Source organism: Novosphingobium mangrovi (assembly GCF_022818885.1).
GTDB classification, from domain to species: domain Bacteria; phylum Pseudomonadota; class Alphaproteobacteria; order Sphingomonadales; family Sphingomonadaceae; genus Novosphingobium; species Novosphingobium mangrovi.
Genome location: NZ_JALHAT010000026.1, coordinates 1 through 97,491 on the forward strand (window position 1 = coordinate 1; position 97,491 = coordinate 97,491).

Genomic DNA, 97,491 nt, shown 5'->3' on the forward strand with positions numbered 1-97,491 from the left:
AGGCGCAGGCGCGGCCCCGCGCGAGGGCCCCGGGCGCTGGGTGGGGCCCGAACCGTCGCTCTGCTGGTTGCCGAGCAGGCGCTGCAGTTCGTTGGGCGCGCTGTAGCCATCGGTCGGCAGGACGATCTGCGAGGGATCGACCGGCTTTACCAGATACGGCGTGATCACGATGACCAGTTCGGTCTCGCCCCGGTTGTAGCCGGTCGAGCGGAACAGCGAGCCCAGGATCGGGATATCGCCTGCACCGGGCATCTTGGTGATCGTGTTCGAGGTGTTGTTGCTGAGCAGGCCTGCGATCATGAAGCTCTGGCCCGAGCCCAGTTCGACCGTGGTCTCAGTGCGCCGCGTGGTCAGCGAGGGAACCTCGAAGCCGTTGAGCGTCACTGAACCCTGGCTCGAAAGGTCCGAGACCTCGGGGCGCACGCGCAGCGAGATGCGTCCGTTGGCGAGCACGGTGGGCGTGTAGCTGAGGCTGACGCCGTAGTTCTTGTACTCGATCGAGGTGGCGCCCAGGCCTTGGCTGATCGGGATCGGGAATTCGCCGCCTGCAAGGAACTCGGCGGTCTCGCCCGAAAGCGCGGTCAGGTTGGGCTGCGCAAGGCTGGTGACGAGACCCACGGTCTCACCTGCGTCGAGCGCGCCCAGGATGTCGAGCCCGAACAGGCGTCCGGCCATGCCCAGCGTCGTGCCGGTGCCCAGCTCGTTTACCGAGGTGCCCGGGACTTCGATGATATCACCCGAATTGGGATCGATGGCCGGAACCGTGGGGATGTTGCCGACCCCGAGGGTGCGGCCGGGCGCGAAGACGCCGCTGTTGTCGATCGGAGCGTTCTGGCCGATGCCGAACTTGAAGCCGCCGGTCGAATCCATCGTCGTCAGGCGCGTGCCGATGGTCTTGACCAGCGAGCGGCTGACTTCGGCGATGCGCACCTGCAGGTTGACCTGCAAGGGCGTTGCCGTGCGCAGGCGGCTGATGACGTTGGCGGTGTCGCCGACGTAGGCCTGGACCAGGCGCTCGGCCTCGGCGGCGTCCTCGGGCGACTTGATCGTGCCGGTGAGGAGGAAGGTGTTGGTGCCCATCGAGGAGACCGTGATCTTCGCCTCGGGCATGGCCAGGCGCAGCATCGAATCGACGCTGTCGAAGTTCGAGCCGACGCGCACGTTGGCCGACCAGATCACCTGGCCTGCACGGTTGCTGGCGTAGACCGTGGTCGTGCCGCCGCCCTTGCCAAAGACGTAGAGCTGGTTGGTCGACTTGACCTGGACGTCGGCGATCGCCTCGTTGGCGACGAAGACGTCGGCCATCGTGCCCGGCACGGTGACGAGCTGGCCGTTGCCGATCGAGAGGGCGATGTCCTGGGCCGGCGTCGAGATCGACTGGGCCGCGGCCGGGGCGGCCGGCGCGAACGCGCCGAGGGCGGCCAGCGGGGCCACCAGGCAGGTGGCGCGGAGCAGGGAGGGGAAGAGGCGGCGCTTCATGGCTGGGCCCTTTGCGGTTGCCGGGTGGCCGGCGTCGGCGGGACGCGCGGACTTGCGGAATGTGCGTGCGGTCATGGTGCTTACTTCCCGGCCGGTTCGGCGGTGGTGACCTTGCCGCGGGTGACGCGCACCACAGGGCCGGAATAGCCCTGCGGCGCGGCCGCACGCGAACCGCCCGCCATCTGCGGCGCGGAGGTCATCGGACCCGAGCCAGAGCCCGAAGGTGCCGGACGGCTCGAACGTTGGAAGCGCGAGACGTCGCCGCCGGTGACGTAGGTGGTGTTGCCCTCGATCGGGCGGGTCATGGCCTGGCGCATGAGGGATTCCTCCTGCTCCTTGGTAGCGCCCTCGGGCACGTCGACTTCGCCGCTGGCAAGGATGCGTTCGAATTCGCCCTGGTTGTCCGCGATCGAGCGCAGCGAGAGGCTGAGCGCGCCGATTTCCTCGGCCACCGAGATCTTCTCGGCGATGCGCGGGGTGACCTCGAGCGTGACCGTGCGGAAGGCGCGGACCACGGTCTTGCCGTCCTCGACCTCGTTGTTGGTGGTCTGGTCGGTGGCGAGCACGCGCAGGTTGCGCAGGATCGTCTCGGTGGTGTTGAGCGGCTCGCCTTCCCCCTTGACCTGCTGGGTGAGCATCATGTCGACCCGGTCGCCCGGGAAGATGAAGCCGCCCACGCCCGTCTTGGCCGAGACCGAGATGGTGACCGCGCGCATGCCCGGGCCGAGCGCTGCAGCAAGGAAGCCGCGGTCGCCGGGCGCGACGAGCGCGCCCTGGGTGACCGGCTGCCCGGCGGTGACCGGGTAGCGCACGACGGTGCCCAGGAGCTTGGACATGTCCGCCTCGCCGTCGAGGAAGTAGACGTCCTTCACGAGCTCTTCGGGCCAGTCCTGGAAGGACATCGAATCGGCGGTGAGGATGGTCCCCACCGGAAGTGCCCGCTGGGCAACAAGGACCTTGGGCCCTGCGGGCTTGACCGCCACGGCCTCTGCCTGGGGAGCCGAGGCTCCGGCAAACATCGAGCGCGCTGCAAATGCGGTGCCGGCTGCGACGAAAAGCGCAACGACCAGCAGCAGCAGCTTCTTTCTATCCATGGCTGTTCAAGCCCCCTGAAAATCCGATCTTGGTGAGTTACCTTGTCGGGACAATTGGTTAAAATCGGGTCAATCGAGATTAGTTTACGGTGGATGACGCCGCCGCACTCGTCAGGGCCTGCTGGGCGAGCACCCAGACTCCCGCAAGCGCGATGGCGACCCCGTAGGGCACGCGCATCCGCGATTTCTGGCGCCGCACGAGGTGCACGAAGCCGAGCGCGAATCCGGCCAGAACGAGGAGGGCGATGAGCGCCACGATCCATCCGGCGGGAAGGGTGGCGCGAATCGATTGCAGAGCGGCGGTTGAAAGAAGCGGGCGTCCGGTGGCCAGCGCGGTCAGAACCGCCAGCGCGCCGCCCACCCACAGCGCCGAGGCGCCCAGCGCCAGCGCGCTGCGCACGGATTCGCCGGGCCGCCGGTCGAGGTTCCAGGCCGCCATCGCGACCGAGCCCGCGCCGCCCAGCAAGGCCATCAGCACGACCAGTTGCAGGAAGGGGGCGGGCGCGAACCAGAGCGCGAGCGCGGTTAAAAGTTTGACATCGCCGCCGCCCATCTGGCGCACGACGAACAGGGCGCAGGTCACCACGAAGGTGACGAGCGCGAGCGCCAGCTGAAAGCCCACGTCCCACCAGCCCAGGCCCGTCGCCAGCCACCACAGCGGGGCGGCCAGCGCGATGGCCAGGTTAAGTGTGTTATCTATCTCGCGGCGTTTGATGTCGGTGACCGCGGCGACCAGCAGGGCAGTTGCCAAGGCCGCCATCAAAGCGTACGAAAATAAGCCGCCTGGCATCGAAGTCCCCCTTGTGGAGGGCCTCGTCTAGCGGTCATCACTTACCAAAACGTAATTACCTGCCCGAGGTCCCCCATTAGCCACTCGATTGACGCGACGGACGCAGCCGCACGGGTTCGGCGCGCAGTCCCGGCCGATGCCCGCGAATCGCGCTGGACGGCCGCGGATGGCTGGGAAATCCGCGTTCTCCAGATCCCGGCGCGGGGCACGTCCTGGCGGCGGCGCGGCGCGATCCTGTTCATGCCCGGACGGGGCGACTGCTACGAGAAGTGGCTCGAATCGCTCAACGATTGGGCCGATTCGGGCTGGTCGGTAACCTCGGCGGACTGGCGCGGGCAGGGCCTCAGCGGACGCCTCGGCAGCGATGCGACGACCGGCCATATCGATGACTTTGCGACCTGGCTGGCTGACTACGCGGGGATCTGGACGGAGTTCGTCGCGTCGCAGCCCGGTCCCCATGTCGCCATCGGCCACTCGATGGGGGGCAATCTGGTGCTGCGCGCGGTCGCGGAAAAGCGCATTGCGCCCGCCGCCGTGGTCCTTTCCGCGCCGATGCTGGGGCTCCATCCTACCTGGGCGCCCAATGCCCTGCTGGCTCCCGTCGCGCAGGCGATCTGCAAGCTACGCGGCGAGACCGCGCGGGCCTGGAGCGGGAGCGAGCGCCCCGAACTGGTCAAGCGCGCGCGCCAGCACCTCCTCACCCACGACGCCGCGCGCTACGCCGACGAGCAGTGGTGGTACCAGGAACGCCCCGGCCTCGTCATGGGCCCGGCGAGCTGGGGCTGGATTCGCGCGGCCATCGCCTCGATCCGCGCGTTGGAGCGGCGCGGCGTGCTCGAAAAGGTGCGCGTGCCCGTGCAGATCCTCGCCACGCGCCGCGACGGCCTGGTCTCCTGGCCCGCCATTCGCAGCGCAGCCGGGCGCCTGCCTGCCGGTGAACTCGTCGCCTATGATGAGGGCTGCGCCCACGAGATCCTGCGCGAGGCCGATCCGGTGCGCGCACATGCACTTGCCGAAATCGAGGCTTTCCTGGACCGGGTCGCACCGGCTAGGGGCTGAGCCCTATGTCCCAGAGTTTCGATATTGCCGTCATCGGCGCGGGGATGGCCGGCGCCTCGCTGGCCGCCGCGCTTGCCGCCCGGGGGGGCGCCAAGGTCTGCCTCGTCGAGGGCGAGGATGCGCCCGGCTACCATGCCACCGGCCGCTCGGCTGCATTCTGGGTCGAGAGCTATGGCGGGCCGGGCGTACAGCCGCTGACCGCCGCATCGGGCCCGGCGCTCCATGACCTGGGCGTGCTGACCCCGCGCCATGGCCTCACCATCGGCCGCGCCGATCAGGCGGAGGAGGTCGCGGCCTTCGCGCAGACCTTCCGCGCCATGAATGTCGAGGTCGAGGAGCTTGGCCGTGACGAGATCGCGCGCCGCATTCCGGGCCTCAGGTCCGCGTGGACGCACGGCGCGCTCGAGCCCACGACCTGCGACATCGACGTCGCGCGCCTCCACCAGCATTATCTGGCCGCCGCGCGCCAGGCGGGCACGCCGATCCGCTGCCGGGCGGGCCTTCGTGGCGCGCGCCGGGAGCAGGGCCTCTGGGTTCTGGATCTGGCCGACGGCAGCGCGCTGGAGGCGGGCATTCTCGTCAACGCGGCGGGCGCCTGGGCGGACAGTGTGGCGCAGATGGCCGGGGCGCGAACGCTCGGCATTACCCCGCTTCGCCGCACCATTGCCCAGCTCGTGCTGGATGCGCCGGTGCCCGAGGACCTGCCGCTGGTCCTCGACATTGCCGGCGGCTTCTACTTCAAGCCCGAGAACGGGCGCCTGTGGCTGAGCCCGCATGACGAGACGCCGAGCGCCCCGTGCGATGCCGCGCCCGAAGAGCTCGACATCGCGCTTGCCATCGACCGCTTCGAGAAGGTGGTGGACTGGCGTATCGCGCGCGTCGAGCACCGCTGGGCGGGCCTGCGCTCCTTCGCGCCCGACCGGCTGCCGGTTTACGGCTTCGATGCGGAGGTGGAGGGCTTCTTCTGGTGCGCAGGTCAGGGCGGCTTTGGCATCCAGACCGCCCCTGCAGGCGCGGATCTCGCCGCGCGTCTGCTGCTGGGCGAGGCTGCGGGCGCGGTCGATCCGGCGCCCTACAGCCCTTTGCGTTTTACCTGAGAGGTCAGGCCGCGGCGGCGGGCGTCGTGGCCTTGGCCTTTTCGGCCGACGCGCTGTGCAGGCGCTTGGCGATGAAGTGCCAGGACAGCAGCGCGGGTTCGAGCATGGCCATGCCGACGGCAATGCCCAGCAGGCGCTCCATCGCGACCCCGGCCTCGATCTGGCTGTAGCTGTCGGGGACGAGCGCGGTGAGGAGCGCAATCGAGAATTGCAGGCCCACGTACTGCGTCGCCTTGCCGCCCGTTTCGAGGTGACGGCCCAGGAACAGGCCAAAGCACGTGCCCGCGATGATCACCGCGACATTGCCATGCGCAAGGACCAGGAGGCCGATGGCGAGGAGGCCCGCCGCGACGCAGCCGATGGCGCGGTGCAGCAGGCGGCGGCTGACGGGGACGAGCCCGCTCTGGCCAAGCCCGGCGACCGGCACGATCATCACCGCCATGATGGTGATCGCGGCCTGGGTCAGTTCGGGCACCTTCACGAAGTGGTAGAGGAGAGGCAGCGCGGCGAGCGCGATGCCGGTTTGCGCGGCGTGGCGCGCGGCGGTCGCGTTCCAGCGCATGCGTTCCGGGCGCGCCTTGCGGTTGGCGAGCCAGTCCTTGCCCGAGATGAGCGCGGCGCCCAGGCTCACCACGACGCAGGCCAGCGTGCCCGCGCCCACTTCGATGACGCGGGTGAAGGCCAGCTCGAAGGTGGCAAGGTCGGGGTTGGCGAGCTTGTCGAGAAGGACGATCTCGAAGGTCAGGCCGAACAGGAACCAGGCGTAGGCGCGGCGGCCCGTCAGCATGCCGTAAAGGCCCATACCGCCCACGAGGCCTGCGCTCAGCACCGCGACGACGAGCGAGTGCAGGGCCAGCGGCGCCAGCATCAGCGCGAGCGCGCCGCCCGCCAGCGTGCCGACCATGCGCATCGCGCCGCGCAGCAGCGTTTCCAGGGTGTCGCTCTTCAGGAGTACCAGTGCGGAGACTGCCGCCCAGTTGACCATGCGCGCATCGGCAAGCTGGGCCAGCACGATGGCCAGCATGACCGAGAGCACGCAGGCGATCTCGTCGGCCATGCGGGGGCCCGGACGGGTCAGTTCGCGCAGTTCGTTCTGCACATGCGATGTGATCAGCTTCACCATGCCCCTGATTATGGGCCGATCGGGGCGGCCTTAGAAGGTGGGTGCAGTTGCATATAGCGCACGAGTGACTTGCAATTTCGCAAATGCAGCGAAAACCTTCGCACTTGCGGCATATCGGAGGCGGAGTGCGGGCCTCACGTCTTGGGTAGGGACCAAAGAAATTTCGTTACGCGCGGGCAACAGGGCCCGAAGGTGGGGCCGGAAACGCAAGACCCCCGCGAATCCGGGGATCGCGAGGGCCGACTCTGTGTTTTGTTGCGTTTTTCGCAATCAAATTTCAGCGCGCGCAATCGCCTGCCGTGGCGCCGCGCGCGGGCGCCTGTCCCGGAGCGCTCAGGCCACCGACTTGGCCGCGTCGCTGGCGAGCTGGTCGACGCGTTCGTTTTCCGCATGGCCGTTGTGCCCGCGCACCCACTGCCAGGTGATCTTGTGCGGCTTGGTCGCGGCCAGCATCTCACGCCACAGGTCGTCGTTGGCGACCGGCTTCTTGGCGGCGTTGACCCAGCCCTTCTTCTGCCAGCCATGAACCCACTTGGTGATCCCGTCGATGACGTACTTGCTGTCGGTGCACAGGACGATCTCGCAGGGCTGGTTGAGCACTTCGAGCGCCTTGATGACCGCGGTCATCTCCATGCGGTTGTTGGTCGTCTCGGCTTCCGAGCCCGACATCTCCTTCTCGTGCTCGCCCATGCGCAGGAGCGCGCCCCAGCCTCCGGGGCCCGGATTGCCCTTGCAGGCGCCGTCGGTGAAGATCTCGATTTGCTTCATCGCCTCAGGCCTCCTTCGCGAAGAGGTCGCGGTTTTCCGCGCTGGCGTAGAAGTCGAGCCGCCGCGCGAAGGCGAGCGGGTCCTTGGGGGTGACGAGCGCGTCCTCGGGCGTGTTCATCCAGTCGTAGGCGCGCGTGGACAGGAAGCGCATCGAGGCGGCGCGGGCGAGCAGCGGGAGCGCCGCGCGCTCCTCGTTCGAGAGCGGGCGTACGCTTTCGTAGCCTTCCAGAAGCGCGCGCGAGATCTCGGGGTCGAAGCGCGTGCCGTCGTCGCTGAAGCACCAGGCCGCGTGGGTCACCGCGACGTCGTAGGCCAGGATGTCGGTGCAGGCGAAGTAGAAGTCGATGAGGCCGGTGACTTCTTCGCCCAGCATCAGCACGTTGTCCGGGAAGAGGTCGGCGTGGACCACGCCCTCGGGCAGGCCGAGCGGCCAGCCCAGGGTCAGGCTGGTCAGCTCGCGCTTGACGATGCGGGCCAGCTCGGGGTGGATGAGGTTGAGGCCTTCCTCGCCGCAGTCGGTCAGAAGCTGGTTCCACCGGGCAAGGCCCATGGTGTTGGTGCGCCGGGCCGGGAAGCTGGCGGCGGCGAGGTGGACCTTGGCGAGCGCGGCGCCCACCGAACGGGCCTGGCCTGCGGTGGGCTCGGTGACCGAGACGCCGGGCAGGAACTCGATCAGGGCAAGCGCCTTGCCTTCGTGGAAGCGGTGGCTGGCGCCCTCGCGGTCATGGATCGTGCGCGGCACCGGGCAGTCGTTGGCGGCGAGGTGGTCGAGGAGGTCGAGGAAGAACGGCAGGTCCTCGACGTCGGTGCGCTCCTCGTACATCGTGAGGATGAAGCGGCGCGGTTCTTCCTCGCCGCGCTGGGCCTCCAGCAGCCAGTTGCTGTTCGAGACGCCCTCGGCGATGCCCTTGGCGGAAAGCAGGGTGCCCACGTCGAAGGCGTCGACGATCGCGGCCATGTCTTCCGCGCCGATTCGTGTGTAAACGGCCATGTCTTTGTCTTTATGCTCGTTGGCTTTGCTGGGCTTGGCTGGGCGCGCGGCTCAGGCGGTCAGCTGCTTGGGCAGCTTGAAGCTGATCGTTTCGGTGGCGGTGACGAATTCCTGCTGGCTGACTTCGCGCAGTTCCTTGAGGCGCGCGATGACTTCGTTGACCAGCGATTCGGGCGCCGAGGCCCCGGCGGTCAGGCCCACCGTATCGACCCCCTCCAGCCAGGCCGGGTCGATGTCGCTGGCGCGCTGGATGAGCTGCGCGCAGGCACCCGACCGCTGGGCGACTTCGGCCAGGCGCAGCGAGTTCGAACTGTTGGGCGCGCCGATCACGAACATCAGCTGGCAGTCGGGCGCGACGCGCTTGACCGCGGCCTGCCGGTTCGAGGTCGCATAGCAGATGTCCTCGGCCTTGGGCGCGGCCACCCTGGGGTAGCGCGCCTGGATCGCGGCGATGATCGCGGCCGTATCGTCCACCGAGAGGGTGGTCTGCGAGAGGTAGGCCAGCTCCGCGTCGGCCGGAAACTCCAGTGCGGCGACGTCCTCGACCGTCTCGACGAGCGTCATGCCGCCCTCGGGGACCTGGCCGAAGGTGCCGATCACCTCGGGGTGGCCGGCGTGGCCGATGAACAGGATGTGGCGCCCGTCCGCGATCTGGCGCTCGGCCTGGCGGTGGACCTTGGAAACCAGCGGGCAGGTCGCATCGAGCCAGTCGAGGCCGCGCTCGGTGGCCGCGGCCGGCACCGATTTGGGCACGCCGTGCGCCGAAAAGATCACCGGAACCCCGTCGGGCACCTCGTCGAGTTCCTCCACGAAGATCGCGCCCTTGGCCTTCAGGCCATCGACCACGAAGCGGTTGTGGACGATCTCGTGGCGCACGTAGACGGGCGGGCCGTATTTCTCGATCGCCCGCTCGACGATCTCGATGGCACGGTCGACACCGGCGCAGAAGCCGCGCGGGGCGGCAATGAAGAGACGGAGCGGGGCCTTGGTCGACGCAGCGTCGCTAGAGGCGGGCGCGGACTCGGCCGGGGATGGAAAGGGCGCGTTCATACTGCGCCCTCTAGCGCTTTGCCGCTTGCATCGCTAGGGCAAGCGCACGCCACTCAAGGGATGTCATGATGAATGCACGCCGCCTGACCGCCACAGTCCTGTTCTCCGCCGCGGCCGCGACGGCCCTCAGCGCCTGCAAGTCGGAAGGTGAGATCGTTCTGAACTCGGGCGTCGGGATCACCGCTGTGCGCAGCGCCTGCCCGGCCGTCGGGATCCCCGATTACACCGGCGACATCACGCTTTTCGGGCCTGGAGGCGCCAAGACCGCCGACAACATCGACGTCACCGCGACAATGACGCAGGTGCGCGCGCAGTGCGGCGAAGGCACCGACAAGGTGACCAGCCAGGTCAACTTCCTCGTGCGCGCCCAGCGCAGCGACACGAACGGCGCACGTAGCGTGACGCTCCCCTACTTCGTGAGCGTGCTGCAGGGCGGCAACTCGGTGGTGAGCAAGCGAATCGGTCAGGTGACGCTCCAGTTCGCCGACGGCGAAGCGCGCGCCGAGGCCACCGCGAACGGCTCGGCCTTCATCGACCGCGGCGCGGCCACGCTGCCCCCCGAAGTGCGTGACCGCATCACCGCCAAGCGCCGCCCGGGCGACCAGGACGCCGCGCTCGATCCGCTCGCCGATCCGACCGTGCGCGCCGCCGTGACCCGCGCGACCTTCGAGGTGCTCGTCGGCTTCCAGCTCAACGATGAGCAGATCGCGTACAACGCGACGCGCTGAGCGCAGTCGGTTCTTGAAAAAGGGCGCGGCGGACTTTGGTCTGCGGCGCCCTTTTTCGTGGAAGAAGAAGGTAATGATTCAAGGGGTTATTACCCCTTGACCCCGGCACCGTCCTGGACAGCTTGTGCCTTGGCTGGAGTGCGCGAAGCGTGAGGTTGGGGCCAGAAAATAGAGGGGCAAAGCCCCTCAATCCGCATTCCCCTATCCCCCTCGAGCCACGACACCCGGCACACCTGCGCTCGACAGTTCGGGGAGCCCGAGGGCGATGGCCCTCGGAAATTCCCTGTTCTTCAATCCTCTTTCCCACGCACCGCCGCAATGCGCGACCGCGCGGCCTGGGCGATGGTCTTGCGGCTGGTGCGTTCCTCGCGCGTCAGGGCGGGGAGGACGTGGATGGTCACCGGGATCGGGCGCGCGCGCGCGAGGATGCGCAGCGCGTTGCCAAGGCCCGGTTCGTCTCCCACCCAGGCGACCTTTTCGGGCTGCGGACCGTAGTCGAGCCAGACCGGGTGGATCGCGACGTGGGCCAGGTCGCTTTCGAGCGGGGAGAGCAGCGAGGACTTGAACGGGAGCAGGCCGCGCCCGTCGCTCGTCGTGCCTTCGGGGAAGAGGGTGAGGCTGCCGGTCTCGGCAAGGGCGGTGCGCACCTGCTGGGCCTGCTGCGCGACCGAGCGGCGGTCGTGGCGGGCGATGAAGACGGTGTCGTTCATCTCGCACAGGCGCCGTAAGGGGGCGAAGACGGAGAGGCCGTCGTGGGCCACGAAGGCGCAGCCCGTCGTGCCGGCAAGGGCGGGAATATCCAGCCATGACATATGGTTGGAGAGGAAGATCGCGGTCTCGCCCCGACCCGGCAAGGTCCCCTTCACGCGCAGGCGCAGCCCCGCGATGGCGCCCAGCGTGCGCAGGAAGAGGGGCGGTGCGGGATTGTGGCGCGTGAACAGCGCGAAGACGTAATAGGCGGCCACCGCGACGATCAGGCTGACAAGAAGCGCCCCGATACGCAGGGCGATCAGCGGCCAGCCCAGCACGGGCGGACGGGGCCAGCGAGCGCCCGGCTCGGTGTCGTGTGAGGGCGAGGTCACGGGCTCAGCGGCCCGGGCCGCGCGGCTGGCCGGGTGGGCCGGCGCGCGCGGGAAAAGGGAGCAAAGGCTGGGGTATCAGCCCTCGTCACGGTCGAGCTTGACGCCGAACAGTTCCATGCGGTGATCGACGAGGCGGAAGCCCAGCTTCTCGGCAATCTGCTTCTGGAGGGCTTCGAGTTCGGGGTCGACGAATTCGACCACGGCGCCGGTTTCAACGTCGATCATGTGGTCGTGATGGGCTTCGGGGGCAGCCTCGTAGCGGGCGCGTCCATCACCAAAGTCGTGGCGGTCGAGAATGCCCGCTTCCTCGAACAGGCGCACGGTGCGGTAGACCGTGGCGATCGAGATGCCCGGATCGATCGCGGTGGCGCGTTCGTGCAGCTTCTCGACGTCGGGGTGGTCGGTGCTTTCGGACAGTACCTTGGCGATCACGCGCCGCTGTTCGGTAATCCGCAGGCCACGCTCGGCGCAAAGGGCTTCAATGTCGATGGGCTGGCTCACGTCTGACCTGTCTTATTCAAAAGGAAACACCGGCCACAGGGGGCCGGTGTCGTCCCGATACCAAAAGAATCGGGAAAGGGGAAAGGGGTATGGCGAACGTTTGCACTGTTCTCGCCCGGTAAGGTCGGGCCGGGCGAGGTGGGGGGGAGCAAGGTCCAGACGTACCCTCTTTTCCGTTGCTGGCGCCTATCAGGCAGCTACCGCCTTGGGCTTGCGGCCACGGCGGGCGTTGGGCTTGCGGCCCAGGCCGATCTTCTTCGCGAGTTCGCGACGCTTTTCGGCGTAGTTGGGGGCGACCATCGGGTAGTCGGCGGGCAGGTTCCAGCGCGCGCGATACTCTTCCGGGGTCATGTTGTAGTGCGTCATGAGGTGGCGCTTGAGCATCTTCAGCTTCTTGCCGTCTTCAAGGCAGACGATGTAGTCGGGCTTGATCGAGGCGCGAACCGAAACGGCGGGCTCGGGCTTTTCTTCTTCCACGGCAGCGGTGCCGCCAAGACCGGCAAGTGCGCCGTAAACATTGTTGATCAGCGAGGGGAGATCATCGACCGTTACGCTGTTGTTGCTGACGTGGGCGGCAACAATGTCGGAAGTGAGGGTGATGAGCGTTTCGCTCATGTCGGGCTGAACAGTTTCCATTATATTTTCCTCTATAGCGACCTTGAGGCATTCATTCGTTGGCCGACACATCTGTGACTTGCCGAGAGATGCAATGGATCAAACGAGCCAATGTTTCAAGTAGTATCGTAAGTTGTTTTGGTCTTCCTGCTGCCAAAATGGATGGAAACCTTGAATCCGGCCAATTTAAAATCAGAGGTCGCGCGCGAATGTAATCGCGTTGACGCGCTCTCCCGACAGTAGGCGGTAGTAGTCGGGCCGTTCGCCGATCTGGTAGAAGCCGAATGCGCTGTAAAGAGATTCGGCAGGGTTTCCCTTTCGCATTTCCAGCAACAGCCGTTGCGCACCACGATGTTTAGCGGAATCGCTAAGTAATTCGAGGAGGATCTTGCCGAGGCCTTTTTTGCGTTCCTGCGGAATTACGGCCAGGAGGAGAAGTTCTTCTTCAGCGAAGCCATGGCGTGAGAGCGTGAACCCAGCCGCAGGGGTCTCTGCACTAGGGGCATTCCCGTGGGCGTCGACAAGGCTGTAGTACGTATGTCCAAAAAGTAACGCGTCTTCGACTTGGCGCCGGGTCCAGGCTTCCCCGTATAAAGGGTCGAAGGCCGCGGTCATGACTTCCATCAACTTGTCGAGGTCTTCGGTCATGGGATCCTGCTGCCGGGGACTACTTGTGTTCAAGAGTGCGCAGACTAGCCGGGCATCTTGCCGCCGGGCAAGCGTGCATCGGGCGCACGGCCGTAAAGTGGGCTGATGTCGGGCGTGAGGTGGGCGGTGGGAAGGGCCGCGAAGGCGCGCGCATCGGGGAGCAGGGGCTGCGCCGTGCCGTGGCCGCGCGCTGTGACGAGGGCTTCGGCCTCGTTGCCGGTAATGCGCTGGGCGGTGAGGGCCTGGGCGGCCGCATCGGGTTTGAGCGAGGCGAGCGGCGCCGTGCTGGCGCCCGCGGCATCGAAGCTCTCGACGAACCATTCGCCGTGTCCGCCGGTCATGGCGACGTCCACCGGGCCTTCACCGAAGGCCTCGCGCGCCATGGCCGCGACCAGGGCGAGGGTGGGATAGCCCACGATCTCGGCCCCCCAGGCCAGCGCCAAGGCGCGCGCGGCGGCAAGCCCCACGCGCACGCCTGTAAAGCTGCCCGGGCCCAGCGCAACCGCGATGCGGTCGGCCTTCCCGCGTTCGGGCAGGGCCGCGATCATCGGCACCAGCGCCTCGGCGTGGCCGCGCCCAAGGACGCGGAACGTCCCCCCGATCAGATTACTGCCCTCCAGCAGCGCGACCGAACAGGCCGCCGTGGCGCTGTCGATGACGAGGGTGCGCGCCGGGTTGGCGGCAGGCGACGGGGAGGGCGAGGGCGACACGCGGGCGGGCTGACTTTGTTGTTGTCGGGGAAAGGTGGGAAGGGGCGGCCGATCAGGCCGCGCGCACCTCGCTCACTTCGGGCACGTAGTGCTTGAGCAGGCTTTCGATGCCGTGCTTGAGCGTCGCGCTCGAGGACGGGCAGCCCGAGCAGGCGCCCTGCATCGAGAGGTAGACCACGCCTTCGCGGAAACCCCGGTAGACGATGTCGCCGCCATCGTTGGCGACGGCCGGGCGCACGCGGGTCTCGATCAGGTCCTTGATCTGGTCGATGATGTCGGCATCGGCCGGATCATCGCCCAGGTCCGCATCCTCGCTCTCGGGCGGGACGGCGATGCCGTTGCCGCTCTGGCGGAACAGGGGCGCCTCGGAGACGAAGTGGTCGAGCAGGATCGAGACCACCTGCGGCTTGAGGCCGGGCCACTCGACGCCCGGCGCCGCGGTGACCGAAATGAAGCCGTGGCCGAAGAAGACGCCGGTGACATCGCCGAGGTCAAACAGCGCTTCGGCGAGCGGCGAGGCGGCCGCGTCCTCGGGCGAGGTAAACTCGCGCGTGCCTTCGGCCATGACTTCCCGACCAGGCAGGAACTTGAGCGTGGCGGGGTTGGGAGTCGTTTCGGTTTCAATAAACATGATGCCCGCGATTTAGGCTTTTGGGGCTTTTAATCAAGTCATGCGGCGGCTGCGGGACGTTTTGTCCGGGGCTGACTGCGGCGCAGATTGCGGCCGATCTCAACCAAGTTGCGGGTTATAAAGGTTAAAGGTGATATTTGTGCATGAGCGAAGCAGGTGGGCGCGGCGCTCTATTCACTGGCCCTTAATCCGCCCGCATCCTATAGCCTTGGCAATGACCACTATTTCGCGCGCCGTCAGCTCGCTCGCCTGTCTTGCCTTCCTGCTCCAGGCCCCTGTCTCGTCCGCATCCGCGCAGGAGGCTCCCGCGGCTCCCGCTCCCGCCGAGGGCGCGGTCCCCGAAGCCCCGCCCGCGCCGGTCCTGCAGACGAACGAGGAGGACCCCTGGCTCTACCGCGGCAGCAACATCCCGCACGACAAGGCCTGGCACTTCGGCGAGATGGACAATGGCCTGCGCTATGCGGTGCGCAAGAACGGTGTGCCGCCGGGCCAGGTCTCGATCCGGGTGCGCGTGGATGCCGGTTCGCTCTATGAGACCGACGCCGAGCGCGGCTATGCGCATCTCCTGGAACACATGCTGTTCCGCCAGTCGAAGTACATCCCTTCAGGCCAGGCGATTGCCGCCTTCCAGCGGCTGGGCGCGACCTTCGGGACCGACACCAACGCGGTGACCTCCGCGACGCAGACCGTGTTCAAGCTCGACCTGCCCAACGCGACGCCCACCTCGCTCGACGAGACCTTCAAACTGATGTCGGGCATGGTCACCGCGCCCACGCTTTCGGCCGACAATCTGAAGCAGGATCGCCCGATCGTGCTCGCCGAGATGCGCGAGCGCGGCGGCGCGGCGCTGCGCGTCCAGAACGCGATGCAGGAGACGCTCTATCAGGGCCAGCCGCTCGCCGAACGCCAGCCCATCGGTACGCTGGAATCGCTCAACGCGGCCACCCAGGAGAGCGTGCGCGCGTTCTACAAGCGCTGGTACCGGCCCGACAACGTCACCGTGATCGTCGCGGGCGATGCCGACCCGGCCATGCTGGAAAGCTATGTGCGCAAGTGGTTCGACGACTGGCAGGCCAAGGGCGCGAAGGCCAAGGCTCCCAGCTTTGGCGAACCCGCCGCGCCCAAGGGTTTTGCCGGCAACAACCGCGAACTCGCGCCCGTGGGCGAGACCCGCGTGCTGGTCGAGCCCGATTTGCCGCCCTCGCTGCTTGTCGCAACGCTGCGGCCCTGGAACCAGGTCGTCGACAATATCCCCTACAACCAGGGGCTGATGACCGACGCGATTGCCCAGGCGATCATCAACCGGCGCCTCGAAACCCGCGCGCGCGCCGGGGGCAGCTTCCTCTCGGCCTCGGTCAACACCGACAAGATCTCGCGCAGCGCGGACGTCACCTTCATGTCGGTCACGCCGCTGGGCGATGACTGGAAGGAGGCGCTGGAGGACGTGCGCGGCGTGATTGCCGATGCCATGACCCGCGCGCCCACGCAGGAGGAGATCGACCGCGAGGTGGCCGAGCTCGACGTCGCCTTCCAGGTCCCGGTCGAGCAGGAGCGCATCCTGCCCGGCTCCCAGCTGGCCGATGATCTCGTCAACGCGCTCGACATCCGCGAGACGGTCGCCTCGCCCAAGGACGTGCTGCGCATCTTCCGCGAATCGCGCCATCTTTTCACGCCGCAAGCGGTGCTCGACCACACCCGCGGCCTGTTCGCGGGGACCGTGACGCGCGCGCTCTTCACCACGCAGGAAGAGGGCAAGGTCACTGCCAGCGCCCTTCGCGAAGCGCTCATCGCGCCGGTCGAGCCCGACGCCACCGCGCGCCGGGTCACCAACGCCGAGCCGGTCTCCTTCGACACGCTGCCCGCCATCGGCACACCGGCGGCCCCCATCGCCGACCAGCCCACCGGCCTTCTCGACATCGAGGAACTGACCTTTGCCAATGGCGTCAAGGCGCTGCTCTGGCCGGTCGCCGAGGAGCCGGGCCGCGTGGTTGCCAAGGTGCGCTTCGGGGGTGGCACGCGCTCGATCGCGCCCGAGGACGCGCCCTACCTGACGCTGGGCGAATACGCGCTGGTGGGATCGGGCCTGGCGACGCTGGGGCTCGATGATCTCGACGTGATCTCGACGGGCCGCAAGATGGGCTTCGAGTTCACCGTCGATGACGCGGCCTTCCAGCTCAAGGCCGAGACCCGCCCGCAGGACCTGGAGGACCAGCTCTACCTCTTCGCGGCCAAGCTCGACCTGCCGCGCTGGGACGAGAACCCGCTGCGCCGCGCCAAGGCCGCGGCCAAGATCCAGTACGATACTTTCGCCACCTCGCCGCAGGGTATCCTCAGCCGCGACCTGGCCTATTACCAGCACGGCAAGGACGCGCGCTTTGCCACGCCCACGCCCGCCGAGATCGACAAGGCAACGCCCGAGGGCTTCCAGCGGGTGTGGTCCAAGGCGCTCGCCGAAGGGCCGGTCGAAGTGCAGATCTACGGGGACTTCGACAAGGCGGCCGCGATTGGCGCGCTGGAGAAGACCTTTGGCGCGCTGAAGCCGCGCGAGGACGCGCGCAGCACTGCGACCACGCCCGATATCGCGGCAGCCCAGCCCAGCACCACGCCGGTGGTCCTGCACCACCATGGCGATCCCGACCAGGCCGCCGCCGTGCTGTCCTGGCCGACCGGCGGGGGCACGCTGGAAATCCGCGAATCGCGCCAGCTCGAAATCCTCACCCAGCTCTTCACCAACCGCCTGATCGATGCGGTGCGCGAGAAGCTGGGCGTGGCCTATTCGCCCTATGTCTATTCGACCTGGCCGGTCGATCTCCAGGCGGGCGGGGCGATCACGGCGGTGGCGCAGGTCGATCCCAAGTCGGTCGACGTCTTCTACCAGACCGCCGAGGAGATCGCGCAGGACCTCATCGCCAACCCGCCGACGGCCGACGAGCTGGCCCGCGTCACCGAACCGCTGCGCCAGCAGGTGACGCGCGCGGCGTCCAGCACCTCGTTCTTCATGAACCAGCTGGAGGGCGCGAGCCGCGATCCTGCGCGCTTCGGCTCGGTGCGCTCGGTGCTGATCGACTTTACCCGGACCACCCCGGCCGAGATGCAGGCGCTCGCCGCCAAGTATCTGGGCGAAGGCAATTCCTGGCGGCTCGAGGTCATCCCCGAGGAGGGGAGCGGCGGCAAGGTCGCGGCGAAGTAACCGCGCAGCGGTGTCGTGGCAGGGCTTTTTCAAGAACCCTGCTGCGCAACCGATTAGCGGTTTTGGGCAAAGCTTCTTTGCAAAAATTGCGGGCAGAGGCTATGGGGCCCGCCTTGCCGAGGCTTCGTGCAAGGTATCCGGGCGCCCGTGGCGTCCCGGCAGCAACGGCCCGGGAGAGGGCCGCATTTCAGGAGTGAACGACGTGGCGAGCAATTGGACCCCGGATGGCTGGAAGGCGCAGGAAGCGCGCCACCTTCCGGTATATGGCGACGAGACCAAGCTGAACGAGGTCGAGGCGACCCTGGCAAAGTTTCCGCCGCTGGTCTTTGCGGGCGAAGCGCGCGAACTGAAGAAGGACCTCGCCGAAGTGGCCGAGGGCCGCGGTTTCCTGCTCCAGGGCGGGGACTGCGCGGAGAGCTTTGCCGAGTTCCACCCCGACAACATCCGCGACACCTTCCGTGTCCTGCTGCAGATGGCCGTCGTGCTGACGTTCGCCAGCAAGCAGCCGGTAGTGAAGGTCGGGCGCATGGCCGGGCAGTTCGCCAAGCCGCGCTCCTCGCCGACCGAGATGGTGGGCGGCGTCGAGATGCCCAGCTACTTCGGCGACATCATTAACGGGATCGAGGGCAACGCCGATGCGCGCCGCAACGATCCCGAACGCATGGTCCAGGCCTATGGCCAGTCGGCCGCGACGCTGAACCTGCTGCGCGCCTTCGCGACCGGCGGCTATGCCAACCTCAGCCAGGTCCACAAGTGGACGATGGAGCACATCGACCGCAGCCCCTGGGGTGAGAAGTTTGCCGAGATGGCCGACCGCATCGGCGAGGCGCTCGACTTCATGTCGGCCTGCGGTGTCGATCCCACGACCGTCCCGCAGCTGCAGGGCACCCAGTTCTACACCAGCCACGAAGCGCTGCTGCTCCCCTACGAGCAGGCGCTGACCCGCCGCGATTCGCTGACCGGCGGCTGGTACGATTGCTCCGCGCACATGCTGTGGATCGGCGACCGCACCCGCTTCGAGGGCTCGGCCCACGTCGAGTTCCTGCGCGGTGTCGAGAACCCCATCGGCATGAAGTGCGGTCCGAGCCTGGAGCCCGACGCGCTCCTCAAGATGCTCGACACGCTCAACCCCAACCGCGAGCCGGGCCGCATGACCCTCATCAGCCGTTTCGGCCACGAGAAGGTCGAGGCGGGCCTCCCCAGGCTGGTGCGCGCGGTGAAGGCCGAAGGGCACCCGGTGGTGTGGTCGTGCGATCCCATGCACGGCAACGTCATCAAGACCGATTCGGGGCTGAAGACGCGTCCCTACGACCGCATCCTCTCCGAAGTGCGCGGCTTCTTCGCGGTCCACCGGGCCGAAGGCACGCACGCGGGCGGCATCCACGTCGAGATGACCGGCCAGGACGTGACCGAGTGTACGGGCGGCGCCATCGCCATCACCGACGAGCGGCTGGGCGATCGCTACCACACGCACTGCGACCCCCGCCTCAACGGCGCGCAGTCGATCGAACTGGCCTTCGAGATGGCAGACCTGCTCAACCTCGAAGCCAACGCGCAGCATCAGGCCGCAGCCTGATCCGCACGTCCGTCCGCTGAGTACACCAAAGGGCAGGGACCGCCGATGTGCGGTTCCTGCCCTTCGTGTGTGCCGGATCGGGGCGGGGAAGTACCTGTTCCAGGGCCCGCGATCCTGCACGTGCAGTAAAAGTATTGTCCGAGGGCCATCGCCCTCGGGCTCCCCAAACCGGGCGACCTCACCTTTCACGCGCCACGGGGCGAGCGGAAGGCGACGTTGCCCATTTTGGGGTCCAAGGGGCGATGGCCCCTTGAATCCTCTCTTTTCTACTGCCCCACGCGCAGCGTGGCCGTATCGAGCGCGGCGAGGCGCTCGGGGTTGCCGCGTGCGGCCATGCGCATGTCCATCAGAGCGTCGCGGTCCGCGTGGGCGCGGGCAAGCGAGGTCACGCGGCAGTCGCGCATCTGCGCCATGTCCTGCAGTTCGCGCAGGTCCGGCGCGCCGCACACGCTCTTCACCGCGCGCACGAGGCGCAGGTCGAGCGCGTCGCGCCCGCTGGCGCTGTCGAGATCAAGGTCGCTGTAGCGCACGGCAATGGTCGGTCGGTCGTCCCAGACGTGCTTTTGCACGACCACTTCGTTGGACGCCGAGGCGGCGCTTCCCAGCAGCACGCAGCCGAGCGTGCAGGCGGCGATGGTAAGCCTGTTCATGGTACTTCTCCTCTACGGTGCGCAGCCCATGGGGAGCCGCGCTGGACGCAGGTAGAGGCATGTGCGGACACGGTGTCCGCACCGGGCAATCGGCCCGTTTCGCGTTCGAATTTTAGGCGTGGGGGACGGGCTGCGTCACTGGGCAGCAAGCTCTCACGAAGGGTGTTGCGTTTCGGTGCGTGCCTGATTGTCAATCAGGCGCTGAGTCGGCGATCGGGATGCCTGACGGGATGCCAGAGCATCGGGAAGTTCGTCCGGTTTATCGCAACTTATGATTGCGGCGACCTCTCCCTGCGGTAATTTTGGATTATACGCCTCTCTCACTGTGAAACAAAGTGTTTCATTGGGACGCTGGTGCGGACTGCCCTCAGGACGCGACGAAACGCGGCCTGTATCTCTGTTTTTACGTGGTTTTACGCAGAGAACAGGCGAGCGAAAGACTCTATTCAAGGGGCCATCGCCCCTTGGACCCCGAAACGGGCGACCTCACCTTTCTCGAACCACGTCGCGCGCGCAAGGGGAGGTGGACGGTATGGGGAGCCCGAGGGCGATGGCCCTCGGATTCATGTGTTCGTCCTATTCCTGTCGCGGCCGGATCAGCCCCCGCAGCGGCTGTAGTAGCCTTGGCGGCAGGCGCGCACGTCGCGTTCCCAGGCGGCGCGGTCGGCCTCGTAGTCCTGGCGGGCGCGGGCGTAGCTGCGGCGGTCGTCCTCGTAGGCGCGCCTATCCGCGTCGTAGGCGCGGGCGCTGTAATCCTCGTAGTCGCGGCGGTCGGCCTCGGCGGCAGCCCAGGCGTCCCAGCCTTGTGCGTAGCGGGCATCGCGGCGCGCGACGTAGGCGGCCTGTTCGCGGTTGAGGCGGCGGATCTCGGCGGCGTCGGCCTCGCGCGCGGCGCGTGAGCGCATCCCGGGATCGCGCGGATCGTCGGCGAGCGCTGGCGTTGTGGTGACGGCGATGGCCAGCGCGGTGAGCGCGGCGGCGCGTGTGATACCCCTCATCGTATGTCCCTCAAGTCCCTGTATGTCCCGTGGAGCCTTGCTAGGCGCGACGAGCACACGATTGCAAAGGTCTTGCGACGAAGCGAGCCGCCATCCAGCGCAGCTCCGGAACGGGTGGCCGTAGTGCGTGCCGCGACCGTAAAATGTCCTTAAATCTCAAGATCACGTCCCGCCGTTACGGCCTTTGTCATCTTAAATTCTTTGACACAACTTCGCCGGAAGTCGCATTTTCAGGGCCTGTCGAGCCGTCGGGAGACATCGTCATGAACATCGTCGAGCTGCAATCGGCCGTGGGCGCGAAGCCCGACGGGATCTGGGGCCCCAAGTCGCGCGCGGCGCTGCTGAACGCCTTCACCAATACCGAGGCCCCTGCCATCACCGATGCGGAAGAGGCCGAACTGGCCGAGCGCCTCCACGTCAGCGTGAAACAGCTGCGCGCGGTGGCGCAGGTGGAATCCTCGGGCGGCGGGTTCGATCGGCAGGGGCGCCCCAAGATCCTCTACGAGCGGCACAAGTTCCACAAGTACACCGGCGGGCGCTGGTCGGTCGCGGCCTTCAGCAACCCGCGCTACGGTGGCTACAGCGAAAGCAGCTGGGACAAGCTGGCGGGCGCGATCGTGACCGGTGATGTCGATGCCGCGTTCATGGCCTGCTCCTGGGGCAAGTTCCAGGTGCTGGGGCAGTGGTGGGACGAGTTCGGCTTTGCCAGCCCCTTCGCCTTTGCCTTCAGCACGGTCGCCTCCGAGCTCAAGCACTACGAACTGCTGGCCCATTACGTCGAATACAACGAGCTGAACGACGAAATGGCCGCGCTCTCCACCGACCCGGAGGACTGCCGCGCCTTCGCGCGCGCCTACAACGGCGGCGCCTACGCCCGGCTGGGCTACCACACCAAGCTCGCCGCCGCGATGCGGTGAGGGCGCGTAAGGAATGAGTCTTTTCAAGGGGCCATCGCCCCTTGGACCCCGGAACTGGCTTGCCTCACCTTTCTCGAACCACGTCGCGCGCGGGAGGTGAGCCAGACAGTTCGGGGAGCCCGAGGGCAATGGCCCTCGGAAATCCTCTTCTTGCCTGCTTCGGCGATCTTCAAAGGCTTACTGTCGGGCCGTTTGACGCAAGCGCATCGCATCGGGTATTCCCGATGGGTTGCCGCCGCAGGCTCCCTGCGATGCGGCCAGTCCCACCGTTGGAGCTGTTCCCCTTCATGTCCGAATACCGTTATCTGCGCGATCTTCCCGAGCCTGACAGCCTGCCCGCGCTGCGCCCCGAATACGCGCACGCGCGCCCCGCGCTGGGGCTGGGCGAGCTGGACCCGCCCCCGCGTATCCTGCTCCTCTACGGGTCGCTGCGCGAACGCTCCTACTCGCGCCTTGCGGTCGAGGAGGCGGCGCGCCTCCTGCAATACTTCGGCTGCGAGACGCGCATCTTCGACCCGCGCGACCTGCCGCTCCCCGACCAGGTGCCGGGCGATGATCACCCGGCCGTCCACGAACTGCGCGAACATGCGCTGTGGTCCGAGGCGCAGGTCTGGTGCAGCCCGGAGCGCCACGGCCAGATCACCGGTATCATGAAGACCCAGATCGACCATCTGCCGCTGGCGCTGAAGGGCCTGCGCCCCACGCAAGGGCGCGCGCTGGCCGTCATGCAGGTCAGCGCAGGCTCGCAATCGTTCAACTCGATCAACACCTTGCGCGTGCTGGGGCGCTGGATGCGGATGTTCACCATCCCCAACCAGTCCTCGGTCGCCAAGGCCTACGAGGAGTTCGACGAGGCGGGCCGGATGACCCCGTCGAGCTACTACGACCGCATCGTCGATGTCATGGAGGAACTGGTGCGCTTCACCGTCCTCCTGCGCCCTCACGCCGACCAGCTTGTCGACCGCTACTCGGAGCGCAAGGACAAGGATCAACCGGTCGAAACGCATGTCGAGAAGGCCGGGTTGGCCTGAGGCAGGGAATAAAGAAATTCAGTCCGAGGGCCATCGCCCTCGGGCTCCCCATACCGTCAACCTCACGTCCCGCGCGCACCGTGGCGCGAGAAAGGTGAGGTCGCCCGTTATGGGGTCAAGGGGCGATGGCCCCTTGAAAAAGGACTTCCTTCTTCGCGGTTAGCCGTTGGACGGGTGGACAATTTCATCTTGCTGTCCTTTCTGGCTCAAGGTAACCTTGCTCAGTATTCGGGGTGGGCCTCGATCCGAAGGAGACATGCGATGCTGCGTATTTCTGTTCTGACCCTTGCCATGGCCGGCGTGGCCGGGCTTTGCGCTCCGGCGCAGGCGAGCGAGACCGAAGGCCCCAACGCGAAAATGCTGCGCGAGGTCGCCCGCTACAACGCGTCGGCCTCCGAAGAGGACCAGCTCACCTGCCGCACCATCGCGCGCGAGGTGCTCTCGACCCGGCCGGGGCTGACCTGCGGGACGAAGGTCCAGTGGCAGGCCTATGCCAACCACCAGCAGTGGCGCCGCGGTCTTCAGGCCGAGGCCATGGGCGTGCGCCGCGGCACCTGAACCGCCGGGTTTTCGGGCACGTTCCAGGCCCGATGCTGCGCACGCGGGGGAACCGCAGGGCCCTCAAGGCATTGCGCTTGGGGCCCGCGGACATATCTAGGGGGCCAATCTGCGCGCCGGGCGCTTGAACGGCGCGAACAAATCTGGAACATAGGCCCCCATGAGTCTGACCCACATCACCGTGCGCGGTGCGCGCGAGCATAACCTCAAGGGCTTCGATATCGCGCTGCCGCGCGACAAGCTGATCGTCATCACCGGGCTTTCGGGGTCGGGCAAGTCGAGCCTCGCCTTCGACACGATCTACGCCGAAGGCCAGCGCCGCTATGTCGAGAGCCTCTCGGCCTACGCGCGCCAGTTCCTCGAGATGATGCAGAAGCCCGATGTGGAGCACATCGACGGCCTCAGCCCCGCCATTTCCATCGAGCAGAAGACGACGAGCCGCAACCCGCGCTCGACCGTCGCTACCGTGACCGAGATCTGGGACTACATGCGCCTGCTCTGGGCGCGCGTGGGTGTGCCCTATTCGCCCGCGACCGGCCTTCCCATCGAGGCGCAGACCGTCTCCAACATGGTCGACAGGGTGATGGAACTGCCCGAGGGCACGCGCCTCTACCTGCTGGCCCCTGTCGTGCGCGGCCGCAAGGGCGAGTACCGCAAGGAACTGGCCGAGTGGCAGAAGTCGGGCTTTACCCGCGTGCGCATCGATGGCGAGCTCTACCCCATCGAGGACGCGCCCGCGCTCGACAAGAAGTACAAGCACGACATCGAGGTCGTGGTGGACCGCATCGCGGTCAAGGACGGCATCCAGACGCGTCTGGCCGACAGCTTCGAGCAGGCGCTCAAGTTGGCCGAGGGGCTTGCCTATGTCGATCTCGCCGATGGCGTCGTGCCGGGGCGCGAGGACGAGGCCGAGGCTGCGAAGGGCGCCAAGGGCAAGAAGAACCTGAAGGGCGCAGGCCTTCCGGCCAACCGCATCGTCTTTTCGGAAAAGTTCGCCTGTCCGGTCTCGGGCTTCACGATTGAAGAGATCGAGCCGCGCCTGTTCTCCTTCAACGCGCCGCAGGGCGCGTGCCCGGCCTGCGACGGTCTGGGCGAAAAGATGGAGTTCGACCCCCAGCTCGTCGTGCCCAACGAGGGGCTGACGCTCAAGCAGGGCGCGCTCGTGCCCTGGGCCAAGTCGAACCCGCCCTCGCCCTATTACATGCAGGTGCTGGGCAGCCTGGCCGACCACTTCGGCTTCGATCTCACCACCCCCTGGCAGGACCTGCCGACCGAGGTGCGCATCGTCATTCTCTACGGCACGGCCGGTTCCCCGGTGCCGCTGACCTTCAAGGACGGGCGCAAGGAATACACCGTCACCAAGCCCTTCGAGGGCGTGATCGGCAACCTCAACCGCCGCCTGGTCCAGACCGACAGCGCGCTGATGCGCGAGGAGCTCCAGCGCTTCCAGACCGCGCAGCCCTGCGAGGTGTGCGACGGCAAGCGCCTCAAGCCCGAGGCGCTGTGCGTGCGCCTCGCGCAAAGCGACATCGCCGACGCCGCGCGGCTTTCGGTGGCGGATGCCTTCGCCTGGTTCGGGAGCCTCGAAGGCAAGCTCACCGACCAGCAGGCGCAGATCGCCAAGGCCATCCTGAAAGAGATCAACGAGCGCCTGGGCTTCCTCAACAACGTCGGGCTCGACTACCTCAACCTCGACCGCACGTCGGGTACGCTTTCGGGCGGTGAGAGCCAGCGCATTCGCCTTGCCAGCCAGATCGGTTCGGGGCTTTCGGGCGTGCTCTACGTGCTGGACGAGCCCTCCATCGGCCTGCACCAGCGCGACAACGACCGCCTGCTGGAAACCCTGAAGCGCTTGCGGGACCTTGGCAACACGGTGATCGTCGTCGAGCATGACGAGGACGCGATCCGCGCGGCGGACTACGTGGTGGACCTGGGCCCCGGCGCGGGCGTCCACGGCGGCGAGATCGTCGCCGAGGGCACCTTGAAGCAGGTGCTCAAGAGCAAGACCAGCCTTACCGCGCAGTACCTCACCGGCGAACGCAAGATCGAGGTCCCGGCCACGCGCCGCAAGGGCAACGGCAAGTCGGTGACGGTCGAGAACGCGCGGGCGAACAACCTGAAGGGCGTCACCGCGCAGTTTCCGCTGGGTACCTTCTGCTGCGTGACCGGCGTCTCGGGCTCGGGCAAGTCCTCGCTCACCATCGACACGCTGCAGGCGGGCGCGAGCCGTACCCTCAACGGCGCGCGCGTGATCGCGGGGCCCCACGATGCGATCCGCGGGCTCGAAGCCTGCGACAAGGTGATCGAGATCGACCAGTCCCCGATCGGGCGCACCCCGCGCTCGAACCCGGCGACCTACACCGGCGCCTTCACCCAGATCCGCGACTGGTTTGCCGGGCTCCCCGAATCCGAAGCGCGCGGCTACAAGCCCGGGCGCTTCAGCTTCAACGTCAAGGGCGGGCGCTGCGAGGCGTGCCATGGCGATGGCCTCATCAAGATCGAGATGCACTTCCTCCCCGACGTCTACGTCACCTGCGAGGAATGCGACGGCAAGCGCTACAACCGCGAGACGCTGGAGGTGAAGTTCAAGGGCCACTCGATCGCCGACGTGCTCGACATGACGATCGAGGACGCGGTCGAGTTCTTCAAGGCGGTCCCGCCGATCCGCGACAAGATGCAGATGCTGTGCGAGGTGGGCCTTGGCTACATCAAGGTTGGCCAGCAGGCGACGACGCTCTCGGGCGGTGAGGCGCAGCGCGTCAAGCTCGCCAAGGAACTGGCGCGCCGCTCGACCGGGCAGACGCTCTATATCCTCGATGAGCCGACCACGGGCCTCCACTTCGAGGACGTGCGCAAGCTTCTGGAAGTGCTGCATCGCCTCGTCGAGCAGGGCAACTCGGTCGTTGTCATCGAACACAACCTTGATGTCATCAAGACCGCCGACTGGCTGATTGACCTGGGTCCCGAAGGCGGCGTGCGCGGGGGCGAGATCGTCGCGACCGGAACGCCCGAGGACGTGGTAAAGAACGAACGCTCCTTCACCGGGCACTACCTCAAGCCCCTGCTGGAAGCGTAAGGCAGAAAGGGGATGATTCCGAGGGCCATTGCCCTCGGGCTCCCCAAACTGTCGAGTTCACGTCCCGCGCGCCACGTGGCGCCAGGAAGGTGAGGTTGCCCGTTTTGGGGTCAAGGGGCGATGGCCCCTTGAATCTCTCCTCCCCCCTTCCTCAGCGCTTTCCGAAGAGGCGCGCGAAGAAGCCGGGTTTGCGCGGCGGTGGGGCGTGTTCGGCTTCGGCGGCGACGACCTTGCGGCGGATGGCCGAGCCGTTGGCGTTGGGGTCGTAGGCGGGGAGGGGCACCTTGCGCTGGAGGCTTACGGCGGCGAGCGAGCCGAAGGTGTCGTCGGTCAGCGCGCCCTTTGCGAGGTGGACCATGGCCGCCTCGGTGCCCATGTCGACCGTGCCCGAGATCACCGCGACGCGGCCCGGCAGGCCCTGCACGGCGACTTCGGTGGCGACGGCCTGATGGAAGCGCAGCGCGCGCAGCCAGGCGGCGAGCACGGCCTCGACATAGGCGCGCGGGGCCGGGGCGCCGCCTGCGTCCTCGCGGATGAAGTAGCGGCGCTTGTGGCGCAGCAGCGCGGTGTTGATCGCGGTGAGGCCGTCGATCTCCAGATAGAGCTCGATGTCTTCCTCGCGCTCGGCCCAGGGGGCCTCGTCGGCGGCGCACAGGGCGCGCAGCTCTTCGGGCGAGGTGGCCGAAAAGGCGAAGGCCTCGTCGGTGTAGAGGCCGTGGAGCAGGACGGGGGCGTGGGGGAGGTCCTTTTCGAAGGCAACGTCCAGCTCGTTGGCAAGGCCGATGGTAAGCGCGGTGATCGGGGCACCCTCGTGCATGTCCACGGCATCGACCAGCTCGGCCCAGCCCGAAATCTCCACCGCCGCGCGCGGGGTGGCCAGACACAGCCGCGCCAGATCGGTGTCGAGCGCGGCCAGGTCGGCGGCCAGGACCTCCTCGGCCCGGTCCAGATCCCCCGCCGCAATCCACGCCGCAAGCCCCTGCGTGTAGTCCCGCTCGCCCTCAAGGGTCGCGAAAGCCTCCTGCAACCTGTGAACCACGTGTCATACCCCTTAACCGCGCACACCCTGCGCCTGCGCGCCTGACCGGGGTGTCTATGGCCTAGAGGTCTTTACTTAGTTAACGAGCTTCCGGACTTCGCAATTTTACGAAGTCAGAAGGGGAAAGGATGCGAGGGCCATCGCCCTCGCGCTCCCCGAACTGTCGAGGGCAGGTGTGCCTTTGGTAGGATACTTGCCAACGAACTTGTCGCGATCGCTCGGAGGTGTGCATTCGCAATGATTAGGCTAATGCGATTGCTATTGGTGACACAACGGCCTGCAATGAACTGTCGTCTGCGCAGTTCTCAACCCAGCTGGCGCACATCGACTGCCAAAGTATGTCGCCGCCGATCACAAGTCTGTCAGCTGCTTCTTTGACCCAATCATGGTGGTCGCTCAGAGTCATCGCTGCGTTTAGGGCATCTATGGTTTCTGATGGTCCTCGACTAATTCTAGTGGAAATATCAGGCCAGTCCTTCGTTCTTAAACTTTCGAAGACTACCCGCTCGGGGGCTTCATCTCCAGGAAGGATGCTGCAGCCGGCCGATGGGGATTGATCACCATCCAGAAAAACTACTGAGGAGCGAGGAAAGCGATTCCCCTGCACCATCTGTCCAAGCGCTTCGCCGACAGAAGCAGCTCCGAATGAGACTATTTTAGAACGTGTAAGTAGGTCCCGATCTTGCTTTGCGAGAATTTCTGCAACAAAAGTATCTGCTCTTTTATCTTCTACATAGATATCGCACTCAGGATGCTGCTCTTCATCCATCCTGCTCATTGCGAATTCAGGGCTGACGCCCAAGACTGCAGACTTTCCTTCAACGCCATCCATCAGATATATTCTTGCCTCAGGCGGTATCTCATCCAGGATGTATGGTGAGTGAGTGGTCAATACGATTTGAATTTCATTCAGTCGTGCAACTTCAGCCAAGTCTCTCATTAACCTCCGTTGTGCGCGAGGGTGGAGAGAGGTCTCAATCTCGTCAATCAGCAAAATTCCGTACTTGGGGAAGTCTGCTGCGAGCAACTCAGCGGCAGCGATTTCACCAGCCCCTTGGTGGAAGCCGGAGTATCTCACGCCGTTGACGCTGAGCACTGGAACCGGCTTGTCGATACCAGCATCTGTCGTCGAAATTCCAGCTGTGCTGTAGGATTTTCCAACAATCTTGTTTAGTCTTCCTAATTTGGAATTGTCGAAGCTGTTGGCGGTTTCCTCCTTCACTCCATGTTTAAGAATTCGTGCGTATCCAGTCCTAGCGCTTACTGGCTGAATTCTTCTTAGGTCGATATATTCGACTTTTCGGGATGGGCGTTCGGGGTTTCCGCGCCACCTATTTGTGGGCTTCCTGACAGTCTTTGTTTGAGATTCTTGCCCTTGCCTGTAGGAATAGCGAATTGTTGCGGAGGATATTTTTTCAAATGGAGTGTCAGGGAAAAAATCGGAAGCGTATCGATCTTTTGGTTCGGATTTATAAACAGCCGCAGCCGCCTGCAAGACGGTGCTTTTTCCTGAACCGTTTTCACCAACTATTGCTACAATTGGAAATTGAAAGTCTATTCTTTGTCCGGTCCAGCCTCTAATTCCTGAAATTTCTAGCCAATCTAGCCGTTTAGGCCAGCTTGTCCCTGTTTTCCACTTGTTTTGAAGCTTGCGCATTTCAGAGGAAAGAGGTGCCATCTTCTTAAAGTTCCTTGCTGCTTACCGAACTTAGTTTGTTTAAAAATTATTATTTGTCAATGCCTTGCGATCGGTCTGAGCAGTTAGCTTTCCTACACCCCTGAACATGCGATACATGATCTGGTTCACCCCGGCGCGTTGAGGGTTTCTCCGCGGCGGATTGGCTTTTCGAGAGCATCGGAAGGGTGGACCATGACCGACAGTGTGCAGGCTTTTTCGGGATCGTCGTGTGCGGGGCAGGCGGCGTCGCCGCCTACGCGGTTTGGGCGGGGGTGGATTCCGTGTGACCGGGATATCGGTCTGCCGGGGGAGGGCGCAGCCCTCACGTCTTCCCCTGCGCAGATGGTTGGGGAGCGCGAGGGCGATGGCCCTCGCATTTCCTCCTCTTCTTCTTCTTCTGACACTCTCCAAACTCCCCAAACCGAGCCGAACGGGTGCTGGGACGCGGGCCGCAAGGTTCGGTTCCTGCACGCGCTGGCCGAGCGGGGGGATGTGCGTGGGGCCTGTGCTTTGGTGGGGATGAGTCGCCAGTCGGCCTATGTGCTGCGGCGGCGGGATCGGGTGTTTGCGGCGGGTTGGGCCGGGGCTCTGGTGCTGGCGCGTCAGCATGCCGAGGAGGTGCTGGCCTCGCGCGCTCTGGACGGCGTGGAGGAGAGTGTGTGGTTCCGGGGCGAGCTGGTGGGGGTGCGGCGTCGGTTCGACTCGCGGCTTTTGCTGGCGCACCTGGGGCGGCTCGACCGGCAGGCGGGGGAGGTCCTGGGCGCGGACTCTGTCTCCGATCTGGCGGAGCGGTTCGACGAGGTGCTGGCGCTGGTCTCGGGGCTTAGACCTGAGGCGGACATGGTGGAGGACCGGGCGAACTATGACGCGGTCTCGCCGGTGCTGCCGCGGGGGCGCGAGGACTTCGTGGCGCAGGGCTCGGAAGCGATGTGCCGGGTGGTCGAGGACGAATGGTACGCGGCGCGCGTGTCCTCTGGGGACGAGGAGGCTGATGAGGGTGAGGCGTGCGGGTTTGACTGGCCTGCCGCGCAGGCGCTGTGCGGGGCGCAGTGGGACGGCTGGCGCGCGGCCTCGTGCGGGCGGGTGGATGCGCTGGTGGGCGCGCCTCCGGGCGGCGCGGGGGAGGTGGGTGACAGTGCCCTCTGGAGGGTGTCACGAGTGTCACCTTCGGAGCCCTCGGACGGGGCGGAATCGGGCTTGCGAAAATTTCTGGAAAAAAGTGACGGGGGGCGGGAACGCAATTCGGGGAATGCGGTTATCGCTAGTGAAGGCCGGCGCAGTCAGTCCCCCCCCCACCCCCTCCAGACTGCGCCGGTCCGACCCTTTTGAAGGGCGTCAGGGCAAGCCTCGGGTCGCAGCGAGGTGATGTCAGAGGGGAGAGTGGCTCAGCTTTCCTGAGCGAGGACGGCGAGTTCGACCGTTCCCGAGCCACGGCGCACAATGCCGATTTCGCGTGCGGCCGCTTTCGACAAATCGATAACCCGGTTGCCGTGGTAGGGCCCGCGATCCGTGATGGTGACGACGACGCTTTCGCCGTTGCGCGGATTGGTGACCTGGACCTGCGTGCCGAAGGGCAGGCTGCGGTGGGCGGCGGTCAGTTCCTCGGGATCGAAGATGGTGCCGCTGGCGGTGCGGCGACCGGCGAATTTCAGGCCGTAGTAGCTGGCGACACCCGAACCGATCGATTCAAAGGCGTCTTCCACGATTTCCGGCGTGGCCGGGAGTTCCTGGACAACCGGCTGCGAGATCATGGCAGGTGCGGGCTCTACCGCGGCGACGGCCGCGACAGCTTCGATGGGGGCAGCCCCGGCATCGGCGTGGACGGGCCCGGCGAGCGGGAGCGTGACCGAGGCGGCAATGCCTGCCAGCAATCCGAAGCGTGAAACCTGCAAAACCTACCCCGCTGGGCCGTTGACGATGGAACGGCTTTTACCCGCGAAGCGTCAAGGATGGGACTCCATAAAAAGCGGCCCGTCGCGCGATGGCAACGGGCCGCCCTGAAATTCGGCTAGCTTGCGATGAAAAGATTACCGATCGCGCTGGGCCAGGAGTCGCAGACGCAGCGCGTTGAGCTTGATGAAGCCGGCCGCGTCCTTCTGGTCGTAGGCGCCCGCATCGTCCTCGAAGGTGACGTGGCGCTCGGAGTAGAGCGAGTTCGCCGACTTGCGCCCGACGACCGAAACCGAGCCCTTGTAGAGCTTGAGGCGGACGGTGCCGTCGACCTTTTCCTGGCTGTGGTCGATGGCGGCCTGGAGCATCTCGCGCTCGGGGCAGAACCAGAAGCCGTTGTAGATGAGCTCGGCGTACTTGGGCATGAGCTCGTCCTTGAGGTGGGCCGCGCCGCGGTCGAGCGTGATCTGCTCGATGCCGCGATGGGCCGCGGCGTAGATCGTGCCGCCCGGGGTCTCGTACATGCCGCGCGACTTCATGCCCACGAAGCGGTTCTCGACGAGGTCGAGACGGCCGATGCCGTGCTTGCGGCCAAGCTCGTTGAGCGCGGTCAGCAGGGTGGCGGGCGACATGGCGTCGCCGTTGAGGGCGACGCCGTCACCCTTGGCGAAGTCGATGGTGATGTATTCCGGCGCGTCGGGCGCGTCTTCGGGATTCACCGTGCGCGAGTAGACGTAATCCGGGGTCTCTTCCCAGGGATCCTCGAGGACCTTGCCTTCCGAGGAGGTGTGCAGGAGGTTCGCGTCGGTCGAGAACGGGCTTTCGCCGCGCTTGTCCTTGGGGACCGGGATCTGGTGCTGCTCGGCCCAGGCGATGAGCGCGGTGCGGCTGTTGAGGTCCCATTCGCGCCAGGGGGCGATGACCTTGATCGCGGGATCGAGCGCGTAGGCCGACAGCTCGAAGCGGACCTGGTCGTTGCCCTTGCCGGTCGCGCCGTGGGCGATGGCGTCGGCGCCGGTTTCCTTGGCGATCTCGATGAGACGCTTGGAGATGAGCGGGCGGGCGATCGAGGTGCCCAGCAGGTAGTCACCCTCGTAGCGGGCGTTGGCGCGGAACATCGGGAAGACGAAGTCGCGCACGAATTCCTCGCGCAGGTCGTCGATGTAGATGTTCTCGTCGGGCAGGCCCATGAGCTTGGCCTTGGCGCGCGCAGGCTCGAGCTCCTCGCCCTGGCCAAGGTCAGCCGTGAAGGTCACGACTTCGCAGTTGTAGGTGACCTGAAGCCACTTCAGGATGACGCTGGTGTCGAGACCGCCCGAATAGGCGAGAACGACCTTCTTGATGTCGGACATGGGTGCCGTGTTCTCCGCGAGAAAATGCGCTTCTTCGGGACGCGCGCCTAACAGCACCCGCCGAAGTGTGCAACGGTGAGCTGCGCAATGGTGTTGCGCAGCTCACCGCGGGAACGGCTTTGCCCGCTCAGCGGCGACGAAGCGCGCTTTCGGCGGCGCCCATGTAGTCGCGGGTCAGCGGCAGTGTGCGGCGAAGGCGGGTGTACTGGATCTGGTAGTTGCACATCGACCCGCTCTCGAAGGCGGCGGTGGCCCCGGCCAGGTAGAAGATCCACATGCGGTAGAAGCGCTCATCCATCAGGGCGATGATGGCATCCTTGTTCGCAACGCAGCGCTTGTACCACTCACGCAGGGTGAAGGCGTAGTGCAGGCGCAGGTTCTCGACGTCGGAGGCGATCAGGCGGAACTTCTCGCTGGCCGCGACGGTCTCGCTCAGCGCCGGGATATAGCCGCCGGGGAAGATGTACTTGCGGGTGAAGGCGTCGGTGGTGCCGGGGCCGCCCATGCGGCCGATGGTGTGGAGCAGCATCACGCCCTCGTCGGTGAGGAGTTCGGCGGTGGACTTGAAGAACTGCTTGAACTGGGCTTGGCCGACGTGTTCGAACATGCCGACCGAGACGATCCGGTCGAACTTGTCGCCGCGCTTGGGCATGGCGCGGTAGTCGACGAGCTCGAAGGTGACCTTGTCGCTGACGCCAGCTTCTTCGGCGCGGATCTTGGCGAGTTCGATCTGCTCTTCGCTGAGCGTGATGCCATGGACCTTCACGTCATAATGCTTGGCGAGGTAGATCGCCATGCCGCCCCAGCCGCAGCCGATGTCGAGGACGCGCTGGCCCGGCTCGATCGCCAGCTTGGCTGCGATATGGGCCAGCTTGGCCGTCTGCGCCTGTTCCAGCGTCATGCCGTCCTCGGGCCAGTAGGCGCACGAATACTGCATGTGCTCGAGATCGAGGAAGAGTTTGTAGAGCTCGTTGCCGATGTCGTAATGGTGGGCAATGTTCTTCTTGGCGCTGGTGGCCCGGTTGATCCCGTCGATGAGGGTGACAGCCTTGTCGGTGGCAAGCTTGAGCGGGGTCTTCTCCTTGACCTCGCCGCCGCGATCCCACGGCGCGTTCTGGCGCAGGAGCTGGACGAGCTCCATGATGTCGCCCTCTTCAAGAACGAGTTGGCCGTCCATGTAGGCTTCGGCTGCGCCGATGCGCGGGTCGGTCAGGATGCGGCGCTCACCGGCCTTGTCGGTAAAGCGCACGCGGACGTTGGGATAGCCTTCGGTCGGCGTGCCGAACCGGGTCTTCGAGCCATCGGGACGCGAGACTTCGAGGGTGCCGTGGCGCACGCCACTTTCGAGGAACTTGTCTAGAATGGCCATCGTATCCAGTCGTCACTAGTTTGAAAAAGAAGAATTGGGGGGGCAGATCAACAGGCGCGTAGCGCGCCTAGTCCGGGATTGTTTCAGGTTCGTGCCAGAAAGAGGACATCTCGGGGCTGGGGGACAAGATGTTGTCCTGAATCGACATAGACGGTCTCACCGCTGGCAAGCGGGCCTTCCGCCAGGAAGAGCGCGGTACGCACGATGTCGTCGGGCGAGGTCTTTCGGCGCAGCAGGTTCATGCGGTGCGAGATCTCGGTCTCGTCCTCGGTCTGGTCGTGACTTGCAAGGATGGCCCCGGGGGCCAGGCCATAGACCCGGTCCTGCGGGCGTGATCGCGCCATGGAAAGCATCGGGATCGTTGCCGCAAGCGCGTGCTTGCTCATTGTGTAGGAGAAGAAGTCGGGATTGGGGTTGCGCAGTTTCTGATCCGTGATCTGGATCAGGCGACGTCCTGATGGCGTGCGGGCATGGGCAAAGAAGGCTTGGGCCATGCGGGCAGGCGTCCCGGCATTGACCTGCATCGCGGCCTCGAACGTGTCGGGCTGCAGATCCGTTGCATCGTCGAATTCGAAAACCGCCGCGCAATTGACCAGAAGGCGCCAATCGCCGCGACGTTCGGCAAGATCGCGGACCATGGCGGGGCCCGCGTCCCAGTCATCGAGATCGCAGGAGACGGTTTCTGCAGACGGCAACTCGTCGGCGAGCGCTTCGGCTTCCTTACGTGAATTTCCGAAGTGGATGGCGACATGCCATCCTTGCGAGCCGAAGGCGCGGGCGAGATGGGCTCCGATACGCCTGGCGCCTCCTGTAATCAGGACAGTCCGGGTGTTGCCGCTCACGCGCCGTGATCCGCGCAAGGAAGCGCCCGGGAGGACGCGTGTTCGGGGCTGTCCGGCACGTTAACCGAGGAAGTCCAGCGGGGTATGTGGCACAAGGAGAGACGCATCGTGCTCTATAGGAGCATAACATGCCGGGCGAGGGAAGGGGGCTGGCGTGTGGAAAGCGGCAAGGCCGGTGCAGGAAAAGGTTGCGTAAGGAGCGGGCCCGGTGTGCCACAGGCCCGGCAAAATCAATGGCACACCCGCCGCGCCGGAACTCCTGCAGTTCCATCGCGGCGGGGGGAAGTCTTAGCGGAAAATCAATGTGATCAGCGGCAGCGGATATCGCCCTTGTCGATTTCGCGGCCAAGCGCGCCGCCGAGTACGCCGCCCAGAATGGTGCCCAGCGTGCGATCGCCACGACCGGCCAACTCGTGTCCGGCCAGGGCGCCGACACCCGCACCGATGATGAGCCCGGTCGTCCCGTTGTCACGGCGGCAGTAGTAACGCCCATCGCGGCCGCGCCAGACATGGGAATTGCGGCTGATACGCCGGGGCGAACGGTAGCGTCCGCGCGCATCGTACAGGCTGCGGCGGTCGTCATGGCGGTAATCACGATGGTGCTTGTTGCGGTAGCCATGCGCGGGTGCATGGCGCGGAGGATCGGCGAAAGCGGCCGTTGGCAGCAGGCTTGCTCCGGCAAGTGCGAGGACGAGGCCCATAAGCGGATGTTTCATTTAGAGTATCCTTGATTCGGTATGCTTGGCCGTGCCTTGCCTGAAGCGTGGCGAACCTCACATGAACCGGATCAGGGATGAACGCCGGATGATCTGTCGCAGGGACACTGTTCAAGGACCCGGCTGGCGGTTGCTATTGAAGGCGCGATTCCGGACTGTAAGCCGGTAGGGAATGGGGGCTGGAGTTCCATTTGACCATCCAGCTTTGCAGGTGGTCGAACGGAAGCGGACGGCTGATGCCGTAGCCCTGGCCGAAGGGGCACCCCAGCGAGACCAGAAGGGCGCGCACGGATTCGTCTTCGATGCCTTCGGCAACAAGACTGATGCCCAAACTATTGCACAGGACCACGAGGGACGTGATCAGCGATTGATCGAAGGTGCTCTGGGTGCAGCGGGATATGAAGGAGCGATCGATCTTGATTTCATCGATCGTGAAGTCCCGGAGATATCCAAAGGAGGTGAAGCCGGCGCCGAAGTCGTCGATGGAAAGGCGCACGCCTTCCTGGTGGAGCTTTTCGACGACACGCCGCGCTTGCGCAGGGTGGGCGATGAGCGCGGTTTCCGTCAATTCCAGGATCACGCGCTCCGGGTTGATCTGATGCATGGAAATGCTTCTCAGCACATTCTCGACGAAACTGGGGCGCTCCAGCATGCGTGCCGAGACGTTGATGGAGATGCTGGTGTCCGGCCAGGCTTCGTGGACCGTCGCAAACTGGCCAAGCACCGTGTCCAGGCACAGGATCGTGAAGGGCTCGATCAGGGGCGATTGCTCGACCACCCGGATGAGTTGTTCGGGAGAAACATCGCCGCTGTCGTGCGGGACCCAGCGGACCAGGGCTTCAAAGCCGGTGACCCGGGCATGGAGCAGGTCGATCTTGGGCTGCCAGTGCCACTGGATCTCGCGCGCCGCGATGGCTTCGGCCAACTCTTCAAGGAGCCCCTTGTGATCGAGTTCGTCGGGGTCCTGAAGCTCCTGGCTGCGCGCCACGCATGTTTTCTCGACGCCAGCCTTGGCTTTGTACATGGCGCTGTCCGCGGCCGAGAGAAGCGCCGTGGGCGAGAAACTGAGCTGTGGGCACAGGGCCATGCCCAAGGAGGCCCCGACGTAAAGGACACGGTTGTCATGGAGAACGGGTTGTTCGATCAACTGATTGATCTTCTCGCCCATTGCCGTGGCGGCATCCACCGTGGCGACGGACTCCAGGATGATGGCGAATTCGTCTCCGCCAAGGCGGGCGACGGTGTCGACTTCGCGCAAATGGGAGCGTAGCCGGCGCGCGACCGTCTGCAGGACCACGTCTCCCGCGGCATGGCCAAGACTGTCGTTGATTTCCTTGAACCGGTCGAGATCCACCATCACCACGGCGAAACTGTCTCCGCTGCGACGGGCTCGGGCACAGGCCTGAGTCAGGCGGTCGAAGAAAAGCGTGCGGTTGGGCAGGTCGGTGAGAGGGTCATGAAGGCTCTTGTGGGTCAGTTCCGCCTCGGCTTGGCGCACGGCCTTGCGATCCTGCCGCCAGGCGATGCCCTCCTTGATCGAAGCGGCGACGTTCTCGGCCGAGAGCATACGCTTGGTAAGAAACTCGGTCATGCCCTGCTTGATCGAATCCGCGGCGATCTCGGCGCTGCCATGACCGGTGACAGCGATGATGGGGCAGTCTGGATCCAGTTCTTCGCGAATGGCCGGGAGCAGTTCGCGGCCGTCACCGTCGGATAGGCCGAAGTCAAGAAACACGATGTCGAAACGGCTGTCCGGATTGCGGATCAGTTCCAGAGCCTCGCAGCGCGAAGCGGCCTCCTCGACGTGAACGTTCCAGGCCGTGCGATGCAGCATGCGGGAGAGCTTTTCACGATCGACATCATCGTCATCGACGATGAGAACCTCGAGAAGATCCTCGTCACCGGTGCCGGGGTGATCGTGCGGGGAGCGGTGCATGTCCTTGGTCATAAGGCGTCTCGCGGGAGATTCTGGGTGCCGGTGTACTTGCGAATGAAGTCGGCCAACCGGGCGAATTGGGGGCCCACGGCAGACTTGACCATGTAGCCAGCCACATGTTCGTCGTAGGCACGGCGCATGTCCTGATCGCGGGCCGACGTGCTCAGGACGAACACGACGCTACGTCGCAAGGCTGGATCCCTGCGCAACGCCTGGAGGAACTGGAAGCCGTCCATGTCGGGCATGTTGAGATCGAGAAGGATGATATAGGGCGGCGATATGTGTTTGCTGGGATGGTCCCCGCGCAAGATGGCCAGGGCCTCGCGACCGTCCCCGGCCGTCAGCGTCGGGCAGGTCACGTCGTGCCGCCGGAAGGAACGGAGCACGCCCTCGATGGCCACATCGTCGTCATCGACGATAAGGACGGTGCATTCGACGACATCTGAAGGTGTTTGAATGTCCGGTGGCGTTTCAACCATCCTTGAATTCCCGAAGCAGAATGCGTGGCCAGTAGATATCGAAGCGGGCGCCTCCCATCTCACCGTGCGGTGTGACGCAGATCATGCCGCCATTTGCGTTGATCATGCGCCGGGTGAAAGCGAGGCCGACGCCGTCGCCTTCCACCCGGGTCGATCCTCGGTGGAAGAGCTTGAAAATACGTTCTTCGTTCCCAGAGGGGATTCCCTGTCCGTCATCCTCGACGGTGAAGACGGTGAAGCGCCCATCCTCGGTGACCTCGATGCGAATGCGTCCACTGGAAGAGCCATGATGTTTGACCGCGTTGCTGACCAGGTTGCGCAGCGAGGCGGACAGGGGCGCACGGGCGGCCTTCAGCGGGCCCGCTTCCACCTCGATATCCAGGGAAAAGCTGCCCGGAATGTTGCTCGTCGCAAGCACCTCGTCGATCACTTCACGGGGCTGGAGAGTTTCAAGCTGCGGATCGCGTACCCCGATACGGGCGTAGTTCAAGAGGTCGTCGATCATCTGTTCGGCGCGTTCGATCCGGATCGCGACGCGTTCGAAATTGCGCGTGACGTCGGGGGGGAGTTCCTGTCCCTCGAGGTCTTCGCGGATCCAGCTGACGAGGTCGGCGATACCCCGCAAGGGCGAGCGCAAGTCGTGGCTGGCGACATAGGTGAATTCTTCCAACTGGGCGTTGGTCTGCTGCATGGCGACTTCGGAGCGCTTTCGGTGCGTGATGTCGGTGACGATGGCCATGTACAGCGGCTGGCTGGCGTTCTCGTGGCGGGTGAGGGCGATCTCGATCGGGAACTCCTGCCCTGAGCGATGCAGGCCGGTGAGGTCTCGTCCAACACCCATCATCCGCGAACTGGGGCGTTTTACATAACCCTGGAGATGATCGCGATGTGCCGCGCGATAGCGTTCGGGGATCAGCGTGGCCAGCGACTGGCCGATCAACTCCTCCCGGGAATAGCCGAAATCGGCACCGAGCGTCCGGTTCGCCTTGACGATACGTTGACGGCTGTCGACGACGAGAAGGCCTACAGGGAGGTTCTCGAATATCTGGGCGAAGCGCCGTTCCGCAGTCATGATGCGTTCGAGACTGCGCACGAACACAATTGCATTGGCTTCTGGAGACTCGGGGAAAGGGGATAGCGTAAGTTCAACCGGACGTTCGGAGCCGTCGCCGCTCGGGATCGTCATGCGGCGGGTCCAACCCGCACGTGTCTCTACCGGCGCCTGAAAGTGGACGTCGACCATGTGACGCAGGGTTTCCGCGTCACTTTCCTTAAGCCAGGTATAGATCAGCGAATGGCGCAGCGGCTCGGGATCGGACTCGCCCAGAAGATTCGCGGCGCTGGCGTTGGCGCCGGAAATCAGGCCCGTGCGCTCAATGATCAGAGCGCCGATGGGGGCATAGAGCAGGGCGCCCGGAAGTTCGTGCCCGCAGGAAATCGTCGTTGTCACGCCTGCCCCCTTGCGAAAGCTCTCTCGTCTCCCCGGGCGGGTCAGGCGCGAGGCCAAGTACCTGCAGGTGTCGGGAGAGCGCTCAGGCTAAAGGGCAATTGGTTGGGAAGTCACGAAGCCGGGACCTGTGGAACCTGCCTAAGGGTGGCGCCGCAGGTCCGGGGAGAGGGCTCAGATGTCGACGAACTTGCCCGCCTCGCGGTCCTTGCGCACCTGGAGGCCGTTGAAGACGGTGCCGCTCATGGTGATCCAGACGCCGGGCGCGGCGGTCTGCGCCGTGGCAAAGGCCATGCCAAGATTGAACGCGGCATCGCTTTCCGCGAACCTGGCCGGGGTGAGGGCTCCGCACAGGACAATCGTCTTGTCCTGAATACCGGCGAGCGCCTGTGCGGTCTTGGTCATGGTGTCGGTGCCGTGGGTAAGCACGATCCGCATCTCGGGAGCTTCGCGGATCGTCTGGGCGATCTGGTCACGGTCTTCCTCGGTGAGTTCCAGGCTGTCCTTGCGCAGCAGTTCGACCACACGGAATGGATGTGCGACCCGTGCTGTTTCGAGCAGCTTTCCCATCACGCTTTCGGTGATCTGGTATTCGCTGAGGGCGTCGAAATAGTCTTTGTCGATCGTACCGCCGGTCGTGACGACGAGAATGGGGGAGTGGTTCATGCCTGTGGCTTTAGCAGCCTTGCTGCGGGCAAAAAAGGCACCGGGACCAAGTTGTCCTGCAAGCTTCAGGCGAAGGGCTGGGGCGGGGATTGGCGGGGGCCCAGGCTGTCCCAATCGATCGAGGCGATGAGATCGTCGACGAAGGCTTCGCACTCCATGGCATCGGGCTTTACCGGGCGCAGCAGAATGTCGGTGCGAAAGCCTGTCATCGCCCAGGTCACCACGGTCGTGAGGCGCTGCGCATCGTCTTCGCAAAACGCAGTGGCAAAGAAGCGATGGACCTCGCGCCGGACCTTTTCAGGCCCCCGGGTGTAGAACATCTCGTTGATTTCGGGGAAGCGTTCGCCTTCGCTCAGCACGAGACGGAAGAGGCGGATCGAATGATCCGTGAGAAGGCAGTCGAGGAACCGCAGACACGCCCGGCGCAGCGCCGGGCACGAGAAGGTCTGGCGGGTCAGGACTTCATCGATCTCCTGCGAGAATTGCCCCACCAGGTCGTCGATGACGGCCGCGAACAGATCCTCCTTCGATGCAAAATGCGACCACATGGTTGCTTTCGAGCAACTCAGGGCATCGGCAACCGCGCTCATGCTCGTTGCGGCGTATCCCTGCTCGAGGAATGACCTGCGGGCGGCCTCTACGATCTCGGCCCGCTTGCGCGCCTTGTTGCGCTCCCGTTTCCCAATGTTCTGGTCCATAACTAAACTTGATAGTACACTTTTCCGTTGACTCTTGCAAGCGATGCAACGATAAAAAGTGTACTGATGAGTACGATATTTTCCTCACGAGTCGCAGCAAGTGTCCTCTTGGCTGCCACGATTTCGCTTGCCGGATGTGCGCCGGACCTCGGCCCCAAGCCCGAGATCCGGGCGCTATCCTCGTTCGAGATGGAGCGGTCGATAGCCGCTGCCGGACAGGGCGAGGAATGGCCGCCATCCCAGTGGTGGCGGGGCTATAATGACCCGCAACTGGATGGGCTGATCAAGGCGGCCCTTACGGATTCGCCGGATCTGGCCTCCGCGATTGCACGTGTGCGCCAGGCGCGCGGCGCGCTCCAGGCCTCGCGTTCGAGCGTGCTGCCCTCGCTGGGCGCGCAAGGCTCGGGCGAATTCGCCAAGCAGAGCTACAACAACGGGACTCCGGCATCCGCCCTTCCGCAGGGCTGGGAAGACTACGGGACCCTGGCCCTGTCCGCGAACTGGAACCTCGACATCTGGGGCAAGAACCGCGCGCTCCTTGCGGCCGCAACCTCGGCCACGGAGGCGGCCCTCGCCGAAGTGCGGCAGGCGGAACTTGTCCTGACCAGCGAAATCGCTTCGTCCTATTTCGACCTCGCACGCCTGCTGGAGCGGGAGAAAGTCCTCGAGGAAGCGCTTGAGGTACGGGAGAGCTCTGCGGAGCTTACCGCCCAGCGGTTCGAACAAGGGCTGGAGAATGAAGTGCCACTGCGCCAGGCGCGGGCCGAGGTTGCCCGCGCACGAGGGCTGATCGTCGCCAACCGTGAGCAGATTGCCAGGCGGCGCCACGCGCTCGCCGCACTCCTGGGGGCTGGACCGGATCGGACGCGGGATATTGTGCCCACTCCCCTTGAAGGTATCGCGATGACGCGCGTGCCGGAAGATGCGGGGATTGCTCTTGCCGGGCGTAGACCGGACATCGTCGCGGCGCGCCGTATTGTCGAGGCTTCACAAAGCGGCACCGAATATGCCCGCAAGTCGTTCCTGCCCGACGTTTCCCTCGGAGGCCTGATCGGTTTGACGTCGCTCGGGATCTCCAATCTGTTCGACGACGGTTCGGACTACGGCAGCGCAGGCGCGGCGGTCAGCCTGCCGATCTTCCAGGGGGGCGCCCTGTCCGGCCGCTACCGCGTGGCACGGGCCGGGTACGATTCGATGGTCGCGAGCTACAACAAGACCGTCATCGAGGCCCTGCAGGAAGTCGCAGATGCGATTGCGAGCCAGGATTCCGCGTCCCGTCAGCGTGAGCACGCCTTGGAAGTCGAGGCAGAGGCGGAGGCCGCGTTCGGTCTCGCGTCACAGCGCTACGGGGCGGGGCTCACCACCTATATCGAGGTCCTGACCAGCCAGACTTCTGAACTCGACGCGCGCCTCTCCGCGCTGGATGCCCAATTTGCAACGCTCGCCAGCGATGTCGCGCTCAAGCGCGCGCTTGGCGGCGGTTATGCCGAAGAAAATGACGAGAAAGCCAATAGCGATGACTGACACGAACACGGGCGGCGGGGCCGAGGGCGCACCGGAAAAGGGCAGCGTCATCCACAAGAGCAAGCGCAAGACGCTCCTAATGGGGCTGGGCGCGGTCGTGGCCGTCGCGGCGGTGCTCTGGGGCGGTTATGAAATCTTCATCGGCAGCCGTTCGGTTTCAACCGACAACGCCTATGTGGCTGGTGAAAACGCCGATGTCACGCCGTTGACCTCGGGCCGTGTGACCGAGGTCCTGGTCACGGATACGCAGCCTGTTCGCAAGGGGCAGCTCCTGTTCCGTATCGAGGACAAGGATCAGAAGATCGCGCTTGCCGAGGCGGAAGCAAACCTGGAACGCGCCAAGCGCATGTACGGGCAATCTCTTGCCAACAACGAGGCCTTGGCCGCGGCCGCAGACGCCAACCAGGCGCAGATCGATACCGCGCGGGCCAATCTCCAGGCGGCACGCGCTGACCTGACAAAGGCCACTTCGGACTTTACCCGGCGCAATGCCCTGGCGGGCTCGGGGGCCGTGTCGACCGAGGAGCTGACCTCGGCGAAGCAGGCGCTGGATTCGGCCCAAGCGGCATTTGAACAGGCGCGGGCTGCGCTCAAGCAGGCCCAGGCCAGCGCCGTCAGCGCGCGCCAGCAGGAGCAGGCCGCGGTTGCCCTGACCAGGGGAACCGACGTGGAGACCGCGCCCGAGATCAAGCTGGCCCAGGCGCGTTATGAGGCCGCCAAGCTGGACCTTGAACGCACGGTAGTGCGCGCGCCGATTGCAGGCGTCGTGGCGCAGCGTTCGATCCAGGTCGGCCAGAAGATCCAGAACGGTTCGCCCGCGATGGTCATCGTCCCGGTCGACAAGCTCTATGTCGATGCCAACTTCAAGGAAGACAAGCTGGGGCAGGTGCGGGCTGGCCAGAGCGCCACGCTGACCTCCGACTTCTATGGCGGCGATGTCGAGTATCACGGCAAGGTCGTCGGTTTCTCGGGCGGGACGGGCGCGGCCTTCTCGTTGATCCCGGCCCAGAACGCGACCGGCAACTGGATCAAGGTCGTGCAGCGCCTTCCGGTGCGCATCGAGCTCGACCAGGATGAATTGAAGGCCCATCCCTTGCGCGTGGGACTTTCGATGGAAGCCGAGATTGACCTGACGAGCGAGCGGTAATGGCACAGGACGCTGCCGCTGCGCCGACCTCACCGCCCGGAGAGGGCGGGACCTTCTCCGGTGCCAAACTTGCGATCACCGCCTTCGTCCTCGCGATGGCGAACTTCGTGGTCGTGCTGGACATGACGATCGCCAATGTCTCGGTTCCGCATATCGCAGGCGGACTTGCGGTCTCCACCGAGAGCGGGACCTGGGTTATCACCACCTACGCGGTCGCCGAGGCGATCTGTGTTCCCCTGACGGGCTGGCTGGCCGGACGCTTCGGCGTGGTCCGGATGTTCCTGATGTCGATTCTTGGCTTTGGTCTGTTCTCGGCCCTTTGCGGTGTTTCGGGCGACCTGACGGTTCTCCTGATCTTCCGCTTGGGGCAGGGGCTGTGCGGCGGGCCGTTGATGCCGCTCTCGCAGACGCTGCTGCTCAAGATCTTCCCGCGCGAATCGCATCCCAAGGCAATGGCGATGTGGGCGATGACCGTCGTTGTCGCACCGATCGCGGGGCCTATCCTGGGGGGCTATATCTCGGACAACTGGGACTGGCGCTGGATCTTCCTGATCAACGTGCCGATCGTCGTCGCGGTCTTCCTCTCGCTTGCCTATCTGCTGCGCGATGTGGCTTCGCCCAAGCGCTACCTGCCGATCGACAAGGTGGGCCTTGCCCTCCTCGTGATCTGGGTCGGCGCGTTCCAGATGATGCTCGACCTTGGGCATGACAGGGACTGGTTCCACAACACCACGATCTGCATCCTCGCGGTCGTTGCTGTGATCTTCTTCGCGATCTTCGTGATCTGGGAACTGACCGAAGAGCACCCTATCGTCGATCTTGCCGTATTCCGACACCGTGGGTTCAGCGCCTCGACCTTTGCTCTGGCGCTGGCCTTCGCCACCTACTTCTCGGCCGTGGTCATCGTGCCGCAGTGGCTGCAGGGAGGGATGGGATATACCGCGACCTGGGCGGGCATCGCGATGGCGCCCGCGGGTGTTCTGGCGGTCTTCGCGTCGCCTATCGTGCCCAAGCTCATGCAGCGCGCCGATCCTCGCCTTCTGGTGTTCCTGGGCGTCTCGTGGCTGGCGTTCTGCGCGTACCTTCGCACGTACTGGTCGACCGATTCCACGCTCTGGCAGGTGGCTTTCCCGCAGTTGATCCAGGGCATCGGTGTCGCGTTCATGATCGTGCCGCTGACGACCATTGGTCTTGCCTCCGTGGATCCCGACGAAACCGCCTCGGCGGCGGGTATCTCGAATTTCGGGCGTACTCTGGCAGGGGCCATCGGGACTTCGGTCGTGACGACCTTGTGGGCGAATCTGGAGCGCAGCGATGGTGCGGACCTGGTGGGAAGCATGAACCACACGGACCGCACGATGTCGGCGCTCCAAGCGCAGGGCATGCCGCTCGAAATGGCGCGCTCTGCGATCGAGCGGATCGTGGCCCTGCAGGCCCAGGCGCAGGCCACGGTTCACGTTGCCATGTATTCGGCCATCGCGCTTCTGGTCGCTGCCTTTGCGATCTGGTTCGCCCCCAGGCCCAAGCGCGGCATGAAACCGGCGTCGGGACACTAGGCGCAAGGTAGCGGGCTTCCCGCCGCTTATCGCGGCATGGCGGGCTCTACGTGGTGGCTGCGCAGTTGGTGAGGATGTCGGCAGCCAGTTCGGCAAGGCCCAGTTCCGCGCTCGCCGCCCCGGCCTCGACGGCGGCGGCGGGGGCCTGCGGGACGGTGGCCGTGTTCCGGTCCTGCGCCAGCGTGCGGCAGCCCGCCGCCTGGAGCAGTTTGAGCCCCTTGGCGCCGTCCTCGCCCATACCGGTGAGCACGGCACCGATCGCGGGCATGTTGCCGCGCGACAGTGAGCCGAAAAGAAGCGTCGCGGACGGCCGGAAACCGCCCACCGGATCGCGCTCCACCAGGCGGAGCCTGGCTGGCGTGCCCGGCTCGACGATCACATGCCGGGCAGGATCGTAGGCAATGTGCACCGTGCCGGGCTTGAGTTCGGCACCATCCGCGGCGGCCACGACGGTGCACCGGCAGTCCTTGTCGGCCTTGGCGATGAACATTTCGGCCAGCATCGGCTCGGTCTGCAGGATGATGACGGTGGGCGGGCAGGCCTTGGGATACTGCCCGAGCACTTCTGTTAGGGCATCGACGCCGCCCATGGAGGTGCTGAAGGCCGCGATCATGCCGTTGGACTGGTAGCCGCCGTCGTCGCCCGCCTCGCCCTCGCCGCGCGCGGCCTTGGGGCGGGGCTTGTCGCGCACGTTGGAATTGGCCGCGGCGAGGACGATCTTGCCCAGTTTTCCGACCGTTTTGGCGAACTGTTCCGGAGTGGCCTTGAGGGGCTTGGGAAAGCATTCCACCGCGCCAAGTTCGAAGGCCTTGAGCGAGGTCTCGGTCCCGCTCTGGGTCAGGCTGGAAAGCATGACCACGGGCAGGGGGTTACCCCCGTTCATGATCTCTTCGAGGAATTCGATACCGCTCATGCCGGGCATTTCGACATCGAGCGTGACGACGTTCGGCTGGAGCTCGGCGATCTGTTCGCGCGCTTCGGCGGCATTGGCGGCAGTGCCAATGACGCGGATGTTCTTGGATTGCTCCAGGACATCGCAGAACAGGGCGCGCATCGCCGCGGAATCGTCGACTACCAGGACGCGGGCGTCATGCATGGAGTGAAACCTCTCTTGTGCTTCCGGACTGCCGGATCGGCACGGAGGTAAGTCAATGGCTGCGACGATTTCCCTTAAGCGCCTTACGCAAAATGCCGGAGATTGAGGCAAACCCGCTGTTGGCAGCCGCGCGGCTAACTCCCCAATCGACGCCCCGGCCACCTCGGCCCTGACAGTTCGGCGATCGCATCCGCGAGGGTTTTATGTCGCAGCTATCGAACCGCATGCCGTGCCGCCACGGGACGAGCCTGAACCACTCCAGCCTGCGTTGCGGGGCGTAAGGGGGACGCTTTGATGGGGACCATCTCTCTGCCGGTGCGGTGTGATCGCGCCGCCGCCGAAGCCCTCTGGCCCGAACTTGTCGGCGCGGTCGGCAATGCGCCCATCGAGATCGATGGCAGCGGCGTCGAGCATGTTGGACAGGCCGTACTCCAGCTTCTGGTGTCGGCCCGCCGCAGCGGAGGCGGAGCACGTATCGAAGCCTCGCCAGCCCTGCTCCAGGCGGCCGCCCTGACCGGCCTTCAATCGGAACTGTTCGAAGAGGGGGATGCATGAGCCCGGAAGAAATCCAGCAGATCTTCTTCGTCGAGTGCGAGGAATCCCTGGCGGCGGCCGAAGCTGGCCTGGCCGCATGCCGTGCAGGCACGCAGGATACCGATACCGTCAACGGCGTGTTTCGCGCGGTGCATTCCATCAAGGGGGGCGCAGGTGCGTTCGGGTATGGCGCGCTTCAGGCCTATACACACACCTTCGAGACGCTGCTTTCGGATGTGCGCGAGGGCCTGGTGGAGATCGCCCCGCCACTGATCGACCTTCTGCTGCGGGCGCTCGACACGCTTGCGGACCATGTCGAGGCCGCGCGCGAGGGCGGGGATGCGCCCGACGATGCCGGCCTGATTACGGAGATGGAAGGCGCCATGGCCGCGAATGCAGGGAACGCGCCACAGAGCGCGGCTCCGGCACCTTCGCCGGTTGAGGAACCCGTGCAGGCCGACGCGCCAGAGGCGACGGAAGGCGACGACGAGGAAGATCTGGAAATCGATCTCGATGCTCTGCTCGATGATCTGACCGCGGATTTTGACGCGCCCGGCTCCCCAGCAGAGGCACCGCAAGGCGCATCCTGGCAACTGCATTTGCGGCCCCGGGCGGGGGCCATGCGCAACGGCAATGAGCCGCTCCTGATGCTGCGCGATGTTGCCGAGCTGGGTGGAACGTGTCTCCACTGCGATGTCGGACAAGTGCCGCAGCTGGACAGCTTCGATGTCGCTCAGGGCTATCTGGGCTGGACCTTCGCCATTCCTGATACGGTAACCGAGGAGCGAGTCCGCGACATCTTCGACTTCATTGGCGATGATTGCGCGATTGCGGTGGGCGCCGACGAGCGTATCCCCGATGTCGAACTGGACGAAGCCGCCACGTCTACAGCGGCACCTTCCCCGGCCGTGGCAGCCCCGAATGGCCCGGCTCAGCCGCACGATGCCGCGATACCGGCGCCGGATGAGGCGCGGCCTCTTCAGAGCGTCGACGCGCCCTCACCGGTCGTCCCCGACGCGAATACGCCGCCAACAGGGGGCAAACCCGCAGCGGCCGCTGGCGCACAGCCGGCGTCTCAGGGGGCAGGACAATCCATCCGCATCGATCTGTACAAGCTTGACCGGTTGATCGATCTGGTCGGGGAACTGGTCATTGCCCAGGCCATGCTCGTGCAACGTCTGGACGGCGTCCATGTCAATGCCAGCGAGGAGCTCTCGCTGCTCGAAAGCCTGACGCGCGATATCCAGGAATCGGCGATGTCGATCCGCGCCCAGCCGATTGCCTCGGTTTTCAGTCGCGTGCCGCGGATCCTGCGCGATCTTGCCACATCGACGGGCAAGCATGTCCGCCTCGAGGTCCATGGCGAGACGACGGAACTCGACAAGACGGTCATCGAGCGTCTCGGTGAGCCTCTCACCCACCTCATCCGCAACGCGGTCGACCACGGAATCGAAAAGGCGGAAGATCGCATCGCCGCGGGCAAGTCGCCCGAAGGTACGCTGACGCTTTCAGCCGAGCACCGTTCGGGCCGGATTGTCATCTCGATTTCCGATGATGGCGCGGGCATCAATCGCAAGGTCGTTCTGGCCAAGGCGATCGAGAAGGGCATCGTCGGACCCGACGCGCAGCTTTCCGCCGAAGAGATCGACAACCTGATCTTTGCGCCGGGCTTCTCGACGGCGGCGCAGATCTCGAACATTTCCGGGCGCGGGGTCGGCATGGATGTCGTGCGCCAGAACGTCAAGGATCTGGGCGGCCGCATCACCATCGAGAGCACGCCCGGCAAGGGCACGGCCTTCATCCTGACCATGCCGCTCACGCTGGCGATTTCGGACGGCATGATCGTCAATGTCGGAGACCAGACGATGGTCGTGCCGCTGGCGCACGTCGTGGAAAGCCTGCGTCCCGGCGAGGGCGATGTGAAGGGGTTGGGCTCGCAGCGGCAGATGCTCAACGTGCGCGGCCAGTTCATCCCGGTCATCACACTGGGCAGCGAACTTGGCGCGGCCTGCAACGCGACGACGCCCGAAGAAGGTGTGCTCATCGTCGTCGATACCGAGAGTGCGGGCCAGGCGGCCTTGCTGGTCGATGATATCCAGGACCAGAGGCAATTCGTCATCAAGAGCCTGGCAACCAACTTCCGTCCGGTCGAAGGTGTCGCCGGGGCCACGATCCTGGGCGATGGCCGGGTCGCACTCATCGTCGATGTCGATGGTCTGGTGGCTTGTGCGCTGCCCTCGCACGAGAGGCAGGCTGCGTGAACGCGACGCTGGAAATGTCCGATGCGATACCGGGGATCAGCCCCGATATCTATGGTCCGGCCGACTTTGCGGAAGTCGCGAAGATCGTGCACGAGGCGGCGGGGATCGTCCTGCCCTCGGGCAAGTCGATGCTGGTCTATTCGCGGTTGGCGCCACTGGTCCGGGCGAGCGGTCTCGTCACGTTCGGGAAGTATATCCAGCACCTGCGCGCGGACCGAGGCGAACTGAACCGGGCCGTTGCCGCGCTCACGACCAACCACACCTTCTTCTACCGCGAGGCGCACCATTTCGAGCACCTGCAGGCTCAACTGCGTCCGCACCTCGTGCGCACGCTGAAGGACGGAGGCAAGGTCCGGGTCTGGTCTGCTGGCTGTTCGAGCGGTGAGGAAACCTGGTCAATCACCATGTCGCTCCTGGGGCGCGACCGCCACGAAGGGCAGCAATTGGCGCGGTCCGATCTGCGCATTCTGGCCACGGATCTGGCCCCCCACGCGGTCGAGGCCGGCAAGGCCGCGACGTATGCCGCCAAGGACCTGAAGCCCGTGCCCGAGGCGCTGCGCAGTGCCTGGGTGGTGGAGCGCGGAGACGAGGCGGTCATTCACGATACCGCGCGATCGATCGTACGCTTCCGGTTGCTCAATCTCCTGGGGGACTGGCCGATCCGTGGGCGTTTCGATTGCATCTTCTGCCGCAACGTCATGATCTATTTCGACAACCCGACGAAAGAGCGACTGGTCCAGCGGTTCTGCGAAGCGCTGCAGCCGGGAGGTTACCTCTACATCGGGCATTCCGAGCGGGTCACGGGGCCTGCCATGAACATGCTGAACCTTGTCGGTCCCACGATCTACCAGAGGAGCGTCGCATGACGGTGCGTGTGCTCATTGTCGATGACTCGGCCACGATGCGCGCGATCCTCCTCTCGCGCCTCAGCGAGCAGCCGGACATTACCGTGGTCGACACCGCGTCCAATGCGGCTGAAGCGCGTGAACTGATCAAGAAGCACGACCCCGACGTCGTGACACTGGATATCGAGATGCCGGGCATGAACGGCCTGGCCTTCCTTGAGAAGATCATGACGCTGCGCCCCACGCCGGTCATCATCGTGTCCGGGGCGACGCAGGAAGGCAATGACGTGACTGCGCGCGCGCTCGCATTGGGGGCGGTCAATTGCTATTCGAAGTACGATCCTTCGGGAAAGCTCGCGCTCAACGACAGCGGGGAACTGGGGCGGCTCATCCACGACGCGGCACAGGTGCGCTTCCGCAAGCCTGCCCGTGTCTCGCCGGTAGTCGCCGAGGAAAGCCGCCGCGTGATCCGGCGCGATGCGAAGCTGATCGCAATCGGCTCCTCGACCGGCGGCGTCGAGGCGCTGCAGGTTCTCCTGCGCGAGTTTCCGGTCGATTGTCCGCCCACGGTCATCGTCCAGCACGTCAACCCCCGCTTTGCCCCGGCAATCGCGCGCACGCTCGACAAGATCTGCCCGGCGCCAGTGCAGGTGGCGATCAACGACATGCCGCTGGTCGCGGGCAACGTCTATCTTGCGGCCGAGCCCGATCATCACCTGCTGGTGCGGGGGAACGGCACCTTTCACGCCAAGCTGCGCCGGGGCGAACCTGTCTCTGGCCATTGTCCCAGCGTCGATGTGCTGTTCGGTTCGGTGGCGCAGACCGTCGGCGCCGAGGCGGTGGGGATACTGCTCACCGGCATGGGGCGGGATGGCGCGCAAGGCCTCCTGGCGATGGCGGAAACCGGGGCGCATACGATCGCGCAGGATGAAAGCACTTGCACGGTCTTCGGAATGCCGCGCGCGGCTATCGCCCTTGGGGGGGCGCGCGTGGTCGCCCCTATCAACCGGATCGCGCGCCATGCGCTGAATAGGGCAGCCTGATGTCGGGTCTTGATTTCATGAACAACGGTAATGTGAAGCTGACCGTGCTGCAGGGGCAGTTCAAGGTAAGCTCGGGCGCGCGGGTGGAACTGAGCACCGTGCTGGGCTCGTGCGTGGCGACGTGCCTCTACGATCCGGCGGTGGAGCTTGGCGGCATGAATCACTTCCTCTTGCCCGAGCCGCCTGCCAGCCACGATCGCGGCCAGGTCGACGTCCACTACGGGGTCTACCTCATGGAAATGCTTATCAACGAGATGCTCAACTATGGCGCGCGCAAGGACCGGCTGCGGGCGCACCTTTATGGCGGCGCAAACATCCGCTCGGGGATGCAGCAGATCGGGACCGCCAACGCCGAGTTTGCCCGGGGGTTTCTGCTGCGCGAGCGCATCGAGCTCGTCCGCGAGGACCTGGGAGGAAGCAATGCGCGGAGGGTGGACTTCCGGCCGCAGTCCGGGATGGTCCGCTGCCGCTCTGTCTCCAGCTCGGATGCTCCCGTGGAAGTTCGTACCCAACCCATCGCGCGCCCGGCTCCGCGGGGCGATGTCGAACTGTTTTGACCAAGCGAGGCACGCAATGTCCAAGAATACCCGTATCCTGACTGTCGATGACAGTGCCTCCATGCGGGCGCTGCTCAACCATGCCCTTTCCACCAACGGCTTCGAAGTGTCGCAGGCGGACGATGGCGTCTCGGCGCTCGAATGGTTGGCGGTGAATGAGGTGGATGTCGTGATCACCGACATCAACATGCCGCGTCTCGATGGCTTCGGTCTGATCGAGCAGGTGCGTGGCGGCACGCGCCATCGTGATCGACCTATCCTCGTCCTGACCACTGAGAGCTCCGACGAGAAGAAGGCGCGGGCCCGCGCAGCGGGGGCAACCGGGTGGATCGTGAAGCCCTTCGATACCGAGAAGCTGGTCGCGGCCGTACGCCGGGTGGCTCACTAACCAAAATCAACACCAAGGAGGTGCTCCCATGTACCGCGAACTGATCACATTTGAAGTTGCGGGGCAGATTTTCGCCCTCGATATCATGGCGATACGGGAAATCCGCGCGTGGACACCGGTGACCCCGATGCCCCGTGTGCCGCATTATGTCTCCGGCGTGGTCAACTTGCGCGGGACGGTGCTTCCCGTTGTGGACCTTGCGGCTCGGCTGGGCTGGCCGGCGACCGAGGCCACGCCGCGTCACGCGATCATCGTGTGCCAGGTCAACGGCCAGTCGCAGGGACTGATCGTGGATTCGGTGAGCGATATCGTCGGCCTCAACACCGAAGACCTGCAGCCCGCGCCAACGGCGGGCTATGACGAAGTGCTGCCCTTCCTCGAGGGCCTTGTCGCGATCGAGGAGCAGATGGTCATGGTGCTGGACCTCAACGCGCTGAGCGCTTCCGGAGATGTGGCCTTCGCGGCGTGAGCGGAGCGTAGACAATGGATGAACCCAAGTTCAACGCGATGGCCGATGTCCTGCTCGAACTGGGCACCGAAGTAGAAGCCCTGGGCGAAGTCCTGTGCCGCGACGAAAACTTCGCTGCGCGTCACGTGCGCGAACTCCAGGCGATCGACCTGATCGCTCAGAAACAGCGTGCGCTGGCTGCCATACTCGCGGCTGGTTTCAGTGAGAGCGAGATGCGCCGTATCAGCCTCGAGGCTCTGCGATCGCGTTTCTGTGGCTTCATGGATGACAGTGTGACCTGCTGCGAAGTTCCAATTGAAAGCGGGCCTTCGCAGGATGCGCTGGGATTGTGGGACTAATGTGCAGCGGGTAAGCCCGGAGCATGAGTTACACAACGCCGCTCGATCCCGGCTCGCCCGATCCACGCCGCCACGCCCCCGCTACGTTGCGCAATCGCGCGCCGATCCTGGAACGCCTGCGTGAGGAATTGCCTGAGAGTGGGCTCGTGCTGGAAGTGGCAAGCGGAAGTGGCGAGCATGCTGTGCATTTTGCGGCAGGGCTCCCAGAGCTCGTGTGGCAGCCTTCCGACCCAGATCCCGAGGCCTGCGCCTCCATCGCGGCCTGGAGCGGGCAGGAAGGCCTGTCGAACCTGCGTGCACCCGTGACGCTGGACGCGTCGCAGCCTGCCGACTGGCCGGTGGACCGTGCGGACGCCGTGGTCTGCATCAACATGGTGCACATCAGTCCCTGGAGCGCGACGCAAGGGCTCTTTGCCGGCGCGGCCGAGAGGCTGAATGCAGGCGCGCCAGTGGTCCTCTACGGTCCCTACCGAGAGGCCGATGTCGAAACCGCGCCGTCCAACCTTGAGTTCGACCAGTCGCTCAAGGCGCGTAACCCGGCCTGGGGGCTGCGGCAGATTTCCGATGTGGACGCGTTGGCCAGGGACACCGGGTTTTCCCGCAGCCGGCGGGTTGAAATGCCCGCCAACAACCTGCTTCTTGTATATCGACGGGGCTAGGCGAGCTAGCTTTCGGCAAAGGCCCGTTTCGTGAGCCGCGGCAGGACGGCGAACTGGCCGGCCGCGCGTGCGATGAACAGCACCGTGAAGGCGAGCCACAGGCCGTGATTGCCCAAGGGGGACAGCAGCCATAGCAGCGCGATGTAGAGGGCCAGGGCCACGGCCATCGTACCCATCATCGCACGCGTCCAGCCTGCCCCCACGAATACCCCGTCGAGCACGAAAGAGGCCATGCCTACGGCGGGGAGCACCATGATCCAGATGATGTACTCCTGGCTGGCGGCGCGGACCTGCGGCGATGCGGTGAACGCGTCGGCGAGGCTGGGCGCGGCGGCCAGGTAGATGAGCGAGAGGGCGCACCCCATGACCGCGCCCCAGCTCAGGGCGAGGCGCACGGTGTGCCGGAAGCGCCGGGCTTCGCGCGCGCCGTAGGCTTCACCGCACAGCACCTGCGCCGCGTTTTCGAAGCCGTCGAGCAGAAGTGTGGCCAGCATGAAAAGCTGGAACAGGATACCATTCGCAGCGAGCGTGACGGGGCCAGCCTGCGCGCCTGTGCGCGCAAAGAGCATCATGGCGCCGGTCAGAAGCAGCGTGCGAAGGAACAGATCGCGGTTGAGCGCGAAGAGGCGGGCCAGTGCGCTGCGCTGCCAGGTTTCCGCACGAAGCACCCGGCGGGCCGCGATCCGCGATGCGGGACGATGGAGGGCAATTCCGATCAGAAGGACGAGGCGAAGTCCCTCGGACAGCAGACTTGCCAGCGCCACGCCTTCAACGCCCCAGCCTGCTCCCAGGACGAGCACCAGGTCGAGGGCGACATGCACGACGTTGGTGGTGATTTCGACGGCAAGGACATGGCGCACCATGCGCTGACCGACGAGCCAGCCGATCAGGACACAATTGAGCAGCCACAACGGCGCGGCCCAGTAGCGCAGGGCCACGTAGGCCTGCGCCTCCTCGCGCAAGGGGCCATGGGCTCCGAGGAAATCGAGACCCGCAGGGATCGCCAGCGGCATCGCACCGATCAGCAGGACTCCGATCCCAAGCGCCACGGCCAAGGCGCGCACGAGCGTGGTTGCCTGCGCGTCGAAATCGCTGCGGCCTGACCCCTGGGCGGTCAGGGCAATCGTGCCGGTCCGCAGGAAGTTGAAGACGTTGAGCAGGCCCATCGTAAACTTCGCGCCGAGTTCGACAGCCCCTTGCGCTGCGGGATCTCCCAGTCGTCCGATCGCCCACATGTCGGCGAGCCCGAACAGGGCGGTTGCCACATTGGTGAGCATGGCCGGAAAGGCGATCGACCAGAGTTGGGCGCTCAGCGAAGGCGGGGTAGAAGAGTGGCTCAAGGGAAGAAGGGCATTCCGGAAGTGTGGGGCGCAGCGCGCTCTGCGCTACCCGAGCCTGCCTTACGGAGCAATCCTGACTTCGGAATGACAGGCGAGGGTTAGACCGGGAGGGGGAGGCGGTGCCTCGACCCCAAACTTGCCCCCTTAAAAATCGGCGCGCCGGAGGTGTCCCCCGGCGCGCTCTCTCCCAACCTCTTCAAAACTCGTTTCGGTCTAAAAGACTGTTCGAGTGGAATGTGCAACAGAAATGTCCGTCTGAAAAGCAATAAATGCAAATATGCTTGCGTCAGGCGCTCAAAATGACCCGTATTGGACCTAAGGAATTGTGCTGATGCGAAGTGAGTGGGTGGTTTATCGCAAAATCATGCTGCGTTTGCGAAAAGCGAGCCAATTGCTGCACCTGCGTCAAGCGCGAGAACTTCCGCAAGAAGCGAATCAGTATAGATCATAGTGGTTCGGGATCAGGCACTTGTCTAAGTAGGCGGGCGATGTCGTGGGCCTGTGCAAGCCCGGTGCCTGCACGCAGCACGGCGGCGGTTCCCGCGGCAAGCCCCGTGCGGAATGCGGCGAGATCATCCTCGCCTTGTGCAAGAGCGTAGACCATCGCCGCGACAAAACTGTCGCCTGCCCCCACCGCGCTGGCCGCTTCGATCGGTAGTGCCGGGAGGAACCAGGCACCATCAGACCGCGCCAGAATCGCCCCCTCATGCCCCAGGGTCACGGCCACCAGCCGGGCCTTGCCTTCTGCGACGATGCCACGGGCGGCTTGGGCGATGGCGTCATGTCCCCTGAGGGGAGTTCCTAGGTAGCTCTCCAGTTCGCCCGAGCTGGGTTTGACCAGCAGCAGGTCGCCCTCGGCGATGCCATGGGAGAGGGCAGGGCCCGAGCTGTCGAGCACGACCTCGATCCCTTTGCCACGCAGGCGCCTGGCGGCCTGCGCGTAGAAGTCATCGGGCACGCCGGGAGGCAGTGAGCCGCTGAGCACCGCAATGTCGGCATTCGTCTCTTCGAGCCGGTCGAGGCATTCATTCCATTCTTCGGGCGCGATGCGCGGCCCTTGCGGGGTGAAGCGGTATTCCTTGCCGCTCTGGCGTTCCAGCACGGCCGAAGCGACGCGGGTGGGGCCTGTGATGGCTATGCGCGTACGGACCAGTTGATGCAGGTCGACCAGGCCATCGAGCGCTGGGCCGGTGGCGCCGCCCGATAGGTAGAAAGAGCGCGCATTTCCCCCGAGCCGCACGAAGACGCGGGCCACGTTGAGGCCTCCGCCACCAGGGGCGTACCACTCGTTGTCGGTGCGCATCTTGTGGGTGTGTCGCATTTCGGCGACGTCGTAGGAAACGTCGATGGTCGGGTTCATCGTCAAGGTGGCGATCGACTTCATCGGCAACGGTCTCCTCGCAGGCAGGGGGCAGGTGTGCACCGTGCGCGAGGTTGGGATGCCTGTCCATGTTCTCGATCAAGCGCGCCATCAGTCTGCAAGACGTGGTTGTGCCGGGATATCGTGTGTCAGGTGTTGACGGCGGTCTTTTGCGTGAGGTCGGAGCGGGGATGGCTCGGTGGCCCGCCCGGACGGCCGAAATAATAGCCCTGGGCTTCGTCGCACCCCTCGTTCTCCAGAATTCGCAGCTGCGCTTCGGTCTCCACGCCTTCGGCCAGAACCGGAATGGCGAGGCTCTTGCCCAACGCAAGAACGGCGCGGATGATCGCGCGGGCCTGTGCGCTCGTGTCGGAGAGCAGGAGAAAGGACTTGTCGATCTTGATCTTGTCGAAGGGAAAGGAGTGGAGCGTGTCGAGCGAGGAATAGCCCGTGCCGAAGTCGTCGATGGCGACCCCGATGCCCATGGCCTTCAACTGGCGCAGGCAGTGGAGTGCGCGCAGCTTGTCCTCGATGATCGCGGTTTCGGTGATCTCAAGCTCAAGGCGGCGCGGGGAAAGACCGGTTTCGGCGAGGATACCATGGATCGTGGCGACAAGATCGGGTTTGGAGAACTGCACGGCGGACAGATTGACCGCAACCTTCTCTCCGCCTGGCCAGCGCTGGGCTTCGCGGCAGGCTTCCTCCAGTACCCATTCGCCGATAGCGAAGATCGATCCGCTTTCTTCGGCGATCGGGATGAACTCGTCAGGTGGAATGAACCCCAGGCGAGGGTGTTGCCAGCGTAGCAGCGCTTCATAACCGCTGAGTGTCCCACTGCGCAGCGAGCGCTGTGGTTGATAAAGCAGATGCAGTTCACCGCGTGCGATGGCCTGGCGCAGGTCTCCCGCAAGAAGACGACGCCGCCGGGCGGCTGCGTCCATGCCTTCCTCGTAGTAACAGCAGCTTTCGCCGCGCTGGCCCTTTGCGCGGTACATCGCAAGGTCCGCATTGTTGAGGAGAGTTTCCCGGTCGGGGCCATCGTCGGGAAAGATCGCGATGCCCAGGCTCGCGCCGACCTCGATGTCCCTGCAATCGTTGGCGCCCGCGATACACGCGTGCAGTCGGCTGACGAATTCGCTGAGGTCCTGGGTGTCGGTGAATATCTTGGCCGCGGCAAACTCGTCCCCGCCGAGCCGGGCGATGACCTCGCTTTCAAGCGTCCCCTCCGTCACCGCGCGGCCGATGGACTGGAGCAGGGCATCGCCCGCGGCATGGCCGTGGGTGTCATTGACGTCCTTGAAGCGGTCGAGGTCCATCGCGATCACGGCGACCTTGCCCTGGGTGCGCTTGGCCAGCGCGAGCTTGTCGTCAAGACGCTGGTTGAAGCGGGTGCGGTTGGGCAGTCCGGTGAGGCTGTCGTGCAGCGCCATGTGCGCGATGCGCGCTTCGGAGCGGCGCTGTTCGGTGATATCATCGCACGTGGTGACCCAGCCACCGTCGGGAAGCGCGCGGTTGGCAATCGAGACTGCAAGGGCGCCGTCGAAATCGATCGTGATCGGAGGCAGGGACGGGTTGGCGAACGTCTCCTTCAGGAGCTGGCGGTACTGGGCAAGTGCGGGGGCGGCGTGCTCTGTCCCATCAGGATTCATGAAACCGGCGCGGACCATCTCGGCCAGCGGGGTTCCCGCTTCGCAGACGGCGTCATCGAGGCCCCAGAGCTCACGAAAGCGGGCGTTGCACAGCACCAGGTGGCCGTCGGCATCGAACAGGCCAAGGCCCTCGTGCATGTTGGTCAGCGCGGTGTCGAGGCGCATCGAGGTCTGGGCAATCAGGTCCTTGTCCGCCTTGAACCCGCTCACGTCGCGCATGACGAACGAGTAGCCGGCCAATCCCCCTTCGGGGCCGCGCGTGGCCTGAAAGGTGCCGTGGCCCCAGAACGTGGACCCGTCCCGCCGCAAGTAGAGACATTCGCCCGAGGCACTGCCCGTTTCGCGCGCATGTTCGAGTGTGCGCGCGGGCAGGTCGTCACTTCGGTCGCCATAGCTGAACAGCCGTGCGACGGGCATTCCGAGCATGTCCTGCGCGCTGTAGCCGGTCAGGTTGCGTGCGCCCTCGTTCCACTGCGTGACGGTGCCGTCCGTGCCGAGCAGGACAATGGCGTAGTCCGAGATCGAGCGAACGAGGTCGGAGAACTGCCGTTCGCTCTGTAACAGCGACGCCTGGGCCTGGCTGCGTACGAGCTGGGTCGCCATGCCGGCTGCGAGCATGGCCAGCGCGACGGCGGCCACCCAACCGGCGAGGGAACTTGCCGGGATGGCTGGAGCGCTCAGCGCGCCATGTTCGGGGCCCGGTGTCAGCGCCGCCGATCCCAGAAGATGCAGGAGCGCCGTGCCAAGCGCCAGCAGGAGGGCAGCGGGCCACGGCGAGCCTGCGCCCCGCCGCGCCAGCGTATGGGTGAGCGCCGGGTAGAAGAACAGGGCAGGCAGGAGGATGGAGGCGCTCACCAGGCCGAAGTGCCATTGGAACGTTGTCTCGATCTGGAGCGAGATGCCTCCTAGATAATGCATGATGGCGAAGCCGATCGAGAGCACGCCTGTCGCCATGGCCTTGGCGCGTACCGTTTGTCCCGGGACGGCCAGGTGCAAGGCGAAGAGCCCGGCAGCCAGTCCGGTGGTCTGGCTGGCCAGTGTCAGGACAGCCGAATGGGCGTGATCGTGGGTAGGATCGTCTCCCAGCAGCGCGATGAAATGGCTGGCCCAGGCACCGAAGCCAAGCGCCGCGCCTGCGGCCAGGGTCCAGAGGCGCTGTTCGCGCTGTCGGCTACGGCGGGCCTGGCGCAACAACAGGACTGTCGTCCCCGAAGCCATCAGGCACACGATGGCGGCCAGCAATATCAGGTCCATCCGGGACTGCTGGAGCGCGATCATCGCGATCATATCGAGGGAATCCGTGCCGCTGGTGCCCATGCTCGAGGCCTAGAGGGATCGGGCTTGAGATCGCTCTAACCGAGACCCGCGTAACTATCCGGGAGAGACGGTCCGTCATCTCGACAGGGCGCTCCGCCACGCAAATGGGCCCGCCCCGCAGTGTCTGCGGAACGGGCCACGCTTTCCTCCCCAGGAAAACTCGAAGAATTCGGCTTCCCGACCCGGCGTTCTGGAGCGCCGGTGCCGGGGGCTCCATCAGCGGCGGATTGCCGAGCCGAGGCGGTGATAGAGCGCGGAGTACTTGGACGAGATGGGATCGTCCTCATGGGCCTTCAGGTAGAACAGGCAGGCGTCCTGCAGCAGCTTGAAGTCCTGGTTGGACAGCACCGCGCGGGCGCGGGCCGGTTCGGTCGTGGTCGTTGCAGTCATCATGTCACGTCTCCTTCCATTGCGCGCGCCGGGATTGGCGTCGGTCTTTGTCGGTTCTTCGGTATTGGCGAGCGGGGCGAGTTTGAGAGTTACCCCGCTCGGCAATTTCAGGTGTTCGCGGATATCCATGCTCTCGCTCCTCTCCCAAGCGAGGCGGTCAGGCCGCGAACTGGTTCATCGTGTTGTGTTCGCCGCCAGCCTTGAGGGCCGCTTCGCCGGCGAAGTATTCCTTGTGATCATCGCCGATGTCCGAACCGGCCATGTTCTGGTGCTTCACGCAGGCGATGCCCTGGCGGATCTCCTGGCGCTGGACGCCCTTGACGTAGCCGAGCATGCCCTGCTCGCCGAAGTACTCCTTGGCGAGATTGTCGGTCGACAGCGCCGCGGTGTGGTAGGTGGGCAGGGTGATGAGGTGGTGGAAGATGCCCGCCTCGCGCGCCGCGTCCTTCTGGAAGGTGCGGATGCGCTCGTCGGCCTCGGCCGCCAGCTCGGTGCCGTCGTAGTCCACGCTCATCAGCTTCACGCGGTCATAACCCGAAAGATCACGTCCCGCCGCTTCCCAGGCATCGTAGACCTGCTGGCGGAAGTTGAGCGTCCAGTTGAAGCTGGGCGAATTGTTGTAGACCAGCTTGGCATTGGGCATCTCCTCGCGAATGCGGCTGACCATCCCACCGATCTGCCCGATATGCGGCTTCTCGGTCTCGATCCACAGCAGGTCGGCGCCGTTGCGAAGCGCGTTGATGCAGTCGAGCACGCAGCGGTCCTCGCCGGTTCCCTTGCGGAACTGGTAGAGATTGCTGGGCAGGCGCTTGGGGCGCATGAGCTTGCCGTCGCGGCTGATCAGCACTTCGCCGTGGCCGACCTCTCCAGTGCCCACTTCCTCGCAGTCGAGGTAGCTGTTGTACTGGTCGCCGATGTCGCCCGCGGTGCGGGTATAGGCGATCTGCTTGGTGAGGCCTGCGCCGAGCGAGTCGGTGCGCGCCACGATCAGGCCGTCCTCGACCCCCAGTTCCATGAAGGCATAGCGGATCGCCCGGATCTTCGCGATGAAGTCCTCGTGCGGAACCGTGACCTTGCCATCCTGGTGACCGCACTGCTTCTCGTCCGAGACCTGGTTCTCGATCTGCAGGCAGCAGGCTCCGGCCTCGATGAACTTCTTGGCAAGGAGGTAGGTTGCCTCCGCATTGCCGAAGCCGGCATCGATGTCGGCGATGATCGGAACCACGTGGGTCTCGTAGTTGTCGATCGCGGTCTCGATGCGCTTGGCCTCCATCTCGTCACCGCCCTTGCGGGCCTTGTCGAGATCGCGGAACATGCCGCCAAGCTCGCGGGCGTCGGCCTGCTTGAGGAAGGTGTAGAGCTCTTCCACCAGGGCCGGGACGCTCGTCTTCTCGTGCATCGACTGGTCGGGCAGGGGGCCGAAGTCCGAGCGCAGCGCGGCGACCATCCAACCCGAGAGATAGAGGTAACGCCCCTTGGTCGAGCCGAAGTGCTTCTTGATGGAGATCATCTTCTGCTGCCCGATGAAACCGTGCCAGCAGCCCAGCGACTGGGTGTAGTTGGCCGGGTCCGCATCGTAGGCGGCCATGTCCTGGCGCATGATCTTCGCGGTGTAACGGGCGATGTCGAGCCCGGTGTTGAAGCGGTTCTGCAGGCGCATGCGCGCCACCGACTCGGCCTCGATGCCGTTCCAGTTGGGTTCGTTGCCGATGGTCTGTCCGGCGGCGCTGATCGTGCTCTGGTAGGTCACTGGTCTCATCCCGTTCATGGTGCCGTTGGCCTGCATTGCGAAGGGCCTTGGAAGCGGCGGTTGTTTCCGATGACCTCCAGATACGGGCAAACTTTCTTGCGCGAAATGGCTTGCGCAGTGACGTTGTCAAACTTTACAAGATTTGCCTGTAAAGTTGTGTAGGCCTCACAGGAGCCACCCCTTATGGCGGAAACCCGCCCCTTGTACCTTGGTCCGCGCCTGCGCCGCTTGCGTCGCGAGCTCGGCCTCACCCAGCAGGCCATGGCCGACGATCTGGAGATCTCACCCAGCTACGTCGCGCTGCTTGAGCGCAACCAGCGTCCGGTCACGGCCGAGATGCTGGTGCGGCTTGCGCGCACCTACCGTCTGGAAATCGGCGACCTCGCAAGCGAGGACGGCGAGGACTATGCGCGGCGCCTGTCCGACGTGCTGCGCGATCCGATCTTCGCCGATATCGACCTGCCCGCGCTGGAAGTCTCGGACATCGCGATGAGCTTTCCGGGGGTGAGCGAGGCGTTGCTGCGCCTCCACGGCGCCTACACGCGCGAGCAACAGGCGCTGGCCGAACAGCGCGCGGCGGGCCCCGGGGCCGAGGAGAACGAGCCGGTGCGCGAGGCGCAGCGCTTTCTGGCGGCGCGGCGTAACTACTTTCACCCGCTCGACACCCGCGCCGAGGACCTCGCGGCCGAGATCGAGCAGGCAGGCGGGGCCGAGGCATGGCTCAAGGGCAAGGGCGTGCGCGTGCGCGCGCTGCCGCCCGAGGTCATGATGGGCGCACTGCGCCGTTTCGATAGGCACAACCAGCAACTCCTGCTTGATGACACGCTCGATGGTCCCAGTCGCGCCTTCCAGACCGCGACCCATATCGCGCACACCGCGATGCGCAGCGACATCAAGGCGATCCTGCGGGTGGAGACCTTCGCCAGTGAGACCACGCGGGTGCTCCTCCAGCGCGCGTTGGCGGCCTATGGCGCGGCGGCGATGCTCATGCCTTATGGCAGGTTCGCGCGCGCGGCCGAGCAACGTGGTTACGATATCGAGGCGCTGGGCGCCCTGTTCGGCGCGAGCTTCGAGCAGGTCGCCCATCGTCTCACCACGCTCCAGCGGCCCGGTGAGGAGCGCGTGCCGTTCTTCTTCCTGCGCCTGGACGAGGCGGGCAATGTTTCCAAGCGTCTGGATGGAGCGGGTTTCCCCTTCGCCGCGCACGGAGGAGGATGCCCCTTGTGGAGCGTGCATCAGGTCTTCCGTGCGCCGCGGGTGATCCATACCCAGTGGCTCGAGCTGCCTGGGGGAGAACGCTTCTTCTCGGTCGCGCGCACGGTGGCAAGCGGGGGCAACGGTTATGGACGAGGGCAGGTCACCCGCGCCGTGGCGCTGGGCTGCGCGGCAAGCGAGGCGCCCCGCCTGGTCTATGCCCGGGGGATGGAGCCGGAGACCGCGGAGGCGACGCCAATCGGCGTGACATGCCGGCTATGCCACCGACCGGAATGCGCGGCACGTTCGGTGCCGCCGATTGGACGTGATGTCATGGTCGATGACACGCGGCGCGGGGCGCAGCCCTATACGTTCACGGATGGCTGAAGGGCCCTGGCGCTAGGCATTTCGCCGGTGTCGGCGCTTGAAACTCCGTTACCCTTGTTCGCGTATCGCTCGCCTTGGGCGTCATGCCTGGTGAGGGCCATCGCTCGGGCGGTGGGAGGAAGGAGGGCGGCACAAGAGGATGGAGCGCGAGCCGTTCATACGCGCGATCGAGGTCTGGGTGCCGTCTGCCGACGGGACAACGATCGATCTGCAGTCGGGGATCTATGGCGAGATGGACTATTTCGCCTCAGCTAGCCGGGGCATGCAATTCCGCTTTGGGGAGGGACTTCCGGGACGCAGTTGGAAGGAGCAGAGGCCGATCCTGATCAAGGATCTCGCCAACTCGTTCTTCGTGCGCAAGGAAGCTGCGCTCAGCGAGGGGCTCAGTTGCGCCGTCGCGGTGCCGGGCTTCGACGGCGAACGATGTGTATCGGTGACCCTTTTCTTCTGTGGGGATGATCGCTACCGCCTCGGTGCCCTCGAACTGTGGTGCGCCCGTCAGGGGGAGGAGGAGCTGCGCCTCGAAGACGGCTATTTTGGGCGTGCACGACGCTTCGAGGCCGACGCGCATACCTTTCGCTTCCACCGCGGCTACGGCGTCCCGGGGAAGGCCTGGGACCAGGGGCGACCGGTCATCCTGCCCAAGCTATCGCCCGAGGGGCGGTTCAAGTGCAATGAAGCGCAGGAGCCGACCGGTTTCGACCGGGCGATGGCGGTGCCCTGTCCTTCACGCGATGGCGCAACCTGGGTGCTCACGCTCGTCTCTTCGCGTATTTCTCCGGTCGCGGGACGGGTTGAACATTGGCACCTCGACGAGAGCGGGTCCGCCTTCCGCTTTGCCGCGGGCTATTGTGAGACCGAGTGCGATCTCGCCCTGCTCCACGCACAGGCACATGTATCGACAGATGAGGGGCCTTTTGCGCGGGCTTGCCGCAAGGGCATTCCCCTCGTCGACGAAGATCTCGCTACCGATGTGACCGACCCGATTGCCCAGGGCGCGGTCGCGGCAGGTCTCAAGTCGATGGTGGTGTTTCCGCTTCACGGCGGCGAGCAATGCGACGCGGTGCTGGTCTGGTATTTCTGAGCCGGGCGATGCGAGGGGAAATGGCATTCGTGCCGAGCGCTTCCTATCTGGGAGAGCATGGGCGCTGGCCGTACATCTTCCGAGACATCTGCGCATGCGCGCGGTTATCGGGCCTCTGTCGGGGCAAGGCTGCCGGTGGTTCTGGTCGTGGCGGGCCTGCACGTTGTGCTCGCCTTTGTGGTTGTGAGCATGTTCGCACCCGGGCTGGCCGAGAACGTTGTTGCCGCTGGCGAACGGCTGGCCGTGACGTTCACGCAGGAGCCGCCTGAACCGCCCGAAGGTCCGGTGGAAGAGCCAGCGCCCGCGCCAGACCCCGCCCCCGAGCCGGAAGGCGCCTCGGCCGAAGCTGGAGAGCGCGCGCAAGCCAAGCCGGTTGCCGCGCCCGAAGCCCCCGTGGTCCTGCGCCCCCGCCCCGCACCACCGGTTTCGGGCGACGGCAACGAGAACGATGCGGGCGCAGCGGACACAGGTGAGAGCACCGGCGCTTCGGGCGAAGGGCTGGGGCCCGGTTCCGGGCGTCGCGGCCTGGGGCAGGGCGGAGGTGGTGGTGGCACGCCCACCGTGAAGATCGCCGGAGACATCAGTTCGGCGCGCGACTATCCGCGAAAGAGCCGCAAGCTGCGCCTCGGCCACTCGGTCGTCATCGATCTGCGCGTGGGGACCGAGGGGCGCGTGACAAGCTGCCGGGTCGTGCGTCCCAGTCCCGATCCGGCCGCGGACCGCATCACCTGCGAACTGGCGCAGGCCCGCTTCCGCTTTCGCCCGGCAACCAATGGTGCAGGCGAGCCGATCCCAGCGGTCTACCGCTGGCAGCAGCGCTGGTTCGTGCCCTGACGTGATGGCCGGAAGGTATGTCGCAGCCCGCTTGCGGGGCGCAGCCGATAGCGGCAGGATAGGCCGCAGATGATCACGCAAACCATCCAACTCGCCCTGATCCCTGTGTTCGTGCTGGTGGCTATCGGCAACATTCTCAACATCCTGTCCACCCGGCTGGGGCGGGTCGTCGACCGGGCGCGGCTGCTGCAGAAGCTCTATGCCGAGACCGAGGGCGGAGAGCATGATGGCATCGTGCGCGAGATCCGGCTGGTTGACCGGCGCATCAAGATCATCACGCGCGCGATCCGCCTGATGGTGCTTTCGGCCCTCGCCATCGGTTCGACTGTCGCTGTTCTTTTCCTGCAGGGCCTTGCTGGCCTTGACCTGCATGTCTTGGCCGCAGGGATCTTCCTTGTCTCCATCATCCTGCTGTTGATCGCGCTTGTCTTGTTCCTTCAGGAGACCCAGGTCGCGGCGGACGCCTTGCAGGTTCCGGCCGATCTCCTCGAACTGCACCGCAATATCTGACGCGTTCGACCGGACGGCGCAGGTCTTGTCCGGGCAACAAAAAAGGCCGGTCGCGAGGACCGGCCTTTTTCGTGTTGGCTATCCGTCAGGCTGCGATCAGGCGGCCAGCTGGAAGGGGGCGATTTCGCCTGAAAGGTAAAGCTTCTTGGCCTTGGCGCGGCTGAGCTTGCCCGAACTGGTGCGCGGCAGGCTCTTGGGCGGAACCAGCTCGACCACGCAGTTCATGCCGGTAATCGAACGGACCTTGTCGCGGATCAGTTCGCGCAGTTCGAGGCGCTTGTCCGGGTCCGAGACGCGGCAATGGACGAGCACGGCAGGCGCTTCCTCGCCAGCGTCGGTCTCGACCGAGAAGGCCGCGATGTCACCGTGGTTGAAGCCGGGCAGCTGCTCCACGGCCCACTCGATGTCCTGGGGCCAGTGGTTCTTGCCGTTGATGATGATCATGTCCTTCGCGCGGCCCACGATGAACAGGTACCCTTGCGCCATGTAGCCCATGTCGCCGGTATCGAGCCAGCCATCGACGAGGCATTCCGCCGTCGATTCGGGGTCGCGGAAGTAGGAGTGCATGACACTGTCACCGCGGCACCAGACCTTGCCGATCTGGTGGTCGGCGAGTTCCTGGCCGTTCTCGCCGCGGATCACCACTTCCATGTCGCGCACGGGCTTGCCGCAGTTGACGATGGCGCGGTAGCGGGCAGGGCGGCTGAGGTCGCGGGGCGTGCCCGAGAGGCGTTCTTCCTCGACCAGTTCGACGCGAATGCCTTCGCCCGGCGGCATGATCGTGACCGCCAGGGTCGCCTCGGCAAGGCCGTAGCTGGGCAGGAACGCGCTCGCCTTGAAGCCGGCCGGGGCAAAGGCGTTGACGAAGCTCTGCATGACATCGGGGCGGATCATGTCCGCGCCGTTGCCGGCGAGGCGCCAGCGCGCGAGGTCGAAGCGCTCATCGACGCTGGTCTGGCTGGAAATGCGGCGTGCGCAGATATCGTAGCCGAAGGTCGGCGAGTACGAGATCGAGGTGCCCTCGTTGCGCGTGATCATGTCGAGCCAGGCGAGCGGACGGCGGGCAAAGTCCTCGGTCTTGAGGTAGTCGCCCGAGACCTGGTTCGCGATCAGCGAGAGGAAGCAGCCGACAAGGCCCATGTCGTGATACCACGGCAGCCAGGAGATGCAGCGGTCGCTCTCGATCAGCTGCATGCCGTGGCTGTGCGCGGCCAGGTTCGACATGAGCGAGCGGTGGGTGACCGCCACGCCATGCGGGAAGCGGGTCGAGCCGCTCGAGTACTGCAGGTAGCAGATGTCGTCGGGGCTGGCCTTGGGCAGTTCGGTCGCGGGCGCGTCCTTGGCCGCGAAATCGGCCCAGGTGGCGTGGCCGCAGCCCTGACGCTCGGCGGCGGCCGAGGTGAGGTGGGCGATCTCGTCGGGGCCGATCAGGAGCAGCGGGTCCGCGCTCGACAGCTGGACCGAGAGCTGCTCGATGTAGTTGTCCTTGCCGCCAAAGCTGGTGGGCAGCGGCAGGGGCACCGGCCAGGCACCCGCGTAGACCGTCGCGCAGAACAGCGCCGCGAAGTCCGCCCCGGTCTCGGCGATAAGCGCAATGCGGTCACCCGGCTTCACGCCGCGCGCGATCAGCGCGTAGGCGACCTTGTGCGCGTCATCGCGCAGTTCGCGGAAGGGGTAGACCTGTTTGAGTTTTCCACGTGGATCGTGGAAATTGAAGCCGCGCTGGCCCTGGGCCGCATAATCAAGGGCGTCGCAGAAGGTGTCGAAGTCCGCGAACCGGCGCGCAAGCGCGTCCTCGTTCGGGGTGGCGATCAGCGCCGCATCGGTCTTCGTCACCATGCTGATGGTGTCGCTCATTATATCGTAACCCGTTGTCTGTTCTAACTATCCTGAAAGAGTCCGCCTCGGCCTACTGGTTCGTTCGTGAACCGGATATTGCCAAGGTTTTCTCCTTGCAGGGGTCCATAAGCACTCCCCATTCTGCGCCGAGTGTGGCACGAATAGGGCAAGATGTCTGCCAAGCGTCGCAATCCCCGTCCGCTCGACCTGCCTCGACTCGAGGAAATGGCGCTCGCCTATGTCGCGCGATTCGCCACAACGCAAGCCAAACTGCGTGCCTATCTGGTGCGCAAGGTGCGGGAACGCGGCTGGGAAGGCGAGGACGCGCCGCCGCTCGACGCGCTCGTGGAGCGGTATGCGCAAGCGGGCTACGTCGATGACGAGACCTGGGCGCGCATGAAGGCGGGCAGTCTGCTGCGGCGCGGTTACGGGGCTCGCCGGGTACGCGAAGCGCTCAACCAGGCCGGGGTGGATGAGGATGTACGCGAGGATATGGCGCCGGGCGAAGCGCAGCAGCGCGAGGCGGCGCTTGCTCTTGCGCGAAGGCGTCGCCTGGGTCCGTTCTCGCGTCTGGAAGAGATCGACCGCCCCACGCGCGAAAAGCACATTGCCGCGCTGCTGCGGGCGGGGCACGGGCTGGAGGTGGCGCGCCGCATCATCGAGGCAAGTGATGAGCGCGCGGCCGAGGAGTGGGTCGCCGAAGCGTTCGACGAGTGAGAAGGGCCTATCGCCTTCCGGGCTGGGCATAAAGAAAGCCGGCGCGTGCAAGGGACAACACGGCGCCGGCTTCTCTAGCCCCTTCGGGCTTGCCGAATATCACTTCGGAAAGGGTCAGCGGCACTTGGGCCTGCTGGTGCTGCGCTCGACTTCGCGGCCAAGGAGCGCGCCAGCGGCTGCGCCGACCACCGTACCCACGGTCCGGTCACCACGCGAATCGATCGCGCGTCCGGCAAGGGCCCCGGCAACGCCGCCGATCAGAAGACCGGTCGTGCCATCCGACTTCTTGCAGCGATAGCGCCCGCGGTCATCGCGCCAGTAGCGGATGCCGTTGTCGGTGCGGTGGTAGCGATGGTGGTCGCGCGCGGCGACTTCGGTCGTGGTAGCAACGAGGGTTGCGGGGGCGGCGACAGCCGTCATGGCGGCGGCGAGAATGAGGTTACGCATCAGCGTTCTCCTGTGAAAATTTGCGATCCGTTCGGGATAGGAACTCGCTGATAAGCCAAGTGATCCCCAACCTCAGATGAACGAAACGCCGCGGCCGCGAAGGCGCGTCGGGATGTGCGCATGATGCGGTGAAGTGTGCATATGTGCGCTTTGTGCATGGGCACTTTCGCGATTGGGATCGGCAAAGCCGGGGCAAATGCACGCTAGGCGCTTGGCATCGGCGCAAAAGAGGTCTAACGCGCGGCTCATGGGAATCCTGTCCAAGATCTTCACCTGGTGGGACGGCGCCACCATCGGCACCTCGCTCTGGTCCTCGCGTAATGGCGAGCACGTGGGCACTGACGCGCAAGGTAACAAGTATTACCGTGCGAAGAAGGCCAAGACGACCGAGGGATACGAGCGGCGCTGGGTGATCTACGCCGGTGCGAACGACGCAAGCCGCGTGCCTTCGGAATGGCATGGCTGGCTGCACCACTCCTATGACGACGTGCCGGAAAGCCACCTGCCGCCCGCGCGCATCTGGGAAGCGGACTACACCCCCAACGCAACCGGCACCGTGGCCGCCTACCGTCCGCAGGGCGCGCTTGAGCGTGGCGGCCGCCGCGCGGCTGCGACCGGCGACTACGAGGCATGGTCCCCGGACGCCTGAGCGTTTCAGGGCTTATGGTTTCGCTCTATCGCCGTGTCCGCGGCTTCCTGCCCCCGGTATTGCTGAGCGGCGTGCTGGCCGCCTGCGGCGGTGCGCCTGAACCGGCGCCCGCCGAAACCGAAGTGCCCGAGGCTATCGCGGGCATGCAGGCTGGCCCTGCGCAGGCCGCGCAAGGGCAGGAACTGGGCACGCCCAACAAGGACCGGGTGGCTACGCTCGGCATCCTCAACAAGCGTAACAACCTTACCCAGGACATCACGATCAAGCCGGGCGAATCCAAGCGTCTGGGCAATCTCGTGGTGAAGCTGGCCTCCTGCGAGAAGTCGCTCCCCTGGGAGCGCCCGCAGGAAGAAGGCGCCTTCGTCCAGGTCTTCGTGGAAGAGCGGGCCAGCGTCGAGGAGAAGCCAGCCTGGCACAAGGTCTTTTCGGGATGGCTCTTCAAGAACTCGCCGGCGCTCAACGTCGTCGAGCACCCGGTCTATGACGTCTGGGTCAAGAACTGCGCGATGAATTTCCCGGGCGAAGAAGACGGCTCGGCCTCACCGGCATCTTCCAGCAGCACGGCAAACGCCTCGGGAAGCGGTAGGGCCGCGGACTGATCCGGTGTTTCGGGCTCGTCCTGAGCGCCATTCAACAAGGTCAGATAGCGCGCTTGCGGGATCTCCACTGCGCCGAGCGAGGCTAGGTGCGAGGTGATGAACTGGCAGTCGAGCAGCTGTGCGCCGCCCCGGCGCAGGGCCGCCACGAGCCAGCACAGTGCGACCTTGGACGAGTCGCGCGTGCGCGAGAACATGCTCTCCCCGCAGAAGACCCCATCGAAGCCGACCCCGTAGAGCCCGCCGACAAGCGCGCGTTCGCCCGTTTGCGCGTCGCGCTGCCAGCATTCGACCGAATGGGCGAGGCCAAGGGTATGCAGCATTTCGTAACTGCGCTGGATGCGGAGGCTGATCCAGCTTTCGCCGGTCTCGTCGCCGTCCTCCTCAAGTTCGGAGGGGCGCACGGCACGCGGCGCGGCGCAGGCGTCCATCACCTGCGAGAAGGCGGCATTGCAGGTCACCTCGAAGCGGCCGCGCTTCAAGGTGCGGGCGAGCGAATGCGAGACGTGGAGCCCGTCGAGCGGCAGGATCGCGCGCATGCGCGGTTCGATCCAGAAGACTTCGGGGTCCTCACGGCTGTCGGCCATCGGAAAGATCCCGCTGCGATAGGCCAGCATCAGGATCTCGGGCTCGATGATGTCATCTGACTTGGGTGCGTGCACGTGGCCGAGACTAGCAAATCGGCGCCGGGGGCAAATACCTTTTTCAGCCGGACAGGGGCACCTTTGGGTGAAGAATTTGCGGCAAGGCCAATTAGGTCCTTGTCATCTGTCTCTGCACGCTCTAGAGGGCCCGTCACCCGCAGGAGTGTAGCTCAGTTGGTAGAGCATCGGTCTCCAAAACCGAGGGCCGCGGGTTCGAATCCTGCCACTCCTGCCATTTTCCTCACATCGTCGAAAAACGCCACCCCATCCAGGGGCGGCAAGTGGCCACACCACGTGCGCGCCCTTGCCAATTGCGCGCGCTGAATTATGGGAACCCGACCGCAAAATTCGGGGCGAGGGTGTGGCAGTGTCCTGCCATCGCAGCGTGGAGTGAGGCCAGCATTCGCATATGACGGACAAGTCGCAGATGGACGTTTCGCCCAAGGCGGAGCCGGTGATGCCCGCGTCCGGCGCGGGGGATGCGCCTGCATCCACGCAGGAAAGCGCGCCCCGCGCCCGCTATGACCTCGTTTTCTGGGTGGGGATCGCGCTGGCTCTCTTTGCCGCGATGCCCGCTCTCGTTGCCTGGACGCCGCAGATGACCGACTACCCCTCGCATCTGGCGGGGTACAAGATCATGCTCGAGCACGGCAGCAATCCCTTCCTGACCTGGTATTTCCTGTTCCACTGGGAGTGGACCGGGAACCTGGGGGTGGAGCTCCTGATGGTGCCGCTGGCGCCGCTCTTCGGGGTGGAACTGGCCGGGCGCATCATCGTCGCGGCCATCCCTGCGCTGACAGGGCTGGGCATTGTCGCGGTGTCCTGGGTGCTGCGGCGCCGAGTCGGCATCGGTCCGATCCTGGCCATGGTGACGATCTGGTCGCCCTCGCTGCTCATGGGCTTTCTCAATTATTCGCTTTCGCTGGCCCTGGCGCTGTTCACGTTCGCGCTCTGGGTGAAGATGGAAGGCTCGGCCTGGCGACGGGTGGTGATGATCCCGCTGGGCTTCGTGGTCTGGCTCAGCCACGTGTCGGGCTGGGGGATCCTGGGCGTGATGGTCTTCGGCTACGAATGGACCCGGCGCGGGAGCTGGCGGGACTGGCGCCCGTTCCTTGCCCCCTGGCCGCTGATCTTTCCGCTCCTGCCGATGCTGGCGGGAATGGGGGCCAACTCCAAGGTGTCCTACGGGCGCTGGGGCGTGCTCGAATACAAGTGGGGCATCCTCTACAAGGCGCTGCGCAGCTACGACTATGTCTTTGACATCGCGACCTTGGTCGCAGTCCTGCTGGTGGCCTTGGCGGCTCTGGTGGTGAAGCGGATCGACGGGCGTCTGGGTTGGGCGGCGCTGATCATGTTCGGCCTCACCATGGCCGTGCCGCGCCAGATCTTCGGCGGCGATTATGCCGATTATCGCCTGAGCACCGCGGCGCTCATGATCCTCCTGATGGCGGTCGACTTCCGCGCGAAGGCGCCGGTCTGGTTCTTGACGGCGTGTTCGCTGCTCTTTGTCGCGCGTACGGGCCTGACGTCGGTGGTCTGGTACCGTGATGCGCAGACCGCGCGCACCCTGATCAAGGCGCTCGACTACGTGCCCGAGGGCGCCAGGGTCGCCACGGCCGTGGCTATCCCGCGCCGCCAGTGGTTCTTCGGGCCCTTCGAGCATTTCGGCAGCTATGCCGTCGTGCGGCGCAGCGCGATGGAGAATTCCAACTTCGCGCTGCCCGACGTGCACATGCTTTCGATGCGTGAGGAGGGTTACCGCTTTGCCGACCCGTCGCACCGCATTCTCTACTCGTCCTACCAGCGCATCGACCTCAGGAAGTTCCGTCCGGCCAATCACGCCGACTACCTGTGGTACATCGGAAATTCGCAGCCCGTCGCGCTGCCCGATGGCGCGCACATCGTCTATGAGACCGAGAATTCGTTCCTTGCGCGCCTGCCCGACGCCGTGGACCTTGCAAATCCGGCGAACGGAAGCTAAGTCAACATCTCTTCCGACATGAGGATCCTTTACCGCCCCTCCCGGCCTTGGCCGGGACGGCGATGAGCCCTAGCCGGAAGACACGGAACCTATCTTCATTTGCGTTCGCGCAAACTAGGCAAGAGACACGAGAGCGTTACGGACATGGCCAAGATCAATCCCGGCGAATTCATGCGCCAGGTTCAGGCAGAAACGCGCAAGATCCACTGGCCCTCGCGCCAGGAAACGGTGACGACCGCGATTTTCGTCGGCATCATGACGGTGCTGCTTGCGACGTTCTTCCTGGGCGTGGACGCGCTTTTCGGCTGGGTCGTCAGCTCGCTGCTGTCGCTCCTGTGATCGCTTAGAACCTGTAGACCCAAAAGAGAGAATCATGGCCCGCTGGTACATCATCCACGCCTATTCCGGCTTCGAGAACAAGGTGAAGGAAGCCATCATCGCCGAGGCCGAACGCATGGGCCTCTCGCAGCTTGTCGAGGACATCCAGGTCCCGTCCGAGACGGTGACCGAGGTCAAGCGCGGCAAGAAGGTCCAGGTCGAGCGCAAGACCATGCCGGGCTACGTGCTCGCCAAGCTGGGCCTGAACGACGATGTCTACCACCTCGTCAAGAACACGCCCAAGGTCTCGGGCTTCCTGGGCGTCAACGGCAAGCCGCAGGCGATCAGTGAAACCGAGGCTTCGCGCTATTTCGGCGCCGCCGAAGCCGCCGCTGCCGAGCCGCGCAAGCAGGTCAGCGTCGATTACGAGATCGGTGATTCGGTCAAGGTGCTGGAAGGCCCCTTCGCGAGCTTCAACGGCATCGTCGAGGAACTCGATTTCGACAAGAGCCGCGTCAAGGTCTCAGTCTCGATCTTCGGCCGCGCGACGCCCGTCGAACTCGACTTCGAGCACGTCGAGCTTAGCAAGTAATCTGCGCATTTCCCATGCTGCACTGCGCGGCGGGGAAGGCGAGGAGAGGGGCGCTGCACAGCGCCCCTTTTCATTTGGTGCGTTGTGGTGTAACGGCGCGCCCTTCGGACCGGCTTTTTGCCGGTGCGATTCCCGGCGGGAGAGGGCGAAGGTCCCTGCAGGCGCAGATGCCTCCTCCCTCGTCACACCGCTAAACATGAGGGCTTCCGGTGGGGGCCCGACAGTGTGAAAGGAGGCCATCGTGGCCAAGAAAATTGAAGGTTACATCAAGCTGCAGGTGCCCGCGGGCGCAGCGAACCCCTCGCCGCCGATCGGTCCGGCGCTGGGTCAGCGCGGCGTGAACATCATGGAATTCTGCAAGGCGTTCAATGCCGCCACGCAGGAGATGGAAAAGGGCATGCCGATCCCGACCATCATCACCGTGTACGCCGACCGCAGCTTCACGTTCGTCACCAAGACGCCGCCTGCCACCTTCCTCATCAAGAAGGCTGCCAACCTCAAGTCCGGCTCGAAGGAGCCCGGCAAGGTTTCGGCCGGAAAGATCGCGCGCTCGAAGCTGACCGAGATCGCCGAGATGAAGATGAAGGATCTCAACGCCAACGACATGGACGCGGCGACCCGCATCATCGAAGGCTCGGCCCGCGCGATGGGTCTCGAAGTGACGGAGGGCTGATCTGATGGCCAAGATTACGAAGAAGCAGAAGTCGCTGACCGAAAAGCTGGGCGACAACATGAAGCTCTACGCCGTTGGCGAAGCGCTCCAGACCCTGCGTGACCTCAAGACCACCAAGTTCGACGAGACCATCGAAGTCGCGATGAACCTGGGCGTCGATCCGCGTCACGCTGACCAGATGGTCCGTGGCATGGTTTCGCTCCCGGCCGGCACCGGCAAGACCGTCAAGGTCGCCGTGTTCGCCAAGGGCGACAAGGCGGACGAAGCTCTCGCCGCTGGCGCCGACAAGGTTGGTGCGGAAGACCTCATGGAAGACATGCAGGCCGGCAACCTCGACTACGACCGCGTCATCGCCACCCCGGACATGATGGGCGTCGTCGGCCGTCTCGGTAAGCTGCTGGGCCCCAAGGGCCTCATGCCGAACCCGAAGCTGGGCACCGTCACCCCGAACGTGACGCAGGCTGTGAAGGACGCCAAGGGCGGCCAGATCGAGTTCCGCGTCGAGAAGCAGGGCATCATCCACGCGGGCATCGGCAAGATGTCGTTCTCGGATGAAGACATCCAGAAGAACTTCGCCGCGTTCGTCGATGCGATCGTCAAGGCGAAGCCCTCGGGCGCCAAGGGCAAGTACGTTCAGAAGATCGCGCTGTCCTCGTCGATGGGCCCCGGCCTCAAGATCGACACCGCGCAGGTTCAGGGCGCCTGAGCGCACTACTTGCACAAGATCGTGTGAGCCTTTTCGTTAAGGCTCCCCCGTTCTGAACACGAAAACGGCCGGCAAGGATTGTCCTTGTCGGCCGTTTTCGCGTGTGCGGCCTAGGGCATGTCTTCCTCGTCCCGCAGCGCAGGCGGTGCGAGTGGGTTGGGCAAAGTCTCGCTCCACTCGAAGCGGGTAGCGTTCTCGCGCACGACGGGCGCTTCGCGTCCGGCCCGAGGCTGGAGGAGGCGGTCGATGGGCTCCATCACGATGCGGACCGGATGGCCCGCGTAGCGCGCGATTCCGGGGACGCGCGTGTCCGGATCGTAAGGCGTGCGGTCGGTCAGTGCGGCGATCGAGAGGATCCCGGCATCGCGCAGAAGGGCGGCTTGGCGCAGGTAGATTTCCGCTTCGGTCTGGGCCGCAGCCGTGCGCGCGTTGAGCAGATCGTTGGTGACCTGGAGCACGTCGCGCAAGGTGCGGATGCCCGCAGTCTCCTGGCGTGAGACGCCGTCCACGGCGCGTTCGCCCGCCTGTACGGCAGCGCGGTAGCGTGGAAGGGACGCCTCGGCGGCCTGAAGGCGGCTCCAGTTGGCGGCGAGTGTCTCGCGCATGGTTCGGCGGGCTTCCTCCACGAACTGCTGGTCGGCGAGGTTCGCCGCGATGGCCTGGCGCAGCGCAGAGGATTGCAGCCCGCCGGAATAGAGCTGGAGCGTCAGCCGTACGCCGGCACTTACCGCCTCCTCCCGCACGGTGTTCTGATAGGGGGAGAGTGGTGAGCGCGAGAGGGCGGAGAAGGCGCTGACCTGGGGGCGCATCTGGGCCCGGGCGGCGCGCACCTGCGCCCGCGAGGCTTCGGCTGTCAGTGTGGCGGCGGTCAGGTTGGGGTTGTACCTCTCTGCGGTCACGTAAAGCGTTTCCAGTGTGGAGAGGCCGGGCAGCGGTGGTGGGGACGCCAGGTCCTGGGGATAATGCCCGACGAGGTGGCGGTAACGTGCCGCGCTGGCCTCGACCGTTGCGCGCGCTTCGATGACGCGTCCGGCGGCGAGTTCGAGTCGGTTGGCGGTCTGCTCCAGATCGGGCCGGGTGGAGTCGCGCAGGGCGTAGCGCGCGGCGATGACATCGTTCTGGCCACGCAGCAGTTCGTAGTTTTCGACCGCAATGGCATAGAGTTGGGTGTCACGGCGCACGCCGACATAGGCGGATACGACGTCGAGCAGGAGTTGCTGGGTCTGCCCGCGCAGCGCCTCACGCGCGGACAGGCGGGTCGCTTCGGCCGCATCTATTCCTGCGGCCAGGCGCCCGGATGTGAAGAGCGGTTGGTTCAGCGATAGCTCCACACTGGATGCAAATCCCTGGTCCTCGGCGGGCAGTGCGGTGCCGCGGGTGCGCGCTGCCGTGAAGGTGTGCTGCGCAGAGAGGCTGAGGCTGGGGCCATAGGCCGCGCGTGCCTGCACCACGAGTTCATCGCTGGCCGCGACAAGATCGCGGTTCCCCTGCAATTGCGGATTGCCCGCGTAGGCCGAGGCAAGCGCTTCGGCGAGCGTTTCGGCACGGCTCTGGGGCGCGGTCAGCGGGAGCGAGACGGCCAGCAGGCATGGCAGCGAAAGGGCGGGTACGCGGCGCAAGGGCAAGCGAAGGAGCAAGGCAGATCCCCTTTGTCGGACGGCTGGGAATTCGAGCGGGCCCCTATTCAATCCGGAACAGAGGTGTTCGCGGTGTCGGTGTACGTTGTGGGCTGTTCTAATGCAGCGCGAGATAGTTCCAGACAGGACGCAACTATGAATCGACTGGATTGGGGCGGCCCTATTGGGGGCGGGAAACGCCACCTGCGTGCGGAATACTTGTGCGGAGGTTCGCCATGCTGAATCCGTTCGGACGCCTTTCGCAGGACCTGCGTGACGCCCTCAGGGGACTTGGCCGCGTGGCTCCGGTCGTGCTGGTCATCAGCAGTGTCTACAATGTCCTGCTGCTTTCGGGTTCGTTCTTCATGCTGCTGGTCTACGACGATGTCCTGCCCAGTCGCTCGCTTCCCTCGCTGTTCAGCCTGCTTGCGCTCGTGCTCCTCGCCTACGTGTTCCAGGCCGTGCTTGATGTCGTGCGGGGGCGGATCATGGTTCATGTCGGATCGCGCTTTCTGGAGGAGACCAGCGGGCGCGTGCTCGACATTCTCGCCCGCTTCGAGCTTTCCCGTGGCAGCCTGCCCAACGGGACCCAGGTGGTTCGCGATGCCGATACCGTGCGGGGGTTCCTGTCGGGGCCGGGCCCTCTCGCGCTTGTCGATCTGCCCTGGATCCTCGTCTATCTCGCCGTCCTTAGCGTGTTCCACTGGAGCCTGGGGCTGCTTGCGCTGGTGGGGGTGGGCGTGCTGGTCACGCTGATGGTGGCCAACAACCGCTCCACTGGCCCGCTGGCGCTGGAGACGATGAAAGCGGGTGCGCGGCGCTCGGCCCTGGCCGAGGCCACCTTGCGCAACGCCGAGACGCTGAAAGCTCTGGGAATGGCGCCGTCTCGCCGGGATGAGTGGACCGAGGCCGAGGCCGCATATCTGCGCGCGAACGAAGCTTTCTCCGCGCGCGCCAGCACGCTGTCGGGGGCGACCAAGGCGTTCCGCATGTTCCTCCAGTCTGCCACTCTGGCGCTCGGCGCCTATCTCGTGATCGAAGGGCAGGCGACAGGCGGCATCATTATCGCCAGCTCGATCCTGTCCTCGCGGGCACTGGCTCCGGTGGAGCAGGTGATTGCCCATTGGAAATCAATGGTGGCCTGTGGCCAGGCGTTGGGGCGCATGCGCGAGCTGATGGAAGCCGTTCCCGCGCAAGCCGAACCGCTGGGGCTAGAGCCCCCGCGCGAGGCTTTGCGCGTACAGGGGCTGACCGCGGGACCTCCGGGGCTCAAGCGGGTGACCCTTGCCGAGGTACGCTTCTCCCTGAAGGCCGGGGACGCGCTGGCGGTGGTCGGGCGCAGCGGGTCGGGCAAGACTACGTTGGCGCGTGTGCTGTGCGGGGTCTGGAGCCCGCTGCGCGGTGCGGTGCGGCTTGATGGGGCGACGCTGGATCAATGGTCGGCGTCCCAGATCGCGCAGTTCATGGGCTACGTGCCCCAGAAGATCGAGCTGTTCGAGGGCACGATTGCCGAGAATATCGCGCGTTTTCGGCCCGATGCGGACCGGGACAAGATTCTGGCGGCGGCCCGCGCGGCGGACTGCCACGAACTGATCGTGCGCCTCGAAGGGGGCTATGGCGGACGGATCGGCCCGGGCGGAGGAGGTCTCTCGGCCGGGCAGCAGCAGCGCATTGCGCTGGCCCGCGCGCTCTATGGCGATCCCTTCCTCGTGGTCATGGATGAGCCCAACAGCAATCTCGACCACGAAGGTGAGGCCGCGCTGGCCCACGCCATTGCGGCGCTGCGCGCGCGCGGCGGCATTGCCATCGTGATCGCGCACCGCCCCGCCATCGTTTCGCAGGTGAGCCACATCATGGTGATGAACGGCGGACGCGTCGAACGCTTTGAAACCCGCGCGGAGTTCGAGACGCGCATGCGCGCGAGCAAGGACGCTTCGAGCACGGCCAAGGACAGCAAGAGGGCAGGAGGCAATGCCATGGACGGGGAGGCTGCGCATGCGCTGCGCACGGTGCGTATGGAAGAGGAGCTCGACCAGTGAACGTTCATTCCTCCATGCTCGATCCCGTTCCGCTGCACGGCGGCGAACCTCTCGTGCGTGCGCCAGAGGCGAGGGGGGAGCGACGCCTGACGCGGCTGTCCCGCCTGGGGCTGGGGACGGTCGGCGCGCTGGTGGTGGGTGGACTCGGGCTCGTGGCCTTGCTCCCCATGGCAGGTGCGGTCATCGCGCCGGGCACGGTGACGGTGGAAACCCACGTGAAAGAGATCTCGCATCCCTATGGCGGCGTGGCCTCCGAAATTCTGGTCGAGGATGGCGACGCGGTGCGCAAGGGGCAGCCCCTGGTCCGGCTGGATGACAGTGTTACTGGGGCTTTCGCCACTTACGCAGGATTGGAGCTTGATCAGCTGGTCGCGCGGGCCGCGCGCTTGCGGGCGATAGAGGCGGGCGCGCGGAGCATCGATTTTCCCGAGGAACTGCAGGCACGTGCAAGCGAACCGGGGGTGGCCCGAGCAATGGAGGACGAACGGCTCAGCTTCGAGCTGGAGCGACGCGCCCGCGCCGACCAGTTGGGGCAGCTGCGCGCGCGCGTGGTCCAGACCCGCGCGGATGCCGACAGCTATCGCAGCCAGTTGGGCGCGCTGGGCGAGCAGGAGCAATTGATCCGGCAGGAACTGGAGCAGATGCGCGCACTCTACGCGGATCGCCTGACCACGCTTGACCGCCTCAACGCCCTCGAGCGCTCGGCTGTCGGTGTACGTTCCGAGCGTGAAGGGGCCGGCGCCGGCCTGGTGCAAGCCCGCGCGCGGGTTGGCGAATTGCGGGTGCAGATGGCGGGCCTCTCCAGCCGTGCGCGAAGCGAGGCGGCGCTGGAGTTGGCCCAGGTTGAGGCCGCCATCGCGCAGCGTCGGAGGGAGACGGCGGAAGCGCGCGACCGGGCCGAGCGGACGGTGATCCGTGCTCCGCAGGATGGACTGGTCGACAAGCTCGCCGTGCGAACCCTGGGGAGTGTGGTTCCGGCGGGCGAGCCCCTGATGGAGATCGTCCCCGAAGCCGATCGTCTGGTTGTACGCGCGCAGGTGCGGCCCATGGATATAGATCAGGTCCTGTCGGGGGGCGTGGCCCATGTTCGCTTCTCGGCGCTCAATATGCGCACGACCCCCGAACTTGAGGGCAAGGTGACGCATATCGCCGCCGACAGTTCTCTGGATCGAGTGACCGGTGCTACGTACTATCCGGTCACTATCACCATTTCGGATGCAGAGTTCGACAAGCTTGAGAAGGCCCGTATTTCTGTGGGTATGCCGGTCGAAGTCTTCGTGCAGACCGAAGAGCGTACGATCCTGCACTACATTATTAGGCCGCTTTCGGATCAACTCCGGCGGGCGCTGCGCGAGTAGGTGCGATACCTCAAGGACATTCTTCTTAGGTTGAAACCGAAAGGTCGATGGCCATGACGGCATGTCCCGCCAGCAGCAAACGGATCGACGGTACCTGGCGCCCCGGTGCATCGGGAGTGGTGGGCCACGCCGTCGCGGGGCGCTGGGGATGGTGGATTGGAAGTGCGAGCCTTGCGATGGGGGGCGTCGCCATGCCGGTAGGGCTTCATGCGCAGAGCCTGGGGGCGGGATGGGCGCTCGATGGCACACCCTCGCTGGACCGACCAGGGGTTGCGGGCAACCGGATTGAGCCCGGGTTCGAGACTACGCCGCTCCAGGTCGGCCCGTTCCGGCTCGAACCCAGAATCTCGGCCATTGGGGGCTACGATGGCAACGTCTTCAACGAACCCGACGCGCGCCGTGACGCGGCGCTGGTCGTGGCTCCTCGCCTCGATGTCGCGCTCGACGATCCGCGGCATCGCGTGAATGTGGTGCTGTCCGGTCGCTTGCGCCGCTTCGCTCGGACGGGGACGGAGAACAGCGACGCGTACGGCGCGCGCGGTAATGGCCGCTTTGCTCTCGGCCCCAATGTGCAATTTGGCGTGACACTGGAAGCTACCCGGCAGATTGAACCACGCAGTTCCTCGGGCGCCGCGACCAATGCGCGTGAACCGGTGAGTTACCACCGTCTTGGCGGGGAGGCGGCTCTGCAGTTCGACCTTGGCCGCTTGCGGGTGTCCGGTGGGGCGGGCGTTCGCCGTGTGTCTTACAATGATCTGGATTTGCGTGAAGGCGATACTCGGGACCAGTCCTTCCGCGATACGCGGGCACTGTCGGCCGATTTGCGGATTGCGTACGATCTTTCGGGATTTCTTTCCGCGTTTGTCCAGGCGCGGGGGGATACACGCCATTCGTTCCGCGCCGCGCCCAACCAGGCGCGCGATTCGCGTGGCGGGGCCATCACCGCAGGGATCAAGGGCGAGATCGCGCCTCTGGTTTCGGTGGAGGCGTCCGCGGGATACCAGGTGCGCGACTACGACAATCCTGACTTCCGGGATTTTCAGGGAGTTGGCTTCAAGCTTGAGGGGGAGTGGTACGCCACCCCCTTGCTGACCTTGCAGCTGCGCGCTGAACGCCGTTTCCGCAACAGCGGCAACAGGGATGTGGCGGGCATTCTGGAAGATACGCTCACCGCAACCGTGTTCTACGATCCGACGCGGCGCTTGCGCCTGTCGCTCGCAGGGGAAGTCGCTCGGGACAACTACCGCGACGTCTCCACGCGGGCTCGCCGTGTACGCGCTGATGTGCAGATCCAATATCGCATCAACCGGCACGTCGCACTTGCCGGGCAGGTCTACTGGCGTGACCAGCATGTGTCCGGAGCGCCGCTCGTCAACGCCTTCACCGCATTCGGCGCGGGCCTGGGTCTGACCATCACCCCATGACCGCATGGAACACACCAGCCAGGGAGCCTGTCGCTTGAACCTGCCCGCCCTCTACGAGCCGCAAGGCCGACCGCCGCAGCTTCTCGCCCGGGATACCGGGACTTACCGCGAGGAGGATGGCGAGGACGCCATCTCGGTACGCTTCCTTTTCGCCATGCTCATGCGGCGCCGGGAGGTCGTGGTACTCACTCTGGCCCTGTGCGTCATGCTGGCTCTCGTCTTCACCTCGGCGCAGTCCCGCATATATTCGGCGAGCGCGGACGTCGTCATGATTACCGGCGACACCCAGATTGCTCCCGAGGACGAAGGAGAGGCCCGGGAAGGGCCGACCCGGGCTGAGGATGTGGAAACACAAATCCAGTTGATCCGCTCGCGCGATATGGCGGGTCAGGTCCTCGAAGCGACCGGATTGGAGGAGGACGCATCCTTTCGGGCCGACGTGCTGGAACCACGCTCGATGCTGGACAACCTCCTTGGCACAGTAGGGCTCTCGGACAGGCAAGGCGCGAGCCAGGAGGTCGACGCGGCGACCCTGCGTGAGCGGGCGGTCACCTATCTGATCAAGCGCATACATGTCATCCGGGTGGGCAATTCCTTCAACCTGCGCATCGAATTTTCCGACGTGGACGCGGCGCGCACGGCGCAGATCGTCAATACCTATGCGCGGCTCTACACGCTTGATGACCTGCAGGAACGAGCACGGGGCAGCGCTGAAGCGGCGGAAACCCTGCGCGAAAAGGTCGCGGAACTGAGCGAAACGGCGAATGCCGCCTTTGCCAAGGTCCAGGCCTACCGGGTGGCCAATGGCCTGATCTCGTCCTCGGCGACCGGACTGACGGAGCAGGAAATTTCCACGTACAACCAGCAGGTGGCCAGCGCCCGTGCCGAGGCCGCGCGCGACGCGGCCGCCCTGCAGAGCGCGCGCTCGCAGATGGCCGCCGGCGGAGCGGGCAACGTCGGCTCCGCAGCGTCCTCCCCGGTGGTCGCCTCGCTGCGAGCCCAGCGCGCGCAACTGGTGACGCGTGAGCGCGACCTTTCGCAGCGCTACTTCGATGAAAATCCCGAACTGGTCACGGTGCGTCGTCAGATTTCGGATCTCGAAACGCAGATCGCAGCGGAGGTCAATCGCTCGCTGCAGGCCCTGTCCACCCAGGCTCGCGCTTCTGCGCAGCGCCTTTCGTCCCTGCTCGCCAGTCGCAATGGCACGCGGGCGCAGCTCGGGGCGGACAACACCGCGCTGGTGGAACTGGCGGGGCTCGAGAAGGAGGCCGATGCGGCCCAGTCGCTCTATCGCAGCTATCTGGAGCAGCTCAACAAGGTGGTTGCGGGCAGTGGGACCGAACGCCCTGCCGCGCGCCTCATCTCGGCGGCCAACGTGCCTGGACTGCCCGTGTCGCCCAACCTGACGCTCAACCTGGCGCTGGGCGCGGTGGCTGGCATCTTTGCAGGCGCACTGTTGGCGATCGTCTCGGAGATTTCCTACCGCGGTTTCACCACCATGGAGGATGTCGAGAAGCGCCTGAACGTGCCGGGCCTTGGCGCAATTCCGGCCTTTGCCACCGTCCAGCCGCACAGCGGCTCGCCGCTCGAGACCGTGCGCGACTTCCCGGATGGCGCTTTCTCCGAGGCCTTGCGCAACGTGATCGTCTCGGTGCGCTATCTGACCGGAGGATCGGGCCGCGTCATTGCTCTCGCCTCATCCGTGCCGGGGGAAGGCAAGTCCACGCTTTCGGCGTGCCTGGGCCGCTCGCTGGCGACGGCGGGGGAGAAGGTGGTCGTGGTCGATTGTGACGTGATCCGCATGCAGCTGACCCGTATGTTCGCTTTCGACAATGGACAGCCGGGTCTGATGGAGGCGCTGGCCGCAGAAGACAGTCCGATCCCGTGCTACGAAGAGCCGGAATCGGAAATGCGGATCGTCCCGATCACTCGTGCCTTTGCGAAGGGGGAGCGGCTGACGGAGCGGGGGCGCTTTGCCCGGATGGTCGCGCGGCTGCGCGAGGACTATGACGTGGTTCTGCTCGACTGCCCGCCGGTCCTGCCGATCGCCGAGACGCGGGACATCATCGCCTGTGCCGATGCGACCTTGCTGGTGGTCGGCTGGCGCAAGACCACCGACCGGGTTGTCAGGGCCGCGATGCGGCTTCTGCCTGCGCGGGCGCGCAAGAATCTGGGCGTTGTCCTCAACAAGGTCGACATGGAAAAGCAGGTGCGTTTCGGAGGGGACGACGCGGCCAGCTTTTATACGCAGTATGCGGGGTATTACCGGTGAGCGGCGCGCAGCCCGCTTTCTCAGGGCGCGTGGCTCTCGTTCACTACTGGCTGGTGGGCATGCGGGGCGGCGAACGCGTGCTGGAGCGGCTCCTGCGTCTCTTCCCGCAGGCCGATATCTTCACCCACGTCTACGATCCGGCGCGCATGTCCGGGGCCTTGCGCGGGGCCCGTGTGGAGGAGAGCTTCATCGGACGGCTGCCTGGCGCGCGCAAGCATTACCAGAAGTATCTGCCGCTCATGCCGATGGCGCTCGAGGAACTCGACCTGCGTGCCTATGACCTTGTCATCAGCAGCGAATCCGGCCCGGCCAAGGGTGTCATCACGCGCAATGATGCGCTGCACCTTTGCTACTGCCATTCGCCCATGCGGTACCTTTGGGATCATTATCAGGACTACAAGTCGGCGGCGGGGCGGCTCAGCCGGGTGCTGATGCCCGCGATGTTCCACCGCCTGCGCCAGTGGGACGTCAGCTCGGCGCAGCGCGTCGACGCGATCCTGGCCAATAGCCGCTTCATCGCCCGGCGCGTGGGCAAGGTCTGGGGGCGCGAAGCCGAGGTCGTGCATCCTCCAGTGAGCGTATCGGAATTCGCGCCATCGTCGCAGGTCAGCAACCGCTACCTCTGGGTCAGCCAGATGACCCCCTACAAGCGCGCTGATGTCGCGTTGGAGGCCTTCAACCGGATGGGCGTACCCGCTCTCATGGTGGGCGATGGAGAGATGGTGCGAGAGATCGAGCGGCGCGCCGGTCCCAATGTGGAGGTGCGCAGGCGCCTGAGCTTTTCGGAACTGAAGGAGGCCTACGCGACCTGCCGTGCGCTTGTCTTCACGCCGGAAGAGGACTTCGGGATCGTTCCTGTGGAGGCGAACGCCAGCGGCAGGCCGGTGATTGCTTTCGGGCAGGGCGGGGTCACGGATTCGATCGTGGACGGAAAGACCGGGCTGTTCTTCCCCGAGCAGAGCGTCGAGGCGCTGTGCGACGCCATCAGCCGGTTCGAGCGGTGGGAGCGCGAGTTCGATCCGGCCGCAGCTGTTGCGAACGCACAGCGCTTCGCTCCCGAGGTATTCGATGCGGGCATCCTGTCCGCGGTGGAAAAGCTACGCGCACGCGCGCCAATGTCTGCGCTGGCGATGACATAGAGGAAGGGGACGGATCATGCAGTTTCGTTTTCGTTTGGGGATGGCGCTGGGCCTTCTGGCGCTTTCAGGATGTGGTGCGCAGGTCAGCCGGGAACTTCCGAGCGTGGGAGTGGTGGAATACCGCCTCTCTCCGGGGGATCAGCTGCACCTTGAAGTCTTCCGCGAGGAAACACTTAGCGGGGATTACGTGGTGAACGATGCGGGCGCCATCACGCTGCCCATGGCGGGGGACTTTCCGGTCACGGGCAAGACCGTCGCACAGGCGCGCGCCGAACTGGAGGCCCTGCTCGCCGGGGGGTACGTCCGCGATGCCAGGGTCAATCTCACGATGGCCGAATACCGCCCGGTCTTCATCCTCGGCGAGGTGACCCGGCCCGGTGAATATGGCTATGCCCAGCGCATGTCGGTCCATGCTCTGGTCGCAAAGGCGGGAGGCTTTACCTATCGTGCCAACGAAAAGGTGGTCTACATCCGGCACGCGCTGGAAGGGGAGGAAACGGCCTACGCGCTGACCAGCGCGGCGGCGGTAATGCCGGGAGACACGGTGCGTATCGGTGCGCGCTACTTCTGAGATGCGAAGGCTGGACACCTGCCTGAAGTCGGCGCAGGATTTCTTTCCGGGAGGAGGACGCGGCGTGGGAGTGAGGCCCGAGCGAGTGGTCGTTCTGCACGATTTTAGCGAAGTGCTGGGTGGGGCATCCCACCTGGTGCAGGTGCTGATCGGGCAATTGCGGGCGCGGGGCATTCCGGTCACCTTCATTGCCGGGGATAGGGGCGCCCACTTCACGCGTGAGGATGTCGCCTTCGTGCCTTTGGGTGGAAAGGACTTGCTGGCGCGATCCCGGCTTGGTGCCTTGACGCTGGGGCTTCACAATCCGGCAGTGCTGCGCAGCGTTCGGGAGTGGATCGCGATGTACGACACGCCCGGCACGATCTATCATCTGCACGGCTGGTCCAAGGTCCTCTCTCCTTCCGTGTTCGCGGCCCTGAAGCCGGTCGCGCGGCGTCTTGTCCTTCACGCGCACGACTATTTCAATTCGTGCCCCAATGGAGGGTTCTTCGATTACCGGGAGGAGCGCGATTGCGAGTTGAAGCCCCTGTCGCGGGCGTGTCTCGTGCGCCGCTGTGACAAGAATTCGCAGGCGCAGAAGCTCTGGCGTGTCGGGCGTGAGGCGCTGCGGCGACACTGGCTGGATGGAGCCTCGAACGCGGCCCGGATGCTGCTGATCCATCCCGGCCAGACGCGGCTGTTCCAACAGGGGGGATGGCCCGAAGACAGGCTTCATGCTGTTCGCAATCCGGTGACCCCGCCCTGCAAGGCGCGCGTGCGGGCCGAAGCCAACCGCGGGGTTCTCTTCGTCGGACGAATTTCGCGGGAGAAGGGCGCGGATCTCGCCGCTTTAGCGGCGAAGGAGGCGGGCGTGCCGATCACGTTTGTGGGCGAAGGTGCCGATGAGGGGGCTTTGCGGGCTCTTCATCCCGGCGCGCGCTTCCTCGGGCGGCTCGATCGCGAAGGCGTGGCAAAGGCCATGGCCGAGGCGCGTGTGGCGGTCATGCCCAGTCGTTGGTCGGAGCCATTCGGTCTCGTCGCGCTTGAGGCGATCGGCTCGGGCCTGCCCGTCATCGTCAGCGAGCGGGCATTGGTGGGACCGGAGATCGCAGAGGCCGGACTTGGCCTCGCGCTGGATACGGCGGATATCACGCAGTTCGCCGCAGGCATCGCGAAACTGCATGCCGACGATGCGCTTGCGCGCGAATTTTCCGAAGCTGGCCGGGCGCATTACCGCGACTTGTGCCACAGCCCGGAAAGCTGGGCGGACGCTGTACTGGATCACTATGGACAGGTCTTGCGGGAATCTTGGGACTTCGGAACCGCCATGCAAGGCTGAACTTGGGGCCGAGCAGCCAGGAAGGAGGATCCGAGGGCCAACGCCCTCGGGCTCCCCGGACTGTCGACCTTACCTCAGGCAAGCCGCCTTTGGTAAGAGAGGTGAGGAGGCCGAATAGGGGGCGACGCCTTGCAGGCTTTTTGCCTTTTCCCGGCTCTCCCTTCTCAGAAGCGCGCCGTCACACCCAGCCACAGGCGCGCCGGATCGATCACGTAACCCGAGGTGTCGTAGTCGAGCCGCTTGTCGAAGAGGTTCTGGATGCCGCCGTGCAGGCTGAATTCGGGAGAAATGCGGTAGGTCCCGCCGATGTCGACCGTGGTGTAGGAGGCGGCAAAGACGTTCGTGCCGCTGATCTGCGCTTCCGTGACCGCTTCCTTGCCGCGATAGATGGCGCGGGCGTAGGCGCTCAGGCGCTCGTCCGGGCGCCAGTTGAGCGAGGCGGAGGCCTGCTCCTTGGGCGTGTCGTTGAGTGCGCGGCCCGCATTGTCGCCAGTGAGCTGTTCGGAATCCGTGAGCGTGCCGCTGGTGGTCAGGCGCAGTGTCGGCGTCAGGCGCAGGTTCAGCGTGACCTCGATGCCGCGCACGCGGGCCTCGTCGATGTTGACGTAGGTCGTGGGAGGACGGCCAATCGAGCTCAGCGGCTCGTCGATACACCAGGCGGAGGCCTGCGAGCAGGTGATGCGGGTTATGCGGTCATGGAACTTGGTGTCGTAGGCCGTGACGCTGGCTTCGAGCGGGCCGCTGTCGAGCATGGCGACGGCCTCGAACGTGCGCGAAGTCTCGGCCTCCAGATCGGGGTTGCCGTAGATCGTCCCACCGCGGCTGTTCTGCCCCCAGTCGACGAGGGTCTGGCGCAGGTTCGGCGCCCGGAAGCCCTGCGAGTACCCGCCCTTGAAGGTGATTTCGGGCGTGGCATTCCACACCGCGTAGAGGCGCGGGGTCCAGTGCGTGCCGTACTGCTGGTCATCGTCGAGGCGCAGGCCGCCGGTGAGGTGGAGGCTGCCCGAGATTTCCAGCTCGTTCTCGGCAAAGAGCGCCCAGTTGGTGCGCGAGGCGCCGGTGCGGCTGGAACCGGAGAGGCCGTTGCTGGTGAGGTCGGTCATGTCCTCGTTGCGGTAGAAACCGCCCAGCGTCAGGTTGTTGGATGGCAGCGGGATCGCCCAGATCGATTGCGCGACGGTGTTGCGGATTCGCTTCTGGCCCTCGACGTGCTTGGCGTCCTCGTACTGGACGTAGGTGTCGTCGCTGGCAAAGCCCCAGTCGCCGTGGTGGCTGACCGAACCGACGTAGCGGCGCTGGGTCATGGCGTAGATCGTGCCATCCGGGTCCTCCGTGCCGCGGTTGGCCTCGACCGACTTGCCGACCGTGGAAAGGGTCTGCTGGCTGTAATAGCCTCCCTCGACAAGGAAGCGGTGGTCGGGGCCGGCCTCGAAGCCGATCTTGCCGGCCAGACTCTCGTCGCGGCGCTCCGGGGTGCCGCCGATCACGCTGTCTTCCGAGCGGCGGTTGAGCGAGCCCTGGACCTGGAGCCCGACGCCCTTGGTGACAGGGCCCGAGAGGTAGAAGTTGGCATCGCCGAAGTTGCCGAACTTGTCGGAGAACTGCATCGTGCCGTTGGCGCGCAGACTGCCCGACCAGGTGTCGGCAATGGCGCGGGTGATGACGTTGACGACGCCGCCCATCGCGTCCGAGCCGTAAAGCGAGGACATGGGCCCGCGCACGACTTCGATACGTTCGATCGATTCCAGCGGGGGGAGGAGGCCACCTTCGGAGATCGAGCCGCCGTTGGTGCGCGATTCGCGCGCGCTCAGGCGCTTCCCGTCGACGAGGATCAGCGTGTACTGCGGGGACATGCCGCGGATCGAGATGTCGCGGCTATTGCCTTCGCCCGTGGTTACCGTGACGCCGGGCACTTCGAGCAGCGCGTCGGTGACCTCGCGGTAGGGAAGGCGGTCGATGTCGTCGCGCGTGATCACGCTGATCGAGGCCGGGGCGTCCTTCACCTCCTGCGCGCGGGTCGATGCGGTGACGACGATCTGGCCGGGATCGCCGATGTCGGCCGCGTCATCGGCCACGGCCGGAAGGGCGACAAGGCTCGCTGCAATCCCACACATTGCGGCGCTGAGGCGCAGCGCACTGATCGGCTTCTTCACGTTCGTTATCACCATGCTTGATATTGCGAATTGTTCGCGTGTTGCGCTCTTGCACTACTGCGACGCACTCGCAACGATCAAATGCGAATAGGTCTTATTCAGGTGTGGATAGCGCAAGGAGCCTTGATCGCGACGCGGGGTGGGAGAATGGTTTCCCGCCGTGCCGAAGACGCTGACAATTGAAAGTGGTGGTCCGAGGGCCATAACCCTCTGGCTCCCCATACCGGTGTCCTCACCTCAGGTGCGCCACCTTGGTCCAAAGGGGGGACGTCACCAGGTTCGGGGGCAAGGGGTGATGACCCCTGGGATCGCACTTCCTCTTTCCGCCTATTCCTTTGTTCGTACGCGCCCTCAATCCTCGGGGACTGGCTCCGCGTTCGCGGTCAGCAGCTGTTCGCGCAGCCAGATCGAGCCGGGATCGTTGCGGCTGCGCTCATGCCACAAGAGCCAGTAGGGGAAAGGGCCGAGACCTTCGGGAGCATCGAGAACGGCGAGTTCGTCGCGGCGGGGGCAGTCATGGACAAGGCGTGAAGGGACGACCGTGACGAGGTCTCCGGCCAGCAGGAGGTCAGGGGCGAGAGCGAAGTAGGGCACGCTCAGCATGACCTTGCGGTGGCGCACCGCTTCGCCCAGGGCGGTCGAGACACGGTCGAGTTCCGCATCGCTGACGGTGAGGCCAAGGTGCGGATGGGCGAGGAATTCGCCCAGCGGCACCGGCCCCTCGCCATGGCGCGCGAGCGGGTGGTCCTTGCGGGTCACGCAGACGAAGTGGTCGGTGAAGAGAAGTTCGCGGTGCACCTGTTCGGGATCGTGGTCGAGGCCCGAGATGGCAAGGTCGATCTCGCCATGCGCGAGCTGGCGGTGCGAAGCGTGGCCAAGTGGCTGCAGGTCAAGCGCGAGCGAGGGCGCGGCCCTGCGCAGGCGCGCCATGGCGGGCAGGCAGGCGGATTGCACGCCGAAGTCGGTGGTCGCGATGCGGAAGCGCCGTTCGAGCCGGGCCGGATCGAAGTCGGCCTCGTCGAGGAGGCTGGTGGTAGCGGCCACCCAGTCGGTCAGGCGGTCGACAAGTTCCTCGCCGCGCCAGGTGCGGGCCATCTGGTTGCCCGAGCGCACCAGGAGCGGGTCCTTGAGCACCTCGCGCAGGCGGGCGAGGGCCCGGCTGACACTGGGCTGGCTCATCCCCAGCATGAGCGCGGTCGTGCTGACGCTGCGGGTCTTGAGCAGGTAGGCCAGCACCAGGAGCTGGTTTGGGGGTAGGTGGGGCGAGAGCATGATCCTGCTAATGCAAGTCATTCCTACCCTGGCGCAAGGGCACTCTGCCGGAATTTACAGGCTGGAAATGGTTCCGAAACGGCCGCGCCATGTCGGGTGGATGGCAGTGGCCCGGTTTGGCGGAATCCAGGGCGTGCGGGTGCTCCTTCACCGCGACTCCGGGGGAAGGCGGACAGGACGCGCGAATCAGCTGCCCCAACGAAAAACCCCCGCCGCGCAGCAGGTGCGGGCGGGGGTTTTTCCAAGCGGACCGGCGCACGAAGCGCCGGTGGGCTCGCAAGGGCTGGCTTTACGCGTCGGCCTTCTTGCGGCTCATGCGCTTGCGCTCGTTGGGGTCGAGGTAGACCTTGCGCAGGCGGATCGACTGCGGCGTCACTTCGACCATTTCATCGTCGTCGATGTAGGCAATGGCCTGCTCGAGCGTCATGACCTTGGGCGGGGTAAGGCGGATCGCGTCGTCCTTGCCCGACGAACGCACGTTGCTCAGCTGCTTGGCCTTCATCGGGTTCACTTCGAGGTCGTCCGGCTTGGCGTTCTCGCCGATCACCATGCCCTCGTAGAGCTTTTCCTGGGGGGCCACGAACAGGATGCCGCGGTCTTCCAGGTTGTTGAGCGCGTAGGCGTTGGCTTCACCACTGCCGTTCGAGATGAGAACGCCGTTGAGGCGGCCTTCGATCTGGCCCTTGTAGGGACCGTACTTCTCGAAAAGGCGGTTCATGATGCCGGTGCCGCGCGTGTCCGAAAGGAACTCGCCGTGGTAGCCGATGAGGCCGCGCGAGGGGGCCGAGAAGGTGATGCGGGTCTTGCCCATGCCCGAGGGACGCATGTCGGTCAGCTCGGCCTTGCGGCGCTGCATCTTCTCGACGACCGTGCCCGAGTGCTCGTCGTCCACGTCGATCACGACGGTTTCGTACGGCTCGGTGCGCGCGCCGTTCTCGTCTTCCTTGAACAGCACGCGCGGACGCGAGATGCCCAGCTCGAAGCCTTCGCGGCGCATGGTCTCGATGACGACGCCCAGCTGAAGTTCGCCGCGACCGGCAACCTCGAAGCTGTCCTTGTCCTCGCTCTCGGTGACGCGGATGGCGACGTTGGTTTCCGCTTCGCGCATCAGGCGGTCACGGATCAGGCGGCTGGTGACCTTGTCGCCTTCGCGGCCCGCGAGCGGGCTGTCGTTGACCGAGAAGCGCATGGCGAGCGTCGGCGGGTCGATCGGCTGCGACTGGATGGGTTCGGTCACCGAGGGATCGGCGATGGTGTGCGCGACGGTGGCCTTTTCAAGGCCGGCAAGTGCGATGATGTCGCCTGCGCGCGCTTCCTCGACGGGGACGCGGTCAAGGCCACGGAAGGTCATCAGCTTGGATGCGCGGCCGGTCTCGATGACATTGCCCTGGCGGTCCATGGCGCGGATCGGGTCGTTCATCTTGACGATGCCCGACTGGACGCGGCCGGTGAGGACGCGGCCCATGAAGTTGTCGCGGTCGAGCAGCGTTGCGAGGAACGAGAAGGGCGCGTCGACGTCGAGGTCGGGGGCCGGGACGTGGTCGCGGATGAGCTTGAACAGCGGCTCCAGCGTGCCTTCGCGCGCTTCGATGTCATCGCTTGCGTAGCCGTTGCGGCCCGAGGCGTAGAGGACGGGGAAGTCGAGCTGTTCGTCGTTGGCATCGAGGCTGACGAAGAGGTCGAAGACTTCGTTGAGCACTTCGTCGGCGCGGCCGTCGGGACGGTCGATCTTGTTGACGACGACGATGGGCTTGAGGCCCAGGCCCAGCGCCTTGCCGGTCACGAACTTGGTCTGCGGCATCGCGCCTTCCGAGCTGTCGACGAGCAGCACAACGCCGTCGACCATCGAGAGGATGCGCTCCACCTCGGCGCCGAAGTCGGCGTGGCCCGGGGTGTCGACGATGTTGATGCGCAGGCCTTCCCACTCGATCGAGGTCGGCTTGGCGAGAATCGTGATCCCGCGTTCCTTCTCGAGGTCGTTCGAGTCCATGGCGCGCTCCTCGACGCGCTGGTTGTCACGGAAGGTACCGGACTGGCGGAAGAGCTGGTCGACGAGGGTGGTCTTGCCGTGGTCGACGTGCGCAATGATTGCGATATTGCGCAAGGGAAGCGGGGCGGACATGCGGAGGCCTTCAAAATAAGAGGGGCGCATTGCGGGGCACGATTGCCTGCAAAATCCGCGCGCCCTTAACGGAAATGTTGCATGGCGGCAAGCTATCTTGGGTCCGGCCCTTGCACAGTGAACTGGGGCAGCCCGATGCCTTGGGGGCATCGAATTGGTGGAAAGTCACTCGAAAATCTTTGAAAATTTGCGCCGTACGTGGGACGAATTGGTCATCTGGCCGATGTTTGAAATCGGTCATCTGAGAAAAGAGAGGGGCTCTTATGGTGCCGTACGGCGGTTTTTGGTGGCGGGTTCTCGCCTATTTCATCGATGCGATCCTGTTGCAGATCGCCCTTTCCATCGTGACCGGCTTCCTGGGGCTGGGTGTGGGCTTCAACGCCGCGCTGATGGGCGGCAACGAGGATCTGATCATGGGCCCGATGGTGGCCGCTTCGGTTCTGATCAGTTTCGTGGCGCAGTGGCTCTACTTCGCGCTTCTGGAAAGCTCCAAGATGCAGGCGACGGTGGGCAAGCTCGCGATCGGGCTGGTCGTGACCGATCTCAATGGCCAGCGCATCAGCTTTGGACGGGCGACCGGGCGCTACTTCGCCAAGATCCTGTCGGGCCTGATCCTGCTCATCGGCTACATCATGGTCGCCTTCACCCAGCGCAAGCAGGGCCTGCACGACATGATCGCGAGCACGCTGGTCTACAAGACCCGCGACCCGCGTGAAGTTGCCGAAGGCGCCGACGTCTTCGCCTGAGGCGAAACACTGCGCACCTGAAAAAGGGGGCAGGGGCATGGCGCCCTTGCCCCTTTTCGCATCTAGAGCTCGCGTAGGGCGCGGGCAGGCCGGGCGCGCAGCTGCGGCAGCGAGCCGCCCAGCGCAAAGGCGAGGACAAGGACCAGCCCGGCGGCGAGGACGGCGAGGATGCGCGGCCAGTCGGGAAGCCATTCGAACTCGAAGAGCTGGGTGATGACCGCCCAGGCCATCGCGCTTCCCAACGCCAGCGCGACAAGGCCCAGCACCAGTGCGAGCGCGCCGTACTCCACGATCTGGAGGACAAGGAGCTGGCGGCGGCTTGCGCCCAGCACGCGCAGGATCACGTTGTCGTAGGTCCGGCTGGCGCGTGCGGCGGCAATCGCGCCCAGGAGCACGGCAAGGCCCGCCAGCACCGCGACCGAGGCCGCGGCCAGGATCGCCAGTGTCATCTGGTCGAGGATGCCCCGCGCCTCGGTCAGCAGCGAGCCGGTCTCGATCACCGAACTCGAAGGAAATTCACGGGCCAGGACCGGGAGGAAATCGCGTGCGGTGCCTTCACCCCCGGTCTCGATGGTGGCGGCAAGGTTATGCGGGGCATCGGCCAGCGTGTTGGGCGAGAAGACCATCACGAAGTTGAAACCCATCGTGTCCCAGTCGATCCGGCGCAGCGCGGCGATTCGCGCGGTGCGCTCGACACCGAGCAGGCTGACGGTGAGGTAATCGCCTACCTTGAGGCCCACGGCCTCTGCAAATTCCTCGTCGATCGAGACGAGCGGTTCGCCCGAGTAATTGGCTGCCCACCATTGCCCCGACGTCACCGTGCTCCCCTCCGGGACCGTTTCGGCATAGGTGAGGCCGCGCTCGCCGCGCAGCGCCCAGGCACCCTCAGGGCGCTCGTCGAGATCGGCGACGCGGGTCATCGCGTCTCTGGGGCCATAGGCGATCACCCGGCCGCGCAGGTTGGGCACGATCCGGACGCTGGAGCCGGGCAGCGTACGTTCGACGGTGGCGCGGAAATCCTCGGCTCCGGCCTTGGGGATGTCGAGCACGAAGTAGTCGGGCGCGCGGTCGGGGAGCGCGGTGCGCATGTTGCCATCAAGGCTGGTCTGGATCGCGGCGATCAGGACGAAGGCGGAAAGCCCGAAGCCCAGCGCGGTGACAAGCGCGCCCGTCTGTGCGCCGGGACGCGAGAGGTTGGCAAGTCCGGCGCGCAGGATCGGATCGCCGGGACGCGGCAGGCGAGTGGCCAGCTTGCGGATGCCAAGGCCCAGCGCTGCGAGGAGGCCAAGGAGCAGCGCCGATCCTGCGAGGAAGCCCAGCGTCACCATCGGCTGCGCGGCGTTGACAAGCGCGAGCGCAACGATGGCGGCAAGGCCAAGGCCCACGGGAAGCGCAAGTGTGCGCAGGTTCGCGCGCAAGGGGGAGACGCCCGCCCGCATCAGCGCCATGGCCGGGAAACTGCGCGCGCGCGCCAGCGGGGGCGCGGCAAAGATCAGCGCGACAAGCAGGCCGTAGGCGGCCGCTGTTGCAAGCGCGGCCGGGGCAATCGTGGTGCCGGTATCGACCGGGAGCAGATCGCCGAGCGCCCGGGCGAGAAGCGGGGTGACCGCTATCCCTGCGACAAGTCCGGCAAGGCTTCCAGCTAGCGCCGCGCTGCCCACCTGCAGGAGATAGATGCGTGCGATGTCGCGGCTGGTGGCCCCAAGGACCTTCAAGGTGGCGATCGAGGAGCGCCGGGCCTCGAGGTAGGACGAGACCCCGCCGCCGATGCCGATCCCGGCGATGACCAGCGCGGCAAGGCCGACGAGGATCAGGAACTGTCCCATGCGCTCGACGAAGCGTGCGGTGGAGGGGGAGGCGGCTTCGTGGGTGCGGACCTCGAAGGCGTCCTCGCCAAAGGTGTCGGTGAGGGCCTCGGCGGTCGTCTCAGCGTCGCGTGAGGGCGCATCGAAGCGCACGCGAACGGCGCTTCGGTACATGGCACCGGGCGCGGTGAGGTTGGCCTTGGCCGGCAGGTCGGCGGCCGCGATGGCGAGGTCGCCCAGCGCGAAGCCTTCGGAAAGCTGCTCGGGGTCGCTGGCAATGATCCCGCCGACCCGAACCGTCTCTCCGCCGAGCGAGAAGCTGTCGCCGACTTCAAGACCAAGTCGAGCCGCCGTGCCGCGCGCGATCCATGAGGTTCCTGAGGGCGGCGCGCCCACGTCGCGGCCATCGGCAAGGGCCAGCGTTCCGTAAAGGGGCCAGTTCGCGTCCACGGCCTTGAGGGCCACGGGCGCGGTGAGATCGCCCTTGCGGGCAATCGCCTGCATGCGGGTGCCTTCCGACACGGTGCCGAGTTCGTGCAGGGCTGTGCGTTCTGGCTCGGTCAAGCCGCGCTGCCACATGCGCAGTTCAATGTCGCCGCCCAGCACCTCGCGGCCCCGGCTGGTCAACTCGCGCTCGATCGAGCCGGTCAGCGTGCCGATGGCGGCGAGCGCGCCGACACCCAGAAACAGGCAGACGAGGAGCAGGCGCAGGCCCTTGAAGCGGGCGTGAAGGTCGCGCCGGGCGATCTTCCAGGCGGTGGCCCAGGGCAGCGCTTGCTCAGACATAGCGGGCTCAGACATCGGGCGCGGACGCGGGCAAGCTGTCGTGGGCGATGACGCCGTCGCCAATGGTGACGATGCGTTCGCAGCGCTGCGCGAGGCTGGCGTCATGGGTGATGATGACGAGCGTCGCCCCGGCTTCCGCCCGGCGTGCGAAGAGCAGTTCGACGATGCTCTCACCCGTCGCCTGGTCAAGGTTGCCGGTGGGTTCGTCGGCGAAGACGAGAGTGGGGCGGGGCGCCAGCGCGCGGGCAATCGCTACGCGCTGCTGTTCGCCGCCCGAAAGCTGGGCCGGGTAGTGGCGGAGGCGGTGGCCAAGGCCGACCGCGGTCAGTTCGGCTTCGGCGCGTTCGTGGGCATCGCTGATCCCGGCGAGTTCGAGCGGGGTTGCGACGTTCTCGAGCGCGGTCATCGTGGGCAGTAGGTGAAAGGCCTGGAGGACGATGCCGATACGCCCGCGACGGGCCCGGGCGAGCTGGTCCTCCTCCATCCCGGCAAAATCGGCACCTGCGACCTGCAGCGCCCCGGAACTTGCGCGCTCAAGGCCGGAGAGGACCGACATCAGCGAGGATTTGCCCGAGCCCGAGGGGCCCAGCAGTGCCAGCGTCTGGCCCACAGGAACGGTGAGGTCGATGCCCTTGAGGATCTCGACCGCGCTCGCACTCTGGCCCAGCGTCAGGCGCAAGTCCCGCGCGTGGATCGCGGGCGAGGGGGCGGGGGAATTGTCGGACGGGGAGTGGGAAGATCGGGTCACGGCTCCCATATGGGGGGAGATTTACGCATTTCACAAGCCCGCCGAATATGGAGAAGTCCTTGCGCCGTCTGAATTTCGTGGTTCCGCTGCTGCCCCTCGTCCTGCTTTCGGCCTGCGGCGATCCCGCGCCAAGCTCGGCTCCGTCGAGTGCGGTGGTGGGCGATGTCGGCGTGGCCATGCCGGTGATGGGGCCGGAACGGCGGATTCTCGCTTTCGGGGATTCGCTGCTGGCGGGATATGGTCTGGACGATGGCGAAAGCTATCCGGAGCGGCTGGAGCAGGCGCTGCGCGCGCACGGCGTGAACGCGCGGATCACCAACGCGGGCGTTTCGGGCGATACGACGGCGGCCGGCCTCGCGCGGCTCGACTTCACGCTGGAAAGCCAGCCGCAAAGGCCCGAGCTCGTCATCATCAGTCTGGGCGGCAACGACATGTTGCGCTCGCTTCCCCCCGAGGAGACCCGCAGGAACCTCGAAGAGATCGTCGCGCGCCTGAAGGCTGACAATATAGAGGTGGTGCTTCTGGGCATGCTAGCCGCGCCCAACCTGGGCATGGACTATGCCGAGCAGTTCAACCCCATCTACCCGCAGATCGCGCAGGAGGAGGGCGTGACGCTGGTGCCTTTCTTTCTCCAGTCGGTGATCGACAAGCCCGACCTCATGCAGGACGATCATGTTCATCCCACCGCGCTTGGCGTCGATGCCATCGTCAGCGCCACGCTCGACGACGTCACGCGGGCGCTGCCTCCGGTCGAGGACGAGGATGAGGACACGGCGGAAGGCGGCTGAAAAAGATCGCTTGAAGATCGGGAGGTAGGCCCCAGATAGCCTATCCCAAGAGGCGCCCCGGGGCGCCGTCCGGCCACTTCGGTTGACGCGCAGGCACAGGTCTGCGACTCTTGGGGCCAAGCTGGCGCGTGTTTGACGCCGCCGAACGAGCGATGCGCGGGGGGCCTGGAGGGCACGGCGCGTCGGAACGAATTATCCCGAAGGAATACCTATGCAGAGCGCAAAGAGCGGCGATACCGTGCTCATCAACTTTGAAGTTCGCACCGATGCCGGTCAGGTTGTCGGCAGCACCCAGCAGGAAGGCCCGCAGACGGTCACCATCGGCGGTTCGGAAATCTTCCCGCAGGTGGAAGCTGCGCTGATCGGCATGGAAGTGGGCTCGGAGCAGTCGGTGACCATCGCTGCTGCCGATGCGTTCGGCCCGCGCCGCGAGGAAATGATCGTCGAGATCCCGCGCAGCAACCTGCCCGCCGAGCCCGAGCCGCAGATCGGCATGGAGCTTGCCGCACGCCAGCAGGACGGCTCGACCGTCAACCTCGTCATCACCGAGATCGGTGAAGAGGCGGTCAAGGTCGACGGCAACCACCCGCTCGCGGGCGAGGACCTGCACTTCGGTCTGACCCTGGTCGAGATCAAGGCCGCCGCCTGATCCGATCCGGCTTTGCCGGTTGAAAAGGCCCGCTTCGGCCTCCCCGCAAGGGAGCGCCGGGCGGGCCTTTTTCGTGTCCGGGCAGGGTTACATCCGTGTCGCGGTGCCTTCGCGCACGTGCCAGACGGCGGCTTCCTCCAGGATCGGTCCGAACGGCGCGGTCTCGGTGCCGGTCAGCCAGACCTGGGCGGAGCCCGTGCGAAGGCGGTCGAACAGCGCCTCGCGCCGCACCGGGTCGAGATGCGCCGCGACCTCGTCCAGCAGCAGCAGGCGCGGGCGCGTCTCGCCGCCGCTTTCGAGAAGGTGCGAGTGGGCCAGGACAAGAGCGATGAGCATGGCCTTCTGCTCCCCGGTCGAGCAGTCCGCGGCGGGCTGGTTCTTGGCGGCCATGATGACTTCCAGCTCGTCGCGGTGGGGGCCGGTCAGCGTGCGCTGGGCCGCGCGTTCGCGCGGGCGGCTTTCGCGCAAGGCTTCGGCCAGCGCTTCGGCCGCAATCGGGCCACCGGGGCGGTAGATGAGGGCGGGCCTTGCAAAGGGCGCGTCGGGGAGCGCGGCGAGGACCGCGTCCAGCTGGGCAATAAGATCCGCGCGGGCCTGCGCGACGGCGCTTCCCGCCTCGGCGATCTGGAGTTCGATCGCATCGAGCCACCAGGGGTCGGGCGTGCGCGGATCGGCGAGCATACGGTTGCGTTCGCGCACCGCGTTCTCCAGCCGCGCGGCGTGGCCTGCGTGCGCGGGGCGAAGGGCCAGCACCAGACGGTCGAGAAAACGCCGCCGTCCGCCCGCGCTTTCGGTGAAGAGGCGGTCCATCGCCGGG

General features: G+C 65.6%; 86 protein-coding genes, 1 tRNA gene and 1 pseudogene. 45 read left to right on the top strand and 43 right to left on the bottom strand.

Annotation, left to right across the window (positions count from 1 at the left end; translation table 11 throughout):
* The 3 genes from MTR65_RS13675 to MTR65_RS13685 form a co-directional block, all read right to left on the bottom strand.
* Nucleotides 1-1,479: type II and III secretion system protein family protein (locus MTR65_RS13675; protein ID WP_243801264.1), on the bottom strand; the 1,479-nt coding region annotated here is incomplete at its 3' end.
* A gap of 80 nt (nucleotides 1,480-1,559) precedes the next feature.
* The gene (cpaB, locus tag MTR65_RS13680) at nucleotides 1,560-2,573 is read right to left on the bottom strand and encodes a Flp pilus assembly protein CpaB (RefSeq protein ID WP_243801122.1); all 1,014 of its coding nucleotides are present in this window, start codon (nucleotides 2,571-2,573) and stop codon (nucleotides 1,560-1,562) included.
* Nucleotides 2,574-2,652: 79 nt separating this feature from the next.
* Nucleotides 2,653-3,333 (bottom strand): A24 family peptidase, encoded by a 681-nt coding sequence (locus tag MTR65_RS13685; protein WP_243801124.1) that lies wholly within the window; start codon nucleotides 3,331-3,333, stop codon nucleotides 2,653-2,655.
* A gap of 117 nt (nucleotides 3,334-3,450) precedes the next feature.
* On the opposite strand from MTR65_RS13685, the gene MTR65_RS13690 reads away from it, so the two are divergent.
* Both MTR65_RS13690 and MTR65_RS13695 read left to right on the top strand, forming a co-directional pair.
* A complete protein-coding gene (locus MTR65_RS13690; RefSeq protein ID WP_327194341.1) occupies nucleotides 3,451-4,422 on the top strand; it encodes an alpha/beta hydrolase in 972 nt (323 codons plus the stop codon).
* A gap of 5 nt (nucleotides 4,423-4,427) precedes the next feature.
* The gene (locus MTR65_RS13695; RefSeq protein ID WP_243801127.1) at nucleotides 4,428-5,519 is read left to right on the top strand and encodes an NAD(P)/FAD-dependent oxidoreductase; all 1,092 of its coding nucleotides are present in this window, start codon (nucleotides 4,428-4,430) and stop codon (nucleotides 5,517-5,519) included.
* A gap of 4 nt (nucleotides 5,520-5,523) precedes the next feature.
* Here the strand turns inward: MTR65_RS13695 and MTR65_RS13700 are convergent, their stop codons facing one another.
* From MTR65_RS13700 to ispH, 4 genes are all read right to left on the bottom strand, one after another.
* Nucleotides 5,524-6,642, bottom strand: coding sequence for an FUSC family protein (locus tag MTR65_RS13700; RefSeq protein WP_226638414.1), 1,119 nt, complete (start codon nucleotides 6,640-6,642; stop codon nucleotides 5,524-5,526).
* 333 nt (nucleotides 6,643-6,975) lie between these two features.
* A complete protein-coding gene (gene rnhA / locus MTR65_RS13705; protein ID WP_243801132.1) occupies nucleotides 6,976-7,410 on the bottom strand; it encodes a ribonuclease HI in 435 nt (144 codons plus the stop codon).
* A gap of 4 nt (nucleotides 7,411-7,414) precedes the next feature.
* Nucleotides 7,415-8,401: a homoserine kinase gene (gene thrB / locus MTR65_RS13710; RefSeq protein ID WP_243801134.1), complete on the bottom strand. Its 987-nt coding sequence runs from the start codon at nucleotides 8,399-8,401 to the stop codon at nucleotides 7,415-7,417.
* Between the two features lie 51 nt (nucleotides 8,402-8,452).
* Nucleotides 8,453-9,451, bottom strand: coding sequence for a 4-hydroxy-3-methylbut-2-enyl diphosphate reductase (ispH, locus tag MTR65_RS13715; protein WP_243801137.1), 999 nt, complete (start codon nucleotides 9,449-9,451; stop codon nucleotides 8,453-8,455).
* A 68-nt stretch (nucleotides 9,452-9,519) separates the two neighbouring features.
* Between ispH and MTR65_RS13720 the strand changes: the two genes are divergently transcribed.
* Complete coding sequence (locus tag MTR65_RS13720; RefSeq protein ID WP_243801268.1) at nucleotides 9,520-10,179, top strand: hypothetical protein; 660 nt, start codon at nucleotides 9,520-9,522, stop codon at nucleotides 10,177-10,179.
* Nucleotides 10,180-10,469: 290 nt separating this feature from the next.
* Here MTR65_RS13720 and MTR65_RS13725 read toward each other — a convergent pair whose 3' ends face one another.
* The 6 genes from MTR65_RS13725 to MTR65_RS13750 all read right to left on the bottom strand — a co-directional run bounded on the left by MTR65_RS13725 (nucleotide 10,470) and on the right by MTR65_RS13750 (nucleotide 14,366).
* Entirely contained in the window at nucleotides 10,470-11,261 is a 792-nt protein-coding gene (locus MTR65_RS13725; RefSeq protein WP_243801139.1) for a lysophospholipid acyltransferase family protein, read from the bottom strand.
* Nucleotides 11,262-11,336: 75 nt separating this feature from the next.
* Nucleotides 11,337-11,762 (bottom strand): Fur family transcriptional regulator, encoded by a 426-nt coding sequence (locus tag MTR65_RS13730; RefSeq protein ID WP_148625438.1) that lies wholly within the window; start codon nucleotides 11,760-11,762, stop codon nucleotides 11,337-11,339.
* A 189-nt stretch (nucleotides 11,763-11,951) separates the two neighbouring features.
* Entirely contained in the window at nucleotides 11,952-12,398 is a 447-nt protein-coding gene (locus tag MTR65_RS13735) for a Ros/MucR family transcriptional regulator (RefSeq protein ID WP_226638409.1), read from the bottom strand.
* A 171-nt stretch (nucleotides 12,399-12,569) separates the two neighbouring features.
* Nucleotides 12,570-13,025, bottom strand: a complete 456-nt coding sequence (locus MTR65_RS13740) for a GNAT family N-acetyltransferase (RefSeq protein ID WP_243801141.1) — start codon at nucleotides 13,023-13,025, stop codon at nucleotides 12,570-12,572.
* A 44-nt stretch (nucleotides 13,026-13,069) separates the two neighbouring features.
* Entirely contained in the window at nucleotides 13,070-13,735 is a 666-nt protein-coding gene (tsaB, locus tag MTR65_RS13745; RefSeq protein WP_243801146.1) for a tRNA (adenosine(37)-N6)-threonylcarbamoyltransferase complex dimerization subunit type 1 TsaB, read from the bottom strand.
* Between the two features lie 52 nt (nucleotides 13,736-13,787).
* On the bottom strand, nucleotides 13,788-14,366 hold the full coding sequence (locus tag MTR65_RS13750; protein ID WP_243801148.1) for a NifU family protein: 579 nt from the start codon (nucleotides 14,364-14,366) through the stop codon (nucleotides 13,788-13,790).
* A 214-nt stretch (nucleotides 14,367-14,580) separates the two neighbouring features.
* Here MTR65_RS13750 and MTR65_RS13755 point away from each other — a divergent pair, with 214 nt between their 5' ends.
* Nucleotides 14,581-17,556: a M16 family metallopeptidase gene (locus MTR65_RS13755; protein WP_243801150.1), complete on the top strand. Its 2,976-nt coding sequence runs from the start codon at nucleotides 14,581-14,583 to the stop codon at nucleotides 17,554-17,556.
* 202 nt (nucleotides 17,557-17,758) lie between these two features.
* Nucleotides 17,759-19,132 (top strand): class II 3-deoxy-7-phosphoheptulonate synthase, encoded by a 1,374-nt coding sequence (locus MTR65_RS13760; protein WP_243801152.1) that lies wholly within the window; start codon nucleotides 17,759-17,761, stop codon nucleotides 19,130-19,132.
* A 266-nt stretch (nucleotides 19,133-19,398) separates the two neighbouring features.
* On the opposite strand, the gene MTR65_RS13765 is transcribed toward MTR65_RS13760, so the two are convergent.
* Both MTR65_RS13765 and MTR65_RS13770 read right to left on the bottom strand, forming a co-directional pair.
* A complete protein-coding gene (locus MTR65_RS13765) occupies nucleotides 19,399-19,782 on the bottom strand; it encodes a UrcA family protein (protein ID WP_243801156.1) in 384 nt (127 codons plus the stop codon).
* 596 nt (nucleotides 19,783-20,378) lie between these two features.
* Nucleotides 20,379-20,780: a hypothetical protein gene (locus MTR65_RS13770; RefSeq protein WP_243801157.1), complete on the bottom strand. Its 402-nt coding sequence runs from the start codon at nucleotides 20,778-20,780 to the stop codon at nucleotides 20,379-20,381.
* A 263-nt stretch (nucleotides 20,781-21,043) separates the two neighbouring features.
* Here MTR65_RS13770 and MTR65_RS13775 point away from each other — a divergent pair, with 263 nt between their 5' ends.
* The 4 genes from MTR65_RS13775 to uvrA all read left to right on the top strand — a co-directional run bounded on the left by MTR65_RS13775 (nucleotide 21,044) and on the right by uvrA (nucleotide 26,362).
* Nucleotides 21,044-21,697, top strand: coding sequence for an N-acetylmuramidase domain-containing protein (locus MTR65_RS13775; protein WP_243801159.1), 654 nt, complete (start codon nucleotides 21,044-21,046; stop codon nucleotides 21,695-21,697).
* A gap of 287 nt (nucleotides 21,698-21,984) precedes the next feature.
* Nucleotides 21,985-22,728, top strand: coding sequence for an arsenical resistance protein ArsH (arsH, locus tag MTR65_RS13780; RefSeq protein ID WP_243801161.1), 744 nt, complete (start codon nucleotides 21,985-21,987; stop codon nucleotides 22,726-22,728).
* A 261-nt stretch (nucleotides 22,729-22,989) separates the two neighbouring features.
* Nucleotides 22,990-23,286 carry a hypothetical protein gene (locus tag MTR65_RS13785; RefSeq protein ID WP_243801163.1) on the top strand — a complete coding sequence of 99 codons (297 nt, stop codon included), beginning with the start codon at nucleotides 22,990-22,992 and terminating at the stop codon, nucleotides 23,284-23,286.
* A 160-nt stretch (nucleotides 23,287-23,446) separates the two neighbouring features.
* Nucleotides 23,447-26,362, top strand: coding sequence for an excinuclease ABC subunit UvrA (gene uvrA / locus MTR65_RS13790; RefSeq protein WP_243801166.1), 2,916 nt, complete (start codon nucleotides 23,447-23,449; stop codon nucleotides 26,360-26,362).
* A gap of 151 nt (nucleotides 26,363-26,513) precedes the next feature.
* Here the strand turns inward: uvrA and MTR65_RS13795 are convergent, their stop codons facing one another.
* Together MTR65_RS13795 and MTR65_RS13800 are read right to left on the bottom strand one after the other, a co-directional pair.
* Entirely contained in the window at nucleotides 26,514-27,401 is an 888-nt protein-coding gene (locus MTR65_RS13795; protein ID WP_243801167.1) for a hypothetical protein, read from the bottom strand.
* Between the two features lie 241 nt (nucleotides 27,402-27,642).
* Nucleotides 27,643-29,079, bottom strand: a complete 1,437-nt coding sequence (locus MTR65_RS13800; protein ID WP_243801169.1) for an ATP-dependent nuclease — start codon at nucleotides 29,077-29,079, stop codon at nucleotides 27,643-27,645.
* Nucleotides 29,080-29,598: 519 nt separating this feature from the next.
* Here MTR65_RS13800 and MTR65_RS13805 point away from each other — a divergent pair.
* Complete coding sequence (locus MTR65_RS13805) at nucleotides 29,599-30,408, top strand: hypothetical protein (RefSeq protein ID WP_243801171.1); 810 nt, start codon at nucleotides 29,599-29,601, stop codon at nucleotides 30,406-30,408.
* Between the two features lie 56 nt (nucleotides 30,409-30,464).
* On the opposite strand, the gene MTR65_RS13810 is transcribed toward MTR65_RS13805, so the two are convergent.
* From MTR65_RS13810 to MTR65_RS13855, 10 genes are all read right to left on the bottom strand, one after another.
* On the bottom strand, nucleotides 30,465-30,971 hold the full coding sequence (locus MTR65_RS13810; RefSeq protein ID WP_243801174.1) for a septal ring lytic transglycosylase RlpA family protein: 507 nt from the start codon (nucleotides 30,969-30,971) through the stop codon (nucleotides 30,465-30,467).
* A gap of 135 nt (nucleotides 30,972-31,106) precedes the next feature.
* Entirely contained in the window at nucleotides 31,107-32,321 is a 1,215-nt protein-coding gene (locus MTR65_RS13815) for an argininosuccinate synthase (protein WP_039392546.1), read from the bottom strand.
* A 127-nt stretch (nucleotides 32,322-32,448) separates the two neighbouring features.
* Nucleotides 32,449-33,690: an SAM-dependent methyltransferase gene (locus MTR65_RS13820; protein WP_243801175.1), complete on the bottom strand. Its 1,242-nt coding sequence runs from the start codon at nucleotides 33,688-33,690 to the stop codon at nucleotides 32,449-32,451.
* Between the two features lie 83 nt (nucleotides 33,691-33,773).
* On the bottom strand, nucleotides 33,774-34,532 hold the full coding sequence (locus MTR65_RS13825) for an SDR family oxidoreductase (protein WP_243801176.1): 759 nt from the start codon (nucleotides 34,530-34,532) through the stop codon (nucleotides 33,774-33,776).
* 308 nt (nucleotides 34,533-34,840) lie between these two features.
* The gene (locus MTR65_RS13830) at nucleotides 34,841-35,248 is read right to left on the bottom strand and encodes a glycine zipper 2TM domain-containing protein (RefSeq protein WP_243801177.1); all 408 of its coding nucleotides are present in this window, start codon (nucleotides 35,246-35,248) and stop codon (nucleotides 34,841-34,843) included.
* Nucleotides 35,249-35,381: 133 nt separating this feature from the next.
* Nucleotides 35,382-37,196, bottom strand: a complete 1,815-nt coding sequence (locus MTR65_RS13835) for a putative bifunctional diguanylate cyclase/phosphodiesterase (RefSeq protein WP_243801181.1) — start codon at nucleotides 37,194-37,196, stop codon at nucleotides 35,382-35,384.
* Complete coding sequence (locus MTR65_RS13840) at nucleotides 37,193-37,663, bottom strand: response regulator (RefSeq protein ID WP_243801184.1); 471 nt, start codon at nucleotides 37,661-37,663, stop codon at nucleotides 37,193-37,195. Before MTR65_RS13840 ends, MTR65_RS13835 begins: the two co-directional genes overlap by 4 nt.
* The gene (locus MTR65_RS13845) at nucleotides 37,656-39,113 is read right to left on the bottom strand and encodes a sensor histidine kinase (protein ID WP_243801187.1); all 1,458 of its coding nucleotides are present in this window, start codon (nucleotides 39,111-39,113) and stop codon (nucleotides 37,656-37,658) included. The genes MTR65_RS13840 and MTR65_RS13845 overlap by 8 nt, the downstream gene beginning before the upstream one ends.
* Before the next feature lie 171 nt (nucleotides 39,114-39,284).
* Entirely contained in the window at nucleotides 39,285-39,776 is a 492-nt protein-coding gene (locus MTR65_RS13850) for an asparaginase domain-containing protein (protein WP_243801192.1), read from the bottom strand.
* Between the two features lie 65 nt (nucleotides 39,777-39,841).
* A complete protein-coding gene (locus tag MTR65_RS13855; RefSeq protein WP_243801194.1) occupies nucleotides 39,842-40,474 on the bottom strand; it encodes a TetR/AcrR family transcriptional regulator in 633 nt (210 codons plus the stop codon).
* Nucleotides 40,475-40,582: 108 nt separating this feature from the next.
* Here MTR65_RS13855 and MTR65_RS13860 point away from each other — a divergent pair, with 108 nt between their 5' ends.
* Genes MTR65_RS13860 through MTR65_RS13870 form a run of 3 tightly spaced genes read left to right on the top strand, consistent with a single transcriptional unit; the run spans nucleotide 40,583 to nucleotide 44,701 of the window.
* Complete coding sequence (locus MTR65_RS13860; RefSeq protein WP_243801197.1) at nucleotides 40,583-41,998, top strand: efflux transporter outer membrane subunit; 1,416 nt, start codon at nucleotides 40,583-40,585, stop codon at nucleotides 41,996-41,998.
* Complete coding sequence (locus tag MTR65_RS13865) at nucleotides 41,991-43,145, top strand: HlyD family secretion protein (RefSeq protein WP_243801204.1); 1,155 nt, start codon at nucleotides 41,991-41,993, stop codon at nucleotides 43,143-43,145. Before MTR65_RS13860 ends, MTR65_RS13865 begins: the two co-directional genes overlap by 8 nt.
* A complete protein-coding gene (locus MTR65_RS13870; RefSeq protein ID WP_243801205.1) occupies nucleotides 43,145-44,701 on the top strand; it encodes a DHA2 family efflux MFS transporter permease subunit in 1,557 nt (518 codons plus the stop codon). The genes MTR65_RS13865 and MTR65_RS13870 overlap by 1 nt, the downstream gene beginning before the upstream one ends.
* A gap of 46 nt (nucleotides 44,702-44,747) precedes the next feature.
* Here the strand turns inward: MTR65_RS13870 and MTR65_RS13875 are convergent, their stop codons facing one another.
* Nucleotides 44,748-45,797, bottom strand: coding sequence for a chemotaxis protein CheB (locus tag MTR65_RS13875; RefSeq protein ID WP_243801206.1), 1,050 nt, complete (start codon nucleotides 45,795-45,797; stop codon nucleotides 44,748-44,750).
* A gap of 294 nt (nucleotides 45,798-46,091) precedes the next feature.
* Here MTR65_RS13875 and MTR65_RS13880 point away from each other — a divergent pair, with 294 nt between their 5' ends.
* From MTR65_RS13880 to MTR65_RS13920, 9 genes are read left to right on the top strand one after another with little or no spacing between them, the layout of a single operon-like run.
* The gene (locus MTR65_RS13880; RefSeq protein WP_243801207.1) at nucleotides 46,092-46,352 is read left to right on the top strand and encodes an STAS domain-containing protein; all 261 of its coding nucleotides are present in this window, start codon (nucleotides 46,092-46,094) and stop codon (nucleotides 46,350-46,352) included.
* Nucleotides 46,349-48,592 (top strand): chemotaxis protein CheA, encoded by a 2,244-nt coding sequence (locus tag MTR65_RS13885; protein WP_243801208.1) that lies wholly within the window; start codon nucleotides 46,349-46,351, stop codon nucleotides 48,590-48,592. Before MTR65_RS13880 ends, MTR65_RS13885 begins: the two co-directional genes overlap by 4 nt.
* Nucleotides 48,589-49,458: a CheR family methyltransferase gene (locus tag MTR65_RS13890; RefSeq protein ID WP_243801209.1), complete on the top strand. Its 870-nt coding sequence runs from the start codon at nucleotides 48,589-48,591 to the stop codon at nucleotides 49,456-49,458. The genes MTR65_RS13885 and MTR65_RS13890 overlap by 4 nt, the downstream gene beginning before the upstream one ends.
* Entirely contained in the window at nucleotides 49,455-50,480 is a 1,026-nt protein-coding gene (locus MTR65_RS13895) for a protein-glutamate methylesterase/protein-glutamine glutaminase (RefSeq protein WP_226638378.1), read from the top strand. The genes MTR65_RS13890 and MTR65_RS13895 overlap by 4 nt, the downstream gene beginning before the upstream one ends.
* Nucleotides 50,480-51,037, top strand: a complete 558-nt coding sequence (locus tag MTR65_RS13900) for a chemotaxis protein CheD (protein WP_039392561.1) — start codon at nucleotides 50,480-50,482, stop codon at nucleotides 51,035-51,037. Before MTR65_RS13895 ends, MTR65_RS13900 begins: the two co-directional genes overlap by 1 nt.
* Before the next feature lie 16 nt (nucleotides 51,038-51,053).
* Entirely contained in the window at nucleotides 51,054-51,425 is a 372-nt protein-coding gene (locus MTR65_RS13905) for a response regulator (protein ID WP_084592158.1), read from the top strand.
* A 28-nt stretch (nucleotides 51,426-51,453) separates the two neighbouring features.
* Nucleotides 51,454-51,894, top strand: a complete 441-nt coding sequence (locus tag MTR65_RS13910; protein ID WP_243801210.1) for a chemotaxis protein CheW — start codon at nucleotides 51,454-51,456, stop codon at nucleotides 51,892-51,894.
* A gap of 14 nt (nucleotides 51,895-51,908) precedes the next feature.
* Nucleotides 51,909-52,232 carry a hypothetical protein gene (locus MTR65_RS13915; RefSeq protein ID WP_243801211.1) on the top strand — a complete coding sequence of 108 codons (324 nt, stop codon included), beginning with the start codon at nucleotides 51,909-51,911 and terminating at the stop codon, nucleotides 52,230-52,232.
* A 23-nt stretch (nucleotides 52,233-52,255) separates the two neighbouring features.
* Nucleotides 52,256-52,891 carry a DUF938 domain-containing protein gene (locus MTR65_RS13920; protein ID WP_243801212.1) on the top strand — a complete coding sequence of 212 codons (636 nt, stop codon included), beginning with the start codon at nucleotides 52,256-52,258 and terminating at the stop codon, nucleotides 52,889-52,891.
* A 5-nt stretch (nucleotides 52,892-52,896) separates the two neighbouring features.
* On the opposite strand, the gene MTR65_RS13925 is transcribed toward MTR65_RS13920, so the two are convergent.
* The 5 genes from MTR65_RS13925 to MTR65_RS13945 all read right to left on the bottom strand — a co-directional run bounded on the left by MTR65_RS13925 (nucleotide 52,897) and on the right by MTR65_RS13945 (nucleotide 60,697).
* Nucleotides 52,897-54,231 (bottom strand): MATE family efflux transporter, encoded by a 1,335-nt coding sequence (locus tag MTR65_RS13925; RefSeq protein ID WP_243801213.1) that lies wholly within the window; start codon nucleotides 54,229-54,231, stop codon nucleotides 52,897-52,899.
* Nucleotides 54,232-54,676: 445 nt separating this feature from the next.
* Nucleotides 54,677-55,615 (bottom strand): 1-phosphofructokinase family hexose kinase, encoded by a 939-nt coding sequence (locus MTR65_RS13930; protein ID WP_243801214.1) that lies wholly within the window; start codon nucleotides 55,613-55,615, stop codon nucleotides 54,677-54,679.
* A gap of 125 nt (nucleotides 55,616-55,740) precedes the next feature.
* A complete protein-coding gene (locus MTR65_RS13935) occupies nucleotides 55,741-58,527 on the bottom strand; it encodes a bifunctional diguanylate cyclase/phosphodiesterase (RefSeq protein WP_243801215.1) in 2,787 nt (928 codons plus the stop codon).
* A 246-nt stretch (nucleotides 58,528-58,773) separates the two neighbouring features.
* Nucleotides 58,774-59,076 carry a hypothetical protein gene (locus MTR65_RS13940; RefSeq protein WP_243801275.1) on the bottom strand — a complete coding sequence of 101 codons (303 nt, stop codon included), beginning with the start codon at nucleotides 59,074-59,076 and terminating at the stop codon, nucleotides 58,774-58,776.
* Nucleotides 59,077-59,104: 28 nt separating this feature from the next.
* The gene (locus MTR65_RS13945; RefSeq protein ID WP_243801270.1) at nucleotides 59,105-60,697 is read right to left on the bottom strand and encodes an isocitrate lyase; all 1,593 of its coding nucleotides are present in this window, start codon (nucleotides 60,695-60,697) and stop codon (nucleotides 59,105-59,107) included.
* Nucleotides 60,698-60,880: 183 nt separating this feature from the next.
* Here MTR65_RS13945 and MTR65_RS13950 point away from each other — a divergent pair, with 183 nt between their 5' ends.
* From MTR65_RS13950 to MTR65_RS13965, 4 genes are all read left to right on the top strand, one after another.
* Nucleotides 60,881-62,278, top strand: a complete 1,398-nt coding sequence (locus MTR65_RS13950; protein WP_243801216.1) for a helix-turn-helix domain-containing protein — start codon at nucleotides 60,881-60,883, stop codon at nucleotides 62,276-62,278.
* A gap of 139 nt (nucleotides 62,279-62,417) precedes the next feature.
* Complete coding sequence (locus MTR65_RS13955; protein ID WP_243801217.1) at nucleotides 62,418-63,362, top strand: GAF domain-containing protein; 945 nt, start codon at nucleotides 62,418-62,420, stop codon at nucleotides 63,360-63,362.
* 189 nt (nucleotides 63,363-63,551) lie between these two features.
* Nucleotides 63,552-64,196, top strand: coding sequence for a TonB family protein (locus tag MTR65_RS13960; RefSeq protein ID WP_243801218.1), 645 nt, complete (start codon nucleotides 63,552-63,554; stop codon nucleotides 64,194-64,196).
* 69 nt (nucleotides 64,197-64,265) lie between these two features.
* A complete protein-coding gene (locus MTR65_RS13965; protein ID WP_243801219.1) occupies nucleotides 64,266-64,706 on the top strand; it encodes a DUF2721 domain-containing protein in 441 nt (146 codons plus the stop codon).
* 96 nt (nucleotides 64,707-64,802) lie between these two features.
* Here the strand turns inward: MTR65_RS13965 and MTR65_RS13970 are convergent, their stop codons facing one another.
* Nucleotides 64,803-66,563 carry a fatty acyl-AMP ligase gene (locus MTR65_RS13970; RefSeq protein ID WP_243801220.1) on the bottom strand — a complete coding sequence of 587 codons (1,761 nt, stop codon included), beginning with the start codon at nucleotides 66,561-66,563 and terminating at the stop codon, nucleotides 64,803-64,805.
* Between the two features lie 153 nt (nucleotides 66,564-66,716).
* On the opposite strand from MTR65_RS13970, the gene MTR65_RS13975 reads away from it, so the two are divergent.
* Nucleotides 66,717-67,262, top strand: coding sequence for a regulatory protein RecX (locus MTR65_RS13975; protein WP_243801221.1), 546 nt, complete (start codon nucleotides 66,717-66,719; stop codon nucleotides 67,260-67,262).
* A gap of 114 nt (nucleotides 67,263-67,376) precedes the next feature.
* Here the strand turns inward: MTR65_RS13975 and MTR65_RS13980 are convergent, their stop codons facing one another.
* On the bottom strand, nucleotides 67,377-67,709 hold the full coding sequence (locus tag MTR65_RS13980) for a glycine zipper 2TM domain-containing protein (RefSeq protein ID WP_243801222.1): 333 nt from the start codon (nucleotides 67,707-67,709) through the stop codon (nucleotides 67,377-67,379).
* A 247-nt stretch (nucleotides 67,710-67,956) separates the two neighbouring features.
* On the opposite strand from MTR65_RS13980, the gene MTR65_RS13985 reads away from it, so the two are divergent.
* Both MTR65_RS13985 and MTR65_RS13990 read left to right on the top strand, forming a co-directional pair.
* Entirely contained in the window at nucleotides 67,957-68,358 is a 402-nt protein-coding gene (locus tag MTR65_RS13985) for an NADH:ubiquinone oxidoreductase subunit NDUFA12 (RefSeq protein ID WP_039392575.1), read from the top strand.
* Between the two features lie 143 nt (nucleotides 68,359-68,501).
* Nucleotides 68,502-68,801: pseudogene (locus tag MTR65_RS13990) on the top strand (DUF2155 domain-containing protein); the annotation flags it as partial.
* Nucleotides 68,802-68,836: 35 nt separating this feature from the next.
* Here MTR65_RS13990 and aat read toward each other — a convergent pair.
* Nucleotides 68,837-69,616 (bottom strand): leucyl/phenylalanyl-tRNA--protein transferase, encoded by a 780-nt coding sequence (gene aat / locus MTR65_RS13995; RefSeq protein WP_419145049.1) that lies wholly within the window; start codon nucleotides 69,614-69,616, stop codon nucleotides 68,837-68,839.
* Nucleotides 69,617-69,757: 141 nt separating this feature from the next.
* Here aat and MTR65_RS14000 point away from each other — a divergent pair.
* The 6 genes from MTR65_RS14000 (at nucleotide 69,758) to rplA (ending at nucleotide 73,868) form a co-directional block, all read left to right on the top strand.
* A tRNA-Trp gene (locus tag MTR65_RS14000) sits at nucleotides 69,758-69,833 on the top strand.
* A gap of 174 nt (nucleotides 69,834-70,007) precedes the next feature.
* Nucleotides 70,008-71,579, top strand: coding sequence for a hypothetical protein (locus MTR65_RS14005; protein ID WP_243801224.1), 1,572 nt, complete (start codon nucleotides 70,008-70,010; stop codon nucleotides 71,577-71,579).
* Between the two features lie 144 nt (nucleotides 71,580-71,723).
* Nucleotides 71,724-71,918, top strand: a complete 195-nt coding sequence (secE, locus tag MTR65_RS14010; RefSeq protein WP_039392576.1) for a preprotein translocase subunit SecE — start codon at nucleotides 71,724-71,726, stop codon at nucleotides 71,916-71,918.
* Between the two features lie 34 nt (nucleotides 71,919-71,952).
* Nucleotides 71,953-72,489, top strand: coding sequence for a transcription termination/antitermination protein NusG (gene nusG / locus MTR65_RS14015; protein ID WP_039392578.1), 537 nt, complete (start codon nucleotides 71,953-71,955; stop codon nucleotides 72,487-72,489).
* Between the two features lie 241 nt (nucleotides 72,490-72,730).
* Nucleotides 72,731-73,162: a 50S ribosomal protein L11 gene (gene rplK / locus MTR65_RS14020; RefSeq protein WP_243801226.1), complete on the top strand. Its 432-nt coding sequence runs from the start codon at nucleotides 72,731-72,733 to the stop codon at nucleotides 73,160-73,162.
* 4 nt (nucleotides 73,163-73,166) lie between these two features.
* Entirely contained in the window at nucleotides 73,167-73,868 is a 702-nt protein-coding gene (rplA, locus tag MTR65_RS14025) for a 50S ribosomal protein L1 (RefSeq protein ID WP_148625302.1), read from the top strand.
* Between the two features lie 110 nt (nucleotides 73,869-73,978).
* On the opposite strand, the gene MTR65_RS14030 is transcribed toward rplA, so the two are convergent.
* Nucleotides 73,979-75,505 carry a TolC family outer membrane protein gene (locus tag MTR65_RS14030; RefSeq protein ID WP_243801229.1) on the bottom strand — a complete coding sequence of 509 codons (1,527 nt, stop codon included), beginning with the start codon at nucleotides 75,503-75,505 and terminating at the stop codon, nucleotides 73,979-73,981.
* 215 nt (nucleotides 75,506-75,720) lie between these two features.
* Between MTR65_RS14030 and MTR65_RS14035 the strand changes: the two genes are divergently transcribed.
* From MTR65_RS14035 to MTR65_RS14065, 7 genes are all read left to right on the top strand, one after another.
* Nucleotides 75,721-77,523 (top strand): type I secretion system permease/ATPase, encoded by a 1,803-nt coding sequence (locus tag MTR65_RS14035; protein WP_243801231.1) that lies wholly within the window; start codon nucleotides 75,721-75,723, stop codon nucleotides 77,521-77,523.
* A complete protein-coding gene (locus MTR65_RS14040) occupies nucleotides 77,520-78,881 on the top strand; it encodes an HlyD family type I secretion periplasmic adaptor subunit (protein WP_243801233.1) in 1,362 nt (453 codons plus the stop codon). Before MTR65_RS14035 ends, MTR65_RS14040 begins: the two co-directional genes overlap by 4 nt.
* A gap of 47 nt (nucleotides 78,882-78,928) precedes the next feature.
* The gene (locus MTR65_RS14045) at nucleotides 78,929-80,305 is read left to right on the top strand and encodes an outer membrane beta-barrel protein (RefSeq protein WP_243801235.1); all 1,377 of its coding nucleotides are present in this window, start codon (nucleotides 78,929-78,931) and stop codon (nucleotides 80,303-80,305) included.
* Between the two features lie 34 nt (nucleotides 80,306-80,339).
* Nucleotides 80,340-82,577: a GumC family protein gene (locus MTR65_RS14050; RefSeq protein ID WP_243801237.1), complete on the top strand. Its 2,238-nt coding sequence runs from the start codon at nucleotides 80,340-80,342 to the stop codon at nucleotides 82,575-82,577.
* A 29-nt stretch (nucleotides 82,578-82,606) separates the two neighbouring features.
* On the top strand, nucleotides 82,607-83,716 hold the full coding sequence (locus MTR65_RS14055) for a glycosyltransferase (RefSeq protein ID WP_243801240.1): 1,110 nt from the start codon (nucleotides 82,607-82,609) through the stop codon (nucleotides 83,714-83,716).
* A gap of 16 nt (nucleotides 83,717-83,732) precedes the next feature.
* A complete protein-coding gene (locus tag MTR65_RS14060; RefSeq protein ID WP_243801242.1) occupies nucleotides 83,733-84,287 on the top strand; it encodes a polysaccharide biosynthesis/export family protein in 555 nt (184 codons plus the stop codon).
* Nucleotides 84,288-84,372: 85 nt separating this feature from the next.
* Entirely contained in the window at nucleotides 84,373-85,605 is a 1,233-nt protein-coding gene (locus MTR65_RS14065; protein ID WP_243801245.1) for a glycosyltransferase family 4 protein, read from the top strand.
* A 164-nt stretch (nucleotides 85,606-85,769) separates the two neighbouring features.
* On the opposite strand, the gene MTR65_RS14070 is transcribed toward MTR65_RS14065, so the two are convergent.
* From MTR65_RS14070 to typA, 3 genes are all read right to left on the bottom strand, one after another.
* Entirely contained in the window at nucleotides 85,770-87,758 is a 1,989-nt protein-coding gene (locus tag MTR65_RS14070) for a TonB-dependent receptor domain-containing protein (protein WP_243801247.1), read from the bottom strand.
* A gap of 351 nt (nucleotides 87,759-88,109) precedes the next feature.
* Nucleotides 88,110-89,030, bottom strand: a complete 921-nt coding sequence (locus MTR65_RS14075) for a LysR family transcriptional regulator (protein ID WP_243801250.1) — start codon at nucleotides 89,028-89,030, stop codon at nucleotides 88,110-88,112.
* Between the two features lie 289 nt (nucleotides 89,031-89,319).
* Nucleotides 89,320-91,152, bottom strand: a complete 1,833-nt coding sequence (gene typA, locus MTR65_RS14080; protein ID WP_243801252.1) for a translational GTPase TypA — start codon at nucleotides 91,150-91,152, stop codon at nucleotides 89,320-89,322.
* 263 nt (nucleotides 91,153-91,415) lie between these two features.
* Here typA and MTR65_RS14085 point away from each other — a divergent pair, with 263 nt between their 5' ends.
* Nucleotides 91,416-91,898, top strand: coding sequence for an RDD family protein (locus MTR65_RS14085; RefSeq protein WP_226638352.1), 483 nt, complete (start codon nucleotides 91,416-91,418; stop codon nucleotides 91,896-91,898).
* Between the two features lie 62 nt (nucleotides 91,899-91,960).
* On the opposite strand, the gene MTR65_RS14090 is transcribed toward MTR65_RS14085, so the two are convergent.
* Nucleotides 91,961-94,489, bottom strand: a complete 2,529-nt coding sequence (locus MTR65_RS14090) for an ABC transporter permease (RefSeq protein WP_243801254.1) — start codon at nucleotides 94,487-94,489, stop codon at nucleotides 91,961-91,963.
* Between the two features lie 7 nt (nucleotides 94,490-94,496).
* Nucleotides 94,497-95,246 carry an ABC transporter ATP-binding protein gene (locus tag MTR65_RS14095; RefSeq protein WP_243801256.1) on the bottom strand — a complete coding sequence of 250 codons (750 nt, stop codon included), beginning with the start codon at nucleotides 95,244-95,246 and terminating at the stop codon, nucleotides 94,497-94,499.
* Nucleotides 95,247-95,296: 50 nt separating this feature from the next.
* On the opposite strand from MTR65_RS14095, the gene MTR65_RS14100 reads away from it, so the two are divergent.
* Together MTR65_RS14100 and MTR65_RS14105 are read left to right on the top strand one after the other, a co-directional pair.
* Nucleotides 95,297-96,025 carry an arylesterase gene (locus tag MTR65_RS14100; protein ID WP_243801259.1) on the top strand — a complete coding sequence of 243 codons (729 nt, stop codon included), beginning with the start codon at nucleotides 95,297-95,299 and terminating at the stop codon, nucleotides 96,023-96,025.
* Between the two features lie 211 nt (nucleotides 96,026-96,236).
* On the top strand, nucleotides 96,237-96,674 hold the full coding sequence (locus MTR65_RS14105; protein WP_039392589.1) for an FKBP-type peptidyl-prolyl cis-trans isomerase: 438 nt from the start codon (nucleotides 96,237-96,239) through the stop codon (nucleotides 96,672-96,674).
* 87 nt (nucleotides 96,675-96,761) lie between these two features.
* Here MTR65_RS14105 and MTR65_RS14110 read toward each other — a convergent pair.
* Nucleotides 96,762-97,491, bottom strand: a 730-nt coding sequence (locus tag MTR65_RS14110; protein WP_243801261.1) for an SbcC/MukB-like Walker B domain-containing protein, incomplete at its 5' end; no start/stop codon positions are given.

What these genes read in the sequence shown, in the direction of transcription:
- cpaB (WP_243801122.1), bottom strand. Translation starts at nt 2,573, where the DNA reads ATGGATAGAAAGAAGCTGCTGCTGCTGGTCGTTGCGCTTTTCGTCGCA.
- MTR65_RS13685 (WP_243801124.1), bottom strand. Translation starts at nt 3,333, where the DNA reads ATGGCGGCCTTGGCAACTGCCCTGCTGGTCGCCGCGGTCACCGACATC.
- MTR65_RS13695 (WP_243801127.1), top strand. Translation starts at nt 4,428, where the DNA reads ATGTCCCAGAGTTTCGATATTGCCGTCATCGGCGCGGGGATGGCCGGC.
- MTR65_RS13700 (WP_226638414.1), bottom strand. Translation starts at nt 6,642, where the DNA reads ATGGTGAAGCTGATCACATCGCATGTGCAGAACGAACTGCGCGAACTG.
- rnhA (WP_243801132.1), bottom strand. Translation starts at nt 7,410, where the DNA reads ATGAAGCAAATCGAGATCTTCACCGACGGCGCCTGCAAGGGCAATCCG.
- thrB (WP_243801134.1), bottom strand. Translation starts at nt 8,401, where the DNA reads ATGGCCGTTTACACACGAATCGGCGCGGAAGACATGGCCGCGATCGTC.
- ispH (WP_243801137.1), bottom strand. Translation starts at nt 9,451, where the DNA reads ATGAACGCGCCCTTTCCATCCCCGGCCGAGTCCGCGCCCGCCTCTAGC.
- MTR65_RS13720 (WP_243801268.1), top strand. Translation starts at nt 9,520, where the DNA reads ATGAATGCACGCCGCCTGACCGCCACAGTCCTGTTCTCCGCCGCGGCC.
- MTR65_RS13735 (WP_226638409.1), bottom strand. Translation starts at nt 12,398, where the DNA reads ATGGAAACTGTTCAGCCCGACATGAGCGAAACGCTCATCACCCTCACT.
- MTR65_RS13740 (WP_243801141.1), bottom strand. Translation starts at nt 13,025, where the DNA reads ATGACCGAAGACCTCGACAAGTTGATGGAAGTCATGACCGCGGCCTTC.
- MTR65_RS13750 (WP_243801148.1), bottom strand. Translation starts at nt 14,366, where the DNA reads ATGTTTATTGAAACCGAAACGACTCCCAACCCCGCCACGCTCAAGTTC.
- MTR65_RS13755 (WP_243801150.1), top strand. Translation starts at nt 14,581, where the DNA reads ATGACCACTATTTCGCGCGCCGTCAGCTCGCTCGCCTGTCTTGCCTTC.
- MTR65_RS13765 (WP_243801156.1), bottom strand. Translation starts at nt 19,782, where the DNA reads ATGAACAGGCTTACCATCGCCGCCTGCACGCTCGGCTGCGTGCTGCTG.
- MTR65_RS13770 (WP_243801157.1), bottom strand. Translation starts at nt 20,780, where the DNA reads ATGAGGGGTATCACACGCGCCGCCGCGCTCACCGCGCTGGCCATCGCC.
- MTR65_RS13775 (WP_243801159.1), top strand. Translation starts at nt 21,044, where the DNA reads ATGAACATCGTCGAGCTGCAATCGGCCGTGGGCGCGAAGCCCGACGGG.
- arsH (WP_243801161.1), top strand. Translation starts at nt 21,985, where the DNA reads ATGTCCGAATACCGTTATCTGCGCGATCTTCCCGAGCCTGACAGCCTG.
- MTR65_RS13785 (WP_243801163.1), top strand. Translation starts at nt 22,990, where the DNA reads ATGCTGCGTATTTCTGTTCTGACCCTTGCCATGGCCGGCGTGGCCGGG.
- uvrA (WP_243801166.1), top strand. Translation starts at nt 23,447, where the DNA reads ATGAGTCTGACCCACATCACCGTGCGCGGTGCGCGCGAGCATAACCTC.
- MTR65_RS13800 (WP_243801169.1), bottom strand. Translation starts at nt 29,079, where the DNA reads ATGGCACCTCTTTCCTCTGAAATGCGCAAGCTTCAAAACAAGTGGAAA.
- MTR65_RS13805 (WP_243801171.1), top strand. Translation starts at nt 29,599, where the DNA reads ATGAGTCGCCAGTCGGCCTATGTGCTGCGGCGGCGGGATCGGGTGTTT.
- MTR65_RS13815 (WP_039392546.1), bottom strand. Translation starts at nt 32,321, where the DNA reads ATGTCCGACATCAAGAAGGTCGTTCTCGCCTATTCGGGCGGTCTCGAC.
- MTR65_RS13820 (WP_243801175.1), bottom strand. Translation starts at nt 33,690, where the DNA reads ATGGCCATTCTAGACAAGTTCCTCGAAAGTGGCGTGCGCCACGGCACC.
- MTR65_RS13830 (WP_243801177.1), bottom strand. Translation starts at nt 35,248, where the DNA reads ATGAAACATCCGCTTATGGGCCTCGTCCTCGCACTTGCCGGAGCAAGC.
- MTR65_RS13835 (WP_243801181.1), bottom strand. Translation starts at nt 37,196, where the DNA reads ATGACCAAGGACATGCACCGCTCCCCGCACGATCACCCCGGCACCGGT.
- MTR65_RS13840 (WP_243801184.1), bottom strand. Translation starts at nt 37,663, where the DNA reads ATGGTTGAAACGCCACCGGACATTCAAACACCTTCAGATGTCGTCGAA.
- MTR65_RS13850 (WP_243801192.1), bottom strand. Translation starts at nt 39,776, where the DNA reads ATGAACCACTCCCCCATTCTCGTCGTCACGACCGGCGGTACGATCGAC.
- MTR65_RS13855 (WP_243801194.1), bottom strand. Translation starts at nt 40,474, where the DNA reads ATGGACCAGAACATTGGGAAACGGGAGCGCAACAAGGCGCGCAAGCGG.
- MTR65_RS13865 (WP_243801204.1), top strand. Translation starts at nt 41,991, where the DNA reads ATGACTGACACGAACACGGGCGGCGGGGCCGAGGGCGCACCGGAAAAG.
- MTR65_RS13870 (WP_243801205.1), top strand. Translation starts at nt 43,145, where the DNA reads ATGGCACAGGACGCTGCCGCTGCGCCGACCTCACCGCCCGGAGAGGGC.
- MTR65_RS13875 (WP_243801206.1), bottom strand. Translation starts at nt 45,797, where the DNA reads ATGCATGACGCCCGCGTCCTGGTAGTCGACGATTCCGCGGCGATGCGC.
- MTR65_RS13880 (WP_243801207.1), top strand. Translation starts at nt 46,092, where the DNA reads ATGGGGACCATCTCTCTGCCGGTGCGGTGTGATCGCGCCGCCGCCGAA.
- MTR65_RS13885 (WP_243801208.1), top strand. Translation starts at nt 46,349, where the DNA reads ATGAGCCCGGAAGAAATCCAGCAGATCTTCTTCGTCGAGTGCGAGGAA.
- MTR65_RS13895 (WP_226638378.1), top strand. Translation starts at nt 49,455, where the DNA reads ATGACGGTGCGTGTGCTCATTGTCGATGACTCGGCCACGATGCGCGCG.
- MTR65_RS13900 (WP_039392561.1), top strand. Translation starts at nt 50,480, where the DNA reads ATGTCGGGTCTTGATTTCATGAACAACGGTAATGTGAAGCTGACCGTG.
- MTR65_RS13905 (WP_084592158.1), top strand. Translation starts at nt 51,054, where the DNA reads ATGTCCAAGAATACCCGTATCCTGACTGTCGATGACAGTGCCTCCATG.
- MTR65_RS13910 (WP_243801210.1), top strand. Translation starts at nt 51,454, where the DNA reads ATGTACCGCGAACTGATCACATTTGAAGTTGCGGGGCAGATTTTCGCC.
- MTR65_RS13915 (WP_243801211.1), top strand. Translation starts at nt 51,909, where the DNA reads ATGGATGAACCCAAGTTCAACGCGATGGCCGATGTCCTGCTCGAACTG.
- MTR65_RS13920 (WP_243801212.1), top strand. Translation starts at nt 52,256, where the DNA reads ATGAGTTACACAACGCCGCTCGATCCCGGCTCGCCCGATCCACGCCGC.
- MTR65_RS13930 (WP_243801214.1), bottom strand. Translation starts at nt 55,615, where the DNA reads ATGAAGTCGATCGCCACCTTGACGATGAACCCGACCATCGACGTTTCC.
- MTR65_RS13935 (WP_243801215.1), bottom strand. Translation starts at nt 58,527, where the DNA reads ATGATCGCGATGATCGCGCTCCAGCAGTCCCGGATGGACCTGATATTG.
- MTR65_RS13940 (WP_243801275.1), bottom strand. Translation starts at nt 59,076, where the DNA reads ATGGATATCCGCGAACACCTGAAATTGCCGAGCGGGGTAACTCTCAAA.
- MTR65_RS13950 (WP_243801216.1), top strand. Translation starts at nt 60,881, where the DNA reads ATGGCGGAAACCCGCCCCTTGTACCTTGGTCCGCGCCTGCGCCGCTTG.
- MTR65_RS13955 (WP_243801217.1), top strand. Translation starts at nt 62,418, where the DNA reads ATGGAGCGCGAGCCGTTCATACGCGCGATCGAGGTCTGGGTGCCGTCT.
- MTR65_RS13960 (WP_243801218.1), top strand. Translation starts at nt 63,552, where the DNA reads ATGTTCGCACCCGGGCTGGCCGAGAACGTTGTTGCCGCTGGCGAACGG.
- MTR65_RS13965 (WP_243801219.1), top strand. Translation starts at nt 64,266, where the DNA reads ATGATCACGCAAACCATCCAACTCGCCCTGATCCCTGTGTTCGTGCTG.
- MTR65_RS13970 (WP_243801220.1), bottom strand. Translation starts at nt 66,563, where the DNA reads ATGAGCGACACCATCAGCATGGTGACGAAGACCGATGCGGCGCTGATC.
- MTR65_RS13975 (WP_243801221.1), top strand. Translation starts at nt 66,717, where the DNA reads ATGTCTGCCAAGCGTCGCAATCCCCGTCCGCTCGACCTGCCTCGACTC.
- MTR65_RS13980 (WP_243801222.1), bottom strand. Translation starts at nt 67,709, where the DNA reads ATGCGTAACCTCATTCTCGCCGCCGCCATGACGGCTGTCGCCGCCCCC.
- MTR65_RS13985 (WP_039392575.1), top strand. Translation starts at nt 67,957, where the DNA reads ATGGGAATCCTGTCCAAGATCTTCACCTGGTGGGACGGCGCCACCATC.
- MTR65_RS14005 (WP_243801224.1), top strand. Translation starts at nt 70,008, where the DNA reads ATGACGGACAAGTCGCAGATGGACGTTTCGCCCAAGGCGGAGCCGGTG.
- secE (WP_039392576.1), top strand. Translation starts at nt 71,724, where the DNA reads ATGGCCAAGATCAATCCCGGCGAATTCATGCGCCAGGTTCAGGCAGAA.
- nusG (WP_039392578.1), top strand. Translation starts at nt 71,953, where the DNA reads ATGGCCCGCTGGTACATCATCCACGCCTATTCCGGCTTCGAGAACAAG.
- rplA (WP_148625302.1), top strand. Translation starts at nt 73,167, where the DNA reads ATGGCCAAGATTACGAAGAAGCAGAAGTCGCTGACCGAAAAGCTGGGC.
- MTR65_RS14035 (WP_243801231.1), top strand. Translation starts at nt 75,721, where the DNA reads ATGCTGAATCCGTTCGGACGCCTTTCGCAGGACCTGCGTGACGCCCTC.
- MTR65_RS14045 (WP_243801235.1), top strand. Translation starts at nt 78,929, where the DNA reads ATGGCCATGACGGCATGTCCCGCCAGCAGCAAACGGATCGACGGTACC.
- MTR65_RS14060 (WP_243801242.1), top strand. Translation starts at nt 83,733, where the DNA reads ATGCAGTTTCGTTTTCGTTTGGGGATGGCGCTGGGCCTTCTGGCGCTT.
- MTR65_RS14075 (WP_243801250.1), bottom strand. Translation starts at nt 89,030, where the DNA reads ATGCTCTCGCCCCACCTACCCCCAAACCAGCTCCTGGTGCTGGCCTAC.
- typA (WP_243801252.1), bottom strand. Translation starts at nt 91,152, where the DNA reads ATGTCCGCCCCGCTTCCCTTGCGCAATATCGCAATCATTGCGCACGTC.
- MTR65_RS14085 (WP_226638352.1), top strand. Translation starts at nt 91,416, where the DNA reads ATGGTGCCGTACGGCGGTTTTTGGTGGCGGGTTCTCGCCTATTTCATC.
- MTR65_RS14090 (WP_243801254.1), bottom strand. Translation starts at nt 94,489, where the DNA reads ATGTCTGAGCAAGCGCTGCCCTGGGCCACCGCCTGGAAGATCGCCCGG.
- MTR65_RS14095 (WP_243801256.1), bottom strand. Translation starts at nt 95,246, where the DNA reads ATGGGAGCCGTGACCCGATCTTCCCACTCCCCGTCCGACAATTCCCCC.
- MTR65_RS14105 (WP_039392589.1), top strand. Translation starts at nt 96,237, where the DNA reads ATGCAGAGCGCAAAGAGCGGCGATACCGTGCTCATCAACTTTGAAGTT.